Annotated in this window: 80 protein-coding genes and 3 pseudogenes (1 of these 83 running past the window's edge); 42 read left to right on the top strand and 41 right to left on the bottom strand. The window is 72.6% G+C overall.

All coding sequences use genetic code 11. From position 1 onward, the window contains the following. From ACZ52R_RS16420 to ACZ52R_RS16410, 3 genes are all read right to left on the bottom strand, one after another. Positions 1 to 159 carry the 5' portion of a GAP family protein gene (locus tag ACZ52R_RS16420; RefSeq protein WP_465664700.1) on the bottom strand. 501 nt of this gene lie to the left of the window's left edge, so 159 of the gene's 660 nt are visible here — the first part of the coding sequence; the start codon lies at positions 157 to 159; the stop codon falls past the left edge of the window. Between the two features lie 265 nt (positions 160 to 424). Further along, the gene (gene argG / locus ACZ52R_RS16415; RefSeq protein WP_360504483.1) at positions 425 to 1,837 is read right to left on the bottom strand and encodes an argininosuccinate synthase; all 1,413 of its coding nucleotides are present in this window, start codon (positions 1,835 to 1,837) and stop codon (positions 425 to 427) included. 370 nt (positions 1,838 to 2,207) lie between these two features. Beyond that, the gene (locus ACZ52R_RS16410; protein WP_465753641.1) at positions 2,208 to 2,867 is read right to left on the bottom strand and encodes a rhomboid-like protein; all 660 of its coding nucleotides are present in this window, start codon (positions 2,865 to 2,867) and stop codon (positions 2,208 to 2,210) included. 295 nt (positions 2,868 to 3,162) lie between these two features. Here ACZ52R_RS16410 and ACZ52R_RS16405 point away from each other — a divergent pair, with 295 nt between their 5' ends. After that, the gene (locus ACZ52R_RS16405) at positions 3,163 to 3,873 is read left to right on the top strand and encodes a rhomboid-like protein (protein ID WP_465618257.1); all 711 of its coding nucleotides are present in this window, start codon (positions 3,163 to 3,165) and stop codon (positions 3,871 to 3,873) included. Between the two features lie 271 nt (positions 3,874 to 4,144). Further along, a complete protein-coding gene (locus ACZ52R_RS16400) occupies positions 4,145 to 6,856 on the top strand; it encodes a ligand-binding sensor domain-containing protein (protein WP_465753640.1) in 2,712 nt (903 codons plus the stop codon). A gap of 71 nt (positions 6,857 to 6,927) precedes the next feature. On the opposite strand, the gene ACZ52R_RS16395 is transcribed toward ACZ52R_RS16400, so the two are convergent. The 5 genes and pseudogenes from ACZ52R_RS16395 to ACZ52R_RS16375 form a co-directional block, all read right to left on the bottom strand. Then, positions 6,928 to 7,803 (bottom strand): NAD(P)/FAD-dependent oxidoreductase, encoded by an 876-nt coding sequence (locus ACZ52R_RS16395; protein ID WP_465753662.1) that lies wholly within the window; start codon positions 7,801 to 7,803, stop codon positions 6,928 to 6,930. A gap of 211 nt (positions 7,804 to 8,014) precedes the next feature. Beyond that, a complete protein-coding gene (locus tag ACZ52R_RS16390; protein ID WP_465753639.1) occupies positions 8,015 to 9,439 on the bottom strand; it encodes a non-reducing end alpha-L-arabinofuranosidase family hydrolase in 1,425 nt (474 codons plus the stop codon). 103 nt (positions 9,440 to 9,542) lie between these two features. Continuing rightward, a pseudogene (locus ACZ52R_RS16385) lies at positions 9,543 to 11,012 on the bottom strand (glycoside hydrolase family 10 protein); the annotation flags it as partial. Between the two features lie 259 nt (positions 11,013 to 11,271). Then, positions 11,272 to 12,303 (bottom strand): glycoside hydrolase family 11 protein, encoded by a 1,032-nt coding sequence (locus tag ACZ52R_RS16380; protein WP_465753638.1) that lies wholly within the window; start codon positions 12,301 to 12,303, stop codon positions 11,272 to 11,274. Between the two features lie 474 nt (positions 12,304 to 12,777). After that, a complete protein-coding gene (locus ACZ52R_RS16375; protein WP_360504470.1) occupies positions 12,778 to 13,803 on the bottom strand; it encodes a LacI family DNA-binding transcriptional regulator in 1,026 nt (341 codons plus the stop codon). 153 nt (positions 13,804 to 13,956) lie between these two features. On the opposite strand from ACZ52R_RS16375, the gene ACZ52R_RS16370 reads away from it, so the two are divergent. Genes ACZ52R_RS16370 through ACZ52R_RS16360 form a run of 3 tightly spaced genes read left to right on the top strand, consistent with a single transcriptional unit; the run spans position 13,957 to position 17,020 of the window. Continuing rightward, the gene (locus tag ACZ52R_RS16370) at positions 13,957 to 15,252 is read left to right on the top strand and encodes an ABC transporter substrate-binding protein (protein WP_465625970.1); all 1,296 of its coding nucleotides are present in this window, start codon (positions 13,957 to 13,959) and stop codon (positions 15,250 to 15,252) included. 11 nt (positions 15,253 to 15,263) lie between these two features. Beyond that, on the top strand, positions 15,264 to 16,202 hold the full coding sequence (locus tag ACZ52R_RS16365) for a carbohydrate ABC transporter permease (protein WP_360504466.1): 939 nt from the start codon (positions 15,264 to 15,266) through the stop codon (positions 16,200 to 16,202). After that, positions 16,202 to 17,020 carry a carbohydrate ABC transporter permease gene (locus tag ACZ52R_RS16360; RefSeq protein ID WP_465625973.1) on the top strand — a complete coding sequence of 273 codons (819 nt, stop codon included), beginning with the start codon at positions 16,202 to 16,204 and terminating at the stop codon, positions 17,018 to 17,020. Before ACZ52R_RS16365 ends, ACZ52R_RS16360 begins: the two co-directional genes overlap by 1 nt. Positions 17,021 to 17,065: 45 nt before the next feature. Here ACZ52R_RS16360 and ACZ52R_RS16355 read toward each other — a convergent pair. After that, positions 17,066 to 18,286: pseudogene (locus ACZ52R_RS16355) on the bottom strand (RNA-guided endonuclease InsQ/TnpB family protein). Between the two features lie 158 nt (positions 18,287 to 18,444). On the opposite strand from ACZ52R_RS16355, the gene ACZ52R_RS16350 reads away from it, so the two are divergent. Next, positions 18,445 to 20,805 (top strand): beta-xylosidase/alpha-l-arabinosidase, encoded by a 2,361-nt coding sequence (locus ACZ52R_RS16350; protein WP_465663551.1) that lies wholly within the window; start codon positions 18,445 to 18,447, stop codon positions 20,803 to 20,805. Positions 20,806 to 20,873: 68 nt separating this feature from the next. Continuing rightward, positions 20,874 to 22,241, top strand: a complete 1,368-nt coding sequence (locus tag ACZ52R_RS16345; RefSeq protein WP_465663552.1) for an extracellular catalytic domain type 1 short-chain-length polyhydroxyalkanoate depolymerase — start codon at positions 20,874 to 20,876, stop codon at positions 22,239 to 22,241. A gap of 108 nt (positions 22,242 to 22,349) precedes the next feature. On the opposite strand, the gene ACZ52R_RS16340 is transcribed toward ACZ52R_RS16345, so the two are convergent. Further along, the gene (locus ACZ52R_RS16340; protein WP_465663553.1) at positions 22,350 to 24,518 is read right to left on the bottom strand and encodes a glycoside hydrolase family 9 protein; all 2,169 of its coding nucleotides are present in this window, start codon (positions 24,516 to 24,518) and stop codon (positions 22,350 to 22,352) included. Between the two features lie 192 nt (positions 24,519 to 24,710). Beyond that, complete coding sequence (locus ACZ52R_RS16335) at positions 24,711 to 25,715, bottom strand: LacI family DNA-binding transcriptional regulator (RefSeq protein ID WP_465753637.1); 1,005 nt, start codon at positions 25,713 to 25,715, stop codon at positions 24,711 to 24,713. A 477-nt stretch (positions 25,716 to 26,192) separates the two neighbouring features. On the opposite strand from ACZ52R_RS16335, the gene ACZ52R_RS16330 reads away from it, so the two are divergent. Further along, positions 26,193 to 29,177: a glycoside hydrolase family 48 protein gene (locus tag ACZ52R_RS16330; RefSeq protein WP_465753636.1), complete on the top strand. Its 2,985-nt coding sequence runs from the start codon at positions 26,193 to 26,195 to the stop codon at positions 29,175 to 29,177. 173 nt (positions 29,178 to 29,350) lie between these two features. Next, positions 29,351 to 30,325, top strand: a complete 975-nt coding sequence (locus ACZ52R_RS16325; RefSeq protein ID WP_465625985.1) for a glycoside hydrolase family 6 protein — start codon at positions 29,351 to 29,353, stop codon at positions 30,323 to 30,325. A 51-nt stretch (positions 30,326 to 30,376) separates the two neighbouring features. On the opposite strand, the gene ACZ52R_RS16320 is transcribed toward ACZ52R_RS16325, so the two are convergent. From ACZ52R_RS16320 to ACZ52R_RS16300, 5 genes are all read right to left on the bottom strand, one after another. After that, entirely contained in the window at positions 30,377 to 31,459 is a 1,083-nt protein-coding gene (locus ACZ52R_RS16320) for a lactonase family protein (RefSeq protein ID WP_465753635.1), read from the bottom strand. Between the two features lie 178 nt (positions 31,460 to 31,637). Next, positions 31,638 to 33,107, bottom strand: coding sequence for a GH1 family beta-glucosidase (locus tag ACZ52R_RS16315; RefSeq protein ID WP_465753634.1), 1,470 nt, complete (start codon positions 33,105 to 33,107; stop codon positions 31,638 to 31,640). Between the two features lie 25 nt (positions 33,108 to 33,132). Beyond that, positions 33,133 to 34,005: a carbohydrate ABC transporter permease gene (locus tag ACZ52R_RS16310; RefSeq protein ID WP_465753633.1), complete on the bottom strand. Its 873-nt coding sequence runs from the start codon at positions 34,003 to 34,005 to the stop codon at positions 33,133 to 33,135. Positions 34,006 to 34,008: 3 nt separating this feature from the next. Beyond that, complete coding sequence (locus tag ACZ52R_RS16305; protein WP_465625993.1) at positions 34,009 to 34,956, bottom strand: carbohydrate ABC transporter permease; 948 nt, start codon at positions 34,954 to 34,956, stop codon at positions 34,009 to 34,011. A 5-nt stretch (positions 34,957 to 34,961) separates the two neighbouring features. Next, on the bottom strand, positions 34,962 to 36,302 hold the full coding sequence (locus ACZ52R_RS16300) for an ABC transporter substrate-binding protein (RefSeq protein ID WP_465753632.1): 1,341 nt from the start codon (positions 36,300 to 36,302) through the stop codon (positions 34,962 to 34,964). Positions 36,303 to 36,588: 286 nt separating this feature from the next. Between ACZ52R_RS16300 and ACZ52R_RS16295 the strand changes: the two genes are divergently transcribed. Further along, positions 36,589 to 37,611 carry a LacI family DNA-binding transcriptional regulator gene (locus ACZ52R_RS16295; RefSeq protein WP_465625997.1) on the top strand — a complete coding sequence of 341 codons (1,023 nt, stop codon included), beginning with the start codon at positions 36,589 to 36,591 and terminating at the stop codon, positions 37,609 to 37,611. Positions 37,612 to 37,670: 59 nt separating this feature from the next. Here ACZ52R_RS16295 and ACZ52R_RS16290 read toward each other — a convergent pair whose 3' ends face one another. The 4 genes from ACZ52R_RS16290 to ACZ52R_RS16275 all read right to left on the bottom strand — a co-directional run bounded on the left by ACZ52R_RS16290 (position 37,671) and on the right by ACZ52R_RS16275 (position 43,304). Continuing rightward, positions 37,671 to 39,488 carry a glycoside hydrolase family 6 protein gene (locus ACZ52R_RS16290; RefSeq protein ID WP_465663561.1) on the bottom strand — a complete coding sequence of 606 codons (1,818 nt, stop codon included), beginning with the start codon at positions 39,486 to 39,488 and terminating at the stop codon, positions 37,671 to 37,673. A gap of 14 nt (positions 39,489 to 39,502) precedes the next feature. Beyond that, positions 39,503 to 41,020 carry a cellulose binding domain-containing protein gene (locus ACZ52R_RS16285; RefSeq protein WP_465753631.1) on the bottom strand — a complete coding sequence of 506 codons (1,518 nt, stop codon included), beginning with the start codon at positions 41,018 to 41,020 and terminating at the stop codon, positions 39,503 to 39,505. A gap of 356 nt (positions 41,021 to 41,376) precedes the next feature. After that, positions 41,377 to 43,035: a phosphoenolpyruvate--protein phosphotransferase gene (ptsP, locus tag ACZ52R_RS16280; protein ID WP_465753630.1), complete on the bottom strand. Its 1,659-nt coding sequence runs from the start codon at positions 43,033 to 43,035 to the stop codon at positions 41,377 to 41,379. Continuing rightward, positions 43,032 to 43,304 (bottom strand): HPr family phosphocarrier protein, encoded by a 273-nt coding sequence (locus ACZ52R_RS16275; protein WP_465753629.1) that lies wholly within the window; start codon positions 43,302 to 43,304, stop codon positions 43,032 to 43,034. The genes ptsP and ACZ52R_RS16275 overlap by 4 nt, the downstream gene beginning before the upstream one ends. A 338-nt stretch (positions 43,305 to 43,642) precedes the next feature. Here ACZ52R_RS16275 and ACZ52R_RS16270 point away from each other — a divergent pair, with 338 nt between their 5' ends. The 3 genes from ACZ52R_RS16270 (at position 43,643) to ACZ52R_RS16260 (ending at position 47,578) form a co-directional block, all read left to right on the top strand. Continuing rightward, positions 43,643 to 44,404, top strand: a complete 762-nt coding sequence (locus ACZ52R_RS16270) for a DeoR/GlpR family DNA-binding transcription regulator (protein ID WP_360508141.1) — start codon at positions 43,643 to 43,645, stop codon at positions 44,402 to 44,404. Further along, positions 44,401 to 45,360 carry a 1-phosphofructokinase gene (pfkB, locus tag ACZ52R_RS16265; protein WP_465753628.1) on the top strand — a complete coding sequence of 320 codons (960 nt, stop codon included), beginning with the start codon at positions 44,401 to 44,403 and terminating at the stop codon, positions 45,358 to 45,360. Before ACZ52R_RS16270 ends, pfkB begins: the two co-directional genes overlap by 4 nt. A 211-nt stretch (positions 45,361 to 45,571) precedes the next feature. Continuing rightward, positions 45,572 to 47,578: a PTS fructose transporter subunit IIABC gene (locus ACZ52R_RS16260; RefSeq protein WP_465753627.1), complete on the top strand. Its 2,007-nt coding sequence runs from the start codon at positions 45,572 to 45,574 to the stop codon at positions 47,576 to 47,578. 279 nt (positions 47,579 to 47,857) lie between these two features. Here ACZ52R_RS16260 and ACZ52R_RS16255 read toward each other — a convergent pair whose 3' ends face one another. The 4 genes from ACZ52R_RS16255 to ACZ52R_RS16240 form a co-directional block, all read right to left on the bottom strand. Then, a complete protein-coding gene (locus ACZ52R_RS16255; protein ID WP_465753626.1) occupies positions 47,858 to 48,655 on the bottom strand; it encodes a hypothetical protein in 798 nt (265 codons plus the stop codon). Next, positions 48,652 to 49,182 carry a SigE family RNA polymerase sigma factor gene (locus tag ACZ52R_RS16250; RefSeq protein WP_465626012.1) on the bottom strand — a complete coding sequence of 177 codons (531 nt, stop codon included), beginning with the start codon at positions 49,180 to 49,182 and terminating at the stop codon, positions 48,652 to 48,654. Before ACZ52R_RS16250 ends, ACZ52R_RS16255 begins: the two co-directional genes overlap by 4 nt. Positions 49,183 to 49,313: 131 nt before the next feature. Continuing rightward, positions 49,314 to 50,327: an expansin EXLX1 family cellulose-binding protein gene (locus ACZ52R_RS16245; protein ID WP_465753625.1), complete on the bottom strand. Its 1,014-nt coding sequence runs from the start codon at positions 50,325 to 50,327 to the stop codon at positions 49,314 to 49,316. A gap of 164 nt (positions 50,328 to 50,491) precedes the next feature. Next, a complete protein-coding gene (locus tag ACZ52R_RS16240; protein ID WP_465753624.1) occupies positions 50,492 to 53,140 on the bottom strand; it encodes an RICIN domain-containing protein in 2,649 nt (882 codons plus the stop codon). Positions 53,141 to 53,650: 510 nt separating this feature from the next. Here ACZ52R_RS16240 and ACZ52R_RS16235 point away from each other — a divergent pair. The 4 genes from ACZ52R_RS16235 to ACZ52R_RS16220 all read left to right on the top strand — a co-directional run bounded on the left by ACZ52R_RS16235 (position 53,651) and on the right by ACZ52R_RS16220 (position 58,802). Continuing rightward, positions 53,651 to 54,253, top strand: coding sequence for a carbonic anhydrase (locus ACZ52R_RS16235; RefSeq protein WP_465621677.1), 603 nt, complete (start codon positions 53,651 to 53,653; stop codon positions 54,251 to 54,253). A 148-nt stretch (positions 54,254 to 54,401) separates the two neighbouring features. After that, a complete protein-coding gene (locus ACZ52R_RS16230) occupies positions 54,402 to 55,889 on the top strand; it encodes a SulP family inorganic anion transporter (RefSeq protein ID WP_465753623.1) in 1,488 nt (495 codons plus the stop codon). A 412-nt stretch (positions 55,890 to 56,301) separates the two neighbouring features. Further along, positions 56,302 to 57,333, top strand: a complete 1,032-nt coding sequence (locus ACZ52R_RS16225; RefSeq protein WP_465621681.1) for a LacI family DNA-binding transcriptional regulator — start codon at positions 56,302 to 56,304, stop codon at positions 57,331 to 57,333. Between the two features lie 380 nt (positions 57,334 to 57,713). After that, positions 57,714 to 58,802 (top strand): aldose epimerase family protein, encoded by a 1,089-nt coding sequence (locus tag ACZ52R_RS16220; RefSeq protein WP_465621683.1) that lies wholly within the window; start codon positions 57,714 to 57,716, stop codon positions 58,800 to 58,802. 71 nt (positions 58,803 to 58,873) lie between these two features. Here ACZ52R_RS16220 and ACZ52R_RS16215 read toward each other — a convergent pair whose 3' ends face one another. The 3 genes from ACZ52R_RS16215 to ACZ52R_RS16205 all read right to left on the bottom strand — a co-directional run bounded on the left by ACZ52R_RS16215 (position 58,874) and on the right by ACZ52R_RS16205 (position 64,320). Beyond that, complete coding sequence (locus tag ACZ52R_RS16215; RefSeq protein ID WP_465753622.1) at positions 58,874 to 60,991, bottom strand: beta-galactosidase; 2,118 nt, start codon at positions 60,989 to 60,991, stop codon at positions 58,874 to 58,876. A gap of 287 nt (positions 60,992 to 61,278) precedes the next feature. After that, complete coding sequence (locus ACZ52R_RS16210) at positions 61,279 to 63,264, bottom strand: beta-galactosidase (protein ID WP_465753621.1); 1,986 nt, start codon at positions 63,262 to 63,264, stop codon at positions 61,279 to 61,281. 27 nt (positions 63,265 to 63,291) lie between these two features. Next, positions 63,292 to 64,320: a LacI family DNA-binding transcriptional regulator gene (locus ACZ52R_RS16205; RefSeq protein WP_465621689.1), complete on the bottom strand. Its 1,029-nt coding sequence runs from the start codon at positions 64,318 to 64,320 to the stop codon at positions 63,292 to 63,294. Between the two features lie 452 nt (positions 64,321 to 64,772). On the opposite strand from ACZ52R_RS16205, the gene ACZ52R_RS16200 reads away from it, so the two are divergent. The 4 genes from ACZ52R_RS16200 (at position 64,773) to yicI (ending at position 72,511) form a co-directional block, all read left to right on the top strand. Then, positions 64,773 to 67,628: a glycoside hydrolase family 3 C-terminal domain-containing protein gene (locus ACZ52R_RS16200; protein WP_465621932.1), complete on the top strand. Its 2,856-nt coding sequence runs from the start codon at positions 64,773 to 64,775 to the stop codon at positions 67,626 to 67,628. Positions 67,629 to 67,807: 179 nt separating this feature from the next. After that, positions 67,808 to 68,797, top strand: coding sequence for an acetylxylan esterase (locus tag ACZ52R_RS16195; RefSeq protein ID WP_465621691.1), 990 nt, complete (start codon positions 67,808 to 67,810; stop codon positions 68,795 to 68,797). Positions 68,798 to 68,831: 34 nt separating this feature from the next. Next, positions 68,832 to 70,232 carry a GH1 family beta-glucosidase gene (locus ACZ52R_RS16190; protein WP_465663567.1) on the top strand — a complete coding sequence of 467 codons (1,401 nt, stop codon included), beginning with the start codon at positions 68,832 to 68,834 and terminating at the stop codon, positions 70,230 to 70,232. Beyond that, positions 70,229 to 72,511, top strand: a complete 2,283-nt coding sequence (gene yicI / locus ACZ52R_RS16185) for an alpha-xylosidase (protein WP_465663568.1) — start codon at positions 70,229 to 70,231, stop codon at positions 72,509 to 72,511. The genes ACZ52R_RS16190 and yicI overlap by 4 nt, the downstream gene beginning before the upstream one ends. Positions 72,512 to 72,641: 130 nt before the next feature. Here yicI and xylA read toward each other — a convergent pair whose 3' ends face one another. Beyond that, positions 72,642 to 73,814 (bottom strand): xylose isomerase, encoded by a 1,173-nt coding sequence (gene xylA / locus ACZ52R_RS16180; protein WP_465621697.1) that lies wholly within the window; start codon positions 73,812 to 73,814, stop codon positions 72,642 to 72,644. A gap of 97 nt (positions 73,815 to 73,911) precedes the next feature. Between xylA and xylB the strand changes: the two genes are divergently transcribed. Both xylB and ACZ52R_RS16170 read left to right on the top strand, forming a co-directional pair. After that, positions 73,912 to 75,342: a xylulokinase gene (xylB, locus tag ACZ52R_RS16175; RefSeq protein WP_465621699.1), complete on the top strand. Its 1,431-nt coding sequence runs from the start codon at positions 73,912 to 73,914 to the stop codon at positions 75,340 to 75,342. Between the two features lie 72 nt (positions 75,343 to 75,414). Beyond that, positions 75,415 to 76,623 carry an ROK family transcriptional regulator gene (locus tag ACZ52R_RS16170; RefSeq protein ID WP_465753620.1) on the top strand — a complete coding sequence of 403 codons (1,209 nt, stop codon included), beginning with the start codon at positions 75,415 to 75,417 and terminating at the stop codon, positions 76,621 to 76,623. 21 nt (positions 76,624 to 76,644) lie between these two features. Here the strand turns inward: ACZ52R_RS16170 and ACZ52R_RS16165 are convergent, their stop codons facing one another. Next, positions 76,645 to 78,648 (bottom strand): alpha-amylase family protein, encoded by a 2,004-nt coding sequence (locus tag ACZ52R_RS16165; RefSeq protein WP_465663570.1) that lies wholly within the window; start codon positions 78,646 to 78,648, stop codon positions 76,645 to 76,647. A 239-nt stretch (positions 78,649 to 78,887) separates the two neighbouring features. Between ACZ52R_RS16165 and ACZ52R_RS16160 the strand changes: the two are divergent. After that, positions 78,888 to 79,304: pseudogene (locus tag ACZ52R_RS16160) on the top strand (SDR family oxidoreductase); the annotation flags it as partial. Then, positions 79,301 to 80,299: an aldo/keto reductase gene (locus tag ACZ52R_RS16155; protein WP_465663571.1), complete on the top strand. Its 999-nt coding sequence runs from the start codon at positions 79,301 to 79,303 to the stop codon at positions 80,297 to 80,299. The pseudogene ACZ52R_RS16160 and the gene ACZ52R_RS16155, both read left to right, overlap by 4 nt. A 296-nt stretch (positions 80,300 to 80,595) precedes the next feature. Here ACZ52R_RS16155 and ACZ52R_RS16150 read toward each other — a convergent pair whose 3' ends face one another. Beyond that, positions 80,596 to 82,998, bottom strand: coding sequence for a SpoIIE family protein phosphatase (locus ACZ52R_RS16150; RefSeq protein ID WP_465663572.1), 2,403 nt, complete (start codon positions 82,996 to 82,998; stop codon positions 80,596 to 80,598). Positions 82,999 to 83,396: 398 nt separating this feature from the next. Here ACZ52R_RS16150 and ACZ52R_RS16145 point away from each other — a divergent pair, with 398 nt between their 5' ends. From ACZ52R_RS16145 to aspA, 8 genes are all read left to right on the top strand, one after another. Beyond that, positions 83,397 to 84,131: a FadR/GntR family transcriptional regulator gene (locus ACZ52R_RS16145; protein ID WP_465621709.1), complete on the top strand. Its 735-nt coding sequence runs from the start codon at positions 83,397 to 83,399 to the stop codon at positions 84,129 to 84,131. A 35-nt stretch (positions 84,132 to 84,166) separates the two neighbouring features. Then, positions 84,167 to 84,418 (top strand): hypothetical protein, encoded by a 252-nt coding sequence (locus ACZ52R_RS16140; protein ID WP_465621711.1) that lies wholly within the window; start codon positions 84,167 to 84,169, stop codon positions 84,416 to 84,418. Between the two features lie 62 nt (positions 84,419 to 84,480). Beyond that, entirely contained in the window at positions 84,481 to 86,898 is a 2,418-nt protein-coding gene (locus ACZ52R_RS16135) for a glycoside hydrolase family 95 protein (protein ID WP_465663573.1), read from the top strand. 458 nt (positions 86,899 to 87,356) lie between these two features. Then, on the top strand, positions 87,357 to 88,616 hold the full coding sequence (locus tag ACZ52R_RS16130; protein WP_465663574.1) for a hypothetical protein: 1,260 nt from the start codon (positions 87,357 to 87,359) through the stop codon (positions 88,614 to 88,616). A gap of 206 nt (positions 88,617 to 88,822) precedes the next feature. Beyond that, positions 88,823 to 89,554 carry a FadR/GntR family transcriptional regulator gene (locus ACZ52R_RS16125; protein WP_360500133.1) on the top strand — a complete coding sequence of 244 codons (732 nt, stop codon included), beginning with the start codon at positions 88,823 to 88,825 and terminating at the stop codon, positions 89,552 to 89,554. After that, on the top strand, positions 89,551 to 90,990 hold the full coding sequence (locus ACZ52R_RS16120) for an amino acid permease (RefSeq protein WP_360500136.1): 1,440 nt from the start codon (positions 89,551 to 89,553) through the stop codon (positions 90,988 to 90,990). The genes ACZ52R_RS16125 and ACZ52R_RS16120 overlap by 4 nt, the downstream gene beginning before the upstream one ends. 102 nt (positions 90,991 to 91,092) lie before the next feature. Next, positions 91,093 to 92,109: an asparaginase gene (locus ACZ52R_RS16115; protein ID WP_465663575.1), complete on the top strand. Its 1,017-nt coding sequence runs from the start codon at positions 91,093 to 91,095 to the stop codon at positions 92,107 to 92,109. A gap of 46 nt (positions 92,110 to 92,155) precedes the next feature. Continuing rightward, the gene (gene aspA / locus ACZ52R_RS16110) at positions 92,156 to 93,565 is read left to right on the top strand and encodes an aspartate ammonia-lyase (RefSeq protein ID WP_465663576.1); all 1,410 of its coding nucleotides are present in this window, start codon (positions 92,156 to 92,158) and stop codon (positions 93,563 to 93,565) included. Positions 93,566 to 93,772: 207 nt separating this feature from the next. On the opposite strand, the gene ACZ52R_RS16105 is transcribed toward aspA, so the two are convergent. Beyond that, entirely contained in the window at positions 93,773 to 94,264 is a 492-nt protein-coding gene (locus ACZ52R_RS16105; protein WP_465663577.1) for a universal stress protein, read from the bottom strand. 4 nt (positions 94,265 to 94,268) lie between these two features. Beyond that, positions 94,269 to 95,525, bottom strand: coding sequence for an SLC13 family permease (locus ACZ52R_RS16100; RefSeq protein WP_465663646.1), 1,257 nt, complete (start codon positions 95,523 to 95,525; stop codon positions 94,269 to 94,271). A 369-nt stretch (positions 95,526 to 95,894) separates the two neighbouring features. Between ACZ52R_RS16100 and ACZ52R_RS16095 the strand changes: the two genes are divergently transcribed. The 3 genes from ACZ52R_RS16095 to ACZ52R_RS16085 all read left to right on the top strand — a co-directional run bounded on the left by ACZ52R_RS16095 (position 95,895) and on the right by ACZ52R_RS16085 (position 100,711). Beyond that, on the top strand, positions 95,895 to 97,256 hold the full coding sequence (locus tag ACZ52R_RS16095) for a jacalin-like lectin (protein WP_465663578.1): 1,362 nt from the start codon (positions 95,895 to 95,897) through the stop codon (positions 97,254 to 97,256). 87 nt (positions 97,257 to 97,343) lie between these two features. Further along, positions 97,344 to 99,275 (top strand): phosphatase PAP2 family protein, encoded by a 1,932-nt coding sequence (locus tag ACZ52R_RS16090; RefSeq protein WP_465753619.1) that lies wholly within the window; start codon positions 97,344 to 97,346, stop codon positions 99,273 to 99,275. 185 nt (positions 99,276 to 99,460) lie between these two features. After that, positions 99,461 to 100,711: a D-arabinono-1,4-lactone oxidase gene (locus ACZ52R_RS16085; protein WP_465663579.1), complete on the top strand. Its 1,251-nt coding sequence runs from the start codon at positions 99,461 to 99,463 to the stop codon at positions 100,709 to 100,711. 209 nt (positions 100,712 to 100,920) lie between these two features. On the opposite strand, the gene ACZ52R_RS16080 is transcribed toward ACZ52R_RS16085, so the two are convergent. Further along, positions 100,921 to 101,760 (bottom strand): SAM-dependent methyltransferase, encoded by an 840-nt coding sequence (locus ACZ52R_RS16080; protein ID WP_465621729.1) that lies wholly within the window; start codon positions 101,758 to 101,760, stop codon positions 100,921 to 100,923. A gap of 332 nt (positions 101,761 to 102,092) precedes the next feature. Continuing rightward, positions 102,093 to 102,476, bottom strand: a complete 384-nt coding sequence (locus tag ACZ52R_RS16075; RefSeq protein ID WP_465621731.1) for a VOC family protein — start codon at positions 102,474 to 102,476, stop codon at positions 102,093 to 102,095. 437 nt (positions 102,477 to 102,913) lie between these two features. Between ACZ52R_RS16075 and ACZ52R_RS16070 the strand changes: the two genes are divergently transcribed. Continuing rightward, positions 102,914 to 103,708: a MerR family transcriptional regulator gene (locus ACZ52R_RS16070; protein WP_465621733.1), complete on the top strand. Its 795-nt coding sequence runs from the start codon at positions 102,914 to 102,916 to the stop codon at positions 103,706 to 103,708. Continuing rightward, on the top strand, positions 103,705 to 104,955 hold the full coding sequence (locus tag ACZ52R_RS16065; RefSeq protein WP_465621735.1) for a glycosyltransferase: 1,251 nt from the start codon (positions 103,705 to 103,707) through the stop codon (positions 104,953 to 104,955). The genes ACZ52R_RS16070 and ACZ52R_RS16065 overlap by 4 nt, the downstream gene beginning before the upstream one ends. Positions 104,956 to 105,081: 126 nt before the next feature. Here the strand turns inward: ACZ52R_RS16065 and ACZ52R_RS16060 are convergent, their stop codons facing one another. Further along, positions 105,082 to 105,855, bottom strand: coding sequence for a class I SAM-dependent methyltransferase (locus ACZ52R_RS16060; protein ID WP_465621736.1), 774 nt, complete (start codon positions 105,853 to 105,855; stop codon positions 105,082 to 105,084). An 89-nt stretch (positions 105,856 to 105,944) separates the two neighbouring features. Here ACZ52R_RS16060 and ACZ52R_RS16055 point away from each other — a divergent pair, with 89 nt between their 5' ends. Continuing rightward, on the top strand, positions 105,945 to 106,364 hold the full coding sequence (locus tag ACZ52R_RS16055; RefSeq protein WP_465621738.1) for a hypothetical protein: 420 nt from the start codon (positions 105,945 to 105,947) through the stop codon (positions 106,362 to 106,364). Between the two features lie 7 nt (positions 106,365 to 106,371). Beyond that, a complete protein-coding gene (locus ACZ52R_RS16050; protein WP_465621740.1) occupies positions 106,372 to 107,139 on the top strand; it encodes a methyltransferase domain-containing protein in 768 nt (255 codons plus the stop codon). Positions 107,140 to 107,445: 306 nt separating this feature from the next. Here the strand turns inward: ACZ52R_RS16050 and ACZ52R_RS16045 are convergent, their stop codons facing one another. Next, complete coding sequence (locus tag ACZ52R_RS16045; RefSeq protein ID WP_465753618.1) at positions 107,446 to 108,240, bottom strand: OsmC family protein; 795 nt, start codon at positions 108,238 to 108,240, stop codon at positions 107,446 to 107,448. A gap of 296 nt (positions 108,241 to 108,536) precedes the next feature. Here ACZ52R_RS16045 and ACZ52R_RS16040 point away from each other — a divergent pair, with 296 nt between their 5' ends. Continuing rightward, positions 108,537 to 109,523: an Acg family FMN-binding oxidoreductase gene (locus tag ACZ52R_RS16040; RefSeq protein WP_465621744.1), complete on the top strand. Its 987-nt coding sequence runs from the start codon at positions 108,537 to 108,539 to the stop codon at positions 109,521 to 109,523. Between the two features lie 701 nt (positions 109,524 to 110,224). Here ACZ52R_RS16040 and ACZ52R_RS16035 read toward each other — a convergent pair. From ACZ52R_RS16035 to ACZ52R_RS16015, 5 genes are all read right to left on the bottom strand, one after another. Then, positions 110,225 to 110,926, bottom strand: a complete 702-nt coding sequence (locus ACZ52R_RS16035; protein WP_465621746.1) for a helix-turn-helix domain-containing protein — start codon at positions 110,924 to 110,926, stop codon at positions 110,225 to 110,227. Positions 110,927 to 111,351: 425 nt separating this feature from the next. Continuing rightward, a complete protein-coding gene (locus ACZ52R_RS16030; RefSeq protein ID WP_465621748.1) occupies positions 111,352 to 112,326 on the bottom strand; it encodes a hypothetical protein in 975 nt (324 codons plus the stop codon). After that, complete coding sequence (locus ACZ52R_RS16025) at positions 112,323 to 112,934, bottom strand: cytochrome b N-terminal domain-containing protein (RefSeq protein ID WP_465621750.1); 612 nt, start codon at positions 112,932 to 112,934, stop codon at positions 112,323 to 112,325. Before ACZ52R_RS16025 ends, ACZ52R_RS16030 begins: the two co-directional genes overlap by 4 nt. Beyond that, on the bottom strand, positions 112,927 to 113,100 hold the full coding sequence (locus tag ACZ52R_RS16020; protein WP_465621752.1) for a hypothetical protein: 174 nt from the start codon (positions 113,098 to 113,100) through the stop codon (positions 112,927 to 112,929). The genes ACZ52R_RS16025 and ACZ52R_RS16020 overlap by 8 nt, the downstream gene beginning before the upstream one ends. A 120-nt stretch (positions 113,101 to 113,220) precedes the next feature. Further along, the gene (locus tag ACZ52R_RS16015; RefSeq protein ID WP_465621754.1) at positions 113,221 to 113,628 is read right to left on the bottom strand and encodes an HAD-IC family P-type ATPase; all 408 of its coding nucleotides are present in this window, start codon (positions 113,626 to 113,628) and stop codon (positions 113,221 to 113,223) included. A 332-nt stretch (positions 113,629 to 113,960) separates the two neighbouring features. Here ACZ52R_RS16015 and ACZ52R_RS16010 point away from each other — a divergent pair, with 332 nt between their 5' ends. Beyond that, on the top strand, positions 113,961 to 114,914 hold the full coding sequence (locus ACZ52R_RS16010; protein WP_465621936.1) for a 1-phosphofructokinase family hexose kinase: 954 nt from the start codon (positions 113,961 to 113,963) through the stop codon (positions 114,912 to 114,914). The last annotated feature ends 429 nt before the right edge of the window (positions 114,915 to 115,343 follow it).

Here is a 115,343-nt window from a genome sequence, read left to right as displayed (position 1 = left end):
GACCGGCACGGCGAGGCCGAGCACCCAGCCGGCCGTGAAGGCGAGGCCCTTCGTCCGGCCGCGCGGGGTGACCAGGATGAGGATCACGGTGATCAGCGGCAGCGGGCTGAGCGCGACCGCCACCGCCGAGGCCAGCATCGAACCGACCGCTTCACCCATTGCGGGTCCTGCCTTCCCGTCGCCGGGCGCACGTTCGCCATTCAGCTACGGCGGTGCCCGGCGTGCACGGCCGGTGCGGCCGTCGGAGTGAACGGCGGAGGCCGCCGCACCGGTGTGGTGCGGCGGCCTCCGTGGTCGCACCGGATCCGTCGGTCGGTGCGATGCGATGCGTTGTCGCTGTGCGATCTTCGGTCGGTGCCGGGCCCGTCAGTCGGTGCGATGCGATGCGTTGTCGCTGTGCGATCTTCGGTCGGTGCCGGGCCCGTCAGTCGGTGCCGGACTCGATCGCCGCGTGGTCGAGCGCGGTGGACTCCTCCGCGTCGCCGGTGCCCGCGGCGATGGGGGCGGCCCCGCCCGGGGCGAGCTCGCCGATCAGGCCGCTCCACGGCGCCAGCTGGCCGTGGACCGCGTACTGCTCCAGCTTGCTGCGCGAGTCGGCGATGTCGAGGTTGCGCATGGTCAGCTGGCCGATGCGGTCGTCCGGGACGAACGCGGCGTCGACGCTGCGCTCCATGGACAGCTTCTCGGGGTGGTAGCTGAAGTTGGAGCCCTGGGTGTCGATGACCGAGTAGTCCTGGCCCCGCCGCAGCCGCAGCGTGACGCTGCCGGTGACCGGGTGGCCGATCCAGCGCTGCATGCTGTCCCGGAGCATCAGCGCCTGAGGGTCGAACCACCGGCCCTCGTAGAGCAGCCGGCCGAGGCGGCGGCCCTGGGTGTGGTAGGTGGCGAGGGTGTCCTCGTTGTGGATGGCGTTGAGCAGCCGCTCGTAGGCGATGTGCAGCAGCGCCATGCCGGGGGCCTCGTAGATGCCGCGGCTCTTGGCCTCGATGATCCGGTTCTCGATCTGGTCCGACATTCCGAGGCCGTGGCGCCCGCCGATGCTGTTGGCCTCGTGGACCAGGTCGACGGCGTTGGCGAACTCCTGGCCGTTGATCCGCACCGGGCGGCCGAACTCGAACTCGACGGTGATGTCCTCGGTCCGGATCTCGACCGCCGGGTCCCAGAAGGCCACGCCCATGATCGGGCTGACGATCTCCATCGAGGCGTCCAGGTACTCCAGCCGCTTGGCCTCGTGGGTGGCGCCCCAGATGTTGGCGTCCGTGGAGTAGGCCTTCTCGGCGGAGTCCCGGTACGGCAGGTCACGCTCGGCGAGCCACTCGGACATCTCCTTGCGGCCGCCGAGCTGGTCGACGAACGCCTGGTCCAGCCACGGCTTGTAGATCCGCAGGTTGGGGTTGGCGAGCAGGCCGTAGCGGTAGAACCGCTCGATGTCGTTGCCCTTGTAGGTGGAGCCGTCGCCCCAGATGGAGACTTCGTCCTCCTGCATGGCGCGGACCAGCAGGGTGCCGGTCACCGCGCGGCCGAGCGGGGTGGTGTTGAAGTACGTCTGCCCGGCGGAGCGGATGTGGAAGGCGCCGCAGGCGAGGGCGGCCAGGCCCTCCTCGACCAGCGCGGCCCGGCAGTCGACCAGCCGGGCCTGCTCGGCGCCGTACGCGCGGCCCCGGGCGGGGACGTCGGCGAGGTTCGGCTCGTCGTACTGGCCGATGTCGGCCGTGTAGGCGTAGGGGAACGCACCGTGCTCGCGCATCCACGCGACGGCGACGGAGGTGTCCAACCCGCCGGAGAATGCGATGCCGATCCGTTCACCGACCGGCAGCTTGCTCAAGACCTTCGACATGGATGCACCCTTAGACCCGCGCGAGCGGGACCCTGATTCAGCGATATGTGACGGGATTCGGCGTATTCGATCCGATGCCCGAACTGTGGCATAGATTTGCAGAGCAACGCAAGAGCATACGATCGAGTCGATGCGGGTGACTGCTTGCGGAGCCGCCCTCCGTCGACCGCCGGTCCGCTCAACTCGCCTGCGCTGCGGCGTGGTTGATGGTTCGCTGGACGGCCGTCGGCCCGGTGCCGGGTGCGGTGGGCAAGATCCGGGCGGAGCACGGAAGAACGGCGGAAGAACGGTGGGAGACGGCGGGAAGACCGTGGGAACCGCGACGGGCCGGACTCCCGGGGGAGTCCGGCCCGTCCCCGCTGGTGCGGCGTCAGCGCGGTACGGGCGCCGCCCGGGCGCGCAGCCAGGCCGTCCGGGAGGCGAGTACGCCGAGGCCCAGCGCGACCAGGTGCCCGGCGTCGGCCAGTTGCTGGTCCAGCGCCCAGGCGGTGGCCAGGGCCAGGGCCAGCGCCGGAAGACCGTAGCGGCGCAGCGGGACCGGACCCAGGGCGAGCAGACAGGCGCCGGTGGCGACCAGCCCGTAGCTGATGCCCACGTCCCGGGCCCGGGAGAGCGCGCCGGGGATGTGGGCGGTCAGCATCACCCACATGGCCCCCTCGGTGAGCAGAGTGGCACCCAGGTGCCCGAAGGCGAAGACGGCGGCGGCCCGGGCCGGGCCCCAACGCCACTCGGCCAGGCCCAGCACCACGGCGACCGCCGCGATGCCCGCCCAGGCCGGTACGCCGTCCACCACCAGGCCGCTGGTGAACATCGTCCACCATTTACCGACTTCCATGTGGTGCACATTGCTGCTGTTGTGCCGGACGAACCTGGCCCGCTCGGCGTGGCCCTGGCCGGCGAGCCAGGAAGCGGTGACGGTCAGCAGCAGGACGTACGCCGTGGTGAGCCGCAGCCGGGCGGCCGCTCTCAGCGCGGGCTGCCGGGAGGCCTCGGTGTCGGTCGGTGCCCTCGTTGCGAGGCGATCGCTCATCGTGCCTGGCGCCCTTGTCTGCTGTTCCCGGTACCGGCACGCCCGGTGCGTGGCCGAGGAGGTCGTGGCCGGGAGGGTCAGAGCGCCAGCGTACGTCAGTGGAGCGTGGCCGCCGGATGCCGCCCTCGGGCGGTTGGCGGGTGGCGCCGCCGGGAGGCAGGGGCCGGATCACCCGTACGGGCCGCCACGGCGGCGGGTGGCGGCGGGCCGGGGCGAGGGTGGGGGAAGTGGTGAGGGGGAGCGGTGAGGGGAGGGCGAGGGAGTGTCGAGGGGAGGAGTGTCGAGGAGGCAGTCGATGGCCGGCAGCACCGCCAGGAACTCCGAGGCGCACCGGCGGCCCTGGTGGGCGCGAGCCGCCCGCGCGGTGTGGGCCTACGTCCGGCGCGCCCCGGGCACCTACGTCTGGCTGGCGATCCTGCTCGTCACCACGCAGGTGATCCGGCACGTCGATCCGTTGACCGCCGACCGCATCCTGGAGCGGCGCTCGACCAACCTGCACCACCTGCAGACCTCGCCGGTCCGCGTCCTGGTGACCAGCGCCCTGTGGATCGCGGGCGGCGGGTGGCTGTCCTACTTCCTGCTCTACAACCTCTTCCACGTGCCCGCCGAGCGGTGGCTCGGCACGCTGCGCTGGATCTCGGTGGCGATGCTCGCGCACGTCGGCGCGACCTACCTCAGCGAGGGCGTGCTCGGCTGGGCGATCCACCGCGGGCTCGCCTCGCCGAAGGCCGTCTACACCCTCGACTACGGCGTGAGCTACGCGCTCGCCGGCGTGGTCGCGGTGCTCACCTACCTGATCGTGCGGCCCTGGCGGTACCTGTACGCGGCCGGGGTGCTGGTCGTCTACGGCCTGGGCGTCCAGCAGAGCCGGGACTACACCAGCGTCGGCCACCTCAGCGCGGCACTGATCGGATTCGCCTGCTACCCGCTGACCCGGGACCGCCCCGGCTCCTTCGACCCGGTCGCCTCGGTGCGCGCGGCCCGGCGGCGAGTGCGCGGGCGGTGACCGGGCGGGCGGTGACGGGGCGGGCGGTGATCGGACGATATCAGCCGACGCGCTCGCGGTGGGGCGTCCCGCCGCCCAGGGTCCCGCCGCCCGGGAGGTCCGTCCGGTGTGCCCTCCGTATTCGGTGAATGCCAACTGTTCCAATCGGTAAGGAACTTACCGCCTTCTTACCGTACGGCCCTTCCCCTGGCCGGATCGGACCAGCAGGCTGTCCCCCTGTTTCCGCCGAGTCGCGCGACCGCGCGACCGGCCGCAGGGGAGGACCACAACCGTGCCCACCAGGCAACGACGACGGCTGCTGCTGAGCGCCGTCACGCTCACCGCGCTCGGACTGACCACCACCCAGGCGCTCGCCGCGCCGCCCGCACCCCGGGAGCCGCAACCGTGGCAGGTCCGGCACCAGGCGGACATCGGGAAGGCGCACGCCCAGAAGGTGCGGAGCGCCACCGGCGCCACGACCGCGGCCCCGAGCCTCAGCCCGCGGGCCGAGACCGAGGCCGGGGACGGCGGTGACGAGGCGGAGAACTCCGCCGAGGGCACCGCGCAGTACACCGAGGCCCGCACCGCCCCCGGCGTGGTCGCGCCGGGGGCCTACGGCGCGGCCTGGGCCCAACTGCAGTCCATGCCGCACACCGGCGGCAGCTGGGACCACGTCACGGACAAGCCGTACAACTCCGACGACCCGCGCTACCGCGACGTCAACTCCAACTCCAGCGGCGGATCCGGTCTGGTGACGGGCCGGACCACCGGCCTCGCGGCCGACAAGGACGGCTACGTCTACGCGGGCGGTGCCAACGGCGGCGTGTTCCGCTCCCGCACCGGCGGCGGCAACTGGGAGCCGATCGCCGACAAGCTGCCCACGCTGTCCACCGGCACGCTGAACCTCGACGACGGCGGCCGGCTCTGGTACGCCACCGGCGAGTCCAACACCGGCGCGACCTCGTACGTCGGCACCGGCGTGTACGTGCTCGCCGACCCCAAGCACGGTGAGTTCCAGCCGGGCAACCGGGTCGGCGGCGCCGAGCTGGAGTCGACCATCATCCACGCGCTGCGCTTCGCCGGCGGCAAGGTGTGGGCGGCCACCAGCCGGGGGGTCTGGAGCCACTCGACCACCACGCTGTCGGGCCCGTGGACGCTCGAGTTCGCGCCCAACCCGGAGTACCTGCCGGGTGGTTCGAAGGCCGGGGACCCGGCCGCGCCGTACAAGAACATCGCCAACGACATCGCGATCGACCCCAAGGACCCGAACAAGGTGGTCCTCGCGGTGGGCTGGCGCGGCGGCGACACCTACAACGGCTTCTACAGCAAGGCCGCGGACGGCACCTGGCAGCGCGTCGGCTCGCTCGGCGACCTGCCGACGGACGCGGCGAACGTCGGCAACGTGACCTTCGCGCGCTCGGCGGACGGCTCGCGCTACTACGCGATCGACCAGTCCCCGGCGGTCATGGCCAGCGACCCGGACACCGGCCTCAAGGGCATCTACGTCTCCAAGTCCGGCTCCCCGTCCGGTCCGTGGACGCTGGTCGCGGACAAGGACAAGCTGAAGGGCTCCGGCTCCGCGCTGCAGGACGACGGCTACCAGCCGGGCATCCAGGCCTGGTACAACCAGTTCCTCCAGGTCGACCCGGCCAACCCGGACCACGTCTACGCGGGTCTCGAGGAGGTCTTCGAGACCACCGACGGCGGCGCCAAGTGGGCCACCGTCGGGCCGTACTGGAACAACGGCTTCCCGTGCTGGAGCATCGACCCGGCCAAGCAGACCGGCGACTGCTCGCCGACCACCCACTCCGACCAGCACGCCGTCGCCTTCGGCAGCTACCAGGGCAAGGTCAACGTCTACGTCGGCAACGACGGCGGCATCTACCGCCGCCCGGCCAACGGGCAGTTGGACGCGTACGGCCACGCCAAGGACTGGACGCCGCTCAACGACGGCACCATCGACACCCTGCAGTACTACTCGGTCGGCGTCGGCAAGGACCCGGCGGACCGCTCGGGCCGGGGTGTGATCGTCAGCGGCGGCCTCCAGGACAACGGTCAGTCGATCCTGCGCGCCCACGACAAGGTGATGGGCTCCAACTTCGGCGGCGACGGCGCCGACACCCTCGTCGACCCGGCCAACGGCTGCAACATCGCCGAGGAGTACGTCTACCTCGACATGTGGGTCACCCAGAACTGCGCCGTCAACGACGGCAGCTGGACGAAGGACCCGAGCAAGGCCACCTCCTACGAGGTCGCCCCGCCGGACAAGAACACCAGCGCCGCACGCTTCATCGCGCCGATCACCAGCGACCCGAAGGACGGCAACACCTGGATCGCCGGCGGCCGGCACGTCTGGGTACAGCACAAGGGCTACGCGATCCGCAGCGGCAACGAGTGGACCTCGGCCTACGACCTCGGTACCGGCCACGTCGCCACCGCGGTCGCGACGGTCGACGGCACGGTGTACGCGGGCTGGTGCGGCCCGTGCAACAACGTCGGCTTCAGCCGCGGCATCGCGGTGGGCAAGACCGACGGCACCGGCTGGCACCAGCTCGACCTGCCGGTCGACGCAACCCTGCCGAACCGCTACATCTCCTCCTTCGCCGTGGACGAGAAGGACGCCCAGCACGTCCTCGTCGCCTTCAACGGCTTCTCGCGCACCTGGACCGAGGGCCCCGGCGCGGGCGTCGGCCACCTCTTCGAGACCCACGACGGCGGCACCACCTGGACCGACATCTCGGCCAACCTGCCCGACGTCCCGGCCACCTCGGTGAAGATCCTGCCGAACGGCGGTGTGGCCCTCGGCTCCGACCTCGCCGCCTTCTACCGCGCGCCGGGCACCACCGACTGGCGGGTCCTCGGCCGCAACCTGCCCACCACCGCGGTGCAGCAGCTCAAGATCGGCCCGGACGGCAAGCTCTATGCCGCCACCTTCGGCCGCGGCATCTGGTCCTTCGACCTGCGTCACCTCGGCCACGGCCGCTACGACGAGACGGACGACTGATCGGCTGACGGCCGGCCGGTGACCGGCTGATGCCGGTCGACGTCCGGTCGACCCGCCGGTGCCCGGCCCGCTCACCGCGAGCGGGCCGGGCACCGGCGTCGGGGGTCGAACCAGTGAGGGCAACATCCTCTGCGTGGCCGAGCGGCCCACCACCCAGCAGGCCGGCAAGGCCGTGCCACGATCTCTCCGGCGAGTTCCTGGGCGAGCAGGGGCGAGGCGTGCAGGCCGTCCCGGTGGGTGCCGGTCGCCACCCACAGGCCGGGGCGGCTGGTGGACCCGAGCCGTGGGTGGCCGTCCAGGCCGATCGGCCGGTTGCCGTGGTACAGGCGCTGCAGCCGGGCGGTGGCCAGGCCGTGGTGGAGCTGGCCGAGGGCGGCGTCGAGCAGGAAGCGCACCCCGCCCAGGTGCGGGGTGTCGCCGGGGACGAGCGCCGGGGCGGCGCCGGCCCCGAGGTACCAGCTGCCGTCGGCCTGGGGCACGGCGTGCAGCCCGCACGCGTACGCCCGGTTCGGGGTGCGGAGCACGGCGGGGAGCGGGGCCGGGGCGGTGACGCTGATGGCGGTGCCTTCCGCGGTGGCGACCGGCATGAGGGCCAGGTCCGGGTCCAGTGCCTCGATCAGCGGACCGGTCCATGCTCCCGCAGCCAGCACGACGTTGGGCGCGCTGACGTGCCCGTGGTGCGTCCGCAGGAGGTAGCCGGCGCCACTCGACCGCAGCGGGGCGGCGGGGACGCGGGTCACGTTCGGCAGCGAGTCGAGCGCGGCGTCCAGGGACTCAAGCCAACCGCGGGCGTCCAGGAACGCCTCGTCGGGCAGGTGGAGAGCGCGCAGCGGCCGCTCGTTGTCCAGCGACTGCACAGCCGGCACCTCGGAGGGCTCGACTTCCTCGACCGGCACGCCGTACTGGCGGCCCGCGCGGACGATCGCCGCGAACGACCGCTCGTCCAGCGGCGAACCGACCGCGTTCAGCAGGACGAACGTGCCGGTCGCGTAGCCGTCGCCGACCGGACGTGCCTCGGCGCTGCCGGCCGGTGCGGGCGGAGGACGCGCGGGGCCTCGCCACTTCCGATGGCGAAGTGGCGAGGCTCAGGAACCGTACGCTCCGACCAGCGGTCGGCTCTCACGGCTCGCGGTGGTGTGGCCGTGACTTGGCGGCGGGTCAGCGCCGCAGGGTGAGGAGACCCGGGCGCCACGGCAGTTGGTCGTAGGGGCCGGTCGCGGTGGGGGACTTGCCCTGGTAGAGGAGCTGCAGGTTGCAGGGGTCGATGGTCATGGTCTGGTCGGGGTTGTTGCGGACCAGGTCACCGTGGCTGATGTCGTTGGTCCAGGTGGCGCCGCTGTTGGCCTTGCCGGCGAAGGGGTTGCTCTCGCTGGCGGCCTGCGGGGTCCACGCGCCGCTGAGGCTGGAGGCCGTGAACGAGCGGAAGTAGCGCTGCTCGTTCGCACCCCGGGCCTCGACGATCATGAGGTACTGGTTCTGGCCCTGGACCTTGTAGACCTGCGGCGCCTCGAACAGGTTCTTCACCGTATCGCTCATGACCGTCGTGTAGGAGGAGCCGAAGTTGCCCGGGAAGTTCCCGATCGGCATGCTCGCCCGGTAGATGCTGCCGTTGTCACCGGCGAAGAACAGGTACATGTTCTGGTCGTCGGCGATCAGGGTCTGGTCGATCGGGGCGGCGCCCGGGATGCCGCCGGTGAACAGCGGCTGCGGCGCGGACCAGCCGTTGGGGTTGGTGGGGTCGCTCGACGTGCGGTAGATGAACGGCCACGCACCCCACTGGTACGCCAGCACCCAGATGTTCTTGGGCGCGAAGTAGAACAGCGTGGGCGCCACCGCGGCCTGGCCCATCCCGCTCTGGCCGGCCGACGCCATGTCCGACCAGTTCGAGAAGGGACTGAACATCATCGAGCCGTACGACGACCCGTTCACGTTCGACGCGTAGACCAGGTGCTTGCCGTTGTAGACCACGTCGGTGAAGTCCTTCACCGAGGCCCACCCGTTCGCCGGCTGCGCCAACGCACCGGTCGACGACCAGCGGTACGTCGACGGCAGACTGCAGTTGCCCCCCGGCGGGGTCGACGTCCCGGACAGGCCGGTCCACTTCTGGTTGCTGCCGCCGGTGCAGTTCCAGAGCTGCACCGCCGTGCCGTTGGCCGTGCCGGCGCCCGCGACGTCCAGGCACAGCCCGGATTCGACGCCGACGATCGTGCCGTCGGAGTTCACCCGCCACTGCTGGTTCGCGGCGCCGCTGCAGGTCCAGATCTGCACCCGGGTACCGGCCGTGGTGGCGTGGCCCGGCACGTCCAGGCACTTGTTGCCGTACACGGTCAGCTGGTTGCCGGACGTCGACGTCCACAGCTGGTTGGTGCCGCCCGAGCAGTCGTAGATCTGCAGGGACGCGCCGTCGCGCTGGTCGGCGTTCGACACGTCGAGACACCGGCCGGAACCCGCACCGCGCAAGGCGCCGCTGGTGTCCGCCTGAGCGGGGGTTGCGACGAGCATCGCCGCCAGCGCCGCCACGGCCGCGACCACGGCGGTGAGCACCGCGGACACCGGCCTGCGACTGGAACCTCGTTTGTGCATGGGATCTCCTTCGTGAACGGATGGAGCTGTCACCCGGCTTTGTTATCGCTCACATACGCGGGTGCGCGCCTGCCGTGAGCGCGCACCCCCGCGGCTCAGGTCACTTGAAGTTCCAGTGCTGGTTGGCGCCGCCGTTGGAGTCCCAGATCTGGACGGGAGTGCCGTTGGCGGTCTGACCACCGGGGATCTCCAGTGCGCGGCCGCTGGCGACGTTGGTCAGCGTGTAGGAGCCGTCGCTGTTCTGCCCGGCCCGCCAGTGCTGGTTGGCGCCGCCGTTGGAGTCCCAGACCTGCATCTTCGTCCCGTTGCCCGTCTGGTTGGCCGGCTCGTCCAGGGCGCGGCCGCTGGCGATGTTCGTGAGCGTGTAGGAGCCGTCGCTGTTCTGGGCGGCCCGCCACTGCTGGTTGGCGGCGCCGCCGGCCTCCCACACCTGGAGCGGGGTGCCGTTGCCGTTCTGTCCTGCGGGCTCGTCGAGAACGCGTCCGGCGGCCACGTCGGAGAGCGTGTAGACGGTGCCGGAGACGATGCCCCCGCTCGGCGTGCCGTTGGCGCTGCCGCCCAGGGTGGTGAGGACCGCGCCGTACGCAGGCTTCTTGTTGCCGTTGTTGTCGAACAGCAGGGGGTTCTCGCCGCTGCGCCAGGAGTCGCTGTCGCGGATGCCCCATGCCGTGATGCCGGTGCAGCGGGCGACGTTGAGGCAGGCCTGGACGGTGTTGGCGTACGCGGTGGTGGACGCCTGGGCGATGTCGAGCTCGGTGAGCTGGACGTCAACGCCCAGAGCGGCGAAGTCGGACAGTGTGGTCCGGAAGTTGGACGGCGGGCCGCCGGCGCCGAAGTGGCTCTGGAAGCCGACGCAGTCGATGGGCACGCCGCGGGACTTGAAGTCCTTGACCATGGTGTAGACGCCCTGGGTCTTGGCGTCGGTCCAGTTCTCGATGTTGTAGTCGTTGTAGCAGAGCTTGGCCGAGGGGTCGACGTTCCGGGCGGTGCGGAAGGCCTCCTCGATGAAGCCGTCGCCCAGCACGTTCTGGAACACCGAGCTGCGGTGCCGGCCGCTGCCGTCGTCGGCGAAGGCCTCGTTGACGACGTCCCAGGCGTAGATCTTGCCCTTGTAGTGGGACATCTCGGTGGTGATGTGGTTGTCCATCACGCCGCGCAGGGTGTTCGCGTCGCCGATGGAGCTGACCCAGGACGGGAGCTGCGAGTGCCAGACCAGGGTGTGGCCGCGCATCCGCTGGCCGTGCGCCGAGGCGTGGCCGACGATCGAGTCGGCGGGGGCGAAGTTGAAGTTGCCGCGGGAGGGTTCGATGGTGTCCCACTTCATCTCGTTCTCCGGGGTGATCATGTTGAATTCCCGGTCGAGAATGGTGGAGTACGTCGCGTCACCGAGCCGGCCGGCGGCCACGGCGGTGCCGAAGTAGCGGCCGCTGCCGGCAGCGGCCGCGCCCAGCGTGGTCGACCCGGCGGCATGAGCCGCGGGGCTCGCGGTGACGACGGTGGCCGCACCGACGAGCATGCACGCGGCCGCCGTCAGGGTCTTGCGGGGGAGGGGTTTCGTGTGGAGCCAGGGCATGACGGATCGTTCTCCTCGGGTGGGGGATGCCCGCGCACCGGTCGGGGGCGGGCGTCGTCCTGGTAGTCGTGCGCGTACTGCCGGGTGGAGCGGTTCCTGCCGGGGCAGCGGGGGCGTGTCCGCGCGGCGCCCGGCCGACTGTCCGGCACTGACTGTGAGCGTTAACAATCAAGGGCGGACACGGGCCCGGCCCCGCAGGTGCAGGTGAGATCTCCGGCAGGCGTGGTACGGCGTCAACGCCCGGGGCGGTGGCGGGTCGTCAGCTCGCGCTGCAGGAGACCGTCGGCCACGTGGTGCTGCCGTTCTTCATCACGGTCATGCCCCAGGTGTTGCCCGCGCCGTTGGGGGTGGCAACGAGGGTCTGGGCGTCGGGGTAGGACGCGTTGATGTTCCAGGTCGAGCTGATCTTCTCCGGGGAGGGCACCTTCACGGTGACCTTCCAGGGGGTCGATCCGGTGACCGAGACGTTCAGGTTGTACCGGTCGCTCCACGAGTCACCGGCGGAGAGTGTCGCGGTGCAGCTGCCGCCGGTTCCACCGCCGGTTCCACCGCCGGTTCCACCGCCGGTTCCACCGCCGGTTCCACCGCCGGTGCCGCCGCTGGAGGAGCCGAGCGTGATGTCGGAGCTGCCACTGCTCCGGTAGCCCTCGGTGGCCATGATCTCGTAGTTCATGGTGCCGAGGTTCATGCCGTACTTGGCCCACGCGTCGAAGTGGTTCCCGACGGTGATGGTTCCGCCGGTCCGTTTGGCCTGACGGACGCTCCAGTACTGGTTGAAGGTCTTGATGCCCTCGATGGAGGGGGCGTTGTAGCGCGTCGTCTCGTAGATGTCGTAGGTGCCGCCGTCCGTGGTGACGGTGCCCTTGTACGCGCCGGTGGGCTTGTAGGAGCCGTAGTTCTCGACGACGTAGTACTCGACGAGCGGGTTGGTGCTCCAGCCGTAGAGCGAGAGGTAGGCGTTGCCGCTGGTGCTCCACGTGCCCGAGTAGGTCACCGGGTTGCGTGACCCGGTGCTCCAGCCCTTGCCGGCGACGAAGTTGCCGGCGCCGCTCCAGGAGGTGCTGTAGTGACCGCCGCCGTTCAGGGACATCGAGGCCGCACCGGTGCCCTCGGTCCAGAACGAGTAGAAGTATCCGCCGTCGGTGCCGGTCTGGTTCGTGGTGACGGTCGCGGCCTCGGCGGTGCCGGGCGCGACCAGGACGGCGGCGAGGGCCAGGGGGAGGACGCGCGCCTTGCCGGCCGGCCGCCGGGGGTGATCGACCTTGCGGCTCTTGCGGTGGGGAAAGTTCACGGGGGTGATCCGTCCTGCCGATGGGTGGGAGTGCAGCACTGCGCCGCCGACGGCCGCGAGGGTGGGGTCGCCCGGACGGCGTCGCGCAGTGGTTGCACGGAACCGGCTTGTCGTCAACAAGTCCGCGCTTGTGGGTGGTTGGCGACGCGGGGGGCCGGGATCCGGGGCCGCTCGGACTTGTCGACGGCGCCAGTGTTGGCCTGAGCCCGACAAGTTGTCAACGCTTTCGACCGAAACAGCGATACCTTCGCCCGCTCTCAGGTCCGCCCCTGCCGGTGAACGTGCTGGCCAGGCGCTCGGCGGTCGACCGCCGGGCCGAGGGGCTCGGTCAGGAGCCTCCCGATTTCCCTGCGGTTCCCCCACGTTCCCCACGGGTGGATCGCAATCAACGCGGAAGAACTGCGAAAGTTTCGCGATCCGGATGTCGGTGCCCCGTCGGGGTTGCTCGCGGCGCGGGGGCCAGTGCCGCTCCGGTCAGGGCCGGCTGGGCGCCACGGCGCTGGAGCGCACCACCAGGGTGGTCGACAGTTCGAGGCGGGTGGGGGACGCCGGGGCCTCCCCGGTGCGGAGGGCGAGGATCAGACGGGTCGCCTGTTCGGCCATCTCACGCAGGGGTTGGCGGACGGTGGTCAGTGCGGGGCTGGTCCATTGCGCGATGTCCAGGTCGTCGTAGCCGACCACGGACAGGTCCTCGGGGATGCGCAGGCCGCGGACCCGGGCGGCCTCCATGACCCCGAGCGCCTGGAGGTCGCTGCCGGCGAAGATCGCGGTGGGCCGGTCGGGGAGCTCCAACAGCCGTTCGGCCTGGGCGAATCCGCCCTCGGTGTGGAAGTCGCCGAAGGCGGTCAGCGCGGGGTCGACCGCCAGGCCGGCCATGGACATCGCGGAGCGGTAGCCGTCCAGTCGGGCCAGGGAGCAGAGGGTGTCCTCGGGGCCGGTGACGATGGCGATGCGCCGGTGGCCGAGCTCGATCAGGTGCCGGGTGGCGGCGAGGCCGCCGGCCCAGTTGGCCGAGCCCACCGAGGGCACGTCCGGATCGGGGTTGCCGGCCGGGTCGACGATCACGAACGGGATGGAGCGTGCGCGCAGTTGGCGCTTGAACTCGGGCGGCAGGCTGGAGAAGACCAGCACGACACCGAGGGGGCGCCGGCGCAGCACCGCCTCGATCCACTCCGGCCCGGGGGCGCGGCGTGAACCGCTGTGGGTGACCACGACCGCCGCTCCGTGCTCGCTCGCCACGGCCTCGACGCCACGCAGGAGTTCCATCGCCCAGAGGCTGTCGAGCTCGTGGAAGACGATCTCGACGAGGGGTGCTTCCCCGCCGCCGCGCGCGGCGCGCCGGTAGTCGTGGCCGCTCAGGACCTGCTCGACGCGGACGCGGGTGGCCGCCGCCACGTCGGTACGGCCGTTGAGGACCTTCGAAACCGTCGAAACGGAGACCTCGGCCTCGCGCGCGATGTCCGCGAGGGTCACCCGTCCCAGTTCATCGCCCTTTTCCATGGAGGCAGCATAAGGCACGGGCGGCGCAGGGCAGTTGGCGCATCACGCTTCAGTAACCCCCGATCCGGGGGGTTGACCCGAAACCTGTCCGCAACCTAGCGTCCCGGCCAGCGGTAATTTCGAGAAACAGGTCGAAACTTTAGGGGACTTGTGATGAAGAGGCGCACTTTAGCGGCTGCACTCGGCCTGGCCGCGGTCATGGCGGGGACGACCGCCTGCGGCAGTGGCGGTTCCTCCTCCGCCGGCGGGGGCTCCGGCACGATCCACGTCCTGGTCTACGGGGACGCCAGCAACAAGGTCGAGAAGCAACTGGTCGACACCTTCAACAAGACGTCGAAGGTCAAGGCCGTCCTGGACACCATCCCCGGCGCGGACTACCAGGCCAAGCTCAACACCGTCATCAACACCCCCCAGGCGCCGGACGTCTTCTTCAACTGGGGCGGCGGCAGCATCCAGCCCTATGTGAAGTCCGACCTGCTGCTCCCGTTGGACGACATGATCGCCGCGGACCCGGCGCTGAAGAGCAACTTCCTGCCGTCGGTGTTCAACACCGCGGTGATCGACGGCAAGTCCTACGGCATCCCGATGCGCGGCACCCAGCCGGTGCTGCTGTTCACCAACAAGAAGGTGCTGGCCGACGCCGGCCTGAGCGCCCCGAAGACCTGGGACGACCTGCTGGGCGTCGTCCGGGCGCTCAAGGCCAAGGGCATCACCCCGATCGCCCTCGGCGGCGGCGACCAGTGGCCGACCCTGATGTGGTACGAGTACGTGTTCGACCGTGTCGCGGGCCCCGAGCTGTTCCGGAAGGCGCTGTCCGGAGACCGGAGCGCCTGGGAGAGCGAGGACGCCAAGAAGGCCCTGGGCATGCTCAAGCAACTGGTCGACGCCGGGGCGTTCGGCTCGAACTTCGACTCGGTCAAGTTCACCGACGGCGGCTCCCCGGCCCTGCTGGCCAAGGGCAAGGCGGGCCTGGAGCTGATGGGCTCCTGGGAGTACGCCACCCAGCGGGACGCCAACCCCGACTTCGCCAAGAGCGGTCTCGGGTACGGCAACTTCCCCGCCATCGCCGGCGGCAAGGGCGACCCGGCCGACGTGGTCGGCAACACCAACAACTTCTACTCGGTGCTGAAGAAGAGCAGGCATCCCGAGGCAGCCGCCGCCTTCCTGAAGCTCATGTACTCCGAGGAGTTCGTGAAGGCACAGCTGGCGATCGGCAACCTGCCGACCACCACCAACACCGAGCAGTTCCTCGCCACCGCGGACAACCCCGACTACTCGAAGTACCAGTACGACCTGGTCAAGGCCGCCCCGTCGTTCCAGCTGTCCTGGGACCAGGCGTACCCGCCGGCCGCCAACGCGCCGATCCACACCGCCGTCCAGCAGTTCTTCAACGGCAAGCTCGACGTGGACGGCTTCATCAAGGCCATGCAGGCCCTGCCCGCCTCCTGAGACGGATCGCCATGAGTGCTCCCTCCTTGGTGTCCGGGTACGGTCGCCGCCTGCGGGCGCGGCCTCGCCGGACCGGCGTCGGGGTGACCCGCCCGGGCCTTGCCTGGGCGCTGCCCGCGACCGTGTTCTTCCTGATGTTCGCGCTTCTGCCGCTGGTCCTGGTGGCGGTGCTCTCCTTCACCAGCTGGAACGGCGTCGACGCCCCCCGGTTCAACGGCTTCGCCAACTGGACCAAGCTGCTGCACGACCCGGTGATGACGCAGAGCGTCGGTCTGACCCTGGTGCTGACCGTGGCCGGCGTGGTCGTACAGACCCCGGTGAGCATCCTGCTGGGCGTGTGGGCGGCCGGTCGCCAACGCAACCGTGCCGTGCTGTCCGCGATCTTCTTCGTCCCGCTGCTGCTGTCCGCGACCGCGATCTCGGTGGTCTGGCGCGCCATCCTCGACCCCAACTTCGGTGTGCCGTCGCAGCTGCAATGGCTCTTCGGCGACGGCAATCTGATGGGCAGTCAGAAAAGTGCCATCGCGGTGCTGACCTTCGTCGGCATGTGGCAGTGGACGCCCATGCACGCCCTGATCTACCAGGGCGGCGCCCGGGCGATCCCGCAGGTGCTCTACCAGGCCGCGTCCATCGACGGCGCGGGCAAGGTGCGGCAGTTCTTCCACATCACCCTGCCGCAGCTGCGCAACACCGTGATCACGTCGATGATCCTGATGCTGGTCGGCGGCCTCACCACCTTCGACACCGTCCTCATCCTCACCCAGGGCGGCCCCGGCACCGACACCACCAACAGCGCCTACTACATGTACCAACAGGCTTTCAAGAGCTTCGACTTCGGCGCGGGCTCGGCCATCGCCCTGGTCCTCGTGGTGGTCGCCGCCCTGATCTCGCTGGCCGTCGTGCGCCTGTCCGGCTACGACAGGATGCGCAGCACGACGGAGGGACTTTGATGCGACGGCGTCCCAACCACCTCGCCGGGCTCGGCTCGCTGCTCTGGCTGGCGCTGGTCGGCTTCCCGCTGTACGTCCTGCTGATCGCGACCTTCCGGACCCGCTCCGACTACTCCTCGCAGGGGCCGCTCACCTTCCCCGCGCAGCTGACCCTGCAGAACTACATCGACGACTTCTCCAACGGCTTCGGCCGGGACTTCCTCAACACGCTCCTCGTCACCGTGAGCGTGGTCGCGATCGTGCTGCTCGTGGTGCCCCCGCTCGCCTACGCGATCGTCCGGGCCCGGGGCAGGACCATCGGCACGGTCTTCCGGATCTTCCTGCTGGGGCTGGCGATTCCGGCGCAGGCCGTGATCGTGCCGATGTTCTACGTCATCAGCAAGGCCGGCCTCTACGACAACCTGCTCGGAATCATCCTGCCCACCGCGGCGTTCTGCCTGCCGGTGTGCACGCTGGTCCTCACCGGCGCGATGCGGGACATCACCGGCGAGCTCTACGAGGCCATGGCCATGGACGGTGCCACCCCCTGGCGGGTGTTCTGGCAGCTGGTGCTGCCGCTGTCCAGGGGCGGTCTCTCCTCCGTCGTGGTCTTCGCCGCGCTGCAGGCGTGGAACGGCTTCCTGTTCCCGCTGATCCTCACCCAGTCGGAGAGCACCAAGGTCATCACACTCGGCCTGTACGACTTCCAGACCGAGCACGGCGTCGACGTGCCCGGTCTGCTCAGCGCCGTCGTGCTGTCGACGCTCCCCGTCCTCATCGTCTACCTGTTCGCCCGACGCGCCTTGGTCCAAGGCCTCATGGGCGTCGGAGGAAAGTGACCGGCAACTTGACTTCCTCTCCCTCGTGGACGAGGGGGATTCCCCTCAGCCTCGCGGTTGAGCCGCTGCGCGTGTGCGCTGCGGTGGGACTACTTCCTGCTTCGCCGACGACTGCCCGCCCGGAGTGCTCCGTTGAGGTCTTACACCGTCTCCACAGGCTGCAACCGCCAGTCCGGCGGCCAGGATATTGCGTGCCGCGTTCACGTCCCGGTCATGGGTCGTCCCGCAGTCACACGCCCACTCACGGACGTTCAGCGCCATCCTGCCCCGCAGGGTGCCGCACTGCGAGCACAGCTTGGAAGAGGGGAACCAGCGGTCGACGACCACGAGTTCCCGCCCGTACCAGCCGGCTTTGTATTCCAGCATGGACCGCATCGCGGACCACGACGCGTTGGCTATCGCACGGGACAGCTTCCGATTCTGGATCATGTTGCGGACAGACAGGTCCTCGATCACGAGCGTTTGGTTTTCGCGCACGAGTCGAGTGGTGAGCTGATGCAGGAAGTCCCTGCGGCGATCCGCGATACGGGCGTGGACGCGGGCGACCTTCAGCCGGGCCTCGGCCCGGTTGGCGGAGTCCTTGGCCTTGCGGGACAGGTCCCGCTGGGCCTTGGTCAGGCGCTCGCGGTCACGGCGCTCATGGCGGGGGTTGGTGATCCTCTCCCCGGTGGACAGGGTGACCAGCGCGGTGATCCCGGCGTCGATCCCGACGGCAGCCGTGGTGACGGGCATGGGCTCGGGGTGGTCATCGCACAACATCGAGACGAACCATCGCCCGGCGCCGTCCCGGCGGACGGTCACGGTGGACGGCTGCGCACCAGCGGGAAGCGGACGGGACCACACGATATCGAGCGGTTCCGTCATCTTCGCGAGCCTCAGTCGGCCGTCCCGGAAGCGGAACGCCGACGAGGTGTACTCGGTGGATGCACGGGACTTGTGCTTGGACTTGAACCGGGGATACCGGGCACGCTTCTGCCAGAAGTTCGAGAAGCCGCTCTGCAAATGCCGAAGCGCCTGCTGCAGCGGAACCGACGACACCTCGTTGAGATGAGCCAGTTCCTCGGTCTTCTTCCACGCCGTCAGCATGGCGCTGGTGGCGTTCTAGTTCACCCGCTCCTGGCGCAGCGTCCACGCCTCCGTACGGGCGTGCAACGCCATGTTGTAGACCTTCCGGACACACCCGAACGTGCGCGACAGCTCAGCTGCCTGCACATCGGAAGGGTAGAAGCGGAACTTGAACGCCCGCTTCACCGAAGTGGTCTCCACGGATCACACGCTAACACCATTCCTGATACATACCTGACGCTTGATCATCTACCGAAACACCGCACCAGCTTGACGGCGCTTCGGCTTTCCCTGACCCGCTACGCGGGCAATCCGTTTCCTCCCCCGGCTGAAGCCGGGGGTATCCACGGAGGTATCCGATGAACCTGGCCGTCCCGTCCACCGCTCCGACCGCCCGCTGGCGCGACCGCGCGCTCAGCCCCGAGGAACGCGCGGACGCCGTGCTCGCCGAGATGACGCTGCCGGAGAAGCTGGCCCAGCTCGTCGGCGTCTGGGTCGGCGCCTCCGACGAGGGCGGAGACGTCGCCCCGCACCAGCACGACATGGAGGATCCGCCCGCCCTCGACGACCTGCTCCCGTCCGGGCTGGGCCAGTTGACCCGGCCCTTCGGCACGGTGCCGGTCGACCCGGCGCTGGGCGCGCTCTCACTGGCCCGCAGCCAGCAGCGCATCGCCGCCGCGAACCGGTTCGGCATCCCGGCCCTCGCGCACGAGGAGTGCCTGGCCGGCTTCGCCGCCTGGGGTGCCACCGCCTACCCGGTGCCGCTCTCCTGGGGTGCCACCTTCGACCCGGACCTGATCCGGCGGATGGCCGCGGCCATCGGCCGCGACATGCGCGCGGTCGGCGTCCACCAGGGCCTCTCCCCAGTCCTCGACGTCGTCCGGGACGCCCGCTGGGGCCGGGTCGAGGAGACCATCGGCGAAGACCCCTACCTGGTCGGCACGGTGGCCACCGCCTACGTGCAGGGCCTGGAGTCGGCGGGGATCGTCGCCACGCTCAAGCACTTCGCGGGGTACTCGGCCTCGCGCGCCGGACGCAACCTCGCCCCCGTGGGCATGGGCGCGCGGGAGCGTGCCGACGTGATCCTGCCGCCCTTCGAGATGGCGGTGCGCGAGGGCCGGCCCCGTTCGGTCATGCACGCCTACACCGACACCGACGGCGTCCCCTCGGCCGCCGACGAGGCGCTGCTGACCGGGCTGCTGCGCGACAGCTGGGGCTTCGAGGGGACCGTGGTCGCCGACTACTTCGGCATCGCCTTCCTCAAGGTGCTGCACGGCGTCGCCGGAGACTGGGCCGAGGCCGCCGCACTCGCCCTGGCCAGTGGCGTGGACGTGGAACTGCCCACCGTCAAGACCTACGGGGAGCCGCTGCTGCGCGCCGTCGAGGACGGGACCGTGCCCGAGTCGCTGGTCGACCGGGCGCTGCGCCGGGTGCTGGTGCAGAAGGCCCAACTCGGCCTGCTGGACCAGGACTGGGAGGCCGTCCCGGCGGCGATCGCCGGTCGGCCGCTCGACGACCCGCACGCGCTGCGCGGCTCGGTCGACCTGGACCCCCCGGAGAACCGCGCCCTCGCCCGGGAGATCGCCGAGCAGGCCGTGGTGCTGCTGCGCAACGACGGCACCCTGCCGCTGCGCGGCCCCCGCCGGATCGCGCTGATCGGCCCCAACGCCGACACCCCGACCTCGGTGCTGGGCTGCTACGCCTTCCCCGTGCACGTCGGCAGCCAGCACCCCGGGATCCCGGTCGGCATCGAACTGCCCACCCTGGGCCAGGCGTTGGCAGCCGAGTTCCCCGACAGCGAGATCCGGACGGTGGCCGGGGCGAGCGTCGACGGGCTCGACACGTCCGGCTTCGCCGAGGCCGTCGAGGCGGCCCGGCAGGCCGATGTCGTGATCGTCGCCCTCGGGGACCGGGCCGGCCTGTTCGGGCGCGGCACCAGTGGCGAGGGCTGCGACGCCGAGTCCCTGGAACTGCCCGGCGTGCAGCAGCAGTTGCTCGACGCACTGCTGGACACCGGCAGGCCGGTCGTGCCGGTGCTGCTCGCCGGCCGCCCCTACGCGCTGGGACGCGCGGCGACCGAGGCGGCGGCCCTGGTGCAGACCTTCTTCCCCGGCGAGGCCGGGACCGGGGCGATCGCCGCCGTGCTCAGCGGCCGGACCAACCCCTCGGGCCGACTGCCGGTCAGCATCCCGGCCCGGCCGGCCGTGCAGCCCTCCACCTACCTCGCCGCCCGCCTGGCCGGACCCAGCGAGGTGTCCAGCACCGACCCGACCCCCGCGTTCGGATTCGGGCACGGCATCGGCTACACCACGTTCGCCTGGACCGACCTGGAGGTGGAGCAGGCCGCCGCCACGACCGACGGCGAGTTCGGCCTCGCCTTCACCCTGCGCAACACCGGTGAGCGGAGCGGCAGCGAGACCGTCCAGCTCTACCTGCACGACCCCGTCGCCTCCGTCGTCCAGCCGGTCCTGCGGCTGATCGGCTACCGGCGGATCACCCTCGACGCGGGGGCACGGACCCGGATCCGGGTCCGCGTCCCCGCCGACCTCGCGTCCTTCACCGGACGCGACGGCCGACGCATCGTCGAGCCGGGCGAGCTGGAACTGCGGGTCTCCGCCTCCAGCACCGACGTCCGGCTCACCGCCACCGTCCGACTGGACGGCCCGGTCCGCGCGCTGGACCACACCCGGCGCCTGCACGCGGACTTCCGGTGCACCTGATCCGTCACCGGGCCGGCCGCCGACGGAACCTTCCCCACACCCCCTGGCAATCCCGACGGAGAGGTCCCATGTTCCGATCCCGCTCGTTACCGTCCCGTCTCCTGGGCATCGTCGCCGCGATCGGCCTCGCGGTCGGCCTGAGCCTGCAGGCCGCGCCCCAGGCCGCTGCCACCCCGCAGGCCGCCGCCTCGCTGACGCAGATCACGAACTTCGGCACCAACCCGACAGGTCTGCTGATGCACCTGTACGTGCCGAGCAGCGTCAGGGCCAACCCACCGATCCTGTTGGCCCTGCACGGGTGCCAGGGGACGGGGCCCTACCTGTACTCCAGCACCGACTTCGGGTCGCTGGCCGACCGGTACGGGTTCCTCGTCATCTACCCCTCGACGAACCCGAGCGGAAGCTGCTGGGACGTCTCCTCGGACCAGGCGCTGACCCGCAACGGCGGCAGTGACCCGGTCGGGCTCATGTCGATGATCACCTACACGGAGCAGCACTACGGCGGCAACGCCAACGCCGTGTACGTGACCGGCGAGTCGTCGGGCGGGATGATGACGAACGTGATGCTCGCCGACTACCCCGATGTGTTCAAGGCGGGCGCGGCGTTCATGGGAGTGCCCTACCACTGCTTCCACACGGGCACCGTACGCGGCTGGAACGCGGACTGCGCCCAGGGCAAGGTGTCCATGAGCCCGCAACAGTGGGGCGGACTGGCCCGCACCACGGGGGATCCCGGCTACACCGGTCCGCGTCCGCGCGTGCAGCTGTGGCACGGAACCGCCGACACGATCCTGAGCCACAACAACCTCGGTGAAGAGATCAAGCAGTGGACCGACGTCCTCGGCGTGAGCCAGACCCCGTCGGCCACGGACACCCCCGCGGCGAACTGGAACCGTACGCGGTACGACAACAGCGCCGGCACCACCCAGGTCGAGGCGTACAGCATCGTCGGGGCCGGGCACCAACTGCCCGTCCAGGGAACCGCGATGGCCGCCAACGCCATCCACTTCATGGGCCTGGACGCGGGGTCCTCCGGCGGCGCCACGACCGGCGCGCTGCACGCGGTGGCCGCGGGCAAGTGCCTGACCGACGCGAACAACGCGACGCCGGGCACCCAGCAGCAGATCCACACCTGCAACGGCAGCGAGAACCAGACCTGGACCCGTACGGCATCGAAGCAGCTGACCGTGACCGTCGGCGGCAGCACGCTGTGCCTGGACGCCAACGCCAGGGGCACCACCGACGCCACCAAGGTGGTCGTCTGGTCCTGCAACGGCCAGGCCAACCAGCAGTGGCAGCTGAACTCGAACGGCACGATCACCGGAGTGCAGTCGGGGCTCTGCCTGGACGTGGCCGGCCTGGCCACCGCCGACGGCTCGCCCGTCCAGCTGTGGAGCTGCAGCGGCGGCAGGAACCAGCAGTGGACGTTCGGATGATCGGAGGTCGCCGCGGTCGCGCCGGTCGCGGTGACCCGGTCCGGCCGTAGCCGCGCGGTCTGCCCGCCCCGCCGTGACGGCGCGGCGGGCAGACCGCCCGGGCGGTGCTCAGGTGCAGTCGGTGCCGTTCAGGGTGAAGCGGGCCGGTGCCGTGTTGGCGCCGGAGTACGTCGCCTGGAACCCGAAGCTCGCGCTCGCCCCGGCGGCCAGGGTGCCGTTCCAACCGGCGTCCCGCGCGCTCACGGCGCTGCCGGACTGGGCCACGGTCGCGTTCCACCCGCTCGAGATCCGCTGGTCACCCGGGAAGCTCCAGCCGAGCGTCCAGCCGGAGACGGCGGCGGTGCCGGTGTTCCGCACGGTCACTGTCGCGGTGAACCCGCCGTTCCAGGCGTTGTCGACCCGGTACGCCACCGAGCAGGACGTCGCGGGCGGCGCCGGTGTCGCCCGCCGTTCGGCGGCGAACGCCGCGAGCCAGGCCAGCGAGGCGTTCCAGTTGATCGCCACCTCGTTGGTGGAGTACGAGCCGATGTCGTCGACGTAGCAGGCGGCCGGTGCGCAGCCCGTCAGTCGGGCCTTCGCCACCGGATCCTCCAGGCCGGCGTCCGGGCCGCCCGCGAGGGAGCCGGCCGGCGGGTGCGGCAGCGAGGCGTCGTTCTGGTGCGCCCAGAACCGGTGGTGCTCGTTCTCCGAGGCCCGCTCGCCGTAGCCGCTCACGTAGGAGCGGTCCAGCGCGTTGCGGCCGAGCAGGTAGTCCAGGGCCTCCAGCGCGCCGGTCCGGTAGCGCGCGGCACCGGTCAGCTCGTAGGCGACGGCCAGCACCATCGCGTTGCCGGCGACCGAGCTGTTGGACCCCCAGACGTAGCCGTCGGCGGCGATCGGCACCGCGTAGCCCTGTCCGGCCATGGTGGACAGGTGGCCGTCGGCGGCCGAGATCAGCAGGCCGCGCAGACGCGTCACGTCGTCGGCGGGCAGGGCCACGCCGGGCACGGTGGCCAGGGTGATCCGGCCGAGCGTCGCGGTGCCGCCCCACCAGAACGCGTCGACCGGCTTGGTGTGGTGCGGGGAGGAGGTGACCGCGTCCCGGTACTGCGACTCGCCGGTGGTGGCGAGGAGTTCGGCCGCGGCCCAGTAGAACTCGTCGGAGACGTCGGCGTCCTCGTACGCGCCGCCGCCGGTGTTGTCGGTCGCCGGGGCGAGGACGTTCGGGTTGGCCCTGGCCGCCGTCCAGGCGCGGCGGGCCGCGTCCAGGCAGCGGGCGGCGAAGGCGGCGTCGTACGGTGCGTACACCCGGGCACACTGCGCCGCGGTGGCGGCCAGGTTGAGCGTGGCGGCGGTCGAGGGCTTGTGCAACTCGCGTGGCTGTTCGTCGAGTTCGGGCCGGGTCGGCAGGCCGGTCCACTGCGCGTCGTGCATCTTGTGGAAGGCCATCCCGGCCATCGGCTTGCCGTCCGGGACCTGCATCCGCAGCAGGAAGTCCAGTTCCCAGCGGGCCTCGTCCAGCACGTCCGGCACCCCGTTGCCGCGCTCGGGAACGCGCAGGGTGGAGTCGCCCAGCGCCGCGTCGCCGCCCGAACGGTGGGCTCGTTCGAAGGAGTTGACCAACTCCCAGGCCGCGATGCCGCCGTTGACCACGTACTTGCCCTGATCGCCGGCGTCGTACCAGCCGCCGCGGACGTCCGACCGGTAGTCGCACACCCCGGCCTGGCACGGCACGCTGGTGTCGCCTTGGTTCGGCGCCACGCCCAGGTGGCCGGCGGGGCGCGCGTACGCGCTGCCGGCCAGGGCCGCGTCGATGGCGATGCCGCTGCGCTGCTGGTAGAAGAACGACATGCTGTCGGCGCGCAGCCCGTCGTACAGCGACGCCGAGATGTCGAACGGGTGGCTCGCCCGGCCGTCCACGACCAGGGTGAGGCCGGTGCCGGTGCCGGTGTACGCGCCGAAGTCCACCAGGTGCGTGGACTGGCCGGACGCCTGGTCGGCGCCGTGCACGGTGGTGGTGCCGGCGGCGACCTGCGTGCCGGCGGCGTCGCGCAGCTGCCAGGCGAGTGGGGAGGTCGTGGAGCTGATCACGGTCGCCCGCTTGGGCCCGTCCGGCAGGTAGCCGAGCTGGTTCACGCGGACGGGGAAGTCGGCGGCCGTGGTGACCGTGGCCGTGGCCGCTGTGGTGGTGGCCGGGGCGAACGCGGTGGCGGTCAGCCCGCCGGCGGCCAGGGCCAGGCCGGTGAGCGCGGCGGCCGCGCGTCGGGGCAGTGCGCGGCCGGAGAGGAGGGGAGGCATGGGTGGGGGCCTTCCTTTGGGGGTGGGGAGAGGGGAGCCCAGGGCGTGGGAGCGCTCCCACTTCCAATGAAGCCAGCCGCGCACAAGGTGCGTCAAGGGTGGGCAGGAGACGCGAGATTGACGTGACCTCAGGTACCGACCGGGTTCCGGAACGGCGCGGGCGCATCCGGCGGCCTCGGGTGCGCGGCGCGTTCAGCCCGAGGCCCGGACGACCAACCGGGTGGGCAGCACCACCGATTCGCCGCATGCCGGGTTCCGCAGCAGCAGATCCATGGCACGGGAGCCGAGTTCCTCCACCGGCTGGCGGACGGTGGTCAGCCCCGGCCGGCACCGCGCGGCGACAGGAGAGTCGTCGAAGCCGACCACGGCAACGTCCTCGGGGACCCGCAGGCCGTGCCGCCGAAGGGTCCTGAGGGCGCCCGCTGCCATCTGGTCGGAGGCGGCGAACACGGCGTTGACCTCGGGGCGCCGGTCCAGCAGTCGCTGCATCGCATGCTCGCCCGAGGCGCCGCTGAAGTCGCCGTACGCCACGGCCGGCCGTGCCGCGGCCATCGCGGCCACCGTCTGGTGGTAGCCGGCCAGCCGGTCCACGCCGGCGGCGGTGTTCGGCGGCCCGGCGATGGTGGCCACGGAGCGACGCCCGGACGCGCACAGCCGTCGCACCGCGTCCCTGGCGCCGGCGAGGTTGTCAGCGTCCACGAACGTCACCGTGCCCGGCTCCGGCGGCCGGCCCAGCGACACCACGGGCACCCCGGCCGCGTGCAGCAACCGGGCGAGCGAGGTGTCCCCCCAGGGGCCGACCAGCAGCACACCGTCGACGTGGCCGCCGCACAGGTAGCGCACCAGCGGCGGTCGCCGGCAGCGCCTGGGCACCGTGAAGACGGCCAACTCCCGTTCTGCGCCGGACAGGGAGCGCCGCAGCCCGGCCAGCAGCCGTACCGGGAAGGCGTCCGCGTGGTACTGCAGAGGATCCGCGAAGACCACGACGGCCACCACGCCGGTCGCCCGGGTGCTGGGCGCCCGGCGGCGGACGTACGCCAACTCGCGCACTGCCCGTTCCACCCGGGCCGCCGCCTCGGTGGAGACCCGGGCGGAACGGTTGAGCACCCGGGACGCGGTCGCCGTGGAGACGCCGGCGAGACGGGCGACCTCGGCCAGCGTCGGAGCGGGATCCTTGCCGGGAATGGGCTGGGGCATGGGGCCGTCCTGGATCGGTCCTCGACAGGGGAACCACACCCCGGACCCGTCACCCGCGCCGACCCACCACCCTTGCCAGCTTGGCCCGTTGAGCGATCAGCGTCAAGGGATCCGGCACTCCCGCTCACACGGGGTCGGGCAGCCCGGCGCGGCGGATCACCTCCGCGTACCACCGGGCACCCGGCGATCCCCCACGGATCAAGCCGGGGCCCGTGAAACACCGTCGACGGCCGTGGGAGCGCTCCCGGCGGACGCTGTAACTTACACGCTGCCGAGCCGGGCGGCCCACTGCCACCGGGACGCGGCTCCGCGCTGGTCGCCGCCGTTGTCCGGCCCCGCAGGGCCCGCCGGCCGGCGTCGCCGGGCCCTGCGGGCGCTTCCCAAGCCGGGCGCGCAAGCCCACGATCGCTCGCAGCACCTCCGTCCGCCGCGCGTCCCCACCCGCGTGGCGGTACCCCACCCATCTGGAGGACGCGCATGCGACGCGAAACCCTGCGTGCCAGGGGCAACCCGCTCACCCTCACCGCGACGGCCACCGCGCTCGTCCTGGTCGGTGCGGCGGGCGGCGCCGTCACGGTGCCCACCGCGGCGGCGACCGCCGGGCTGTCCTGCGGCGTGAGCTACGCCGTCAACGACTGGGGCAGCGGCTTCACCGCCAACATCACCATCACCGACACCGGCACCACCGCCATCAACGGCTGGACCCTCGGCTACGCCTACACCGGCAACCAGACCCTCCAGAACGGCTGGAACGGCACCTGGAGCCAGACCGGACAGACCGTCACCGTCACCAACCCCGGCTACGCCACCACCATCGCCCCCGGCGCCGGCTACACCACCAGCGCCAACTTCTCCTACAGCGCCGCCAACACCGCCCCCACCGGCTTCACCGTCAACGGCACCCCCTGCCGCGGCGCCGACCGGCCGCCGACCGTCTCGCTCACCTCCCCGGCAGCCGGGCAGACCTTCACCCCGGGCTCCACCGTGAAGCTCGCCGCCGACGCGGCCGACGCCGACGGCACCGTCTCGAAGGTGGACTTCTACGCCTCGACCTCGGCCGCCGCCAACACCCTGATCGGCACCGCCGTCACCGCGCCGTACGGCGTCGACTGGGCGAACGTGGCGGCGGGCGACTACTCGGTCACCGCCGTCGCCACCGACGACGCCGGCGCCACCACGACCTCCGGCCCGGTCGCGATCAAGGTGGCCGGGCCGAGCGTCCTGGTCAGCCCGGCCACGCTCGCCGTCCAGCAGGGGAGCACCGGCACCTTCACCGTCGCTCTCTCCCAGGCGCCGACCGCGAACACCACGGTCACGGTGGACCGTTCGGGCAACGACCCGGACCTGAGCGTGACATCCGGCGCCGGCCTCACCTTCACCCCCGGGAACTGGAACGTCCCGCAGACCGTCACCATCGCGGCCGGCACCGATGCCGGGCAGGTCGGTGGGACCGCCACCTTCACCGCCTCCGCGGCCGGCTTCGGCCCCGGCGCCGTCACGGTGACCGAGGCGGCGAAGACCTCGGGCTACGACCAGTACTTCCTGGACCTCTACAGCAAGCTCAAGAACCCGGCGAACGGGTACTTCAGCCCGCAGGGCATCCCGTACCACGCGGTGGAAACCCTGATCGTGGAGGCTCCCGACTACGGCCACGAGACCACCTCCGAGACCTACAGCTACTGGCTGTGGCTGGAGGCCGACTACGGCCGGGTGACCGGCGACTGGACGGGCTTCAACAACGCCTGGACCAACCTGGAGGCCCACCTGATCCCCAGTCACGCCCAGCAGCCCGGTCAGAGCACCTACAATCCGGCCAAGCCCGGCCAGTACGGTCCCGAGAAGGCCCAACCGGACCAGTACCCGGCCAAGTTGAACGGCGGTGTACCGGTCGGCACCGACCCGCTCTCCGCGGAGCTGGGCCGGGCCTACGGCAGCTCGGACATCTACGCCCCGGCCTGGCTGCTGGACGCCGACAACAAGTACGGCTTCGGGCAGTGCGAGGACGGAACCAGCAAGCCCAGCCTGATCAACACCTTCCAGCGCGGCCCGGAGGAGTCGGTCTGGGAGACGGTGCCGCAGCCCGACTGCGACCTGTTCACGTACGGCAACAGCAGCTCCGGCTTCCTCAGCCTGTTCAACGACGGCGGCGGCTCCTTCAGCAAGCAGTACAAGTACACCGACGCGCCCGACGCCGACGCCCGGCTGGTCCAGGCCGCCTACTGGGCCGAGCAGTTCGCCACGTCGCAGGGCAAGAGCGCGGCCATCACCGCGACCCTCGCCAAGGCCGCCAAGCTCGGCGACTACCTGCGCTACTCGCTCTACGACAAGTACTTCAAGCAGGCGGGCAACTGCCTCGGCTCCACCACCTGCCCCGGCGGCACCTCCAAGGCGAACGAGCAACTCGGCCTGCTGACCTGGTACTTCGCCTGGGGAGGGGCGGCCGACGGCAGCTGGTCGTGGCGGATCTCCGGCTCCGCCGCCCACCAGGGCTACCAGAACCCGATGGCCGCCTGGGTGCTCGCCAACGACCCCGGCCTGAAGCCGCTCTCGCCGAGCGCCGCCACCGACTGGGCGGGCAGCCTGGACAAGCAGCTCCAGTTCTTCCAGTGGCTGCAGTCCACCGAGGGCGGCATCGCCGGCGGCGCCACCAACAGCTGGGGCGGGAACTACGGCGACGACGCGGCACCGCCGGCGGGCGACCCGACCTTCTACGGCCTGTACTACGACTGGCAGCCCGAGTACCACGACCCCGCCTCCAACCAGTGGTTCGGGTTCCAGACCTGGTCGATGGAACGCTTCGCCGAGTACTACTACGCCACGGGCGACACCCGGGCGAAGGGCATCCTCGACAAGTGGATCCCGTGGGCGATGTCCGTCTCCCGGGCCGACCGGGCCACCGGCACCCTGACCACCCCCGACAAGCTCACCTGGACCGGCGCGCCCGACACCTGGAACGCCACCAGCCCCGGAAGCAACGCGGGCCTGCACGTCGTCGCGAGCGGCACCAGCACCGACGTCGGCGTGGCCGGCTCGCTCGCCAAGACCCTCGCGTACTACGCGGCCAAGTCCGGTAGCAGCAGCGCCCAGAAGTTCGCCCAGAACATCCTGGACACCCTGCACGCCAGGTACACCGACGGCCTGGGCTACTCGGCCGCCGAGACCCGCGCCGACTACAGCCGCTTCACCCAGGCCTACTCGCCGACCACCCACCAGGGCCTGTACGTGCCGCCCGGCTGGACCGGCAGCTACCCGGACGGCACCCGGATCAGCTCGGCGAGCAACACCTTCCTGTCGATCCGCCCCTGGTACACCAAGGACCCGCAATGGTCCAAGGTGCAGACCTACCTCGACGGCGGCGCCGCGCCGACCTTCACCTACCACCGGTTCTGGGCCGAGGCGGACATCGCCACCGCCTTCGACACCTTCGCCCAGCTGTTCCCGACCGTCAACCCGGGCAACTGACGGCCCACCCGCTCCGGCTCGGTCCCCGACCCGGCCCCCGACCCGGCCCCGGACCCGGTCCCGGCTCCGCCCACGCGCGCGGAGCCGGACCGGGCCGGACGGCCACACGGGCTCCAAGGACGACGACACCGGGAGCCCCGCCCGCCCCCACCCCCACCCCGTGGAGAAACACCATGCGCTGCTCGCTCCGTACGCGATCCCTGCTCCTGGCCCCGGTGCTGGGCGCCCTCGTGGTCGCGGTCCACCCCGGGACCGCCCACGCCGCCGACCCCACCACCATGACCAGCGGCTTCTACGTCGACCCCGATTCCTCCGCGCGTCGGTGGGTCAACGCCAACCCGGGCGACGGCCGCGCCCCCGCCGTCCGGTCATCGATCGCCGACGTGCCGACGGCACGCTGGTTCGGCAACTGGAGCGGCACCATCGGGACGGCGACCGGCTCCTTCGCCGGCGCGGCCGCCGCCAAGGGCGAGCTGCCCCTCCTGGTGGCGTACAACATCCCCAACCGCGACATCTGCGCCGGGCAGTCCGGCGGCGGGGCGGGAAGCGCCGCGGACTACCGGACCTGGATCGCCGGCTTCGCCGGCGGCATCGGCAACCGGCCCGCGGTGGTCGTCCTCGAACCCGACTCGCTCGGCGACGAGAGCTGCATGACCCCGGCCCAGATCACCGAGCGCAACGCCCTGCTGAGCAACGCCATCGCGCAGTTCAACGCCAAGGCCCCGAACACCTGGGTCTATCTCGACGCCGGCAACCCCGGCTGGCTGAGCGCCGACACCATGGCCCAGCACCTGGCCGCGGCCGGGGTGAGCGGAGCGCACGGGTTCTCGCTGAACGTGTCGAACTACCTCACCACGACGGAGAACGTCGCCTACGGCAACGCCGTCAACGCGGCCCTGAAGTCCGCGAAGGGCTTCACCAAGCCCTACGTCGTCGACACCAGCCGCAACGGCAACGGCTCCAACGGCGCGTGGTGCAACCCGGCGGGGAGGAGGATCGGGACGCCCACGCAGCGGGGTGGCGGCGCCGAGATGCTGCTGTGGATCAAGGTGCCCGGCGAGTCCGACGGCAACTGCGGTGGCGGCGCCGGATCGACCGCCGGGCAGTTCCTGCCCGAGGTCGCCTACAAGATGATCTACGGCTACTGACATGGCGCGGCCCCGGCCCCGTCCGGGGCCGGGGCCGGCCGCCTCCACCGGTCAGGGGCCGATCGGCAGGACGGAGGTGGGCTCGGTGATCACGAGGGGCTCTCCGGCGGGGGTCAGATGACCGGAGGCCGGGTTGCGGTGGAAGGCCGTCAGGGTGTCGGAACCCTGGTTGGCGCAGAACAGGAGCCGCCCGTCGGAGGTGAGGGCGATGTCGCGGGGCCAGGACCCGCCACAGGCGGTGACGTCGATCAGCTCGACGGCCGCCCCGTCGTCGTGGAGGGCGTGCACGGCGATCGCGTCGTCGCCGCGGTTGGTCGTGTAGAGGAAGCGGCCGTCCGCGGACACCCGGACGGCGGCGGCTTGGTTGGCGTTCGGCGCACCCGGATCCCGGCGCGTCTGAAGCTCGGCGGTGGGTTCGAGGCGGCCGGAGAGTGCGTCCCAGGTGCAGACGGTGAGGGTGGAGGAGAGTTCGTTGAGGACGTAGACGTGTCCTGCCGACGGGTGGAACGCCAGGTGCCGGGGGCCACGTCCGGTCGGCAGTCGGACGGTTCGGTGTGCGCTGAGCCGGCCGGTGGCCGGATGGAAGGCGTGGACGTAGACCCGGTCGGTGCCCAGGTCGGTACACAGGAGGAACCGTCCGTCCGGCGAGGGGGCTGCCATGTGGGCGTGCGGGGTGGTGCGCAGTTCGCCGGAGGCCTCGCGGCCGGGATGGCGGACGGTCTGCACCGGCTCGGCGGCGGCGACCGCGTCGCCGGCGCCGGTGGGGATGACCGAGAGGACGCCGTCGCCGTAGTGGGCCGCGAAGAGGTGTGAACCGCTGGGGTGGACCGCGAGGTGGCAGGGGCCCATGCCACCGCTCATGGTGGTGGCGGGCAGACTGAGGGTCCCCGTGCGGGGATCGATCCGGAGGGAGAGGACCTGCCCGGCTTCCTGTTCCAGGACGGCGTGCAGGACCGCGCGGGTCGGGTCGACAGCCGCGTAGGACGGACGGTCGACCGGCAGGGTGCGAAGGAGACCCATGGTGCCGGTGGCGTCGTAGCCGACGGTGGACAGGCCGGCGCCGGGAGTGTCGGCCGGGGCGGCACTGCCGATGATCAACAGACCGCCGGACGTGGGGGTCGGGGGCTGGTTCAAGGACGCCTGCTCTCTGTCCACCGTTCGGCGAACGGTCTGTCACGGGGTGTGGCACAGGCGGCCGCGGGCGACGGCCGGGGTCTCCTGGGGCGGGTCGCCGTTGAGCGCGTCGCGGCCGGTGCCGGGTGGTCTGCCCGGCACCGGCCAACTCTGTCACGAGGCGTTCGACGCTGCGCTCCTAGGAGCCGGTCGGCGGCTGCAGTTCGCCGGTGCGGGCGACGCGGGCGTACCAGCGGGCGCTGGACTTGGGGGTGCGGGTCTGGGTGGGGTAGTCGACGTGGACCAGGCCGAAGCGCTTGTCGTAGCCGTACGCCCACTCGAAGTTGTCGAGCAGGGACCAGGCGAAGTAGCCGCGCAGGTCCGCGCCGTCGGCTGCGGCCCGGTGGGCGGCCGCGAGATGGGTGTGGAGGTAGGCGGTGCGTTCCGGGTCGTCGACGGTGCCGTCCTCGCCGATCTCGTCGTGGTAGGCCGCGCCGTTCTCGGTGACCATGAGTGGCAGGCTCGGGTGGCGTCGGGCCAGTCCGGTCAGCAGCTGGTGCAGGCCGGTGGGGTCGACGGCCCAGCCCATAGCGGTCAGCTCGCCCGGGGCCGGGTGGAAGCCGACCCGGTCGGCGCCCGGCCAGGGGGTACCGGCGCCGGCGCCGTGGCCGTCCTCCCGGGCGGGGGCGGTGCCCTCGGCGGTCGCCGAGACGACGGTGGGCGTGTAGTAGTTGACGCCCAGCCAGTCCAGCGGCTGGTGGATCGCGGCCTCGTCGCCGGTGCGGACGAAGGCCCAGTCGGTGAGGTGGGCCGTGTCGGCGAGCAGGTCCTTCGGGTAGGCGCCCTCCAGCATCGGGCCGAGGAAGACCCGGTTGCCGACGGCGTCGATTTGGCGCACGGCGTCCTGGTCGGCGGCGGACGGGGTGAGCGGGCGCAGTGCGTGCAGGTTGAGCGCGACCGACAGGCGGGCGGCGGCGGGCAGCACGCCGCGCAGTGCCGTGACGGCCAGGCCGTGGCCGAGGTTGAGGTGGTGGGCGGCCCGCAGGGCGGCCACCGGGTCGGTGCGGCCGGGGGCGTGGACGCCGGAGCCGTAGCCGAGGAAGGCGCTGCACCAGGGCTCGTTGAGGGTGGTCCAGTGCTCGACCCGGTCGCCGAGGGCCTCGCCCACCAGCGCGGCGTACTCGGCGAACCGCTCGGCGGTCGTGCGTTCGGGCCAGCCGCCGGCCGACTCCAGCTCCTGCGGGAGGTCCCAGTGGTAGAGCGTGGCGACGGGGGTGATCCCGGCGGTGAGCAGCTCGTCGGTGAGGCGGCGGTAGAAGTCCAGGCCCTGCTGGACGGCCGGGCCGTGGCCGGTGGGCTGGACGCGCGGCCAGGAGACGGAGAAACGGTAGGCGGTCAGGCCCAGTTCGGCCATCAGCCGGACGTCCTCGCGGAAGCGGTGGTAGTGGTCGGCCGCGACGTCGCCGGTGTGCCCCTGGAAGACCTTGCCGGGGGTGCGGCAGAAGGTGTCCCAGATCGAGGCGGTGCGGCCGTCCTCGGCGGTGGCGCCCTCCACCTGGTAGGCGGAGGTGGCCGCGCCCCAGAGGAACCCGGCCGGAAAGCGGGGCAGGGCCGTGGCGGGGGGTGGGGTCGTGGCAGGGGTGAGGGGGCTGGCGGGGGGAAGGGGCACGGGCTGCTCCCGGGGGTGAGGAGGTTCAGTTCTTGACGGCGCCGGCGGTGATGCCGCCCACGATGTGTTTGCCCAGCAGTGCGAAGACCAGTAGCAGCGGCACGGTGGAGATGAGGGCGCCGGTCAGCACGATCGCCTGGTCGACGCTGTGGTTGCCCGATCCGAGGCCGGCGAGCGCGACCTGGAGGGTGGGGTTGCCTTCCGGGGTGAGGGCGATGAAGGGCCAGAAGAAGTCGTTCCAGGCCTGGACGAAGACCAGCATGCCGAGGACGGCCATGGCGGGCCGCGCCACCGGGAAGACCACGTGCCAGACGATCCGCAGGCTGTGCGCGCCGTCCACCCGGGCGGCCTCGACCAGCTCCACCGGCAGGGCTTCGACCAGGTACTGGCGCATGAAGAAGACTCCGAACGCGGCGACCAGCGAGGGCAGCACGACCGACTGCAGCTGGTCCACCCAGCCCAGGTCGGTGATGATCTCGTACAGCGGGATGACGCTGAGCTGCGGCGGGATGGTCATGGTGGCGACCACGAGGGCGAGCAGCACGTTGCGGCCCCGGAAGGGCAGTTTGGCGAAGGCGAACCCGGCCAGGGTGGAGAACATCACGGTGGACAGGGCTACCAGGCCGGCCACGACCGTGGTGTCGACCAGTGCCCGGCCCATGTCGACCTGGTTCCAGGCGAAGGCCAGGTTGTCGAACAGGTGCCGGCCCGGCAGCAGCGGCGCGGGTGCCTCGACCACCCGCTCGCCGGAGTGCGAGGCGGCGACCAGGTTCCAGTACAGCGGGAAGAGCGAGACCAGGGCGGCGAGCCCGAGCAGGACGTAGGTCAGCGGCCCGGCGTGGTGCTGGCGCCCGGCGGACGGACGCCACCGGGTGCGTGTCGTGGATGCGGTGCTCATGGTTCAGCCCCTCCTGCGAGGGTGACGGACGCGGACGACGAGCGCCTGTACGGCGCCCACGGACAGCAGGAGCAGCAGCATCACCCAGGCGATCGCGGAGGCCTGGCCGAGCGCCCCGGTCACCCACCCCTTCTCGTACATCAGCAGGCTGAGCGTCTGAAACTGGTTGCCGCTGCCGCCGCTGACCCCCAGGCTGCCGCCGAACAGCATGGGCTCGCCGAAGAGTTGGGTGGCGCCGATGGTGGACACCACGATGGTGAACAGGATGGTCGGGCGGATCGACGGGATGGTGACGCTGAGGAACTGCCGGGCCCGGGAGGCTCCGTCGAGTGCCGCCGCCTCGTACAGGTCCTGCGGGACGGCCTGCATCGCGGCGAGGTAGATCAGCGCGTTGTAGCCCGTCCAGCGCCAGGTGACGATCACCGAAATGGCGATCTGCGCGGGCCACTTGGAGGATTCCCAGTCCACCGGGTGGAATCCCGCCCAGCCGATCACGGTGTTGATCAGGCCGTAGTCGCTGTTGAACAGCTGGGCGAAGACCAGCGTCGCGGCGGCGATCGAGGTCGCGTACGGCGCGAGCACCGCGACCCGCAGGAAACCCCGGCCGCGCATCTCGTAGTTGAGCAGATGGGCCAGGCCCAGGGCGAGCAGCAGCTGCGGCACGGTGGAGATCACGCCGATGGTGAAGGTGTTGCCGAGCGCGTTCCAGAAGAAGTCGCTGTCCCACAGGGCGGTGTAGTTGCGCAGGCCGAGCCACTGGGCCTCGCCGCCGAGCTCGACCCGGTGCAGGGAGAGCCAGCCGGTGTAGACCAGCGGGAAGAGGCCGAAGGCCGCGAAGCAGAGGAAGAACGGCGCGACGAAGGCGTACGGCGCGGCGCGGACGTCCCAGCGGTACAGCCTGCTGCGCCAACGCGGCCTGATTGATGGGGTGTTGGGGGCGATGAGGTCCACCGTGACTACTTCTGGATCTTGTCGTCGATCAGCTTGTTGACGTTGGCCCACGCCTGCGCGGGATCGGTGCCGCGTTGCTCGATGTCGAGGATGCCGTTGTCGGTGATGAAGGTCTTCACCTGGCCGTCCCAGCGGCTGATCGGGACGGCCTTGATGCCGGCGGCGGCCTCCGAGTAGATCCGGCCGACCGGCGTGTCGCCGAAGAACGGCAGGGTGGCGTTCCGGACGGCGGGGGAGGAGAGGGTCTCCTTGGTGGAGGGGATGTTGCCGTTGACGCCGAAGACCTTCGCGTGCTGCGCGGGCGCGGTCAGCCAGGCCGCGAGCTCGGCGGCCTCCTTGACGTGCGGGCCGGACTTCGGGACGGCCAGGAAGGAACCGCCCCAGTTGCCCGCGACCGGGGCGGGGGCGATGTCCCACTTGCCCTGGTTCTCCTGGCCGGCCTGGTCCTTGATGATCCCGGTCATCCAGCTCGGGCAGGCGACGGTGGCGAACCTGTTGTTCTTGAAGCCCGCGTTCCAGGTGCCCTTCTCGTCGAACTGCCGCAGTTTGGCGGTGAGTCCGCCGGTGGCGGCGCTGGTGGCGACGGACCAGGCCTGCTTCACCCCGGGACTGTTCCGGTAGTCCAACTCGCCCTTGGCGTCCGCGTACTGGACCGGCTCGCTGGAGACGACGGCGTTGAAGAGACCGCTGGCGGAGTCGTGGAACGCGGTGCCCTCGGGGGCCTTCGCCTGGTAGGCGCGCCCGGCTTCGAGGAACTTGTCCCAGCTGCCGGCCCAGAGCGCACCGACCTGCGCGCGGTCGGTCGGCAGTCCGGCCTTGGCGAACAGGTCCTTGTTGTAGCAGATGGCCATCGGGCCGATGTCGGTGCCGAGGCCGATCACCTTGCCGTCCGCCGTGGTGGCCTGCTTCACCTTCCAGTCCAGGAAGGCGCCGAGGTCCGCGCCGCCCGTCTTGCCGAGGTCCGCCCACTTGCCCGCCAGGGCGGGCCCGGTGGCCTCGGCGATGTAACCGACCTCGACGGCCTGGATGTCGGCGAGTCCGCTGTCCCGGGAGAGCCGCAGCTTGAGCGTGTCCCAGTACTTCTGGCCGTCGGCCACGTTGGACTCGACGATCTTGATGCCGGGGTGCAGCTTCTCGTACTCGGCGTAGAGCTTGGCGCCGGTGTCGTTGTCGTAGCCGAAGGATCCGAAGGTGCCGATCCGCAGGGTGACGGTGCCGCTTGCGCCGTCGGCCTTCGTGCCGGTGCCGCCGCTGCCACAGCCGGCCAGGAGGGCGGTGCCCGCGGCCAGGGCGATGAGCGCGGTGAGGCGTCGACGTCTGGTGGTGGTGGTGCCGGTGGTGCGCATTCCACTCTCCTCGTCCGGGGGTGGTGTCGTCCGGGGGTGGTACGTGGGCTCGCCGGTGGTGGCCCATGGAGGCATGGGAGCGCTCCCACGCCATGTCGGAAGGTTCCTGCCTCAGCTGATCCGGTGTCAAGAGGTGAAGTCGAATTGCCCTCAGGCGCACCGCCGTTGGCACGCCACCGTCACTTCCTGAACGCGGCCGAGCCATGGCGGTGCCGCGCCCCGGTGATCTACGATCCTCTGCCAAGCGGGCGCGAGACCGACGGCGGCGACGGAGGGCACGGGGGCAGTGAGCAGACGGCAGACCGGAAGGCCGACCCTGGAGGAGGTCGCGGCCCGGGCCGGGGTCGGGCGCGGCACGGTGTCGCGGGTGATCAACGGCTCGTCGCGGGTGAGTGAACAGGCGAGGGAGGCGGTGGGCCGGGCCATCGCGGAGCTTGGCTACGTGCCCGACCGGGCGGCCCGGGCGCTGGCCGGCAGCCGGACGGACGCGGTCGCGCTGGTCGTACCGGAGACCGAGGCGCGGCTGTTCGCGGAGCCGTACTTCCTGGACATCATCCGTGGGGTGAGTGCCGAACTCGGCGCGGCGGACAAGCAGTTGCTGCTCACGCTGATCCGCACCGAGCAGGAGCGGCAGCGCTTCGAGCAGTACCTCGCCGCGCAGCGGGTGGACGGCGTGCTGCTGGTCTCCGTCCACCGGGACGACCCGCTGCCGGACCAGGTGCGCGCGCTGGGCCTGCCGGCCGTGCTGAACGGGCGCCGTTCGCCGCAGGAGCCGGTGGCGTACGTCGACTCCGACAACGTGGGCGCGGGCCGCTCGGCGGTGGAGCACCTGGCCGGGCGTGGGCGCCGTCGCATCGCCACCATCACCGGCCCGCTGGACATGGACGCCGCGCACGGCCGCTTGGCCGGCTACCGCCAGGGGCTGGCGGCGGCCGGCCTGCCGGCGGACGAACACCTCGTCGCTACCGGTGACTTCACGGAGGACGGCGGCCGCCGGGCGATGCGCGAGCTGCTGGAGCGCTGCCCCGACGTGGACGCGGTGTTCGCCGCCTCCGACCTGATGGCGGTCGGCGCCCTCGCCGTCCTGCGGGCCAGGGGCCTGGACGTGCCCGGCGACGTCGCGCTGGTGGGCGTCGACGACTCGCCGGTGGCCCGCCACCTCGACCCGCCGCTGACCAGCGTCCGCCAGCCGATCGAGGAGATGGGCCGCACGATGGCCGGGCTCCTGCTGCGGCAGATCGCGGGGGAGGACACCGAGCCGTCCCGCCTGGTGCTGCCGACGGAGCTGGTGGTGCGGGAGTCCTCCTGACCGGCCGGCCGTCCGGAGCCGCGCGGGGCTCCGGACGGCCGGGGGTGCTCAACGCCGTGTCACAGCGCCGGGTACGCGTTCTTCAGCAGCTCCTGGAACTGGGCGGAGAACCACTCGCCGGACAGCGGCGCGTCCGGCAGCGCACCGGACATGTGGTTGTTGTTCCTCGGGTTACCGGTGTACGTCGGGTCGCACATCCCGTCGAAGCCCTTGCCGTCGTTGTTCGGGATCTGCTTGCTGGCCCCGTCCGACTCGCCCGGAGGCTTCATCCAGACGTACGCGTCGATGCCCGGCGCCGGGGCAGCCTGCGGCCGTTCGCCGAGGCCCGCGCCCGCCTGGTTGCACCAGTTGCCGGTGTTCAGCCGCCGGTCGTAGCGCCCACCGTCGACATAGGCGTCGACGCTGGTGCGCGGCCCGGGACCGGCCGGCCGGGCGGCGCCGCCCCAGCCGTTGCGCGAGGTGTCGATCAGCATGCCGAGGTTGGGGTCGAAGCCCAGCGAGACCAGCTTGGTGCGCAGCCCCTGCGCGTAGGAGAGCTCGTCGACGTACCGGTTCCAGTCCACCCACTTGGACTGGCGGACGGAGGTGCCGTTGACGCTGTCGTCGATGGTGAAGTTGTCCTCCTTGAGCGCGCTGTAGTTCGCGGTGTTGACGATGAAGCCGTGGACGTTGGCGACGGTGGAGCCCTCGGCGGTCGCCGCCTGCTTAAACAGCTCGGCGGACGCGCCGAGGTTGTCGTCCCAGCCGAGCCAGCCGTGGTGGCCGGCGTCGGCGTAGTTGTAGACGTTGGGGATGGCGCCGAGCTTCTTGAGGGCGTAGCCGATGCCCTTGATGTAGTTGCCGTTGGCCTTCATCACGTCGCAGGTGGGAGTGGCGGTGGCACGCGGCGTGGTGTTGGTGACCAGGTTCGGCAGCGAGTCGAGCTCGACGGTGGTGACGATCCGCAGGCCGGCGTACTTGGGGTCGGCGAGGATGGCCGCGATCGGGTCGATGAACTCCGTCCTGTACCGGTCGATCTCGGTCGGACCGAGTTCGCCGTTGGAGGAGAGGGCGGCGCAGTCCCGGCCGGGCAGGTCGTAGACCACCAGCTGGACGACGAGCTCGCCGCTGCCCTTCTGGCGCAGCGCCTCGTCGAGGTGGGCGCGCAGCCCCATCCTGCCGTTGGCGCCGGCGATGGCGGCGATCCGGTCCAGCCAGATGCCGGTGGGCTGGCCGGCGACCTTGGCGCCGCCGGGCTCGGCGGCGGCGTGCGCGGACCACTCGGGGTTCACGTAGACCTTCGCGCCGGCGTACGGGTTGTCGACGCGGGTGCCGGGCTGGGTGGTGGGTGTGCCCGTCGGGGTGCCCGTGGGCGTGGCCGTGGGAGTGCTCGTCGGCGTGCCGGTGGGAGTGGGGGTCGGCGTCGTGGTGGCGCCGTTGCAGAGCACGCCGTTGAGCTTGAAGGCGGTGGGCACCGGGTTCGTGCCGCTGTAGGAGCCGTTGAAGCCGAAGGAGGTGGAACCGCCGGTCGCCAGGCTGCCGTTGTACGAGACGTTACGGGCGGTGGCGGCGGCCCCGGACTGGCTGATGGTCGCGTTCCAGCCCTGGGTGACCTGCTGGTTGCCGGCGAAGGTCCACTCCAGCGTCCACGAGCTCAGCGGGTCACCGGTGTTGGTGACGACGACGTTGGCGCCGAAGCCGGTGTCCCACTGGTTGGAGACCTGGTAGTCGACCCGGCAGCCGGCCGCGGCGGCGCCGGCCGAGGTGGACAGCACGGTGGCGGTGGCGCCGGTCGCGGTGAGCAGGCCGAGGGCGGCGAGCAGGGCGGTCCGGCTGCTGCGCAACCGGTTGACGGTGGTGTGCGTGTGCGTGGTGCGGGTGGGGGTGGTGCGGCTCATGGTGGGGGTCCCTTTCAGTGTCCGTCGAGGGCGCGCAGGTGGTCGCGCAGTCCGAGGCCGAAGGCGGTGGGAGTGCCGTCGTAGCGGCTGATCAGGGCGGGGCCCGAGGAGCAGTCCCAGGTGTTCCAGGTCCAGCCCAGGTAGGAGAGCCCGCGGTCGTCGGACCACTTCATGACGCGGTCGACGAACGCGTGTCCGCAGGTGTTCTCGCCGATCTCGCCCGCCACGAGCGGGACCCGGGCGGCGACCGGGGCCAGGGTGGAGGTCCAGCAGGCTTCGTCGGCGCAGGAGTTGAAGTTGTAGATGTGCCAGGCGGCGGCCAGATCGCCGGTCGGGTCCGAGGGGGCGTGGGCGAGCCAGCCGCTCAGGTCGTTCGCGTAGGCGATGCCGGGGACGAGCACGACGTTGCGCGAGCCGGTGGCGCGGACGGCGTCGAGGAGGTCCTGCATGCCGGCCACCTCGTAGCCGATGCCCGGGCAGGTGCCGCCGTCGCGCCAGCAGGCCCAGGCCTGCTCGGTGGTGGCGGTGGCCCGGTCCGGGTAGGGCTCGTTGAACAGGTCGAAGACCACCCGGCGGTCGTCCTTGAAGGTGTTCGCCACCGAGGTCCAGAACGCCGGGGCGTAGCGGGCGTCCGGCATCGGCTTCTGGCAGGAGGCGTGCACGTCCGGGCAGCCCGCCGAGTTGCCGGTGTACTGGCCGTACGTCCAGTGGAGTTCGACCACGGGGGTCATCCCGTGCGCGAGGACGCGGGTCACCAGTTCCTTGACGGCGTCGACATAGGCGGCGCCCCGGTACTCGGGCCGGATGTCGTCCAGGCCGAGCCAGCACTCCTCGTTGAGCGTGATCCGGACGGTGTTGGCCTTCCAGTCCGCGATGGCCTGGACGGCGGCGTCGTCCACCGGGCCGTCGAAGATGCCGTGGCCCTGGACGCACATGAACTCACCGCCGGAGCGGTTGACGCCGAGCAGGCGGCGGGTGGCGCCGCTCGGGTCGGTCAACCGGTTGCCGCTGACGCTCAGTTCGGGCGCACCGGTGGTCGGGGCAGGGGTGGTGGTCGGGGTCGGGGTGCTGGTCGGGGTCGGGGTGTCGGTCGGGCCGGGGGATGATCCCGAACCGGTCGAGCAGGCAAGGCCGTTGAGAGTGAACCCGGTCGGGTCGGGGTTGGCGCCGGACCAGGAGGCGATGATGCCGAGGGTGACGCTCGTGCCGGTCCCGAGCGCGCCGTTCCAGCTCTCGTTCGTGGCCGTGACGTCGGTGCCGGACTGGGACCAGGTGGCGCCCCAGCCCTGGGTGAGGTGCTGGCCACCGGTGAAGCGGAAGCCGAGGCTCCAACCACTGCTCGGTGCACCGTTGTTGGTGATGACGACGGAGGCCTGGAAGCCGCCGGCCCACTGGTTGACCGTGGAGTAGTCCACGGAGCAGCCGAACGGAGCGGCAGTGCCCGGGCCCGCACCCGCCGCGGCGGACACGGCACTCACCAGGGCGAGGACCGCGCCGCCGAACAGCGCTGTGAGGGGTGGGGGGTGTCGCATGAGCGACTCCTTGCAGCGAGGACGCGCCGCTCCCGGCACGTCGACTGACGGAATCGCTCCCACTGGTGGGCACTGACCGTAGCGCCAACTGCCGCAAAGGAAAAGAGGAGTTGCCGGGATTGGTGAGCGGAAGTGTTCGACTCTTCAAGCCTCTTGACCGGCTCACGGGGATCCCGCACAGTGGGAGCGCTCCCACTGGTCAAGCACTGTCGTAAGAACGCCGTGCGGCCGTCCACGGCGCGACCGCATCCGGTCGTGGGCGGGGCACGGTGCCCGCGGATCCTGTCACCCCGTGGGAATGTCGGGCCGACCGCTTGAGGGAGGACGAGACGACCGCCCGATGTCGGAGGAGCGGATCAGTGTCCCGTCATGCGCGACCGGACCGTGCTGCGCGCGGTGGCGGCGTCGTCGGCGAGCAGGGCCGTTTCGGCGAGTTCGCGGCACTGCGCGAGGGTGTGGGCGGCCAGCGCCGCCCGCACCTCGGGTAGCGAGGCGGGTGCGGCGGACAGGCTGGTGATCCCGAGGCCGACCAGGACGAGGGCGAGTGCCGGGTCGGCGGCGGCCTCGCCGCAGACGCCGATCGGACGGCCGTGCTCGGCCGCGGATGCGGCGGCGGTGGCGACCAGTCCGAGCAGGGCGGGCTGCCAGGGATCGAGCAGCTCGGCGAGCGTGCCGAGCGTCCGGTCGGCCGCGAAGGCGTACTGGGCCAGGTCGTTGGTGCCGATGCTGAAGAAGTCGCAGAACTCGGCCAGCCGGTCGGTCCGCAGGGCGGCTGCCGGGACCTCGATCATCGCGCCGGCCTGCGGCAGTCCGTGTGCGCGGACCAGGGCGGCGAACTCCGCGGCCTCACGCGGGATCGAGACCATCGGGGCCATCACCCAGACCTGCGCGGTGCTGTCTTCGGCGGCCTCGGCGATCGCGGCGAGCTGGGTCTCCAGGAGCTGTGGGTCGCGGGTGGCCGTCCGCAGACCGCGGACGCCCAGCGCCGGGTTCTCCTCGTCGGTGGAGCTCGCGAAGGGCAGCGGCTTGTCCGCGCCCGCGTCGAGCGTGCGGACGATGACACGGCGGCCGGCGAAGGCCGCGAAGACCTTCCGGTAGGCGGCGGCCTGCTCGGCGCGGCCCGGTGCCTCGATGCGGTCCAGGAAGAGGAACTCGGTGCGGAACAGGCCCACGCCCTCGGCATCGGCGGCGGCCGCGCCGGCCAGTTCGTGGGGCGCGCCGAGGTTGACCAGCAGCGTGACCGGGTGGCCGTCCGCGGTCCGGCCCGGTCCCCGGAATCCGGCCAGCCGCTCGCGGCGACGGCGCTCGTGCTCGCCGGCCCGGTCGACCGCCTCCGGACTCGGATCGGGCTCGACCACGCCGTCCGCGCCGTGCACCAGGACCTGCCGGCCGTCCTGGAGCGCCGCGGCGCCGGCGCAGCCGACCACGGCGGGCAGGCCGAGCGCCTTGGCGAGGATGGCGGTGTGGCTGGTCGGCCCGCCGCGGACGGTGACGAGGGCCAGCACCCGTTCGGGGTCGAGCAGGGCGGTGTCGGCGGGTGCCAGGTCGTCGGCGACCAGGACGTAGGGGTGACCGGGGTCGGGCAGGCCGGGCACGGGCAGACCGAGCAGGTGGGCCACGGCGCGGTCGCGCAGGTCGTCCAGGTCGGCGGTGCGTTCCGCGAAGTACCCGCCGGCGGCGGCCAGCGCGGTGCGGAAGCCGTCGAAGGCGGCGGCGAGCGCGTGGGCGCCGTCGGTGCCCTGCTCGGCGAGGGCGGCCGCCCGGTCGGCGAGGGCCGGGTCGGCGGCCATCATGGCCTGGGCGGCGAGCACCTCGGAGCCGGGGCCGCTCGTGCGGGCGGCGCGCTCGTCCAGGTCGGCGACGACCGCGCCGAGGGCGGCGCGGACGGCCTCGGCCTCGGCCGCGGGGTCGGTGACAGGCCTCGGTGCGGGCAGCGTCGGTGCGGATGCCATCCGGGCGACGGGGCCTGCGGCACTGCCGCGGCCGACGCCGATCCCGCGCATCGGGCGGCTCATGCCGTTGCGTCGAGGTCGGAGGCGAGCAGGTCGGCGAGCGCCTTGAGTGCGTCCTGGGCTCCGTCGCCGGAGGCGGTGAGCTCGAGGGTCTCGCCGCGGCCGGCGGCCAGGGCGAGGACGGAGAGCAGGCTGCGGGCGTCGACCGGGGGCTGGCCCGGGCGGCCGACGGTGACCTTGGCCGGCTGCAGGGCGGCAGCCCGGACGAACTGGGACGCCGGGCGGGCGTGCAGGCCGCTCTCGGTGCCGACGGTGACCTGGATCGAGTGCATCGGGATTCCTCGGGGGACGATCGCCGGTCCGGGTGGGAGCCGGATCGGCGGGAAGTTGGGCACGGTGGCCCGCGCGGAGGGTGAAGCGCGGGCCACCGTGTTCGTGCCCGGGTCTTCGCGGTACGGGGGCAGTGGCGAAGACCGGGCAGTTCGTGGTTTCACGCCCGTTGGCGTGTTGTTTCGATTGGTTCTACGCCCGGTTACCGAGGGATGTCAACACATTCGGGCAGTCCGTCGCTGGCGAACCGGAGGCTGAACGAGCTCTTGCTTTTTCGGTCCGAGCGCGTATGGTCGGGCCTCGTCAGGCATGAACGGACATGAAACGGACGCAAACCCACATGTATGCACCCGAGCGGCAGCAACAGATCCTCCGCCTCGTCCAGGAACTGGGCAGGGTGGACGTGCCGACGCTCGCCGAGGACTTCGGCGTCACGCAGGAGACCATCCGGCGTGACCTGAGCGCTCTGGACCGGGCCGGTCTGCTGCACCGGGTGCACGGCGGCGCGCTGCCCGCCGGCGCCCTGCACCTGGAGCCCGGCCTGGCCGAACGGGACTCCACCGCCGCGGCCGAGAAGGAGCGCATCGCCAAGGCGGCCCTGGCCCTGCTGCCCAGCGAGGGCAGCGTGATCCTGGACGCCGGGACGACCGTCTCCCGGCTGGCCGGCCTGCTGCCCGCCGACTGCGCCCTCACGGTCGTCACCAACGCTCTCCCGGTCGCAGCCCGGCTGGCCGACCATCCGGAGCTCGCCCTCCACCTGGTCGGCGGGCGGCTGCGCCACCGCACGCAGGCCGCCGTCGACGCCTGGGCACTGCGCGACCTGGCCGACATCCACGCCGACGTCGCGGTGGTCGCCACCAACGGCTTCTCCCCGGAGGGGGGCCTTTCGACGCCGGACCTCGCCGAGGCGGCCGTCAAACGGGCCATGCTCGCCGGTGCCCGGCGGGTGGTCCTGGTGGCCGACTCCTCCAAGTACGGCGCCCGCCACTTCGCGCGGTTCGGCTCGCTGGACCAGGTGGACGTACTGGTCACGGACACCGGACTGACCGACGAGCAGGCCGCCGAGATCGAGAACCACGGACCGGAAGTCATCCGCGCATGATCGTCACCATCACCCCGAACCCCAGCCTCGACCGCACCTACGAGCTGGGAACGCTCGCCCTGGGCGAGGTCAACCGAGCCGGGCACGACCGGCTCGACCCGGGCGGCAAGGGCGTCAACGTCTCCCGCGCGCTCACGGTCGCCGGACACCGCACCAGCGCCGTGCTCCCCCTGGGCGGCGCATCCGGGCAGGTGCTCGCCGACCTCCTGCGCCGCCAGGGCATCGACGTCGCGGCGGTCGCGATCTCGGGCGACACCCGGATCAACGTCTCGATCGCCGAGGACGGCGGCAGCCTCACGAAGATCAACGCGGTGGGCCCCGAGCTCAGTGCCGCCGAGTCGGCCGCGCTGCTGGCCCGCGTCCGCGACGCCCAGCACACCGGACAGGGCACCGGGACCGGCGTGGACTGGCTGGCCTGCTGCGGCAGCCTGCCGCGCGGACTGGCGCCCGAGTGGTACGCCGAGCTGGTCGCGCAGGTGCACTCGGGCGGTGCCCGGATCGCGCTGGACACCTCCGGTCCCGCGCTGGTCGCCGCGCTCTCGGCCCGCCCCGACGTGGTCAAGCCCAACCGGGAGGAACTCGCGGAGGCCGTGGGCCGCCGGGTCGCCACCGTCGGCGACGCCGTGGACGCGGCCGGGGAGCTGCGCAGGCGCGGCGCCCAGCAGGTCCTCGCCAGCCTCGGCGCGGACGGGATGCTGTTGATCGCCGAGGAGGGCAGCTGGTACGGCAGCGCACCGGTCGCCGCCGTACGCAGCGACGTGGGCGCGGGCGACGCCTCACTCGCGGGCTTCCTCGGAGCCGGTGGCACCGGCCCCGGGGCACTCGCGGCGGCCTTGGCGCACGGCGCCGCCGCCGTACAACTGCCGGGGAGCGTCATGCCGACCCCGGCGGACCTGGACCCGGCCGCCGTGGTCGTGACAGCGGACATTCCGCTCGAACGACCGCTTCGCGGTTGAGAACGGCCCTCCCGGTGGGAGGGCACCGACGGACGGACGTCGAACGCGGCGCCGGCGCGGCCACTGCGACCCAGCAGGCCGAGCGGGCACCGCGCAGGCGAACGTCCGGCGCCTCCTGCCGGAGGCACCACGCCCGACCGTGTGGGACGGAAGGGCGACCATTCCCGGGGGCAAGGGAACACTCTCAGGCACCAGTCGAAGGACCGACACGATGAGCGACACCAGCGGACTGATCACACCCGCACTCGTTGATCTCCACCTCGCCCCCCAGGACAAGAGCGAAGCGCTTCGCGCCCTCGCCCAGCGGCTGGTCGCCGAGGGCCGGGTCACCGACCTCGACGCCTTCCTCGCCGACGTCGCCGCCCGCGAGGACCAGGCCCCGACCGGGATGGGCGACGGCATCGGCATCCCGCACTGCAGATCACCCCATGTCACGCGACCGAGCCTGGCCTTCGGCCGCAGCGCCAGGGGCGTGGACTTCGACGCCCCGGACGGACGGCCCGCCGACCTGGTCTTCATGATCGCGGCACCGGCCGGCGCGGACGACACCCACCTGCAGATCCTCGCCGCGTTGGCCCGCAGGCTGATGGACCCCGCTTTCACCGGTGCCCTGCGCGACGCCGAGAGCCCGGGCGCGGTCGCGGCCCTGATCAACGGCGAGGAGGCACCGGCGGCTACCCCGCAGCCGGCCGCCGCTCAGGAGCCGGTCACCGCTCAGGAGCCGGTCACCGAGGGCGGGATGCGGCTGGTCGCGGTGACCTCCTGCCCGACCGGCATCGCCCACACCTACATGGCCGCCAAGGCCCTGGAACTGGCTGCCGCCCGGGTCGGCGCGCGGATCCAGGTCGAGACCCAGGGCTCGGCCGGGACGACGCTGCTGGCCCCCGAGGTGATCGCGGCCGCGGACGCGGTGATCTTCGCCCATGACGTCGAGGTCCGGGACCGCGCCCGCTTCGCCGGCAAGCCGACCGTGGACGTGGGCGTGAAGGCTGCCGTCAACCGCGCCGACGACCTCATCGCGCAGGCCGCCGGGCTGGTCGCCGGGGTCGGCAGCGGCGCACGTACCGCCGCAGACCGGGTCGCCGCACCGAAGGCACCGGCGGGCGAGCACTGGGCCCAGCGACTGCGCACCTACCTGATGACGGGCGTCAGTTACATGATTCCCTTCGTCGCGGCCGGTGGACTGTTGATCGCCCTCGCCTTCGCGATCGGCGGCTACCAGATCGCCTCCGCCCCGTCCGTGCTGGGCCACTTCGACTGGACCTCCTCGCACAGCTGGGCGGCGATGCTGTTCCAGACCGGCAAGATCTCCTTCGGCTTCCTGGTCCCGATCCTCTCCGGATACATCGCCTGGGCGATCGCGGACCGGGCAGCACTGGCGGCCGGCATCGCCGGCGGTGCCGTCTCGGTGGCAGTCGGCGCGGGCTTCCTCGGCGGCATGGTGTCAGGCCTGGTCGCGGGCTTCCTGGTGCTGTGGATGATCCGCTGGAACGTGCCGCGGGCGGTCAGGGGCATCATGCCGGTCGTGGTGATCCCGCTGTTGTCGGTGGCGGTGGTCGGCTTCCTGATGTTCGTGGTGGTCGGCTCGCCGATCGCCTCGGCGATGAACGGCCTGACCGACTGGCTGAACGGCCTCTCCGGCTCCAACGCGATCCTGCTCGGTCTGCTGCTCGGCGCGATGATGGCCTTCGACATGGGCGGCCCGCTCAACAAGGTCGCCTACACCTTCGCGGCCGGTGCGCTCACCGCCGCGGGCACCACCCCCGACGCCGGCAGCCTCAAGGTGATGGCTGCCGTGATGGCCGCCGGCATGACCCCGCCGCTCGGCATGGCCCTGGCGACCGTCGTCCGGCGCAAGCTGTTCAGCCCCGAGGAGCGGGAGAACGGCAAGGCTGCCTGGGTGCTCGGCGCGTCGTTCATCACCGAGGGTGCGATCCCGTTCGCGGCGGCCGATCCGCTGCGGGTCATCCCGGCGAACATGGTCGGCAGCATGACCGCCGGTGGCCTGGTGATGGCCTTCGGCTCCACCCTGCGTGCACCGCACGGCGGAATCTGGGTGCTTCCGCTGATCGGCAGCCCGTTCCTGTACCTGATCGCGGTCGCTGCGGGCACGGTGGTCACCACGGCAGTGGTCGTCCTGCTGAAGGGGATGCGCAAGCCCGCCACCTCGGCGGCTCCGGACTCCCTCGCCACCGAGAAGGAGCTGGTCGGCGCCTGACCGACGGCCCGCAAGGTGCCTCCGTGAGGTGCGTCCGGCAGTGATCCGGCGGGCCGGAGTCCGGGCCGGTTCGGGGCGCCCGCTCAGTCGAGCGGGCGCCCCGTTCGCGTCCGCGAAGGGGAGCACGCACAGCCTTCGGCGGCGATCCTCTTGGATCCGGCGGCAGGAACGCGGATCCCATGCGCGAACCGGCAGGCTGCTGTGTGAGCGTGCACGTAGGCCGGAAAGCGGCCCGTGTGCACGCTCACACGGGCCGCTTCCGGAGAAACCGTCCGGCCGTCACCGGCCCGGGGGGAAGCCTCCCCAGACGGACGCGGAGCCACCCGCGGACTGGGCGTCGATGCGGTAGCCGTCGTTCGCGGAGGTGCGCACGCCGGTGGCGTGGTTGTACTGGCCGGCGAACTCGTGCTGCCCGGCCGGGACGGAACGGCCCGGCTTGAGCACCCAGCGGTAGACCAGTGCGCCGCCGGTCTCCTGGACGGTGACGGTGAAGTCGTCGTCGGGCAGGGTCCGCCAGTTGCCGGTGTCGCGCACGTCGCCGGTCTGCGCGACGCGCAGTTCGACCGTGAGCGAGGTGAGCGGCTGGGTGGTCCTGAGGGTGAGGTTGCTCTGGGCCCAGTAGACGCTGCTGTGCGGGTCGACCGACCCCTCCGACCACAGCGGGCCGTTCTGGGCCCGGCTGCTCGCCGACGGGGTCGGGCGAGGGCCGACCGGGGTGCCGGTGGGCGGCGTGGTGGTCGCCGGGGCCGGGGCCGGTGCCGGGGCGGCGGTCGGGGGAGCGGACCGCGTCGGCGTCGACGTGATCGTCGGCGAGGGGGCGGCCGGTGCGGTGGTGGCGGTGTCCGACGGCGGCGGGGTCCGGACGATGGCGGCCACGGCGAGTCCGCCGGTGGCCAGGACGCCGGCGGTGGCGAGGCCCGCGAGCGCGACCCTGGGCCATGACCGCAGGCCCGACCGCGCACGGTGACGGACGGCGGGACCGGCCGCGCCGCGCTGCACGCGGGCCAGCATCCGTGCGGGGTCGGGGTGGTGGGCCTCGGCGGCCTCGCGCAGCTGCCGGGCGATGTGCTCGTTCACCGGTTCCTCCTTCCTGCCGTCAGTTCGCCGACCGCTCGTGCGCCGAGTGCTCTCTCCAGCTCGGCCATCCCCTTTGAGGTCTGGCTCTTCACCGTACCGACCGATATGCCCAGCGCCGCGGCGGTGTCCTTCTCCGAGAGGTCGAAGGCGTGCCGTAGCACCACGCACGCCCGCTTGCGGAACGGTAGCCGGGCGAGCGCCGCACGGACGTCCAGCACGGCGGCCACGTCCGGTCCGTCGGTCTTCTCGGGGCTCCGGGTCCAGAACAGCAGGACGCGGCGCCGTTCGCGGACCGCGCTGCGGATCCGGGCCCGGGCCATGTTGGCGACCACTCCGCGGGCGTAGGCGAGCGGGTGGTCGGCCGCACGGAGCCGGTCCCAGCGTTGCCACAGGGCGAGCAGGGCGTCCGCGGCGAGATCGTCCGCCGCGTCCGTCTCGCCGGTCAGGAGGTGGGCGAGACGGGCGAGTTCGGCGTAGTGGCGTTCGAAGAAGTCGTGGAATTCCGCGGACGTGTCATCGAGGAGCATTTCCCCCGGTCGCCCTCTCCCTGCAATGTGAACGTTAACAGTCGGCATGAGACTAGCAGTGCCCGTTCCCGGGGCGGGGCGGTCCCCGCCCCGGAGGGTCACGCCCGCAGGCCGACAGACGGGCGGCGCGGTCAATGCCGGGCGAACTGCACGCGGGTCGGTTGGACGACGTCCGGCTTCACGGCGAGCCCATCGACGGTCTGCTGCTCGCCGTAGATGTCGGTGACCCTGATCGATCCGCCGCATCCGCTGCCGTCGGGGGAGAGGAAGTAGTTGTAGTCGGTGCGGGACAGCTGCCGCCAGCCGCCGCCGGTCCGCACCTCCAGCGTCGCCACCGGGTTCCGGTGGCCGATCACCTGGATCCCGCACCACCACTGGCTGGACCCGGTCTTGTACCGGATCGACATGGTGTCCGGCGCCGTGACGGGGCTCAGCAGCGTCCAGGTGATCGGGAGCCGGCCCACCGACAGCTCCGCGAGCTTGCCGAAGGCCTCGTGGCTCAGGTCGAGCTGCCCGGGCGCGCAGGGCAGCGGGCACTCGTTGACGATCCGCACCGTGATGCTCGCCCCGTTGGCGGCGCGGACGAGCACGTACGCCCCGCAGGCACTGGACGACTCGTAGTCGGTGTGGTTCATCGCCGCGATCATGAGGTCGCCGGACGGGCCGAACGAGCAGGCGCCGTTGCCGTCGGCCGCGTCGTAGGACGTGGCGACGCCCGGGTAGCTCGACCCCGGCTTGATCCGCCCGGCCGGGGACGTCGTGACCGGTGCCGTGCGGGCACCGCCGGCGGCGGCCGAGGGTGACGCCGTGGCCGTGGTGGTCGACGGTCGCGGCGTGGGGGTGGGCGTGGCCGACGGCGACGGGGTGACGGTGGCCGAGGGCGGGGGGCTGGTGGCCGGCGACGGCGACGCCGAGGGCGTGGCTTCGATCGGGACACCGGTACCGGGCGGAGCGCTCGGCTCGGTGACCGCGACGGAGGCGGCCGCCGGTTGCGCGGCGTCGGGGCCGGGACCGCCCCCGTTCCCCGTGAGGAGCGCGAGGGCCAGGCACACCAGCACGCCGACGGCCGCCACTGCCAACGGAATGCCCACGATCAGTCCTTGCCTTCGCCGCGCCCGCGGGTCGGCGTGCTTCGTTGCCCTCATGCCCATCCAATTCCGGTAGATCGAGTCGACGTTGCACCACTCAGTGGCCGCCGAGGACGGAAAGGTTGCCGGTCCGGCACCGATGGCCCGGCTTCTTTCCGTGGCCGGCCCGCGGGCGGGCGGTGACGGCGCGCCGCCGCCCGCCCGCGGGCCGGCCGGCGAGGTCAGGACTGGTCGCCGTACACCACGCCGCGGCCGTAGCCGCCGAGGTAGACCCGGCCGTAGACGTCGGGGTCGCCGGTGATGACGTTGATGTTGCTGCCGCCGAACTGGTGCTGGTCGTCGTTGATCCGGACCCAGGTCGAGCCGCCGTCGGTGGAGCGGAACAGTGCGATGACGCCCTTCACCTTCCCGCTGAGGTAGAGGGCCTGGTAGCCGGCGCCCGGCGCCGCCTTGCCGAAACCGATGGCGCTCGCCCCCTCCACGCCGTCGAGCTTGCGGAAGCTCGCCCCGCCGTCGGTGGAGTGCCGCAGGCCGTTGCCCCCGCCGGCGATCCACAGGTCTCCGGCGACGCCCGGGACCGCCTTGAGCTGCCCGTCGCCCAGACCGGTTCCGCGGGCGGTGAAGTGCCTCCCGCCGTCGGTGCTCGCGTACAGGGTGCCGCCGCTGAGGGCGTAGAAGGTGGTCGCCGCCGAGCGGTCGGCCACCACGGTCGCGTCCTTGGGCAGGCCGGAGGCCGCCGCCCAGGACGCGCCACGGTTGGTGGAGACGAACGGGACCTGGCCCGCCGGAGCCCACACCACGGTGGCGCCGTCCGCCGAGACGGCCGTGGACCCGCCGCCCGCGTCGGCCACCGGAGCGCTCGGGAACGGGGCCCAACCCGCGCCGCCGTCGGTCGAGTAGGCGCCGTGCTGCTGGCCGCCGAGGCCGACCCGCACCATGAACTCCGGTTTCGCCTGGGCGAAGTCGATACCGGTGGTGTTGGAGAACAGCGGCCCGCTCAGCGCCTTCGCGGGGACCTTGGTCAGGTCGTCGTGCCGGAATCCGCTGACGTCGCCGAGCGCGCTGATCAGCGGGAGGCCCGGCGGCTTGGCCAGCCCGAGCGTGGCGGTCTCCTCCAGGCCCTTGGCCGGGACGGTCCAGTGCGTCGGGCGTCCGCTGTCCGCCGCCGTCACGTCGTTGCTCCCCCACATGCCCGACCCGGTGCCGTAGAGCACGTGCCCGGAGTCGAAGGGGTCGATGGCCAGCGCGCCCATCCAGTGCCCGATGCCGGTACCCACGTACGGCGCCGCGGAGTTGTCCCGCTCCGAGGTCGCGCCGAGTGCCTTCCAGGTGGCGCCGCCGTCGGTCGAGCGGTAGAGCTCGTCGGAGGGCCACCAGCGGTCCAGCGTGGTGACCATCACCGTCGACGGGTGCTGCGGGTCGACCGCCAGCCCGGCGAAGCCGTAACTGCCGCTGGACGGCGAGACGTTCTTCCAGGCTCCGGTGGACGGCGTGTACTTCCACACCGATCCGGCCGTCACCCCGTTCGGGCCGGGCGCGTTGGTGTACGTCAGGTAGAACGAGCCGTCGCCGGACAGCACGCCGTGCTGCGGCAGTTGCCCCGTGGGCTGGCCGGTGACGGCCTGCCAGGTGGTGCCGCCGTCGGTGGAGCGGTACAGCGAGGTGGACTTGTCGGCCACGCCGACGTAGATCGTCCGGCTGCCGGACGGGCCGAAGGTCACGAAGGACAGGCCGACCCCGCTGCTCGCACCGTCCTTGACGGGGAAGCCGCCGACCTGGCTCCAGGTCGCGCCGTAGTCGGTGCTGCGCCACAGGCCGTTCTTGCGGGTGCCGAGGTAGAGCGTGCCGTGGTTGTCGGGGTCCACCACCAGTCGCTCGCCCATGGACCGGCCGTCCTCGTTGCCGCCGAGCTTGAACGGCAGGTCGGTGCGCTGGAACGTCCGGCCCTGGTCGGTGGAGCGCAGGATCGCGCCGTTGCCCGCCCAGTCGTTGGTGTAGGTGCCGCTCGCGAGGTACAGGCGGTTCGGGTCGACCGGGTCGGTGGCCAGGCTCTCGATCCCCAGCAGGTTCCAGTCCGCCCCGCCGATCCAGTCGGTCAGTGAGGTCCACCGTCCGGCGGCCGCGTCCCAGCGGTACGCGCCGCCGATGTCGGTCCGGGCGTACAGCAGGTCCTTGCGGGCGGGGTTGAAGACCAGTCCGGTGACGAACCCGCCGCCGACGATCTGCGCGTTGTGCCAGGTGTACCCGCCCGTACCGGACACCTTCACCAGCTTCCACTGCTGGTTGGTGGCGCCCCGGTCCGCGTACTGGATGAGCGGGACGCCCTCGTCCTTGCCACCGCCCCACACGTCCAGCACCATGCCACTGGCGCGGGAGACGAACTTCACCGCGCCGTCCCCCGCGTCCGCCATCCGCCACTGCTGCGCGGCGGAGGCGTGGTCGCTCTGCTGCTCGACGGCGGCGGTGGACTGCGCGGAGTCACCGCGCACCCCGAGGACCTTGCGGCTGCTGCGGTTCTCCAGTTCGTAGTAGCCGTCCGCCGCCAGCCGCAGCCGCCACTGCTGGCTCACTGCCCCGGCCACGCGGTTCATCTGCCGGGCCCAGGCGCCGTCGGCGGCGTCCGCACCGGGCACGTCCAGGGCCTTGTCGCTGCGGACGGACACCAGCGTGTAGTAGGCGTCGGGGTCCACCGAGGCGGCCTTCGAGTCGGCCTGCACGAACAGCAGGTACGGGCCGAGCACCCCGGGCACGCCCAGCGCCAGGCCCAGCGTGGTCCAGCGCCGACGGTGGCGCCCACGGGGACGCCGCACGCCACCGGCCGCGCGGGTGCGCCGGCCACGGCCGTCCGCGGTGGGATCCGTCTCGTTCATGGGTGCTACTCCTTGCTTCGGCCCCGCTGACGCACACCCGTCTGGTCGGGGTGCGCGCCGGCGGTCGGCGGTGGGATCGGACGATCCGTGGGCGTGACGCCCTCGGTGTCGCCTGTCAGTTGCCGCCGTCGCGGGGGAGGTTGCCGCCCGTTCGGAAATTTTTCGGCCGAGCCGTGAGCGGGAGGCACGGGAGCACCTCCCGAGGGCGCGCGTCCGGGTGGCGGCTTTCCAGAGCGGAAGGCTCCCTGCCGTTCGAGGCAACAGGATGTTAACGAGATCGGCACAACTTGCGCCCGGAACGCGTCTTTACTCTTCTCATGGCCGTGCTTTACTCGCTCTTGACGCACCATCAGGCCGCCCGAGCGGCACCGATGGCGACGCGGCCCAGCGGCGTGCCGCGCCCGTCGTGCTGACGCACCCTTCCGCCTGGAACGCACGTTTCCGAGGCACCGCCCCGTCCATCGCTCCTCCGGCCGAAACCGCAGGGGTCACGAAGGAGGCACAAACCCCATGGATCCGCTCATCGACCGGGCCCGGGCCTTCCCGCAGCGCGCCGGCGACACCGGCCGGGAACTCACCGGCCTCGCCGCCGGCCAGGCACCCCAGGCCCTCTTCATCACCTGCTCGGACTCGCGCGTGGTGCCCGCGCTGATCACCAACGCCGACCCCGGCGACCTCTTCGAGCTCCGCACCGCCGGCAACATCGTCCCCGCCTACCGGGACGAGCTCGCCTCGGGCGAGGCCGCCACCATCGAGTACGCCGTCGAGGTGCTCGGCGTCCGCGACATCGTGGTCTGCGGCCACTCGCACTGCGGTGCCGTCGGCGCCGTGGTCCGCGGCGAGGACCTCAGCGTCGTTCCCGCCGTCCGTGCCTGGTTGCGCCAGGCCGACCGGGCCGACCTGGGCGCGGACGGCGCGGACGTGTTCGATCCCACGGTCGCCGGGCCCGTGCAGCGCCACGTCCTCACCCAGCTGGACCGGCTGCGCGGCTACCCGGCCGTCGCGCGGCGGCTGCGCGAGGGCGGGATCCGGCTGCACGGCTGGTTCTACGAGATCCACACCGGGCTGGTGCTCGCCCACCGGCCCGACAGCAACCTCTTCCTGCCGCTGTGAGTTCGCGTGAGTCCGCTGTGAAGCCGCTGCGAATCGGGGTGCCCCGTCGGTGATCCACGGCCCCCAGCCCAGCAAAGCCCGCGCCCCGCGGCGCCACCACCACCCTCCGGACCGACACCGTCCGCACCGCTACTCTCCCGAGGACCCGATGACCCGTCGTCCCGCCCTTCGGCTGAGCACTCTGCGCTCTGACCTCCCCGCTTCCATCGTCGTCTTCCTGGTCGCGCTCCCGCTCTGCGTGGGCGTCGCCGTCGCCTCCGGTGCACCGGCCGAACTCGGCCTGATCACCGGCATCGTGGGCGGCCTGGTGACCGGGCTGATGCCCGGCAGCAGCCTCCAGGTGTCCGGCCCCGCCGCTGGCCTGACCGTGCTGGTCTTCGCCGCCGTCCAGGAACACGGCCTCGCCACCCTCGGCGTCATCACCGCCGTGGCCGGCCTGCTCCAACTCGCCATGGGCGCGGCCCGACTCGGCCGACTGTTCCGGGCGATATCCGTCTCCGTCGTCCACGGCATGCTCGCCGGGATCGGTCTCGTCCTGATCGCCGGTCAGCTCTACGCCTTGGCAGACGCCAAGGGACCGGCCGACGGCCTCGCCAAACTGGCCGGCCTCCCGGGCCTGGCCGCCGATGTCGCCAGGAGCCCGCAGGCCCTCGCCGCCGCCGCGATCGGCGCCGCGACGGTGGCGGTCCTGCTGCTCTGGACGCGTCTGCCCGCCCGGGTCCGGAGGGTGCCCGCACCGCTCGCCGCCGTCGCCGCCGCGACGGCCGTCACCGCGCTGTTCGACCTGCCCGTCGCCCGGGTCCGGGTGGCCGGTCTCGCGGGGGTGGTCCACCTGCCCGGCGGCTCCGAACTCGCGGCGCTCGGCAGCCTCGGCGTCCTCGGCACGGCGCTCGCGTTCGCACTGATCGCCTCGGCCGAGAGCCTGTTCAGCGCCGCGGCCGTCGACCGCCTGCACGACGGCCCGCGCACGGACTACGACCGCGAGCTGCTCGCGCAGGGCGTCGGCAACACCGTCTGCGGAATCCTCGGCGCGCTCCCGATGACCGCCGTGATCGTCCGCAGTGCTGCCAACGTGCAGGCCGGCGCCCGCACCAAGGCCTCTCGGGTCCTGCACGGACTGTGGCTGCTGCTCTTCGCCGCACTGTTCCCGGCCGCGCTCTCCGCCATCCCGCTCGCCGCCCTGGCCGGCGTCCTGGTGCACGCCGGCGCCAAGCTGGTCCCGGTCCGCACGCTGCGCCCGCTCTGGCGGGCCGATCGCGGCGAAGCGGCGATCCTGACGGTCACCGCCCTGACCATCGTGGTGACCAACCTGCTCGAGGGCGTGCTGCTCGGCCTGCTCCTCGCGGTGCTCAAGAGTGCCTGGGACACCTCGCACCTCCACATCGCGGTCGTCGATCCGGCCGACGGTGCCGTGCGCGTGACCCTGCACGGCAACGCCACCTTCCTTCGGCTGCCCCGGCTGCTGGAGACCCTGGAGTCCCTGGAGGAACTGCCCGCCGACCGGCCCGTCCGGCTCGACCTCTCCGGCGTGCGCCACCTCGACCACGCCTGCCGCACCGCCCTGGAGCAGTGGCAGGAGCGCCACAACCGCAGCGGCTCCGCCGAGTTGGTCGGGCTCCCGGTAGCGGTGGCCTGACCGGTCCGGCGCCCGGGCGGTCGGCAGGTTTCCGCGCTCGGGGATCGCCCTGGCCCCGTCGGTTCCCGCCTTCCGCACCGGACTCCGGAACCTCTCTTGCGCGCAGAGGACCGCATGGAGAGAGGTCTGCGCGGAGAGGCGGGCGGAGGGGAGACCGCTCACCGATCCGATCCTGATCCGAACGCGCTGAGTGCCGAACCCCTCACCGCTCGCTGTCGCCGTGCGGGCAGCGGGACAGTGATCTCGGCATTCACCTCCGTGGCGCGGATGTGAGCGTTAACTTGGCAATGTAGACAGATGTGAGCACCCTGCGTGGCTGGTATGAAGGGAGCCGCCCTTTGAACCGAGGGTGACGAATTGGCCTGGACCTGGTCGCGTACTGTGGTCGACAGCGCCGAGGAGGGGACTGCGAGTGGGAACCGAGAGTGCCGGGACGGAACAGCGCCAGCCCGTGATGTCGGACGTGGCGAAGCTGGCGGGGGTGTCCCATCAGACGGTGTCCCGGGTGCTCAACGGTGCCCCGCACGTGCGGCCCGGCACCCGGGACCGGGTGCTGGCGGCCATACGGGAGCTGGACTACCGGCCCAACTCCGCCGCCCGCGCGCTGGTCACCCGTCGCTCGCAGACTCTCGGCGTGGTGAGCTTCGACTCGACGCTCTATGGCCCGGCCTCGATGCTGGACGGCATCGAGCGGGCCGCGCGCAGCGCCGGCTACTTCGTGAGCGTGGCCAGTCTGCGTTCCCTGGACGGCCGGTCGGTCCAGGAGGCCGTGGACCGGCTGCGCGACCAGGGCGTGGAGGGCGTCGTCGTGATCGCGCCGCAGACCTCCGCCGTCAGTGCGGTCGCTCGGCTCTCCAGCTCGGTGCCGATCGTGGCGGTCGGGTCCGGCAACCAGACCCGGGTGCCCATGGTGTCGGTGGGCAACCGCTTCGGTGCCGGGGAGGCCACCGGGCACCTGCTCGACCTGGGGCACCGTACCGTGCACCACCTGGCGGGGCCGGCCAACTGGGTGGAGAGCCAGGACCGCGAGGAGGGCTGGCGCCTCACGCTGCAGGCGGCCGGAGCCCCCGTGCCGGACGTGGAACGCGGCGACTGGAGCGCCCGCTCGGGCTACCAGGCGGGACTGCGGATCGCGCAACTCCCCGACGTCACCGCCGTCTTCTGCGCCAACGACCACATGGCCCTCGGCCTGCTGCGCGCCCTGCACGAGGCCGGCCGGTCGGTCCCCGACGAGATCAGCGTGGTGGGCTTCGACGACATCCCCGAGGCCGCCTACTTCATCCCGCCGCTGAGCACCGTGCGCCAGGACTTCGGCGAACTCGGCCGCCGCGCCCTGGAACTGCTCGTTGGGGAGTTGGAGAGCACCGCCCCCTCGCCGACCCATGCGCAGATCACCCCGGAGCTCGTGCTGCGCCGCAGCGCGGGCCCGGCCCTCCGACGGTGAACCGGTAGCCGATCCGCAGCGGCCCCGATCACCCGGATTGCGGGCTCCGGTCGCGGACCTGCCTTGACAGCATCTTTGTTAGCGCTAACAATCATCGTGAGCGTTGACGCCAACGCCCTTCCCACTCCGTCGGCCAGGCCACCGCATCCCGCTTCCGTTTGCCTGGCCGACGGCCACTCGTTCCGCCCTTCAGAGGGAGAGGTGGCGGAACGGAGCCTGTCGCCGGTGTGCTCTGCCCTGCCCCGGCCGACGACCGCACCGGCGACAGGCCACCCTGCAGACTCCCCACCAAGGACGAGGAAGTGATCGACGACCTCGCCTCATCCTGAACCCCTCATCCCGAACTCCTTTCCCGCACCCCGTTGAACGGAGAGCAGCCCGTGCCCAGAGACGTACTCGTCTCCCCCGGCGACCTGATGGTGGCCCAGGAGGTCGCCGGGGTCATGCCGGACGGCCGGCGCATCACCCGCTGGACGTTCGGCTCCCGGGCCGGGGTGACGGCGGAGGTGCTCAGCCTGGGCGCCCGCCTCCAAGCCCTGAACGCGCCGGACCGGGCCGGGCGGACGGCCAATGTGGTCCTCGGCGGCGGAAGCATCGAGGACCTGCTCGGCCAAGCGTCGTACCTCGGCGCGACCGTCGGCCGCTATGCCAACCGGATCGCGCGCGGTGTGTTGCCCCTCGACGGCGCGACGTACCGGCTGGCCACCCAGCTCACCGGGCACACCCTGCACGGTGGTCCGGACGGCTTCGCCACCCGCCTCTGGGACGGCGTTCCGGTCCGGGCGGACCGGCAGGTCGGCGTCCGTTTCCGCCTGCGCAGCCCCGCCGGGGACCAGGGGTTCCCGGGGGCCGTCACCGCCGAGGTGACGTACCTGCTCGATTCCGGTGGCGAGCTCTCGATCACCTACCAGGCGGCCACCGACGCGCCGACGGTCGTCAACCTCACCAACCACGCGTACTTCAACCTGGCCGGCGAGGGCCGCGGAACGGTGCTCGACCACCTGCTCCGCGTCGAGGCCGCCGGGTACCTCCCGGTGGACGGCGACCTGATCCCGCTCGGCCCGGTCGAGCCGGTCGCCGGCACTCCGTTCGACCTGCGCCGCGCCCGGCGGATCGGTACCTGCATCACTGCGGAGAACCCCCAACTCCTGGCGGCCGGAGGCGGGTTCGACCACAACTGGGTGCTCGGCGGCACGGGGTTCCGCCGGGCCGCCCTGCTGAGCCACCCGGTGAGCGGCCGGCACGTCGAGTGCCTGACCACGGAGCCGGGGCTCCAGGTCTACACCGGGAACCACTTCGACGGCTCGCTGACCGGTCGATCCGGCCGCCGGTACGCCGCGCACGCGGGCATCGCGTTGGAGACCCAGCACTTCCCGGACTCGCCCAACCGGCCCGACTACCCCTCCACCCTGCTGCGCCCGGGGGAGAAGTACCGGTCGAGGACGGTGTACCGCTTCTCGGCCCAGTAGTGGCGCGGCCGCCGAGCGGTGGAGGGGCGGTGGGCCCGGCGGGGCCCATCGCCCCTCCACCTTTTCCGTCCTCAGCCGGCGACGAAGACCCGCACATCCCAGGCGCCGAGGGAGACCGACCCGCCGACGGGCACCGAGGCGCCGCCCAGCACGTTGGTCAGGTCCACCGGGGCCTGGGCGCGGGTGGGCTGCCAACTCCAGTTGTGCACCACGTGGACGCGGCGCCCGTCCGGGGCCGTCCCGGTGGTCGCGGTGACGGACGCGGGCAGGTCACGCCAGCCACTGGCGGCGGCGGGGGCCAGCCAGGCGGCCAGCGTCCGGGCCAGGTCGCGTCCGGGCACCGTGCCCACGCAGGTCACCCGGCCGGCACCGTGGGCGCGGGTGGTGACGGCGGACCAGCGGCCGAAGTGCGGGTGGTCGTACCCGGCCAGCACGGTGGCATCGGTGGCGGTGAGGCCCTCCACCCACCGGGTCGCGGTCGTGCCCGACGGAAGCGCCAGCGCACTGCCGGGTACGGCGCGCAGCGGGAGGTCCGCGGGCAGGTTGCTGAACTCGTCGTACCAGGCGCCCGCGGCTGCCGTCAGGCGTGGCGGGGCGGTCTCGTGGCGGGCCCGGGCCTCGTGGTCGGCGTAGCCGGTGCGGGGGCCGAGCACGAGGTGGCCGCCGGCCTCGGCGTAGGCCGCGAACCAGTCCAGCAGCGAGTCCTCGGCGAGGTACAGCCCGGGGACGATCAGGACGGGGTGGCGCCGGGCGGCCACGTCGGGTGCCACGCCGTGGCGCTCCCCCCGGGCGTCGTGCAGCTGGCGGGCGTGCAGGATCCGCACCTGGCGGCCGGCCTCGAAGGCGCCGCGGTAGAACGGGTCGAAGACGCGGTGGTAGGAGGCCGGGTCGGGGCTGCCGTCCGGCTTCGCGAGGGGCGGGTACTTCTGCATCAGCCACTTGCTGGGCATCGAGTAGACCATGGTGATGTCGGCGTCCGGGTCGAGTCCGGCGACCAGCGCCCCCGCCGTCTCGAACTCGGCTCCCAGGCGGGCGAGTTCGGCGTACACCCGGCCGGGCCTGCCGCTGTGCGGCAGAATGCCGCCCCAGTACGTCTCGGCGCCGAAGCGCAGGGTGTGCCAGTGCCAGTACTCGATCATCCGCGCGCCGCGCGAGACCAGGGCCCAGGCGGCCTGCCGCCACTGGCCGTCGAAGGCCGGCCGGTTCTCCGAAGTGCCGCTGATGGCCTGGGCGTTGGTCTCGGTGACCAGGAACGGCTCCTGGCGGGAGGAGAAGATCCGGTCGGCGCTCTGGTACAGCGCCCACACGCCGGCGGTCTTCCACCACTGCTCGTGGTCCTCGGGCGTGGGGTCGGGCAGTGCGAGGGCGTCCTGCATGTCGTAGTACGGGTTGCCCGCGGTGACGTCCAGGGCGTCGGTGATCTCGTCGTCCTCCAGCGCCGGGTGGTTGTAGGCGAGGCAGGTGGTGACGAACTGGTCGGGCCGGGCGTACTCACGGGTGATGTCGGCCTGCCAGGCGACGAACTCGGTGGTCTGGCGGGCCTGGAACGCCCGCCAGGCGACGTCGTACTGCGGCTGCTGGTTGTCGTCGGGTCGCCACAGGTCGGCCCAGGTGGAGAGCCGGTGCGACCAGTAGACCAGGCCCCACTCCCGGTTGAGGGTCTCCACGTCGCCGTAGGTGTGCCGCAGGTGGTCGACGAAGCGCTGGAACACGCCGTGGTTGTGCGGCAGGCGCAGACCGGGCTCGTTGTCCACCTGGAAGCCGATGACGGCGGGGTGCGAGGCGTGGCGGGCGAGGATCGCCCGGGTGACGCGTTCGGCGTGGTGGCGGAAGGCGGGGTGGGAGAAGTCGGCCTCCTGGCGGGCTCCCCAGCCCATCGGCCGGCCGGTCGCCTGCTCGGTGACGATCTCCGGGTACTGCCGGGACAGCCACGGCGGCACGGCGTACGTGGGGGTGCCGAGGACGACGGAGATACCGCGCTCGTGGGCGCCGTCGAGCACCGGCGTCAGCCAGTCCAGCTCGAACCGGCCGCTCTCGGGCTCCCAGGTGGACCAGACGGACTCGCCGACCCGGATGACGGTGAACTTCGCCTCCGTCATCAGGTCGAGGTCTTCCTTGAGCCGCTCGTACGGCTGGTACTCGTGGTAGTAGGCCGCGCCGAACAGGACGCGCGGGGGCAGCGGGACCATGGGTTCACCTCGGGACGTGAGGAACTCCGGCCGCCGAGGGGCCGACGGCCGGGGTGGGGAGGGCGGGGTGGACAGGACGGGGCGGGCAGGACGGTTGATCAGGCGGTGGTGCCGGTCACCGTGTGCGTTGGCGTCGTACATGGGAACGAAGGCATGGCCGAACCGAGTTCGGCTCGCGGTCGCCCGGGCCGGTCTCCGGCTCCAGGGCGTCGTGGCCCCGGCGGATCGTCTCGCGTGGGTCGCTCAGGGACGCTTCCTCGGTGGGGCGGGGGAGACGCGGGGCGCGTTCAGCGCGCGCGCAGGACCGCGCAGCCGCCGGGGGCCAGTTCGTCGACGGTGCCGTCGGTGAGCAGGTCGTGGCCCGGCCGGGGCAGCGGCACGGCGTCGGAGCGGTGGTTGAGCAGCAGGTGCCAGCCCCGGCCGTCCGGGGCGTGCCGGGTGACGGCTTCGACGCCGGCCGGCAGGCCGGGCAGCTCCGGGACGACCCCGGCCTCCGCCAGCAGACGGCCGATCAGGGCGGCGTACCCGGGGTCGTCCAGGCGGGCGGAGAGGTACCAGCCCCGGCCGGAACCGAACCGGTGGCGGGTCAGGGCCGGGCTTCCGGCGAGCATGCCCTCGGTGTAGGCGGCGAGCGCCTCGGCGCCCTCGGTGCGCAGGGACTCGCTCCAGGAGGTGGCCGTCGAGCCGTCGGACAGCGCGATCTCCTCGCCCTTCCGCAGCGGACGGTGCTCCTCGACCCGGATGCCGAGGGCCTCGCGCAGCGGTGCGGCCGGGTAGCCGCCGAGCCGGGCGTGGAGGCGTGCGTCGACGGTGCCGCCGAAGTGCTGGACGAGCAGGGTGCCGCCGGCGGCGACGTAGCGGCGCAGGTTCTCGGCGCCCGCGTCGGTGAGCAGGAACAGGGCCGGGGCGAGGACGACCCGGTAGCGGCTCAGGTCGTGTTCGGGGTGGGCGAAGTCGACCGTCCGGCCGGCGTCCCACAGTGCCCGGTGGGCGCGGCGCAGTGCGGCGAGGTAGTCGAGCTCGCAGGACGGGAGCCCGTCGACGTTCATCGCCCACCAGGCGTCGGAGTCGTGCAGGACGGCGACCTCGGCCCGGACGGTGGAGCCGGCGAGTTCGCCGAGCCGGGCGATGGCCTCCCCGGTCGCCGTGACCTCGCGGAAGGTGCGGCTGTCCGGCCCGGCGTGCGGGACCATCGACGAGTGCCACTGCTCGGCGCCGGCCCGGGACTGGCGCCACTGGAAGAACAGGGCGCCCTCCGCGCCGCGGGCGATGTGGGCGAGCGAGTGGCGCAGGATCTCACCCGGTTCCTTGGCGAGCACGCGGCCGCCGGCGTAGACGGTGTTGGTGCCCTGTTCCATCAGCAGCCAGGGGGCGCCGCCGGCGAAGGAGCGGGCCCGGTCGGCGTCGAAGGCGGCCTGGGCGGCGGCGTCGATGCCGGGGGCGGTGGGGTAGTGGTTGACGGAGACCAGGTCGACCTCGCGGCCGAAGGCCCACAGGTCCAGGTTCTGGTAGCCGGGCAGCATGAGGTTGGTCGTCACCGGGCGGTCGCTGTGGGCGCGGATCGCGTCGCGCTGCTCGCGGTAGGCGGCGAGGGTCTCGTCGGACCAGAAGCGGCTGTAGTCCAGCGCCTGGCCGGGGTTCTTGTGCCACTGGGTGGCGCGCGGCGGCAGGATCTGCTCCCAGGAGCTGTAGCCCTGGCTCCAGAAGGCCGTCCCCCAGGCCTCGTTGAGGGCGTCGAGGGAGCCGTGGCGGGCGCGCAGCCAGACCCGGAAAGCGGCCGCGGCGTGGTCGCAGTAGCAGAGGGTCGCGTACTCGTTGTGCACGTGCCACAGGGCGAGCGCCGGGTGGTCGCCGTAGCGTTCGGCGAGGGCGCCGGCGATGCGGCGGGCGGCCCGGCGGTAGGCGGGCGCGGCGAGGCAGTAGGTGTCCCGGCTGCCGTGGGTCAGGCGGGCGCCGTCGGGGCGGACCGTCAGGGCGTCCGGGTGGGCCAGGCTGAACCAGGGCGGCGGGGAGGCGGTGGGGGTGGCCAGGTCGACGGCGACGCCGGCCGCGTGCAGCCGGTCGAGGTGGGCGTCGAGCCAGTCGAAGTCGTAGCGGCCCTCCTCGGGCTCCGTCAGGGCCCAGGAGAAGACGCCGACGGTGGCGAGGTTGACCCGCGCCCGGCGCATCAGCTCGTCGTCCTGCTTCCACACCTCCGCGTCCCACTGCTCGGGGCTGTAGTCCCCGCCGTAGGCGAGGCCGCCGAGGCGGTCGGTGAGCCGGCGGATGTCCATCTGGGAACCGTCCCTCTCGTCGTGGTGTCAACTTCGGTGCGGCGCCGGGGCGGTGCTTTCGCGGACCATCAGCTCCGGCGGCATCAGGAGGAGCCGGTCCTCCGGATCGTCGCCCGCGGCGCGCGCGGCGATCCTGGCCATGACCTGCTCGACGGCGACCTGCCCGAGGTCCTTCCGGGGGCTGGTCACGGAGGTGAGCCGGGGAGAGTGCTGCTCGGCCAGCGGGTCGGGGCAGATGGCGATGACGGAGGCGTCCTCCGGCACGGTTCGCCCGCCGGCGCGCAGCAGGCTCAGCAGCGGGCCGATCGCGGCCTCGTTCTGCACGACGAAGCCGGTGGTGTCCGGGCGGTCCGCGAGGATCCGGGCCAGGGTGCCGGCGGTGCTCTCGTAGGTGCCTTCGCACGGGCGGTGGAGGAAGCGCAGGCCGCGTCGTTCGGCGCGGGCGCGGAAGCCGGTCAGGGTGCGCTCGGCGTAGCCGGCGTGCCGTCGGTAGACGCCGCTGCTGTAACCGATGAAGGCGATGTCGCGGTGGCCGAGGTCGGCCAGGTGGTCGGCGCACAGGGCGCCGGCGGTGGCGAAGTCGTGGTCGACGCAGGAGAGTCCGGCGGGGTCGTCGGGCAGGCCGATGAGGGCGGCCGGGATGTCCTCGGCCCGCAGGACCGGGACGCGGTCGTCGTCCAGCCGCACGTCCATCAGGATGACGCCGTCGGCGAGTCCGGTGGCGGCGACCCGGCGGACGCCTTCGGGCCCTTCGTCGTTGGTGAGCAGCAGGACGTCGTAGCCGTGTTCGCGGGCCGCCACGGTGACCGCGATGGCGATCTCCATCATCGTGGGCACGTGCACCTCGGGGTGGAGCGGCACCACCAGGGCGATGATGTGCGAACGCTTGCCGGCCAGGGCCCGGGCACCCGCGTTGGGGTGGTAGCCGAGGTCCGTGATGGCCTGTTCGACGCGGATCCTGGTCTCGTCGGAGATCGGGCGCTTGCCGCTGAGGGCGTAGCTGACCGTGCTGGACGAGACGCCGGCGTGCCTGGCCACATCGGCGAGTGTCACCATCGCTCTGGTTCCTTCGTGTCGGTTCCGGTGGGGAGCGGTCCCGGCCGTGCGCCGGGGAGGTCCGCGCGGGACCGCTCCGGGTCCGTGGGGCCCGGCTGGCCCGGGCGGACGGCTCAGCCCTTGATCGCGCCGATGAGGACACCGGTACGCAGGTGCTTCTGCACGAACGGGTACACGATCACCAGTGGTACCAGGGTGAGGACCACGACCGCCATCTGCAGCGACAGCTCATGGTGGCGTGGCCCCTCTCCGTCGCAGCCTCGGAAGCGTCGAAGCGCTTGGATGTTTCGCCGAGACTAACCACGCGTTACCGGTTGAGCAAGAGGCTGAACAAATGCAAAATCGGTTGCGCTCGGGGGAGTTGACAGTCACTTCGGAGCCTGTCAACGTCGAAGCGCTTCGATGAACGACGCCGAGCCCAGCCCGCCCGAGGGGTATTCCACGTGAGTTCCGTGCCCGCGTCCGCAGCCGGCCTGCCCGGTTTCCGCAATCCCACGCTTCCCCTGCGCAAGCGTGTCGACGACCTGCTCCACCGGCTCACGCTCGACGAACGGCTCGCGATGCTGCACCAGTACGCGCCCGCCGTGCCGCGCCTGGGCGTCGCCCCCTTCCGCACCGGAAGTGAGGGCCTGCACGGGGTCTCCTGGCTCGGGGTGGCGACGGTCTTCCCGCAGGCCGTCGGCCTCGGCGCCAGCTGGGACGAGGACCTGGTGCGCGAGGTCGCCGAGGCGGTCTCGACCGAACTGCGCGCCTTCCACTACCACCGCCCGCCGGCGATCGGCACCACCGAACGCGGGGCGAACTCCCTGCAGGCCTGGGCCCCCGTGCTCAACCTGCTGCGCGACCCGCGCTGGGGGCGCAACGAGGAGGGCTACTCCGAGGACCCGGTGCACACCGCCCGGGTCGGCGAGGCGTTCTGCCGGGGCCTCGCCGGCGACCACCCGACCTACCTGCGCACCGCCCCCGTGCTCAAGCACTTCCTCGCCTACAACAACGAGGACGACCGCTGCACCACCTCCTCCTCGCTACGCCCCCGCGTGCTCCACGAGTACGACCTCGCCGCCTTCCGCCCGGTCGTCGCCTCCGGCGCCGCGACCGGCGCGATGGCCGCCTACAACCTGGTCAACGGCCGACCCTGCCACGTCAGCCCGCTGATCGAGGCGGAGCTGCGCCGCTGGGCCGAGCCCACCGGCCACGAGCTGTTCGTGGTCAGCGACGCCGAGGGCCCCTCCAACCTGGTCGACCCGGAGCACTACTTCGACGACCACGCCGAGTCCCACGCGGCCGCGCTGAAGGCCGGCATCGACAGCTTCACCGACCATGGCGAGGACAGCGCGACTCCGGTCGGCCGGCTGCGCGAAGCGCTGGAACGCGGACTGATCGACGAGGCCGACGTGGACCGCGCGGTCCGGCGGCAGCTCGAACTGCGCTTCCGCCTCGGCGAGTTCGACCCCGAGCTGGACCCCTACGCCGACACCGGACCCGAGGTGATCGACTGCCCCGAGCACCGCGACCTGGCCCGGCAGGCCGCGACCGAGTCGACGGTGCTGCTCAAGAACGACGGCCTGCTGCCGCTCGACCCGGCCCGCACGCCGCGGATCGCTGTCATCGGCCCGCTTTCCGACACGCTCTTCGAGGACTGGTACAGCGGCACCATGCCGTACCAGGTGGGCATCGCCACCGGACTGGCCGAGGCCGTCGGCGCACACGGCGCCGAAGTGGTCCGGGTGGAAGGCGCCGACCGGATCACCCTGCGCTCGCGCACCACGGGAGACCTGCTCGGCAAGTCCGCCTACGACGTGACCGACTGGGGCGGCGGCGCCTTCACCCTGTGCGCCGCCGACACCGGCCGCTACCTGAGCCTTCAGGACGACGACGCCCTGGCCGCCGACCGGGAAGTGATCAGGAGCTGGTTCGTCAAGGAGACCTTCCGGCTCGAACCGGCCGGCGCCGACACCGTGCTGCTCCGCTCCGTGTTCACGGGGCGCTACGCCGCCATGGACCCGACCGACGGCCGGGTGACCGTCACCGCCGAGAGCGCGGACGATGCCGAGCGCTGGCAGCGCGAGCTGGTGCGCGACGGCATCGCCGAGGCGCGGGCGGCCGCCGAGACGGCGGACGTCGCGGTCGTCGTCCTCGGCAACCACCCGATGGTCAACGGCCGCGAGACCGAGGACCGCGCGGACATCGACCTGCCCGAGGGCCAGGAGGAACTGCTGCACGCGGTCGCCGCCGTCCGCCCGGAGACGGCCCTGGTCGTGATGAGCAGCTACCCCTACGCCCTCGACTGGGCCGACGAGCACCTGCCCGCCGTGGTGTGGACCTCCCACGGCGGGCAGGAGACGGGGCACGCCCTGGCCGCCGTGCTGCTCGGCGGGGCCGAGCCCGCCGGCCGCCTGCCGCAGACCTGGTACCGGGGCGACGACCCGCTGCCCGCCCCGCTCGACTACGACATCATCAAGGCGGGCTGGACCTACCAGTACCACCGGGCCACCCCGCTCTACCCCTTCGGGCACGGGCTGTCCTACACCGACTTCGCCTACCGCGACCTGCGCCTGTCGCAGCCGTCGATCGACCAGGACGGGTCGGTCGACGTCACCGTCACACTGGCCAACAGCGGACGGCGGCCCGGCAGCGAGGTCGTCCAGCTCTACGTCCGGGCCCTGGACGCCCGCTACGAGGCACCCCGGCTGCGCCTCGCCGACTTCCGCAAGGTCCACCTGGAGCCCGGCGAGGAGCGGGAGTTGACGTTCCGGCTGCCGGCCGACCGGCTCGCCCACTGGGACGTCGCCACCGGGGCCTTCACCGTCGACCCCGGCGGCTACGAGGTGGTCGTCGCCCGCAGCTCCGACCACCCGGTGCTCACGGCGCCGCTCACCGCGCTCGGGGCGGTGGCCACGCCCCGCGTGGTCCTCGAACGCCGCACCCCGGCCGTCGACTTCGACGACTACACGGACACCACCATCGTCGACGCCGACCGCACCGACGGCGACGCGGTCACGCCCACCGATCCCGCGCAGCCCGCGACGCTCCTCTTCCGGGACGTCGACCTCTCCGGAGCCGTCCGGATCACGGTGGAGACCGCCCGCGAGGACGCCGGACCGGTCCGGGCCGGGCTCGAAGTCCACGCCGGCAACCGCCTGTTGGCCGAACTCGACGTGCCCGTCACCGGCGACCGCTACGCCTGGACGGTCACCACCGCCGCACTCGCCGCCCCGCTCGACGGTACGCACGACCTGAGCCTGACCCTGCACGGCGACGTCCGCCTCGCCGCCTTCCGCTTCGGCGGGGCCGGCCAGGCCGACTGAGGACCGTCGCCCCACGGACCGGCGGCCCGCCCATGGGGTGGGCGGGCCGCCACCCTCACCTGTCCGGCGCTCCGCGCCGCACCCGTTCGCTTCCGTCACCCCGCCGCCCGGAGGCGTCCCCATGCCGCTGCTCGCCCCACCACACCGGCTCGTCATCGCTCTATCCGGAGGAATCCGCCATGCCGCTCACAGACTTCGGACTCGACGAACTCGTCCGCTACCGGCCGGAGCCGTCCGCCCCGCAGGACTTCGACGACTTCTGGCAACGGAGCCTCGCCGACGCCCGCTCGCACGGCGGGGCGGTCAAGGTCGAACGCGTCACCGCGCAGTACGGACTGCGCACCGTCGAGGTGGACGACGTGCGGTTCCCCGGCTGGAACGGCGAGCCGGTGGCCGCCTGGCTGCTGCGCCCGCGCGGCGTGGCGGGGCCACTGCCGGTCGTCGTCACCTACATCGGCTACTCCGGCGGCCGCGGGCTGCCCACCGAGCACCTGTTCTGGTCCGCCGCCGGGTACGCCCAACTCGTCGTCGACAGCCGGGGCCAGGGCCGGGACACCCCCGACCGGGGCGAGGGCGACGGCACCCAGTGGGCCGAGGGCTTCATGACCCGCGGCATCGACTTCCCCGAGAACCACTACTACCGGCGGCTGATCACCGACTGCGCGCGCGCCGTGGACGCCGTCACCCGACTGCCCGGCCTCGACGGCAACCGGATCCTGCTGGCCGGCGGCAGCCAGGGCGGCGGCCTGGCCATCGCCGTCGCCGGGCTCACCGGGGACCGCGTCGCGGCGGTGATGCCGGACGTGCCGTTCCTGTGCCACTTCCGCCAGGCAGCGCAGATCGCCGGGGAGGGGCCGTACCAGGAGATCGTCAAGTACCTGCGCTGGCACAGCCCGAACCGCGTCCAGCAGACCCTTGACACCCTTGACTACTTCGACGGAGTCAACTTCGCCCAGCGGGCCACCGCGCCGGCCCTGTTCAGCGTCGGCCTGATGGACCCGGTCTGCCCGCCCTCCACGGTCTACGCCGCCTTCAACCACTATGCCGGTGAGGACCGAACCATGACGGTCTGGCCCTTCGCCGACCACGGCGGCGGCTGCGGCGCCAACCCGCCCGCCCAGCTCGCCTGGCTGCGGGAGCGCGGACTCACGCCGGAGCCCGCCGCATGAGCGAACGAAGCGAGCGAGTCATCAGGAGGTGCGCATGAGCACCCCGGCCTTCCCGGAACTGCCCGCCGGCTTCCGCTTCGGCGCCGCCACCGCCGCCTACCAGATCGAGGGCGCCCACGACGAGGACGGCCGCGGCCCGTCCATCTGGGACACCTTCAGCCACACCCCCGGCCGCACCCTCGGCGGCGCCACCGGCGACACCGCCTGCGACCACTACCACCGCTACCCCGAGGACGTCGCCCTGCTGCGCGGGCTCGGCGTCGACAGCTACCGCTTCTCGATCGCCTGGCCCCGCCTGCTGCCCCGGGGCACCGGGTCCGTCAACCGGAAGGGCCTGGACTTCTACGACCGGCTGATCGACGAACTGCTGGACGCCGGGATCGCGCCCGCCGCCACCCTCTACCACTGGGACCTGCCGCAGGCCCTGGAGGACCGGGGCGGCTGGCGCGTCCGGGAGACCGCCGAATCGTTCGCGGAGTACGCCGCCCTCGTGGCCGAGCGCTACGGGGACCGGGTCGAGCGCTGGATCACCCTCAACGAACCGTTCTGCTCCGCGTTCGTCGGCTACGCCGAGGGCCGGCACGCCCCCGGCGCCCAGGAGGGGCGCGGCGCCCTCGCCGCCGCGCACCACCTGCTGGTCGCCCACGGCCTCGCCGCCCGGGAACTGCGCGCCGGGGGCGCCGGGGAGGTCGGGATCACACTCAACCTCGACCGCCTGCACGCCGCCTCCTCCCTCCCGGAGGACCGGGCCGCCCGGCGCCGGGCCGAGGTCCTGCACAACGAGGTGTGGACGGCGCCGCTGTTCGCCGGGCGCTACCCCGCGCACGAGGCCGACACCTGGTGCGGTCTCGCGGACGGCCCCTGGCGGCGGCCGGGCGACCTGGACCTGATCGGCGCGCCGCTGGACTTCCTCGGCGTCAACTTCTACCGCCCGATCACCGTGGCCGCCGCGTACCACCGCACGGACGACGTCGACCGGCGCACCGCCGTGGACATCGGAGTCACGGAGCCGGACCCGTACGGCACCCGGCACACCACCATGGGCTGGCCCGTCGTGCCGACCGCGCTCACCGAACTGCTCCGCGGCCTCCACGCCCGCTACCCGCAGCTCCCGCCGGTCTGGATCACCGAGAACGGCTCCGCCGAGGCCGACAGCCTCACCCCCGACGGCCGCGTCCACGACGCGGAGCGGATCGACTACCTGGCCGGCCACCTCGCCGCCGTCGCCGACGCCATCGCGGCCGGGGTCGACGTGCGCGGCTACTACGTCTGGTCCCTGCTGGACAACTTCGAGTGGGGGCGCGGCTACGAGCAGCGCTTCGGCCTGGTCCACGTCGACTACGACACCCTGACCCGAACGCCCAAGGACAGCTACCACTGGTACCGGGGCCTGATCACCGCGCACCGCGCGCGGACGGAGGAACCTGCCCGATGAAGTTCACCGACGGCTACTGGCTGATGCGACCGGGCGTCACGGCGCGCTACGCCACCGAGGTCGCCGACGTCCGGACCGACGATGACCGGATGACCCTCTACGCGCCCGTGAAGCACGTGCGCGGCCGCGGTGACACGCTCAACAGCCCACTGCTGACCGTCGAGTGCTGGTCCCCGGCCGAGGGCGTGATCGGGGTGCGCACCACCCACCACGCCGGATCGGTGCGGCGCGGACCGGAGTTCGCGCTGCCCGGCGCCGAGCCGGGCAGCGGGAAGGTGCGCCGGGACGGCGACGTGGTGGAGCTCTGCGCCGGCGAACTGACCCTGCGGGTGGACACCTCGAAGCCGTGGCAGCTGGAGTTCACCGCCGGCGGCCGGGTCCTGACCACGGTGGGCGAGCGCGGCACCGGCTTCGTCACCGACGCGGGCGGCCGCCACCACATGCTCGGACAGCTCGCCCTGGGCGTCGGCGAACTGGTCTACGGCCTGGGGGAGCGGTTCACCCCGTTCGTCCGCAACGGCCAGGTGGTGGACATCTGGCAGGCGGACGGCGGCACCAGCAGCGAACAGGCGTACAAGAACGTCCCGTTCCACCTGACCAACCGGGGCTACGGCGTCCTCGTCAACCACCCCGGCCGGGTCAGCTACGAGATCGGGTCCGAGGCGGTCGGCCAGGTGCAGTTCAACGTCGAGGACCAGTCGCTGGAGTACTTCGTCGTCCACGGCCCGACCCCCAAGCTGATCCTGGAGCGCTACACCGCCCTCACCGGCCGCCCCGCGCTGCCCCCGGCCTGGGCACTGGGCCTGTGGCTGACCACCTCCTTCACCACCGACTACGACGAGGCCACCGTCAACCGCTTCGTCGGCGGCATGGCCGAACGCGGCATCCCGCTGAGCGTGTTCCACCTCGACTGCTTCTGGATGCGCGAGTACCAGTGGAGCGACTTCGCGTGGGACCCGGACACGTTCCCGGACCCGGCCGGCATGCTGGCCCGGCTCAAGCAGCAGGGGCTGCGCATCTCCGCCTGGATCAACCCCTACATCGCCCAGAAGTCGGAGCTGTTCGCCGAGGGCATGCGCGAGGGCTACCTGGTGCGCCGCCCGGACGGCAGCGTCTGGCAGTGGGACCTGTGGCAACCGGGCATGGCGCTGGTCGACTTCACCAACCCCGCGGCCCGCGACTGGTACACCGGCAAGCTGCGCACCCTGCTGGCGGTCGGGGTGGACTGTTTCAAGACCGACTTCGGCGAGCGCATCCCCACCGACGTCCTCTGGCACGACGGCTCAGACCCGGAACGGATGCACAACTACTACACCCAGCTGTACAACCGGGCCGTGTTCGAGCTGCTCCGGGAGGAGCGCGGGGAGGGCGAGGCGCTGCTGTTCGCCCGGTCCGCGACCGTGGGCGGCCAGCAGTACCCGGTGCACTGGGGCGGCGACTGCGAATCGCACTTCAACGCCATGGCCGAGTCGCTGCGCGGCGGACTCTCCCTCGGGCTGTCCGGTTTCGGGTTCTGGAGCCACGACATCGGCGGCTTCGAGGGCACACCGACCCCCGCCGTCTTCAAACGCTGGACACAGTTCGGCCTGCTCTCCTCGCACAGCCGGCTGCACGGCAGCAAGTCCTACCGCGTGCCGTGGGACTTCGGCGAGGAGGCCGCCGAGGTCACCCGCGAGTTCACGCTGCTCAAGCACCGCCTGGCGCCCTACCTCCAGCACGCGGCCCAACAGGCGCACGCCACCGGCCTCCCGGTGATGCGCGCCATGGTGCTGGAGTTCCCGGACGACCCGGCCGCCGCCGCGCTCGACCGGCAGTACCTGCTCGGCGACGACCTGCTCGTCGCCCCGGTCTTCACCGAGGACGGCACGGTCGAGTACTACGTGCCCGAGGGGACGTGGACCAACATCCTGACCGGCGACCAGGTCACCGGCCCGCGCTGGGTGCGCGAACGGCACGGCTTCCACACCCTGCCGCTGCTCGCCCGCCCGGACTCCGTCATCGCGTTCGGGGCGGACGACCAGCGCCCGGTCTCCGCCTGGGCCGAGGGCGTCGAGCTGCGGGTGCACGCCTTCGCCGACGGCGCCGAGCGCAGCGTCGTGATCCCGCGCACCGAAGGCACCGGCGAGAGCGCCCGCTTCCGGCTGCGCCGCACCGGCGACCGGCTGAGGGTGACCACCGACAGCCCGCACCCGTGGCAGCTGAGGCTCGGGGGCCCGGACGGCGCCCTGCACGTCAGCCCGGCCGGCACCCACGAGGCCGAGCTGACCTACCCGGCCTGAGGCCGGCCCCGGACGCGAGGTCCCGCGCGCCCCCGCATGGGCGCGCGGGACCTCGCTCCTTGTCGTCCGTACTCGCCGGGTCGCGCGGGCCGGGTCGGACGGAACCGTGCGACCCGGCTGACGGATGCGGTCAGCGGGCGCCGAGGAGGTGTTCGAGGGCCAGCTGGTCCAGCTGCTCGAAGGCCATGCCGCGCCGGGCGGCGGCGTCGACGTCGAACTCCTCGAAGGCGGAGCGGTCCGCCAGCAGCCCGCTCAGGCCGTCCTCCGCCGTGGGGAGGGCGAGTTCGGGCAGCCGGGAGGCGGCGAGCGCGGCCCGCACCTCCGGGTCGGCCCGGAAGGCGCGGGAGCGCTCGGCCAGCAGCAGGTAGTTGCGCATGCAGCCGGCCGCGGACGCCCAGACGCCGTCGAAGTCCTCGGTGCGCGGCGGCTTGAAGTCGAAGTGCCGCGGGCCGTCGTAGCCGGCCGATTCCAGCAGGTCGACCAGCCAGAAGGCCTGCCGCAGGTCTCCGGCGCCGAAGCGCAGGTCCTGGTCGTACTTGATGCCGGACTGGCCGTTGAGGTCGATGTGGAACAGCTTGCCGTGCCACAGGGCCTGGGCGATGCCGTGCGGGAAGTTGAGCCCGGCCATCTGCTCGTGGCCGACCTCGGGGTTGAGACCGACCCGATCGGGCCGCTCCAGCGCGTTGATGAACGCCAGGGCGTGGCCGACGGTGGGCAGCAGGATGTCGCCGCGCGGCTCGTTGGGCTTGGGCTCGATCGCGAAGCGCAGGTCGTAGCCCTGCTGCTCGACGTACTCGCCCAGCAGGTCGAAGGCCTCCTTCAGCCGGTCGAGCGCGGTGCGCACGTCCTTGGCCGCGCCGGACTCGGCGCCCTCGCGCCCGCCCCAGGCGACGTAGACCGAGGCACCGAGCTCGGCCGCCAGGTCGATGTTGCGGATCGTCTTGCGCAGCGCGTAGCGCCGGACGTCGCGGTCGTTGGCGGTGAAGGCGCCGTCCTTGAAGACCGGGTGGGTGAACAGGTTGGTGGTCGCCATCGGGACCGTCAGCCCGGCGTCGTCCAGTGCGGCCCGGAAGCGCTTGACGCTCTGCTCGCGGGTGGCCTCGCCCGCCCCGAAGGGAATCAGGTCGTCGTCGTGGAAGGTGACGCCGTAGGCGCCGAGGTCGGCCAGTCGCCGCACGGTCTCGACCGGGTCGAGGGCGGGGCGGGTGGCGTCGCCGAAGGGGTCGCGACCCTGCCAGCCGACGGTCCACAGGCCGAAGGTGAACTTGTGCGCGGGGGAGGGGGTGAGGGCGTCGCTGGACATGGAGCGGCTCCGGGTTCCGTGCCGAAAGGGTGTTTGTCAGGGCTCTCAACAAATTAGTATGCCGGAACGTCAGAAGGAACCCCCATCGGAGGAACGCATGCCCGAGCAGCGTGTCGTGATCGGCTTCGACAGCTCCACCCAGTCCACCAAGGCGCTCGCCGTCGACCTCGACACCGGCACCGTCCTGGGCCGGGGCCGCGCCCCGCACACCGTCAGCACGGGCGCCGGTCGCGAGAGCGATCCCGAGCAGTGGTGGGACGCGCTCGGGCAGGCCGCGGCGGGAACCGGCTGGGCGGCCCGCGCGGCCGCCGTCTCGATCGCCGGTCAGCAGCACGGTCTGGTCACCCTGGACGCGGCCGGAGTGCCGGTCCGCCCGGCGCTGCTCTGGAACGACGTCCGGTCCGCGCCCCAGGCCGCCGAGTTGAAGGCCGCGATCGGCGCCGCGGAACTCGCCCGCCGCACCGGCAGCGTGCCCACCGCCGCCTTCACCGCCCCCACGTGGGCCTGGCTGCGCGCCCACGAGCCCGCCGCCGCCGACCGGGTCGCGGCCGTCCGCCTGCCCCACGACTTCCTGACCGAGCGGCTGACCGGGGAGGCGGTCACCGACCGGGGCGACGCCTCGGGAACCGGCTGGTGGGGTCCGGACGGCTACGACCGGGACGTCCTCGCCCGGATCGGTCTCGACCCGGGCCTGCTGCCGGAGGTCCTGCCCCCCGGCGCCCGGGCCGGTGCCGTCCGCCCCGGGACGCCGCTGCGCGAAGGCACGCCGGTGGCCACCGGCACCGGCGACAACATGGCCGCCGCCCTCGGGCTCGGCCTGCTCCCCGGGCAGCCGGTGCTCAGCCTCGGCACCTCCGGCACCGTCTACGCCGTCGGCCGGCGCAGGCCCGCCGACCCCAGCGGCACCGTCGCCGGCTTCGCCGACGCCCTCGGTGGCTGGCTGCCACTGGCCTGCACGCTCAACTGCACCCTCGCCGTCGACCGCTTCGCCGCCCTGCTCGGCCGTGGCCGCGACGAGGTCGAGGACGGCGGCACCGCGGTCGTCCTGCCCTACCTGGACGGCGAGCGGACACCGGACCTCCCGGGGGCCTCCGGCCTGGTCCACGGGTTGCGGCACGACACCACCCGGGGGCAGCTGCTGCAGGCCGCCTACGACGGCGCCGCCCACGCCCTGCTCGCGGCCCTGGACGGCGTGCTGCGCGCGGGCGGCGCGGACCCGGCGGGCGACGAGCCGCTGCTGCTGATCGGCGGCGGCGCCCGCGGGCAGGCCTGGCAGCGGACCGTCCTGCGGCTCTCGGGCCGCGCGGTCCAGGTGCCCGACGCGCAGGAACTGGTCGCGCTCGGCGCCGCCGCCCAAGCCGCCGCGCTGCTCACCGGCGAGCCCGCCGACGCCGTCGCCCGCCGCTGGAAGACGGCGCGGGGCCCGGTGCTGGAGCCGGTGAAGCGGGACGAGGACGCGCTGCTGCGGATCGGGGATACCCTGCGTCGGGCCGGGGCCTTGCAGGGAGCTCCGGCCGAGGACCGGTAGGAGGGGCGGCGCGTGACAGTGGTCGGCAAGGCGAAGAACAGCCCGGGGAGTGGGCCCGCGTCGCAACAGGACATGCGACGGCGGAACCTCTCGGTCGTCCTCGGCGCGGTCGCCGCGCACCGCTCGCTGCCCCGCCCGTTGTCCCGTGCGGACGTCGCCGGACGCGTCGGCCTGACCAGGGCGGCCGTCTCGTCGCTGGTCGACGAGCTGATCGGGCGGGGTGCGCTGACCGAGGCGGAGACCCCGCCCGACGGGCGGGTCGGTCGCCCGGGACGCGCGTTGTCGGTGACCGACGAGGGCCCCGCCGGTCTCGGCCTGGAGATCGGCGTCACCCACCTCGGCGCGTGCGTGGTGGACCTGCGCGGCGAGCCGCGGGTGTGGCGCCGGGTGGAACGGGTCAACGCGGGCCGGCCGGCCGGGCGGGTCCTGGCAGAGGCCGCCGCGCTGGCCGCCGAGACGGAGGCCGAGGCCGCCGCCCTCGGACTGCGGGTCGAGGGCCGCGTCCTGGCCGTGCCCGGGGTGGTGCCGAACGGGCCCGGCGCACTGGTCGAGCGCGCGCCCAACCTCGGCTGGCACGGCGTCCGGCTCGCCGACCACTGGCCCGACCCGGACACCGTGCCCGAACCGGAGAACGAGGCCAACCTCGGGGCGCTGGCCGAGTACTGGAGCGCCGAGCCGGCCGTGGAGACCTTCGTCCACGTCTCCGCCGACACCGGGATCGGTGCCGCCCTGGTCATCGACGGGCAGTTGTTCCGGGGCGCCCGCGGCTTCGCCGGCGAACTCGGTCACATCCCCATCCGGCCGGACGGCGTCGAGTGCGCCTGCGGTGCCCGCGGCTGCCTGGAGCAGTACGCGGGCGAGGCGGCCGTGCTGCGCGAGGCCGGTCTCGCGCAGCACGGCCGCGCCCGCGGCGGTGCCGCCGGGGCCGGACCGGCCCCGGCGGGGGACCCGGTCGCCCTGCTGGCCGAGCGGGCGGCCGCCGGGCACGCGCCCACCCTGGCGGCGCTGGACCGCGCCGGGCAAGCGCTGGGCCTCGCCCTCGCCTCGGCCGTGGAACTCATCGATCCGGACGGTCTGGTCCTCGGCGGCGCCTACGCCGAACTCGCCGACTGGCTGCTCCCTTCCGTGCGCGCCGAGTTGGCCGCCCGGGTCACCGTGCGGCCGTGGGCCCCGGAGGCGCTGCGCCCGTCCGCGCTGGGGCGGCGCGGGCCGCTGCTGGGCGCGGCGCTGACGACGGTCCGCCGGATCATGGCGGACCCGACCCTGCTGCCCGTCGGCTGACCCGGGACCCGTACCGCGTGGTCAGTCGTGCTCGACCACGACCATCGCGTGCCCGTCCACCGTGGTGACCCGTACGTGGACGTACTCGCCGTCGTGCTGCCAGGCGAGCTCCTGCCCGGCGGGCTGCAGCCGCACCGAGCGCGGCGCGGCGGCGAGCCGGACGGCGACGGGCACGTCGACCAACGGGAACGGGTCGTGCACCAGGTCCAGTTCCGGGGTCTCCCGGGAGGGGACGAAGCTGACCAGGTGCACCACGGTGCCCGTGGCGGTCCGGACGACCGTGGTTTCCAGGTGGACCGGCCCGCCGGCGCGCAGGAGCGGGTCCGGCAGGAGCCGGTCCAGGGCCGCGCCGAGCAGCCGGCGGTACGCTTCCAGGCCGTGCTCGTGGAAGGCCTCCAGCAGCGGCACGGTCACCACGGCCACCCCGTCGCCGACGACGACGGCCACCTCGTCGGTCGGGTCGGCCGGGGGAGTGTAGGAGTGGCCGCAGAAGCGCTCCCAGGAACGCGGGAAGTACGGCGCCACGACCCGGGCCAGGACGTCGGCGCCGGGCAGCGCCCGGGCGGTCAGCCGGGATCCGTGGCTGATGACCGGGAAGTCCTCCGGGACGCCGGGGACGTCCTGGCAGGCGAGGAAGACCTCGCCGGCCGGAGCCGGGGCCAGGTCCTCGACCGGGAGGTCGGGCAGGGCCGGCTCCGTACCGTTCCTGAGCAGCGCGGGCCCGACCAGCAGCACGGCGCCACCGGCCCGCCGGTACTCCTGCAGGCGCTCGGCGAGGGCGTCGTCGACCGTCGTGGTCTCCGGCACCACGACGGCCCGGTACCCGCCGAGGTCGGCGGTCGGCGGGACCACGTCGAACTGCGCGCGGAGTTGCTGCAGCGCCCGTACGGCGCCGATGTTGCTCGCGCCGGGGTTGTCGCCGAGGCCCGGGTCGACGACCACGGCGAGCTCGCTGACGACGCGGCCGGCGTCGAGGAAGGGCTCGCACTCCTCGATGTGCCGGTAGACCGAGCCGATGAGCTCGTACACCGCGGGGGCGGGCACGCCCCGCGGGTGCAGCACGTCGCCGACGCCGCTGGTCAGACCGTGGCTCAGCATCTGGCTGCTCTCGTAGAGCAGCGCCGCCCGGGGCTTGAGGCCGGCGTTGTCGCCCCAGCTCTCGTGGAACCGCCCGGTGTGGCTGAGGGTCGGAAGCCCCAGCGGGCGGACGAAGCGGGCCACGTACGGAAGGAAGGCGTAGCCCCAGCCGCCGGTGGGCAGCCCCTCGATCTCGACGTGCCGGACGAACTGCCGCTCGTCGGGCAGTCCGGTCTTCGGGCGGCCGTTGAACCAGACGCCCTGGGCGGCGTCCGGGGGCAGGGCCTTCTCCACCATCGCCGAGTAGCGGGCCATGTAGCGCCGGGCCACCAGGTCCGCGTAGCGGGCCCGGTGGTCGGCGTCGGCCGGGTCCAGTCCCTCGCGGCGCATCCCGTCGACCGCCCAGCGGCTGACACTCGGCTGGTTCCAGCACATGTCGATGAAGATCCCGTCGACCGGGGCGAAGCGCCGCAGCACCTCGTCCAACTGGTCGGCGAAGTAGTCGGCGTAGGGGCTGGACAGGTCGAGGACGTTCCAGCCCGCCTCGAACGCCGAGGTGGTCCAGCGGCTGATCTTCAGGTTCTCGTCGTGCGCGACCCACTCGGGGTGCTCCCGGGCGGCGTACTCGTCGACCTGGAGGGAGAGGTAGATCGGCGCGCGGATACCCACGGAGTGCAGGGCTTCCACCTGCTCGGTGAGCAGGTCCAGGTCGGGGGCGAGGCCGGGGTGGCGCTCGGGCCGGTCGGTCCCGTAGTAGAGGTGGCCGTGGTGGCACTTGGCGAAGACGGTGACGCTGTCGACGTGGGCGTCCCGGAAGGTCTGCGCGAAGGTCACCGGGTCGAAGTCCCGGCCCACGTCCGGGATGTCGGGGCTGGTGTGGAAGTCCAGGTGCACGGTGCGGCGGGGGAAGTGACCGGGGCTGTGAGCGTTCACAATACCATGAGTCATGGGATGGATTTATAGGAGGTGCACGCTGAGGTGTCCAGAGGTTCGAGGCAGGAGCTGTGAAACTGCCCGCCGGTGAGCAATCATCAGAGGGATCATTGCGACGCCCACCGCCGCCTCGTATGGTCAGGCATCTCGGATTCATCCGATGTCTTGATGGGAGCCCCCACATGAGGCTGCTGCGAATCGGCGCCCCCGGAGCGGAGACGCCGATCGTCCGCGATGGGGGCGGAGCGACCTTCGCCCTACCCCACCTCCAGCGCTCCGCCGCCGCTTCGGTGGTCAACACCTGCTCCATCGCCGCCACCGCCGGCCTGCCGCGGCGGGCGCTCTACTCGGCGACCAAGAGCGCGGTCCTGTCGCTCCCCCTGGCCATGGCCGCCGACCACGTCCGCGAGGGCATCCGGGTCAACTGCGTCAACCCCGGCACCGTGGACACCCCGTGGGTCGGCCGGCTGCTGGACACCACGGACTACCCGGCCGCCGAGCGTGCGGCGCTGAGCGGCCGCCAGCCGCACGGACGCCTGGTCACCGCCGAGGAGGTGGCCGCCGCCATCACCTACCCGGCCTCCCCCTCGGCCGGCAGCACCACCGGTACGGCGCTGCAGGTCGACGGTGGGATGGCGGGGCTGCGGCTGCGGCCGGAGCCCTGGCCGTGATCGCGCGCCAACGGCCCCTCGGGCCCAGCGGGGTCACGGTCGGCGAACTCGCCTTCGGCGCGGCAGGCATCGGCAACCTGTTCACCCCGGTGACCGATGCCGACGCGGAGGAGGCCGTCACCGCCGCCTGGAAGTCCGGCGTACGGTACTTCGACACCGCCCCGCACTACGGCCTGGGCCTGTCCGAGCGGCGGCTCGGCCGGGCCCTGAGCGGCCGCCCCAGGGACGAGTACGTCCTGTCCACCAAGGTCGGCCGGCTGCTGCGCCCGGCACCGGAGCCGGGTGGCGACGACCTCGCCCACGGCTTCGCCGTCCCCGCCACCCAGCACCGGGTCCGGGACTTCAGCGCCGTGGGCGTCCGCCGCTCGATCGAGGACAGCCTGGAGCGGCTCGGCCTGGACCGGATCGACGTCGTCTACCTGCACGACCCGGACGACCACGCGGAGCAGGCACTCGCCGAGGCGTACCCGGAACTGGCCCGGCTGCGCGCCGAAGGCGTGGTCGGCGCGATCGGCGTCGGGATGAACCAGGCCGGACTCCTCGCCCGGTTCATCCGCGAGGCCGACCTGGACGCCGTCCTCCTGGCCGGCCGCTACAGCCTGCTCGACCAGCGCGGACTCACCGAGCTGCTGCCGCTGGCCGCCGCACGCGGCGTCGGCGTCGTCATCGGCGGCGTCTTCAACTCCGGCCTGCTCGCCGACCCGCGGCCCGGCGCCACCTTCGACTACACCGCCGCGCCCGAGGAGTTGCTCACCCGTGCCCTGCACCTCAGGACCGTCTGCGAGAAGCACGGCGTGCCGCTGCGTGCCGCGGCGCTGCACTTCCCGTTCGGGCACCCCGCCGTGGTGAGCGTGCTGGTCGGCACCCGCAACGCCGCCGAGGTCCGGGACGCGGCCGCCATGCTCCGGCACCGTGTCCCGGACGAACTGTGGGCGGAACTGAAGGACCGCGACCTGCTCCCACCGGACGTCCCGACCCCGCAGGAGGCGCACTGATGCGTCGCGCTGTTCATCACCTGCTTCGACGACACCCTGCTCCCCCTCGGCCGGGCTCCCCGTGGTGTGGGAACCGGGGCCATGACGGCCGCCCGGTCCGGCCCCGGTGCCCGGAACCCCCGCGGCCCGGCCGGGCAGAACCCCTGTGCTGCGAAGATCAGATGACCAGCGCCCCGGACGCTCTGCGACCGCCTCCCCACCGGTGGGGCGAAGACCTTGTCACTCCACAGGCGCGGACGTCTTCCGTTCCCGCCGTGTCCGGGCTCCACCGCCGCGAGCCGGGACCGCGGGCGGGCTCACATCGAGCCGAGGGTCTGGGCGCACCAGATCGTCTTGCCGTTGGTGGAGTGCCGGGTGCCCCAGCCCCGGGTGAGCTGGGCCACGAGCATCAGGCCCCGGCCGCCCTCGTCGAAGGCGCGGGCCCGGCGTAGGTGCGGGCTCGTGGAGCTGGCGTCGGAGACCTCGCAGATCAGTGCGGTGTCGCGGATCAGCCGCAGCCTGATCGGCGGCGCGCCGTACTTGATGGCATTGGTGACCAGTTCGCTGACGACCAGCTCGGTAACGAACGCCTCCTCCTCCAGGCCCCAGGCGGCCAGTTGGTCGGCGGCCAGCCGCCTGGCGTGCGCCACCTGGGAGACGTCGGGCTCGACGCCCCAGTCGGCGACGTGCCCGGGATCCAGCGCATGGGTGCGGGCGAGCAGCAGGGCCGCGTCGTCGGTGCGGTGGTCGGGGAGGAGGGCCTTCATCGCCGTGTCGCAGAGCGCCTCCAGCGAGGCGGCCGGTTCGCTCAGGATCCGCAGCAGGTCGATGACCCCCTGCTCGGCGTCGCGCTCACGGTTCTCCACCAGCCCGTCGGTGTAGAGGGCGAGCAGGCTGCCTTCGGGCAGCTCGATCTCGGTCGCTTCGAACGGCAGCCCGCCGACGCCGAGTGGGGGCCCCGATTGCGCGAGGACCGAGGTACTGGTGCCGTCCGGCGCGATGACCAGCGGCAGCGGATGACCCGCACTCGCCATGGCGCAGCGGCGGGAGACCGGGTCGTAGACGGCGTACAGACAGGTGGCACCGATTTCGCCGGTCGACTCGAAACCGCCTTCGGGCCGGGCCTCGTCGGGCAGGTGGAGCACCAGGTCGTCCAGGTGGGTGAGCAGTTCGTCGGGCGGTAGGTCGACGTCGGCCAGGGTGCGGACGGCGGTGCGCAGCCGGCCCATGCTGGCCGAGGCGTGCACGCCGTGGCCGACGACGTCGCCGACGACCAGCGCGACCCGCGCGCCGGACAGTGCGATGACGTCGAACCAGTCTCCGCCCACGCCCACGCCGGCCCCGGCGGGCAGGTACCCGGAGGCCATGTCGACCGCCCCGTGGCCCGGCAACCGCTGTGGCAGCAGACTGCGTTGCAGGGTCAGCGCGGTGGTGTGCTCGCGGGTGTAGCGGCGGGCGTTGTCGATGGCGACGGCGGCCTTGGCGGCCAGTTCCTCGGCGAGGATCAGGTCGTCGGCGGTGAAGGCCTCGGGCCGGTCGCTACGGGCGAAGGCGACGACGCCGAGCAGTGCGCCGCGAGCCAGCAGCGGCACGGTGATCCGGCCGGTCAGCCCCTGCGCGGCGATGGTCCGGTCGATCGTCGGGTTGCCCGGCGGCCAGTGGGCCGGGTCGGCCGCGAGCCCGGGACCGAAGGCCCATTCGCCGCCCTGGTCGGGTTCGGCGGCGAGCTGGACCATGGACCTGCCGGTGGCCATGCAGCGGGCCGGGACGGAACCGAGGGCGTAGACGACGGGCGTCCCGGATCCGGAAGGCCAGCCGGGGTGGTCCCGCGCGGTGTGCCGGGCGGCCCGGTTGAGCGTGATGGATCCGCCGGTGGTGATCGTGGCGGGCGAGGGCGGTTCCTCCCCGCGCAGCACCTCGTCGAAGAGGTCGACGGTGACGAGGTCGACGAAGCCGGGGACCGAGGTGCGGGCCAGTTCCTCCGCGGTGCTGATCACGTCGAGGGTCCGGCCGATGCCGCTGCTGGCCTCGTTGAGGATGAGCAGGCGTTGGCGGGCCCAGTACTCGGCGCTCATGTCGAAGCCCCAGTTGGCGACCGCGCGGACCCTGCCCCCGGCGTCCCGGACGGGCCACATGCTGGTGGCCCAGGCGTTGGCGTAGGCGCTGCCGAGCGGGCGGAAGACCGTGATGAGACGCGCGGCCTGCCCCGTCCTCGCCACCTCGGAGAGCTGGTGGGTGTACGCGGCGTCGTCCAGCTCGGGGAACAGCTCGCGGTACTTTTCGCCGAGCACCTGTTCCTCCGAGTGCGCTATCACCCGGCACGCGGCGCCATTGATCCACAGGAACCGCAGCTCGGGGTCGTAGATCCCCAGGGCGAAGGGGCACTGCTCGAAGGCCCGGTCGGCGATCACCGGGCGGCGCCCCCAGCGCTGGACGGTCATCACGCGGCCCGACTCCAGGGCGTCCGCACCGCGCAGCGGGTGGGTCGTCACCACGGCCTCCACCGTGGAACCGTCCCGGTGGCGCAGGGTGACCAGAGGGTCCGGTTCGGAGTCGCCGCCCCCGGGGAATCCCGGCGGGGGATCGACCAGCAGGTCGGTCACGGGACGGCCGACGACCTCCCGCGCCGTCCAGCCCAGCAGGAGCAGCCCGCCCTCGCTCCAGGCGCTCACCAGGCCGTCCGGAGCCACCACGACAACAGCCGTAGGCGCGTCCCGCATGCCAGCCGAATCCACGTGCCAGACCTCCGCCCGGGCAGCCGCGCACGCCGGAACCGGATTCCGGCGCCTGCGTTCCAGCCTAGGTCGGGCCCCCGCCGCTCGCGCACCCAGTCACAACGGGCAGGGGAAGGGCCGTGATCGAGTACGGCGGGAGCGGCTGGGCACCCGCCGTGCCCCGCGCCGCCGTGCCCCGCGCCGCCGTGGTCAGTCCGGTGCCGCCCTTTCCGTACGAGACGGTGGTGGCCGTCAAGACATGGGATGGATCGGCGAGAGATCCAGCCTTGGATGTCCACTGGAACGGCCGGTGAGTGGGAACGTGCCTGCTCGCGTACGGGAGGCGCGAAGGAGTGGGCGTCGGACGCCTTCCAGGACATGGGATGGCCTGCTACGTTGACGTCGTGTCCCTGACTGACAAAGCCATCGCCCGCATCCGTCAGCTGATCCGGGAGGGCGAGCTGCCGCCCGGCTCGAAGCTGCCCCCCGAGCAGCAGCTCGCGGCCGAGCTGGGCCTGTCCCGGAACCTGATGCGCGAGGCGGTCAAGGCACTCGTCGTCGCGCGGGTCCTGGAGATCCGGCGGGGGGACGGCACCTATGTGACCAGCCTCGCGCCCGGTCTGCTGCTGGAAGGGCTCGGCGGCGCGGTCGAACTGCTGCAGGGGGACACCGTCCTCGAACTCACCGAGGTGCGCAGGCTCTTCGAGCCGGTCGCCACCGCGCTGGCCGCCACCCGCGGCACCGACGAGGACTTCGCGGAGGTGGAACGCCATCTGGCGGCCATGCGGGACGCGCGGGACGACGTCGAGCTGCTGATCCGGCACGACGCGGCCTTCCACCGGGCCGTGGTCCGCGCCACCCGCAACGAGACCCTGGCCACGCTGCTGGAGCACATCTCCGGGCGCACGCTGCGGGCCCGGGTCTGGCGGGGCCGGGCGGACGCCGACGCGGCCGGCAGGACCATCGCCGAGCACCAGGCGATCCTCGAGGCCCTCACCGCCCGCGACCCCGACCTCGCCCAGGCCGCGGCCCTGATGCACGTCCACACCACCGAACGCTGGCTGCGCGACCACCTGGCCGAGGGCGACGAGATCCCCGACTCGCCGTCCGGACCGCAGCAGGACCGGACCCGTACCTGATCATCCGTCAACCATCGATCGAGGAGCGACCGCGGGTGGGAGTCGACGCGCGCCACCAGGTGTGGGACCTGACCCGGCGCCCGCACTCCTGGCTCGACGCAGCGGAGCCGGCAGCCGTCCGGCGTGACTTCGGGCCGTCCGACCTGGCCCCCCGGGCCCGAGCGGCGGGCATCGACCGCACCGTGCTGGTGCAGGTCCTGCCGGATGCCGCCGAGACCGAGGAGTTCCTCGCCCTGGCCGCCCTTGCGGACACCGGCCGCCGACGCACCGTCGGTACCGCCCCCTGACCTCCTTCTTCCGGCCCGTCCACCCGGACGCCGGACCCCGCCGCCACGATCGGAATGACAACGTGCCCACGGACACCCAGCAGCCCGCCACGGCTCCGCTCTGGTACCGGCGCGCCGCCGCCGACTTCCTGGAAGCGCTCCCCCTTGGCAACGGCCGGCTCGGCGCCATGACGTACGGAGGCGTGCACACCGAGCGGATCGAGCTCAACGCGGACACCCTGTGGTCGGGCGGTCCCGGTCCCCGGGACCGGGCAGGCGCCGCCGACCACCTGTCCGCCCTGCGGGACGCGGTGCTGCGCGACCGCGACCACGCCGGCGCCCACGCGATCGCCACGGCCCACTTCCAGGGCCCCGACACCGAGGCGTACCAGCCGCTCGCCACCCTCCTGCTGACCTTCCCGTCCTGCGGCGAGGACGACGCCGCCGACTACCGGCGCGAGCTGGACCTCGACGAGGCCGTGCACACCGTGTCCTTCACGTCAGGAGGAGTCCGGTACCGGCGGGAGGGCTTCGTGTCCGCGCCCGCGGGCGTGCTGGCCGTCCGCCTCGGCACGGATGCCCCCGGCGCCCTCGCCTTCCGGGTGTGCCTCACGACGCCCCATCCGGCCGCGGCCCCGACAGTCGACCCCGGATCCGGGGTGCTGTCGGTCCACGGGCGTGCCGCGCCACGCGTGTCGCCCCGGCACGGCGTGGCCCCCGTTCCCCGGGACGACGAGGGCACGGGTTTCGCCGCCGCGATACGCGTGCGGACGGTGAACGGAACCACCCGCGCCGTGGACGGCGGGATCGAGGTCACCGGCGCCGACGAGGCGGTGCTCCTGGTCGCCGTCGGCACCGGGTACCGGGACTGGCGGCAGCGGCCCGACGGCCCCGAGACGGCGCTCGCCGAGGCCCGCCGGTGGCTGGACGAGACCGGCGGGCAGGACTACGACGAGCTGCGGGCCGCGCACGTGGCCGACCACCGGCGGCTCTTCGGTGCGGCCGAACTCCGCCTCCACGGCCCGGCGGAGGCGGCGCAGCGGCCGACCGACGAGCGCCTCGTCGCCGCGAACGCGGGCGCCGAGGACCCGGGGCTCACCGCGCAGCTGTTCGCCTACGGCCGCTACCTGTTGATCGCCTCCTCCCGGCCGGGCACCCAGCCCGCCAACCTCCAGGGGATCTGGAACAACGACGTCACCCCGCCGTGGAACTCCGACTGGACGTCGAACATCAATGTCCAGATGAACTACTGGCCGGCCGAGACCACGGGCCTCGCCGAGTGCCACGAGCCGCTGTTCGACCTCGTCGCCGACCTCGCCGAGTCCGGGCGCTCCACCGCACGGGCCTACTACGACGCGCCGGGCTGGTGCTGCCACCACAACGTCGACCTCTGGCGCGCCACCAACCCCGTGTCGGGTGACCCGGTCTGGGCGCACTGGCCCATGGCCGGGCCGTGGCTCGCCGCCCACCTGTGGGACCACCACCTCTTCCACGGGGACCGCGACTTCCTGGCCGAGCGCGCCTACCCGGTCATGCGCGAGGCCGCCCGCTTCCTCACCCACCTCCTGGTCGAGGACGCCGACGGTGAGCTGCTGACCTGCCCGTCCACCTCGCCCGAGCACCACTTCAGGCTCGTCGACGGCTCCCTGGCCGCCGTCGACGCCGGCTCCACCATGGACTACTGGCTGGCCGCCGAACTCCTCGACAACACCGTCGCCGCCGCCCGCGAGCTCGGTGTCGACCACGAGCCGGCGGACGAACTGAGCCGCGTCCGCGCCCGGCTGCGTCCACCGGCGCTCGGAGCCGACGGCCGCCTGCTGGAATGGCGGGACGACCTCCCCGAGGAGGACCCCGGCCACCGCCACCTCTCCCACCTCTACGGCCTCTACCCGGGCAGCGCCGTCGACCCGCTCGGCGACACCACCCTGCTGGACGCGGCCCGCCGCGCCCTGGTCCGCCGGTTGGAACACGGCGGCGGCGGCACCGGCTGGAGCCTCGCCTGGGTCGCCGCACTCGCGGCCCGCCTGGGCGACGGCGCGCTCACCGGGCACGCCGTGGAGCGCCTGCTCGCGAGCTCGATCGCGCCCAACCTCTTCGACCTGCACCCGCCCCGGCTCTTCCAGATCGACGGCAACTTCGGCATCACCGCCGCCATCGCCGAGGCATTGCTGCAGAGCCACAACGGCATCCTGCGGCTGCTGCCCGCACTGCCCCCGTCCTGGCCTTCCGGCGACGTCCGCGGTCTGCGCGCGAGGGGCGGGCTCACGGTCGGCCTGAGCTGGCGTCAGGGCGTGCTGACCGGAGCCGAACTGCGGGCCGCCCGTGACACGACGGTCGACCTGTACCTGCCCGAGCGCGCGGGCCATCCCGTCATGACCGACGATCGGGGCGACCTGGTCGCGGTCGCCGCGGTGCCCGGCGACGCGCGCCGCCTGCGGGTCCACCTGCCGGCCGGTGGTTGCCGCCGGCTCTCCTACCCGGTGCCGGACATCGGCCACTGACTCTCCGACCTCATCCTGCAACCGGAATACGACAGCCGGCCGTCGAGCGGCCCGGACGCGGTGAGCCTCGTGAAGCGCCCCCACTGAGCCGGCGCTCCGCGAACTGCCGTCACCTGCGCCCCCAGCCGATCAGGTCGGAACTGACTGCCAGTCAATCGACGTTGCCACACGGGCCTTCGCCCGTCTCGGCCTGTCTCGCTGCCTGGCGGGTTCACGAGCCGATCCTGTGGTTCGCGGTGACGTGATGTCAAGTCGCTGTTCACCGCTCGTTCACCATGGAGGATCATCCGGATCCTGCGATCGTTGCCGAGCGGCGGCCATGTCGCATCCGCTCGTATACGGACGCATATCGTGCTCAAAGACTGCAAGTGATCGGATTTGATCGGACACGCTCCTGCAAGGCAGGCTCAGTGCCGCACAGTGGCGGATCAGCCACGGTCCGGCACGGAGGGAGCCGCATGTCCGGGACCGAGCACACCGAACCGACCGCGCACGTTGTCGTCGGGTACACCCCGCAGGAAGGTTTCGTCGCCGTCCAACTCAGCCCGCCTCCGGCGGAGTACGTGTGGCACGACCGGCAGGCCGAGCACCACGAGCAGCGCTTCGGCCCGGGCAACGGCTACCAGCAGTGGCTGGCCGTCGACGTCGACACGGGTGCCGTGTGGTTCGGGGACACCGACTGGCGCACGCAGGGTGGGGATGCCGGCCCCTGGCTGCCGGGCCGCCGCCGGGCCGAGGTCGGGGACGGCGCCCTGCCGTCCCCGACCGTGTTGGTGCACCCGTTCGACCATCGCGTCATCGACGGCCAGGGCGCCGATACCTGGCGGTTCTTCGGCGTGGACGAACTCCACGCACTGGCCCGGCGGGTGCTGCCCCTGGTCCAGCGGGTGATCGGGTCCCTTCATCGTGTGGGCCGGACCGAGGACCTGGAGTGGTCCGCCGAGGCCGCCACGGCCTGGACCGATCTCGAGCAGGCCTGCCGCTTCACGCTCGACGCGGCGGGAACGGTGACCTGGGCCGGAGCCGGCGCGAGCCGGGTTCCCGGATGGCGCATCGAGGTGGCGGACTTCCTCGCGCGGAACCCGGAGCTGTGTGACCCGGCCTGGGCGACGGCTACCGACGCCGAACTGGACGCCTACGCCGCCTACGAACCCGATTCCGGCTACGGAGGCGTGCCGGGACGGATGTGTGCTCCCGTGGACGTCCGTATCGAGGAGGGCTATACCTTCTACGGCCACCGCGCGGCCCTGTACGCCTACCGGGCGGCCGCGTGCGGCGACCGCACACCGGTCGAAGCCGGGCTCTGGCTCCGGGGCAGCGAGGCCGGACGGAGCAGTTGGAAGGCCGCGAAGGTCGTGGGTGCGAGTCTCGCCGACGCCACCGACTGCGTGTTGAGCCACCTCGCCGACACGTTCCGCAGCGCCGCGCTCGACGAAGGCGTGGTCCTCACCGGCCTGATGGCCCACCTTCGGGAACAGCGGGCCGAGGAGCGAGGGGCGGTCGACGAGACGCTCGTTGCCACCGGCCTGGAGCTGAAGCGCCTCGACGAGGTGCTCAAGGAGATCCGACTCGTCCGGAACACGATCCTGACCCGGGTCCTCAGCTGGAGCGACGGGCGGGACGACGAAGCGATCGCCCGGCTGGCGGCGATGTCTCCCGCCGCCGTGGCCGAGTGGCGGGATCGCCTCACCGCCGACGAGGGCCTCTCGCCGGAGTAGCGGGAGGCCACTGCGGGACTCGGCCCGCGGTACGGGTGCCGTCCACCTCAGGCAACGGCAGTCGGCGCCTGTGCCGTGAGTATCTCCTCCGGAGCCGGCAGGGCCCGCGGCGTGTGCCGGGTGTCGATCCGGACGGCGTACAGGAGCGGACGGCGCAGCAGCCGGGAGTCTTGACACCGTGGCGCCCGTGCCCCGAGGATCACCGAGTGAACCTGTCAGACAGCCAGACAGCCAGTTCGATCCCGCGGCGCATCAGCGCCACCGAAGCAGTGTTCGGCCACCTGCGCAGCGCCATCGAGCGCGGTGACTACGCGGTGGGCGACAAGCTCCCGTCCGAAGCGGAGCTGTGCCGGACCCTGGAGGTCAGCCGGCCGGTGCTGCGGGAGGCACTGCGGGCCCTCCAAGCCATGGGCCTGACCGTTTCCAAGACCGGAAAGGGCACCTTCGTCGTGGCGAACACGGTCGAGGACCCCACCTTCGGCGACTACGCGGCCAGTGACCTGCTGGAAGTGCGCCGGCACGTCGAGATCCCGGTCGCCGGGTACGCGGCGCTGCGCCGCACCCCGGGGGACCTGGACCACCTGGCCCACCTGCTCGACCGGATGGAGCGGGAGACCGACACCACCGCATGGGTCGCACTGGACACCGTGTTCCACCTGGCGGTGGCCGAGGCCGCCCAGAACCCGGTGTTCCGCCGGGTCATCGAGGAGATCCGTGACGCACTGGCGCGTCAGTCGACCTTCCTCAACGAGCTGGGCGGTCGGCGCGAGCAGTCCAACTGCGAGCACCGGGCGATCGTCGAAGCGCTGGTGGACGGTTCGGAACACGACGCCGTCGAGGCCATGTCGCACCACCTCCACCGGGTCGAGACGACCCTCACCGACATCGTGCGCCCCAAGCGGGCGGACACCCCCACGGAAGGCAGATCCGAGGCGTGAGCGAGCAGTTCCTCAAAGACGAGAACCGTCCCACGACCCGTCACGTCGATGCCGGGGACACCGGCTACAGCAAGTCCCTGAAACCCCGTCACGTCAACATGATCGCCATCGGTGGCGCGATCGGCACCGGCCTCTTCCTCGGCGCCGGCGGGCGTCTCGCCGATGCCGGCCCCTCGTTGTTCGTCGCCTACGCCGTCTGCGGCCTCTTCGCGTTCCTCGTCGTGCGGGCGCTCGGCGAGCTCGTCCTGTACCGCCCGTCCTCCGGGGCCTTCGTGTCGTACGCCCGGGAGTTCCTCGGGGAGAAGGGCGCGTACACCGCGGGCTGGATGTACTTCCTCAACTGGGCGACCACCGGCATCGCCGACATCACGGCGGTGGCGACGTACACCCACTACTGGCACCTGTTCTCCAGCGTCCCGCAGTGGGTCATCGCGCTCATAGCCCTGGCCGTGGTGCTCACCGTGAACCTGATCTCGGTGCGGATCTTCGGCGAGCTGGAGTTCTGGTTCGCCATCGTCAAGGTCAGCGCGCTGGTGGTCTTCATGGGTATCGGGATCTTCCTGCTGGTCACCCGGCACCCGGTCGACGGCACCGTACCCGGTCCGTCGCTGATCACCGACAACGGCGGCATCTTCCCCCACGGCCTGATGCCGATGCTGCTGATCATCCAGGGCGTCGTGTTCGCCTACGCCTCCGTCGAACTGGTCGGTGTCACGGCCGGGGAGACCGAGAACCCTGAGAAGATCATGCCGAAGGCGATCAACTCGATCATGTGGCGCGTGGGCCTCTTCTACGTCGGCTCGGTCGTCCTGCTGTCGATGCTGATGCCCTGGAACAGGTACACCTCCGGCCAGAGCCCCTTCGTGACCGTGCTGTCCCACATCGGTGTCCCGGCGGCCGGCAGCGTGATGAACCTGGTCGTTCTCACCGCGGCCATGTCCTCGCTCAACTCCGGCCTGTACTCCACCGGCCGCATCCTGCGCTCGATGGCCGTCAACGGGTCCGCCCCGCGCTTCACCGCCCGGATGAGCCGCACCCAGGTGCCGTACGGCGGCATCCTGCTGACCAGCGGCATGTGCGTCTTGGGTGTCGGTCTCAACTTCGTGGTGCCCGCCGACGCGTTCGAGATCGTGCTCAACCTCGCGGCGATCGGCATCATCGCCACCTGGGGCATGATCATGGTCTGCCACCTCTTCTTCTGGCGGAAGACCCGGGCCGGCGAACTGACCCGCCCCGCGTACCGCCTGCCCGGTTCCCCCTGGACCGAAATCGTGACGCTGGCCTTCCTCGCCTCCGTCCTGGTCCTCATGTACGCCGACGGCGGCGCCGGACGCACCACCGTGCTGTGCGTGCCGCTGATCGCCGCCGCACTCGTCGCCGGCTGGTACGCCGTCCGCAGGCGCCCCGCGCGCGAAGCCGCCAGGGCCGACGGCTGAACCGAGCGGCGGCCCACGACGACGCGCGGACCGCTCCCGCCGTCGCCGAGGGCCGCCGCCGGCCGACCGACCGGAAGCGCCCCACCACCGATCGAGGCAGTGATGCACAGAAGTTCCCCCGCGGACGCTCCCGCGATCCGCGAACCCCACCACGTCCCCGTCGCCCACGTCACCCGCGGCGGCATGATCGAGGGGGTCCACTACGGCTCCGTCGTCGTCCTCGCCGCGGACGGCGAAGTCCGGTTCCGGCTCGGTGACATCGAGGCCGCCTGTTACCCGCGGTCGGCCCTCAAGCCGGTCCAGGCCGTCGCCATGGTGCGGGCCGGGCTGCCGCTGGACGGCGAGCTGCTCTCCCTCGCGATGGGCAGCCACTCCGGAGAGGAACGCCACCTCGCCAGCACCCGGCGGATCCTCGAACTGGCCGGCCTCGCCGAGGAGGACCTGCGCAACGTACCGGACCACCCGTACGACCCGGCCGTCCGGGACACCTGGGTGCGAGGTGACCGGCCGCCGTCCCGGCTCGCGCAGAACTGCTCCGGCAAGCACGCCGCGATGCTCTACCTCTGCAAGCTCAACGGCTGGCCCCTGAAGACCTACCTCGACCCCCTCCATCCGCTCCAGCGGGAGATCGCCGACGTCGTCGAGGAGCTGACCGGCCAGCGCACCGCGCACACCAGCGTGGACGGCTGCGGCACCCCGCTGTTCGCGGTCTCCCTGCACGGCCTCGCCCGCGCCGCCGCCCGCATCGCCACCGCGGCGCCGGGCACCCCCGGGTTCCGGGTCGCGGAAGCGCTGCGCGGTCACCCCGAGATGGCCTCGGGCACCGGACGGGACACGGCCGCGTTGATGCGCGCGGTGCCCGGACTGCTCGCCAAGGACGGCTTCGAGGGCGTCCAGATCGCCGCGTTGCCGGACGGCCGCGCCGTCGCCGTGAAGATCGCCGACGGGGCGAACCGGGCGCGCGTCCCGGTGGCGGCCGCCGCGCTGGCGCTGGCAGGAGTCGATCCCCGGCTGCTGGTGGACTGCGCCGGCGAAGCGACGGTCGGCGGCGGCCACCGCGTCGGCGAGGTGCGCCCGGTGCCGGCACTGGCGCCGCAAGCCTGCGCTGCTCCAGCGTGACCGATCCACGACCCCGCACCCGCCTCAGGAAGAGGACCCGCACACCATGATTGCCGCCACCCGCAGCGAGCACGACCTGCTCGGAGACCGCGACATCCCCGCTGACGCCTACTGGGGCGTCCACACCTTGCGTGCCACCGAGAACTTCCCCATCACGGGCACGCCCATCTCCGCCTACCCGCACCTGATCGACGCCCTGGCCGCCGTGAAGGAGGCCGCCGCCCTCGCCAACGAGGAACTCGGCCTGCTGGAGCCGCGGAAGGCCGCCGCGATCGTCGCCGCCTGCCGCGAGATCCGCGGCGGGAAGCTGCACGACCAGTTCGTCGTCGACGTCATCCAGGGCGGCGCCGGCACCTCGACCAACATGAACGCCAACGAGGTCGTCGCCAACCGGGCGCTGGAACTGCTCGGTCACGCCAAGGGCGAGTACCGGCACCTCCACCCCAACGAGGACGTCAACCTCGGCCAGTCCACCAACGACGTCTACCCGACCGCCGTCCGGATCGCGACCGTCGCCGCGGTGCGCGGCCTGCTCGACGCGATGGCCGTCCTCCAGGACGCCTTCGCCCGCAAGTCCGTCGAGTTCCGCGACGTGCTCAAGATGGGCCGCACCCAGCTGCAGGACGCCGTACCGATGACACTCGGGCAGGAGTTCTCCGCCTTCGCCGTCATGCTCGACGAGGACCGCAGCCGACTCGCCGAGGCCGTCGAGCTCATCCACGAGATCAACCTCGGCGCGACCGCGATCGGCACCGGCCTCAACGCCCCCGCCGGATACGCCGAAGCCTCCCGACGCCACCTCGCGGACCTCACCGGGCTGCCCCTCGTCACCGCGGCCAACCTGGTCGAAGCCACCCAGGACTGCGGCGCGTTCGTCCAGATGTCCGGTGTGCTCAAGCGCGTCGCCGTCAAGCTGTCCAAGACCTGCAACGACCTGCGACTGCTGTCCTCCGGGCCGCGCGCGGGCCTCGGCGAGATCAACCTGCCGCCGGTGCAGGCAGGTTCGAGCATCATGCCCGGCAAGGTCAACCCGGTGATCCCCGAAGTCGTCAACCAGGTCGCCTTCGAGGTGATCGGCAACGACGTTGCCGTCACCATGGCGGCCGAGGCCGGGCAGCTCCAGCTCAACGCCTTCGAGCCGATCATCCTGCACTCGCTCTCGGAGTCGATCACCCACCTGCGGGCCGCCTGCCTCACCCTCGCCGAGCGCTGCGTGGTCGGCATCACCGCCAACACCGAGGTGCTGCGCGCGACCGTCGAGAACTCCATCGGCCTGGTGACCGCCCTGAACCCGCACATCGGGTACACGGCCGCCACCGACATCGCCAAGGAGGCCCTCGCCAGTGGTCGGGGCGTGGCCGAACTCGTCCTGGAGAAGGGCCTGTTGCCGGCCGATAGGCTCGCCGCCCTGCTGCGGCCCGAGGTCATCGCCGGTACCGGCGCGCCCGTCGCCTGAGAGCAGGCGCGGTTCGGGAGCGAACGGTGCGCCGCCGCACCGGTCCCGGTGTGGCGGCGCATCGCGTTCATCCGGATCAGGCCGGACCACCCCGCGCGGCGAGTATCGGCAGCCACACGCTCCGCGCGGCTGCGTCGTCCGGCGGGCTGGTGCCGCCGAATCGCCCACCCTGGGCCGGACTCGGGCACTGAACGCCGGCCGGTCGCGTCATCGCTGGTGGGGCGGCGGGGGAGGAAGCGTGTCGGCGCCGGGTGCGGGTTCCGGCCAGACCAGCAGTACGGGGCAGGGCGCGTGGTCGACGACGAAACGGGTCGCGGGGCCGAGGCTGTGCGGGCCGAGGCGCGTGCGGTCGCCGTCGCGGGCGAGGACGAGCAGCTCGGCGCCCTCGGCGGCTGCGACGACCTCGCGCTCGACCCGCCCGGTGCGCTCCACGTGGGCGCAGGGCCGCCCGAGACGCTCGGCCGCGGCGGCGAGCAGGTGCTGGGCCGAGGCCGCCGCCAGGGTCTCCACCCGGGTGCCGGGGTCGCGCTCGCGGTGGCCGCGACCGAGCAGCCCGGCGAACGCGCCGTGCGCGACGCCGGGGATCTCCTGGCCGCTGACGTGGAGCAGGACGATCTCCGCCTCCCGGGGTGCGTGGGCGCGGGCGGCGTCCACGCAGGCGGGCCAGGTGCCTTCGGTGATCCAGACGACGACGGTCACGCGGTCAGCCTCCGATGATGTGCAGGGACCCCCACAGTGCCACCACGGCCGTTGCCAGGGCGGCGGGCACGACGAGCAGTCCGAGCCGGGTGAACTCGCCCAGGCCGACCTCGGTGTCGTGCTCGCGCACGATGCGCCGCCACAGCAGGGTGGCCAGCGAGCCGGCGTACGTGAGGTTGGGGCCGATGTTCACCCCGAGCAGCACCGCCAGCACCGCGCCGGCACCGGACGGGGCGGCCAGCGGGAGCAGCACGAGGGTGGCGGGCAGGTTGTTGATGACGTTCGCGAGCACCGCCGCCAGCGCCGCGATGCCGAGCAGGGCGGGCAGCGAGGCGCCGTGGGGGACGAGGTGCCCGAGCGCGGAGGCCAGCCCGTTGTCGACGACGGCCCGGACCACGATGCCGAGCGCCAGCACGAAGGCGAGGAACGGTACGGCGGCCGAACGCACGATCGCGACCGGGGTGGTGCGTCGCCGGACCAGGGCCCGGACGGCGAGCGCGAGCGCGCCGGCCAGGGCCGCCCAGGCCGGATCGACACCGACGATCGAGGTCAGGACGAATCCGGCGAGTGTGCAGGCGACGGTGACGAGGGCGAACAGCGGCATCTCCGGGGCCGCCGCCTCGCCCGCGGACGGGGCGCCCGCGTCCAGGTCGGCGGCGAAGAACCGGCGCAGCACCACGTACTCCACACCGATGGCCGCCAGCCACGGCAGCGCCATCAGCGCGGCGAAGCGGGTGAAGCTCAGCCCGCTGGCGGCGAAGGCCAGCAGATTGGTGAGGTTGGAGACCGGCAGCAGCAGCGAGGCGGTGTTCGACAGGTGGGTACAGGCGTACAGGTGCGGCTTGGGGCGCGCGCCGAGCCGGGCCGCGGTGACGAACACCACCGGCGTCAGCAGCACCACGGTGGCGTCCAGGCTGAGCACCGCCGTGACCACCGAGGCGACCCCGAACACCTGCACCAGAAGCCGCCGCGGACTCCCGGCCGACGTCCGGGCCATCCACGCCCCGCAGGCGCGGAACAGACCCTCGTCATCACACAGCTGCGCCAGCACCAGCACGGCCGCCAGGAACCCGATCACCGGCCCGAGCCGCTGCGCCTCGGCCAGGGCGTCCGACGGCGAGATCGCTCCGACGGCCACCACCAGCCCGGCCGCCGGGACCGCGACCACCGCCTCCGGCCAGCCCCACGGCCGCACCACCGCGCAGGCCAGCACCAGCACCAGCAGCCCGACGGACAGGGCTTCCGCGGATGACGTACTCAGGGTCTTGCTCCTCGCAGGTGACGGTGACCGCCCACCGATCCGGAAACACGCAGGTGAGCCGGTAGGAATGTACCGGTCGCGACAGCCCCGTCGGCGTCGGCGCGGGGGAGGTGCGCGATGCGCAAGACGTGGTATCCGGGTACCCCCCACCGCCTCGACCGCCGCCGAGGTCGCACGGTGTCCGAGCCACGGCGCGGCACGAACACTCTGTTAACGCTAACAGAACCTTTGCGAAAAATGTGGCATGGCCTCATAAAGTACCAGGTCAGGGCCGATTGATGGGGGATTCGAACATGTTGACGCGCTCATGGTTCGCTCATACGCTCCGGGGCACCGGATTCCCGCGGCTGTCCTCCGATCGGAGCACCGATGTCCAAGCCCAGCCTCCGTCATGCCTTGGTCCGCTCCGTCCTCGTGGGCGCGCTCGGCGCGGCCGCCTCGCTGGGCGGCCTGGTCGGCGCGCCGGCCGCGCACGCCGACACCGGGGGCGGCTCGTTCTCCGTGCTGACCTACAACGTCGCCGGCCTTCCGCAGGTCCTGTCCAGTGCCTCGACCGACCGGCAGAGCAGCACCACCGCCATCGGCGGCCGGCTGGCGCCGTACGACGTCGTGAACGTCCAGGAGGACTTCAACTACCACGCCGCGCTGTACGCCGCCGACTCGCACCCGAACCGCACGGCGACCAGTGGCGGGGCGGGCATCGGCAGCGGCCTCAACACCCTGTCCGACCTCGCCCACGACACCGACGACTTCGAGCGGGTCACGTGGAAGGACTGCCGGCTGGACTCCGGAGACTGCCTCACTCCCAAGGGGTTCACCTTCATGCGGACCCGGCTGGCCGAGGGCGTGTACGTGGACTTCTACAACCTCCACGCGAACGCGGGGACGGCGGTCGGCGACGAGGCCGCCCGCGCCGCCAACCTGGCGCAGCTCACCGACTACATCAGGACCCACTCGGCCGGGAACGCCGTCGTCGTGGCGGGTGACACCAACACGCGCTACACGCGTGCCGACGACACCATCGCCGCCTTCGCCGCCGACAACCGGCTGACCGACGCGTGGGTGGGGCTGGAACGCGGCGGCGTGGCACCGATCAGGGGTGCCGACCCGCTGCTGTGCGACCAGAACGCGCCCACCGACACCTGCGAGGTGGTCGACAAGGTCCTGTACCGCGGCAGCGCGCTCGTCTCGCTGACCGCGACCTCGTACGCCAACAGGCACGCAGACTTCCTGGACGGCTCCGGCACGATGCTCTCCGACCACGACCCGATCGCCGTGGGCTTCACCTGGAGCCGGAACCCGGCCTATCTGGCGAGCGAGCAGTTCGGTGGCCCGCACGGCGACTTCTACGACGACATCGACCGCGTTCCGGCCGGTGCGCGGGCCGCCGTGGTCAGCCTGCGGGCCGGCGCCCGGGTCGACCAGGTCGGACTGACCCTCGCCGACGGCACCGCCCTCACCCACGGCGGCTCCGGCGGCACCGCCTCCTCGCTCACCCTGGGCAGCGGCGAGTACGTCAGCTCGGCGACGCTCTGCCAGGGCTCGTACAACGGGCACACCCGCGTCTTCCACGCCTCGTTCACCACCAACCTGGGCCGGACCCTGGCCGGCGGCAGCACCACCGCCGACTGCGTGACCCGCACCGCGCCCGCCGGCTGGCAGATCGCCGGGTTCCACGGACGCGCCGGTGACGAGGTCGACAAGCTCGGCTTCCTGTTCACCCGCCGCTGACCCCCCCCGACTCCCCGGCCCGGGCCGGGGACCGTCCCCGCTCCCGCACGCCGCTCCGCCCGCCAGGCCCACCACAGGAAGACCAGCATGAACGATCAGCCCACCCTGGACCGCCGCCGCTTCCTGCGGAACTCCGCAGGCACCTCGGTCGGCATCCTCGCCGTGCCCACGGTCCTGAGCCTGTCGGCCGCCCCGCAGCGGGCCGCCGCGGCGCCCGGCGGCCCCGCCCGGAGCACCGCCTTCGTGGACTCCTACGCGACCAACACGATGGCCGACCTCACCCCGGAGGGGAACGCGGCCGTACGCATCCTCACCGGGATGAACCGGATCTGGCACACCGGCGGGTCGTGGAACGACGGCTCACCACTGCTGGCCGACGTCCTGCGCGCCAACGTGCGCTACTGCGTGCGGGCCACCACGCGGCGCACCGCGGCGCAGGCCCGGGAGGCCTTCATCTACGACCGCCAGCACCAGAGCTACGCCGTCATCGCCGGCCTCGGCCCACTCGCCGACCCGTACCGGACGGGCGCCCGGGCCGTCACCTCCATCACCACGGCGCCCGACTCCACCCCGCCCGCGAAGGTCGACGACGCCGTCCCCGCCGACGCGCCCGCCGGGTCCGCGCTCGGCGCCGGGGCCGTCGACTCGGAGCTGGGGCAGGTGGTGGCCCTGGTCAACACGCTCCGCGGACCGTACGCCTCCGGCAACCCCGCCAAGTACGCCTACCGGTACCCGCGTCCCTGGCGGCTGACCGAGGACAGCGCGGTGGTCGACACCGGCACCACCGACGCCCTCGGCTACCCGGTCTATGCCTCGGACGTCGCCGTCGCCCCACAACTGCTGCGCCAGCGCAGCACCTCGCCGGTCGACGACGGTGGCTTCGTGAGCGGGCACACCAACGCCTTCCACCTGGCCGCGCTGGCCCTCGCGTACGCGGTGCCCGAACGCTTCCAGGAACTGATCGCCCGGGCGTTCGAGCTCAGCCACACCCGGATCACCGCGGGCATGCACTCCCCGCTCGACGTCATCGGCGGCCGGACGCTCGCCACCGCGCTCGCCGCGGCCACCCTCGCCGACCCGCGCAACGCCGCCCTCAAGACCGCCGCCCGGAGCCAGGCGGCCGCGTACCTCCAGGCGAAGACCGGCACCACGGCCGACACCCTGTACGCCTTCGCCCACCGGGCCACTGCGGCCGAGGACCCGTACGCCGACCGAGCGGCCAACGCCGAGCAGGTCACCCGGCGGCTGACGTACGTCCTGCGCCGCGGCGGCCGGGACGTTCCGATGGTCGTGCCCAAGGGCGCCGAGGTCCTGCTGGAGACCCGGCTGCCCTACCTCGACGCCGCCCAGCGCCGCGAGGTGCTGCGCACCACCGCCCTGCCCTCCGGCTACGTCCTGCTGGACGGCCCGGAGATGTGGGGCCGGCTCAACCTGTTCGCCGCGGCCGACGGTTACGGCTCGTTCGAGCGGGACGTGACCGTGGAGCTGAACGCCGCCGACGGCGGGTTCCGCGCGGCCGACGCCTGGCGCAACGACATCGCCGGGCCCGGCGGCCTCACCAAGCGCGGCACCGGGACGCTGACCCTGAGCGGCACCAACCGCTACACGGGCCCCACCGTGGTGGCGGCCGGAGTCCTCGCGGCCGGCTCGCGTGACGCCCTCGGGCGCGGCGACGTCCAGGTCCTCGGCGGCATCCTGCGGGTGGATACCGAGCGGGGCGCCGTCCGGGTGCACGGCGACTACCTGCAGTCGGCCACCGGAACGCGCCTGGAGTTGACGCTCCATCACCGCAATGCCCCGGCCCTGACGGTCGCGGGCCGGGTGACGCTCGGCCCCGGGGCGCAGCTCGTCCTGCGGCTGCCGGACGCCGGCGCGCTGGGCGACGACGTGGTGCTGCCGGTGATCGGCGGGCGCACGCCGCAGGGCGGGTTCGGCAGCGTCACGGTCGAGGCGGGCGGGTACCGGGCGACGCCGCTCTACACCCATGACGGCCTCGCGGTACGGCTGACCCGCTGCTGACCCGCCACACTGACCGGCCGCAGACCGGCCGCAGACCGGCCGCAGACCGGCCGCAGACCGGCCGCAGACCGGCCGCAGACCGGCCGCAGACCGGCCGCAGACCCGCCGCCGACCCGCCGCAGACCCGCCGCCGACCTGCTGCTGACGGCACCGGTGCGTTCCCGAGACCGAGGAGGCAACACCCCATGACCGTGGCCGCGACCAACTGGGCCGGGAACATCACGTTCGGCGCCGAGCGGTTCCACGAGCCGCGCTCCGTAACCGAGTTGCGGCGGATCGTCGCAGGCAGCCGGTCCGTGAGAGTCCTCGGGACCGGGCACTCGTTCAACGCGATCGCCGACACCACGGGCGACCTGGTGTCCGTCGCCGGCCTGCCCCGGGCGGTCGAGCCGGACGAGCGGACCCGCGCGGTCACGGTGAGCGCCGGGATGCGGTTCGGCGAGCTCGCCGGGGTGCTGGACCGGGCGGGATTCGCGCTGCACAACCTCGGGTCGCTGCCGCACATCTCGGTCGCGGGCGCGTGCGCCACCGGGACGCACGGATCGGGGGTGGCCAACGGCTGCCTCGCCACGGCGGTCCGGGCCGTCGAGCTGGTCACGGCGGACGGCGCCCTGGTGACGATCGGCCGGGGCTCGGCGGAGTTCCCCGGTTCGGTCGTGGCCCTGGGCGCCCTCGGCGTGGTCACCCGGCTGACCCTGGACGTGGTGCCGGCCTTCGGCGTCCGGCAGTGGGTCTACGAGGGCCTGCCGACGGCGGTGCTGCGGGAACGGTTCGACGAGATCATGGCGGCGGCGTACAGCGTCAGCCTCTTCACCGGCTGGCGTGCGGACCGCATCGACCAGGTCTGGCTCAAGCGGCGGGGCGGCCCCGACGCGCCCCGGACCTGGCTCGGCGCGGTGCTCGCCGACGGCCCGCGCCACCCCGTGCCGGGGTGCCCGCCCGAACCCTGCACGCGGCAACTGGGCGTCCCGGGCCGGTGGCACGCCCGGCTCCCGCACTTCCGGGCGGACTTCACTCCGAGCAGCGGCGACGAACTGCAGTCCGAGTACTTCGTCGACCGCGCCGACGCCGTCCGCGCCTTCGACGCACTGGACGCCGTCAGGGAACGGATCGCACCGGCCCTGCAGATCGGTGAGATCCGCACCGTGGCGGCCGACGCGCTGTGGCTCAGCCCCGCCTACCAACGCGACTGTGTCGCCTTCCACTTCACCTGGCACCCCGATGCGGCGGCCGTGGCGGACGCGGTCAGGACGGTCGAGGAGGCCCTGTCCGCCTTCGCCGCGCGGCCGCACTGGGGCAAGGTCTTCACCACGGCGCCCGAGGCGATCCGGGAGTCGTACCCGCGCTGGGAGGACTTCCGGGAGCTGCTGGGCGACATCGACCCGGCGGGCAAGTTCCGCAACGAGTTCGTCGCCCGCCACTTCGACATCGGGTAGTACGGACTCCTGGGGACCCAGGCTTCCGTGCCTTCGCCGATCGCTCGGGGACCCCGGCCGACGTGCGGCCGGGGTCCCCGACGGCTCACGCTGCCGCGCAGGTCGGGAGGCCGTTCGGTCACCACCGCCCGTGCCTCAGGTCACCAGCGACGATCTCAACTTCCACACCGCCGGCGCGCCCGCCTCGAGGGAGGTCCGCCGTGAGCCGGCTAGTTCTTGATGGCGACACCCGCGTAGAACGACACCTGGGCATCCGTGACAGTGTCCGGCGACCCGTCGGCAGCGTCCTCGTCCGGGCGCCAGCGGTGGGCGGGCACGATCCCGGGTTCCAGCAGGTCCAGCCCCTCGAAGAGGGTCTCGAACTCGGCGCGGGGCCGTAGCCGCAGCGTTGTGCCCGCCTTGTTGTAGATCTCCTGCACCATCGGCGCGCCCTCCGGGTCCAGCTCCGCCGTGGCGTGCGAGAGCACCAGCGCCGAGCCCGAGGGCAACGGCTTCAGGAGCCGCTCCACGATCGTGCGTGCCTCACCGAGATCCGGGACGAAGTGCAGCAACGCCACCATCGACAACACCACCGGCTGCCCCAGGTCGAGCGTCCGCGCCACCTCAGGGGCGCTCAGGATGGAGTCCGGATCCCGTACATCGCCGTGGACGTATGCCGTCCGCCCCTCCCGCGTGCTGGTCATCAGCGCCCGCGAGTGCGCGAGCACGATCGGGTCGTTGTCCGCGTAGACCACCCGCGCCTCCGGAGCCACCGACTGCGCGACCTCGTGCAGGTTCGGGGAGGTGGGAATGCCCGTGCCGACGTCCAACCACTGGCGCAGGCCCCGCTGCGCCAGCGTCCGGGTCGCCCGGTGCATGAACGCCCGGTTCGCCCAGACCGCGATCCGCATGGTCGGGAACACCGTGAGCACTCGCTCGGCGGCCTCGCGGTCCACCTCGTAGTGGTCCTTGCCGCCCAGGAACCAGTCGTACATGCGGGCGCTGTGCGGTATGTCCTGCCGTATGACGGTGCTGAGCGGCTTCTCCAGGCCCGGATCTTCCACGTTCATCGCCGCTGCTCCCCGCTTCCTCCCCGCGGCCGCAGCACGACCGGAAGGACGATATGACTTGACGTATGGTCAGTAGTGTGACAGGTGGGGCGGGCAAGATGCCAGTAGCCCGCCGCTCACCAGCCTGCGGCGGATCGGTGCCCGGCCGGAGCGGCGCCGGGGAGAGGACGGACGCTCCGGGAGCGGTACCCCCCGCCGGGCGTGCCGGACGACGAGAGCGGGGAGCACGGCGGTGCGCAGACCTGCACCTTCTGCGGTCAGGACCGAGCGGACCGGCCGGGCGGGGCTGAGACGTCCCGCCCGGCCGGTCGGGGGTTGGGGTCGGGCGGGCGTTACTTGGCGGGTCGCTCGGCCACGCAGAGGATGTTTCCTTCGCTGTCCTTGAACCAGGCGGCGCGCAGGCCGTCGCTGCCTTCAGCGATGCCGTCGACGGTTTTCAGGCCCGGGAAGTCGTACTCCTCGAACGTGATGCCGCGGGCTCGCAGCGCCGACACCTCGCCGTCGAGGTCGGCAACCTTGAAGCTGGCCAGGGTGTGTGCGGCCTGGCCTCCGCTCGGTGTCTCGTACATCCCGAACCGGGTGCCGCCGCTCTCGAAGGTGAGGTCCTCGGGGGTCTCCTCGACGAGCTTCAGGCCCAGGGTGTCGGTGTAGAAGGCCCTGGCCCGCGCCAAATCGGCGGCGGGGATCATGGCCAGCACCTGTGCGTCTCCCAGCATGGTGATTCGCCTCCTTCTGCTTCCAGGCTAGGCACCTCGAGGCAGGTGCGCCCACGGACGGGATCGGCGGCTCCACAGCGTGCGCGGCAGGTGGCTGGGCGTTACGCGGGCGCATTCCTTGGCCTTCACGCAACGTGGTCGGTCGGCAGCCGATTCATCACCGGCCCTGCGGCCGGCCGGCCCGTACACGCTCCAGGACTCCGCCGTCGCCTCCGAGGCCCGGGCCCGCGCCGGGTCGCCTGGACCTTCGGCATACCCGAGAGCGCCTACCATCCGCAGCGCGAGACCTGACCGGGTCCGGTTCCCGCCCCCGGAGCAGGCCGCCGAGCTACGCGTGTTGACCCTTACCCCACGTCAGGCCGCACGGTGGGGTACAGCGAACGCACGAAGGCACGGATGCACGCATGCACGCATGCACGGATGTACGGGAGGGATTCATGAGCTGGTCGGTGGGACAGGTCTCCGGATTCGCCGGGGTGACCATTCGGACCCTGCACTACTACGACCGGTCCGGGCTGCTGTCACCCAGTGAACGCAGCTCGGCCGGCTACCGGCTCTACAACGGCGCGGACCTCGCCAGGCTTCAGCAGATCCTCTTCTACCGGGAACTCGGCTTCCCGCTCGACGAGATCGCCGACATTCTGGCCGACCCGCAGGCCAACGCCCTCGAGCACCTGGTGGCGCGACGGCAGGCCCTCACCGAGCAGATCGCCCGGCTGCAGAAACTGGTCGACGTCGCCGAGCGGGCCATCGACGTCCAGCGCACGGGGGTCGAACTCGGCCCGGAGGAGCGCTTCGAGGTCTTCGGCGACGTCGTCTTCGACCTCAGCTACGCCGCCGACGCCCACCTCAAGTGGGGCGAGCGGGAAAGCCACCGGGAGGCGCTGGCCCGCGCCGCCACCCACTCGAAGGAAGACTGGCGGCAGCTGATGGCGGAGGCCGCCGGGTGGCGCCGTCGACTGCTGGCCGCCTTCGACGAGGGCCTCCCGGCCGACCACGAGGCGGTGCTGGACCTCGCCGAGGAGCACCGGCAGCACATCACCCGGTGGTTCACGCCCTGCCCGCCCGAGATGCACTGCCGGATCGCCGACGACTACGAGGCGGACGCCCGGGCCTTCGCGCTCGTCGTTCCGGCTGCCGAGCAACGCCCGGAGCTGGCCGGATACCTCCGGACGGCCATCGGCCACAACGCCGAACGGCACGGCGCGAGCGGCTCCGAGGTGACGCGATGAGGATCCTGGTGATGGCCGCAGGCTCCCACGGTGACGTCGCGCCCTACACCGGGCTCGGGGTGCACCTGCGTGGCGAGGGACACCAGGTCGCGCTCGCCGCGCCGGAGACCTTCCGCGAGCTGGTGGCCGGCAGCGGCCTCGAGTTCCGCTCGCTGCCGGTCGACCCGCGCGGGGCGCCCACCGGTCCGGAGGGCGGGCGCTCCGAACTGCTCGCGCGAGCCGCCGCGTTCATCGACCGGCTCGGTGACGGGCTCGCCGACGCGGCCGCGCCCGGTGCCGATCTGCTGCTGCTCGGCACCACCACCGCGCCGCTGGGCTGGCACCTCGCCGAGGCGATGGACGTACCGAGCCTCGGGGTCTACCTCCAACCCACCCTGCCGACGGGGGAGTTCCCGCCGGTCGTCGGCGGGAGCCGCTCGCTGGGCAGGTGGGGCAACCGGGCCGCGGGGGCGCTCGGCCAGCGGGTCGTGGACCGCCTGCACACCGGGGCCGCGCGTCGGCTGAGGTCGCGGCTGGGCCTTCCGGCAGGGTCGCAGGGCGCCCGGCGGCGGGCCGTGGAGCGGGCGAACTGGCCGGTGCTGCACGGGTTCAGCCCCACCCTCGTGCCGCGCCCGGCCGACTGGCGGGACGGGTTGCAGGTGGTCGGCAACTGGTGGCCGCACGTCGCGGCGGACTACCGGCTCCCGGCCGAGGTCGAGGACTTCCTGCGGGCCGGACCACCGCCGGTGTTCATCGGGTTCGGCAGCATGGCGGCGGGGCAGGGCGAGCGGCTGGGCGCCCTCGCGGTGGACGCGCTGCGGCGGGCGGGAGTCCGGGGTGTGCTGCAGGCGGGCTGGGCCGGGATCGCGGAGGAGGACGACGACGTGTTGAGCGTCGGGGAGGTGCCGCACGCCCACCTCTTCCCCCGCATGGCGGCTGTGGTGCACCACGTCGGCGCCGGCACGGCGGCCGCGACCCTCCGCGCCGGTGTCCCGAGCGTTCCGGTCCCGGTGATGGCGGACCAGCCCTTCTGGGCCGACCGGCTCGTCCGGGCCGGCACCGCCACCGCGCCGATCCGGTTCGCCGACCTGACGGCTGCCGGGCTGGCGGAAGCCATCCGCCGGGCCGTCGAGGGCCGGCCACTGCGCACGCGGGCGGAGGCGGTGGCTCGCGCGATGGCGGAGGAGAACGGCGCGGCGCGGGTCGCGGAAGCGGTGGCAGCCGTGGGGGGTGGTCGGCAGGCCGGTGTCATGGGGCGGGGGCGGTGAGGCGCGGGTGCCGGCAAGGGCGATGATGCGAGGGAGGGGAGCGAGTGAGCGGCCAGGTCCGGCCCGTCGCCGGGTGACCGGGTGACCGGGAGACCGGGAGACCGGGACGACGGGGTGCGGCAGACCTCACGGCGCTCGGGCGATCAGGACGGGCTGGAAGAACCCGGTGTCGGCGGGCGCCCGCCAGTCGGCCCCGGCGAAGCCGGCCTCCTCGGCGAAGGCGCTCAACTGCGCCTGGGTGAGGGCCCAGTAGGTGGACCGGTGGACGTCGACCCGCCACTGCCCGGCGTCGTCGGGCAGCAGCTGGAACAACTCCAGGTCGTACCGCTCGCCGTCCTCGTGCCACTGCCAGAGCTGGAAGACGACGGACCGCTGCCCCTCCCGCTCGGCGGTCTGCGGCGCGCTGGAGGACGGCCGGCTGCGGCGCAGCTCGTCGTACGGGCGGGTGGTGAGCAGCAGCAGACCGCCCGGGCGCAGGACGCGGCGCATCTCGCCGAGCGCGGCCAGGACGTCCTCGGGGGTGAGCAGGTGGGGCAGCGCGTTGTCCGCGCAGACGACGACATCGAAGCGGCCGTCAGGGAAGGGGAGTTGCCGCATGTCGGCGGCCGCGGTGGGGAGGGCGAGCCCGCGCCGGGTGGCCTCGGCGGCGGCGCGGTGGGCGGCCACCGGGCTGATGTCCGTGCCGGTGACCCGGTGCCCGAGCTCGGCGAGCCCGATGGCCTGGGTGCCGATGCCGCAGGCGCAGTCCAGCACCTCGGCGGCGCGGTCGCCGAGCCGCTCGCGGATCAGGGCGTCCAGCGCGGCGCCCTGGCGGGCGACGGAGGCGTCCCAGTCGGGGTAGAGGAGGTGGTAGCCCGCCGCGAGGGCGTCGTAGAAGCGCGCGATGGGGGAGCTGCTCATGGCGCTATCCTCGCGGAGGAGCACCGGCGCGGAGTACTGGTTTCGACAGGGTTCACGGGCCGGGGCGAGGAAGCCGAGCAGGGGGACGGATGCAACCCGCGCAGGATCGGCGGACGGGCCCGGAGCAGCCGGTCGAACTGCCCGAGGGTTCCTGGTGGGACTGGGACGTCTTCTCCTGGCGCCCGGGCGAGTTGCGCCTGGCCGCCGGGTACGACCTCGCCTACCACCACGGCCTGGAGCTGGTCTTCGCCGACCCGCTGTACGTCCGCTGCCCGGCGGACTTCCACGACCCGGTGTTCCGCGCGCCCACGCCGGAGGAGCGGCGGCTGGTCGGGCGGCAGTGCGGCGAGCCGCCTGGCGTGCTGGTCGCCTTCGAGGCGGACGGCGGTGGCACGGAGCCGGTGTCCGGGCTGATCGCCGCCGGGAGCCTGGAGGTGCGGGTCGGGTGGGTCCTGCGGCACGGACGGGGCACGGAATCCGGTGGCCGTGCGGTGCCGTCGCCGGGATGATGCGGGCATGCGCACCTTCGAAGAGTTGATCGCCGAGGCCCAGGCCGTGTCCGTGGACGGCTGGGACTTCTCCTGGCTGGACGGCCGGGCCACCGAGGAACGCCCCTCCTGGGGCTACCAGCGGCTGCTGTCCGAACGGCTGGGCACGGCGACGGCGGCTCTGGACGTCCAGACCGGCGGTGGCGAGGTGCTCGCCGGGGCCCTGCGGCTCGCCGAGCCGCAGGGGCTGCCGACGGTCCTCGCGGCCACCGAGTCCTGGCCGCCGAACATCGCCCGCGCCACGCGGCTGCTGCACCCGCTGGGTGCGGTGGTGGTCGCCGACCGGGACGAGCCTCCGCTGCCCTTCGCCGACCAGGCCTTCGACCTGGTCAGCAGCCGCCACCCGGTGCGGGCCTGGTGGCCGGAGATCGCCCGGGTGCTGCGGCCCGGCGGTAGCTACTTCGCCCAGCACGTGGGCCCGGCGTCCGTCTTCGAACTGGTCGAGTACTTCCTCGGGCCGCAGCCGGAGGCACGCGAGGGCCGCCGGCCCGAGGTCGAGAGCGAAGAGGCCCGGGCCGCCGGGCTGGACGTGGTGGACCTGCGCTCCGAGCGGCTGCGCATGGAGTTCCGCGACATCGGCGCGGTGGTGTACTTCCTGCGCAAGGTGATCTGGATGGTCCCGGGCTTCACCGTCGACGCCTACCGGGACCGGCTGCGCGAACTGGACGTCCGGATCCGGGCCGAGGGCCCGTTCGTGGCCCACTCGGCGCGCTTCCTGATCGAGGCGCGCAAGTAGATCGACCGATCCGGTGTCCGCATCGTACAGATATGGAAGGGTTGAGGAAAGACCGGAAGGTCCGGCTGGCCGTCCCTGCTGAGAGCACCGTTTGATCCAGGAGACGGCCCGACATCGCTCTGAACTGGACGGATGCCCCGTGCAGTCGTGCGTATGAGAGCTCTTCGACAGGTGCCGAGCGGTCGACTCCAGTCGGGGGCTCCTCGTGTGGGGGCGTCGAGAGTGGTCGAGTCTCACGTCTGTGCTCGTTGGACAGGGTTTGCTCGTACCTATGCTGACCTCTTGCTGACCGCGCTTGATGGCTAATCAGGTATATTTCGCGGCCACAGTGATGCGCCTGACTGCAGTGACCGCCCCTCGCATCCTGCGAGGGGGCCTGGCCCCGCCGTCGTGTCGGCCAGTCTCACCCCTGCCATCGCGCAACTTCGACAAGGCCCTGATCGGCCTGGCGGGGTTCGCGGGGATGGGGAGGGAGACGGTCACCTCGGGCGGGTGGTCGAGTGTGTTCTTCACCGTGCAGTGACCGACGACGGCCAGCAGACCGGCTGCCCGCTCGGGAGGCATGTCGGGGGCGGTGACCTCGATGGACACCGAGGCGATCCGGGCCGGACGGTCCCGGGCCATGGTGTAGTCGGCGGTGACCCGCAGGCCGTCCCTGCCCAGGTTGTGCCGATCGAGGTAGCTTCCGGCGTAGTGGGCGGTGCAGGAGGCCAAGGCGGCGGCGCACAGTTCGACGGGCGTCGGCGCGGAGTCGCCGCCGCCGGCGTCGATCGGCTGGTCGACGCTCAGGGCGTGGGAGCGGATGCCGATGGCATACGTGTCCCGCTCGACCGGGTCCACCTCGATTCGCCCGGCGGGAAGGATGCCGGGCCGCTCGACCGCGGCGGCCTGGCGGAGCAGCATCCCGGCCAGCTGTCGGGCCTCGGTCGGGGTGAGCGAGGCCCAGACATCGTTCGTGTCATACGGTTCGCGAGCGGTGTCGAGGACGACGCGGCCGGTGTCCGGCAGGACCTCCGGGGTGTAGCGGGATACGGCGACGGTCCGCCCGGAGGCGGTGTGCATCAGCTGCTGGGTGGTGGTGTGAGAGTCGTGGGTCAGCACGGCCGTGCCTCCGGTGCTCAGGGCCCGGCACGGCGAACCGGACCGCTGCTGTCCAGCAGACCGCCGCCGGGGGTGAAGAGGAAGGGCCGTTGGACCCGCCGGTGGGCCCCATCGGCGATCCCGGAGGGAGCACGTCGCAGCATGCCCGACGAGGCCGGATGCGGCTGCTGGAGACGGCGGAGTTCCACCTCGGCATCGGCCGGCGGGCCCCGGGGCCGTTGGACCCTCGCCCGACACGCTGGTCCGGCGGATGCTGGAACCACCGGCGCTCCCCGCCGGCAGGGAGTGAAACCACCATGACCACCGAAACCGTCCTCACAGCCCCCGACCTGCACCTGCTGGCCGAAGCCGGCGGCGCGGCGCCCTCGCTGCACAACAGCCAGCCCTGGCGCTTCCGCCCCACCCCCGACCTGCTCGCCCTGGAGGTCCACGCGGACCTCGACCGGGCCGTCCCGGCCGCCGACCCCGACGGCCGGGCGATGCACATCTCGATCGGCGCCGCCGTGTTCAACCTGCGGGTGGCCGCCGCCCACCTCGGCCGGGAGGCCGCCGTCCGACTGCTGCCGGCCGGCGCCGACGCGCAGCCGCGAGCCGTCCTCGACCTCTCCGCCCCGGCCCGTTCACCGCAGCCCTTCGGCGCCGACCTCTACCCCGCCATCGCGGGACGCCACTCCAGCCGACAGCCGTTCACCAACCGGGACGTCCCCGAGGCGCTGGTCGCCGACCTCATCACGGCCGCCCGGGACGAAGGCGTCACCCTCACCATGCTGGAGGAACACGGCGTTCGCCGCGTCCTCGCCCTCACCTTCGAGGCCGAGGCCCGGATCGCCGCGGACGTCACCCGCGAGGCCGAGACCCGACGCTGGCTGCGCCTGGAACCCTCCTACGACGGCATCCCGCTCGCGGCCCTCGGCTCGCACGACCGCGACGCCCGCGTCCCGATGCGCGGCTTCGCCGGCCACCCGCCGCGCCACACCACCGCGGCCGAACGCTTCGAGGCGCTGCCGCAACTGGCGACCCTCAGCACCCACCTCGACACCCCGGCCGACTGGCTGCGCACCGGGCAGGCGATGGAGCGCGTGTGGCTGCTCGCCACCGTCCACGGCTTGCGCGCCTCCGTCCTGCACCAGGCCGTCGAGATCCCGGACACCCGCTGGCGCCTGCGCGACCCCGCTGAAGGGCCCGGGCACGTCCAGCTCGTGCTGCGCCTCGGCTACGGCCCGCCCGGTGCGGCCAGTCCGCGCCGCGCGGTGGAGGACGTTCTCGACCCGGCCGAGGGGTAGCGGGAATCGTCTGCCATCCCGGTTCATCTCCTGTGCGCAGGAGATGAACCGGACATCTTCCGCTGCCCCGAGACCCGACCGGCTTCGGGGTGGACGGGTTTCCGGGGTCAGCCGGGGCCGCTTGCCAGCGTGTGCGACATGCCGTCCAGGGCCAGTTGCATCGCCTGCCGTGGCCGACCTTGTCGACCACGGCCGAAGTGCGGCCCTCGATGCCCCGGGCCGCGAACTCGTGCTCCACCACTTGGTGCAGCCGTGGGCCGAAGGCCTGGACGTAGCCGGACTCGTAGGTGGTCCAGGTGAGGTGGACGAGCGAGCGGAGGTCCGACCGGCGCAGCCGGGTGTCCACCATCAGCGCGATCTCGTACAGCGGCCCGGCGCACTTGTTGTTCGGCGGGACGTGGAACAGCACCCGCCGGTGTTGTCCTGCTCGGGCGGCGCCCTTGAGGTCCTGGAACCGCCGGCCCGGCGACCGCATCTGCCGGGGCGTCCACGGTGGATGCGGAGCGGGGCCTCCTCGGCTCCGAACGGAAGGTAGATGGTGTTGGGCTTGAACAGGAAGTCCTCCTGGTCGGCGGCGAGCGACAGCCGGACGCGGTCGCCGAGCAGACGGCGCGGACCGAAGGCCGTCTCCAGGCCTGCGAAACCCCCCCGCCGACCACGAGGACGTGCGGTTTCGAAGTCATCGCGGGGTCCGTGCCTTCCTACTCGGGCTCGATGACCGGAGGGCCCTCGGGGCGGATGATCCGGCCGCTGATCCCGGCGGGCTTGATGCGCATCCAGGTGTCCCGGGTACCGCCCGCCCAGGGGTGGGGGTCGGCGTGCTGTTCGAACCAGCGCACGACCTCGTCGTCGGAGACGGTCGAGACGGTGCCGTTCACCAGGACGCTCCAGCCGGTGGCGAACACCTCGTCCAATTGGTCGACCTCGAAGGCGACTTCGCTGCCCTCGGCCTGGGCGAGGGTACCGTCCGCCTCGGTGCGGTAGAGGATGGTGGCGTCCAGCACCCGGTAGTTGACGGGCAGCGCCACCAGTCCGCGCGGTGCCGTCAGGATCACCCGGCCGACGCCACCGGGGGTGAGTTTGGCCCAGCAGCCTGCCGGTTCCAGTTCCTCCAGCCGGACGCGGGCGTTGGCGCGGGCCCGGCCGGACGGGACGTCGCGCCCACCGCCGAGCAGGTCGGTGGCCGTGGTGTCGAGCGCGTCGGCGAGCCGGGCGAGGGTGCTGACGCCGACCGGGACGGGGTGTGTCTCCAGGTACTCCAGGAACCCGGGGGCCAGGCCGCCGCGCTCCGCCACCAGCTCGCGGGTGAGCCCCAGCTGGGTACGTCGGCGGGCGACACGGCGCCCGAGGTCGCCGGGGTCGGCGGAGCGGATGTGTGCCCGGCCGCTGTCGGTGCTGTTCATCGGGACCTCCTGTTCAGCCCGCGGGCCCCTGGCCGCCTGGGACGATCACCAGCGGGGCCGTGCGGCGGTGCCTCCCGAGCGGCTCGCCTCGGAGCGGTCGATGCCCACGATCACGGGGTGGTGGGTTCCGAAGCCGTTCGTCGCGGACCCCGTTCGGCCCCGGCCGGTGCCGTCGCCGTCGCCGGCTCTGTGCGGAGCCTTCACCACCTTCATCGTCGGGCACTGTTGTACGGGCCGGGGAGGGTCGGTCGGGCCCCGGCAGCAGGCCGATGGGCCCCGACGACCCTCCGCCCATCCGGTCACCGGGTTCGAGCCGCTCGACCTGCTGGAGGGCATCCTGACGGCCGTCCCCCAGCTGGTGGACGGCCGGTGCGATCCGGGAGCTGGTCCCGCAGGACCCGGCGGTCACCGCCCGCGGGCGTCCGTCAGCCTGGTGGCTCCCCCGGGCCGCGGGTGTCGCGTCCGGGTCGGGGTTCGCTCCGGTAGTGGTCACGCCAGATCAGGCGGTACACCCGGGTCCAGCGGGGAACGGACCTGAGACCGGGGATGAAGGGGAGCAGGACCAGTGCCAGACTGAGCACGGCCATGATCGCCCAGACCTCCGCGTCCGCGTTCTTCGAGGTCTTGAACGGGTCGATCTGGTACCAGAACGTGTACAGCCACAGCCAGGCCTGGCCCGGGTAGTTGCCGGTCTCGTTCATCATGCCCCACTGGCTGCCGGTCAGGTGCTGGGCGGTCGCCTGGTCCGACAGGTAGGAGCCGTCGGCGAGGAAGAGCATCGGCCGGGTGTAGTCGGTCTGGTAGAAGCGCCCCTGTGCCAGCAGCCGGCCGTCCAGTGCGCCGGACTGGGCGAGGGCCAGCAGTCGGGCTGTGAGTGTCGGCACCGGGCCGTATCCGTCGGGGGCGACCTTGGCCGGATCGCCGTCCGGGGACTTGCCCAGTGCGTCGGAGTACGCCGAACTCCAAGCCTGCCGCTGATCGGCCGGGGCGGCGCGCCAGGCCGTGAGCGCGGCGGTGACCTCAGGGGGCTCGGGGGACTGGCTCAGCGGGCGCAGCACGAAGTCCTCGGCCGGGTCGACCGGGATGCGGACCCCGGCGGCGCGCTGCAGTCCGACCGGGCCGATCTTCTGTCCGGCGCCCGGGGTGTGGTTGTACGGCGGGCCGTAGCCCGCCGAGGTGCTGGTGCCCGCGAGTTCCGCGACCGCCGTGGCGGTGAAGTCGGCCTGGTCCGCGGTCGACCAGGACGCCAGGGTGATCGGCTTCTCGTCCGGTGACGAGAACAGTGCGGCGAGGCCCGCGCTCAGCAGGGCGACCACGACCAGGGCGATCGTGAACTCCTTGACCAGGTCGTACGGGCGGGTCGGGAAGTCACCCGACTCGGGGGTATCGGTGTGCCTCACGGCGCTGCCTCGGGCGGTGCGGCGTCGATCGGTGGCACGATCCCGCGGGTGCGCACCAGCAGGAGGTGCCAGCCCGTGAGCAGTACCAGCACGAGCGGGAAGAGCGCGATGTGCCACATCAACATCTGGCCGAAGTCCAGGACGTTGAACCAGGCACCGATCCCGACGGCGTTGAGTGCGTCCTTGGCCTGCCCGGAGATCCACTGTGCGTCGAAGTTCTGCTGCACCACGTACCCGGTGAAGGCCGTGGCGATCGAGGCCAGGAAGGTGACCGCACCGGTCACCCAGGTCAGCGCCCGCCGCCCGCGCCAGGCGGCCATGAAGAACTTGCCCCACAGGTGGATCACCATGAACGCCATGAACAGCTCCGCGCTCCACAGGTGCACGCTGTTCACGTACTTCCCGACAGCGGAGGCATGCCACCACCCCGGGCCCTCCAGCGCCAGGACCCCGCCGGAGACCAGCACCACCACCAGCGAGGACACCGTGAGGACACCGAAGAGGTAGATCCACGAGGCCATGTACACCGGCTGGGTGTCCGGCAGCAGCTTCTCCGGGGGCAGCCGGCGGACGGCGAACCGCCGCACCGCACCCGTCCAGCTAGTCATCGCGGTGCTGTCCGGTCGGGAACGGCAACAGCAGTGCGGCCACGAAGAGCAGCACCATCACGCCGATCACCACCAGGTTCGCCACCGAGATCTGCACCACGCCCCAGTGGACGTAGTGCCCGGGGTGGTTGAGATCGACGGGTGCCGACATCGGTGTCACCGCCATCACGCTCTCCTTCCGAACGCCGGGAGCCCGGGGCCCAGTCTCGGCGGGCACCAGGCCTCCGGCATGCGGGGCTGCTCCGATCGGCGGGTCGCTCCTGTTGGGCGGCCGCCACGGCGTGCTTCACGGTGGCGAGGCTGTCCGGGGTGACGGAGACCGAGCCGATCCCGGCGTGCACCAGGGCCATCGGGTGGACGCGGACCTGGTGGGCGACCACGAACTCGGTACGGGCCAGCCCCACGCCGGGGGGATCGCGGCCGACCGCAGCGTGGTCACCGACTCCCCGGTCAACGCCGACATGTCGACCTCGATGGCCCCCTGCAGCAGGCGAATGTCGGCGGCGATTCGGTCACCCGCCTCGATGACGACGACGTCGCCCGGGACCAGCTCGGTGGCGTCGATCTCCCGCGGGACACCGTCCCGCAGCGCCTTCGCCCGCTGGGGGATGTAGGCGGCCAGCGCCTCGACCGCGTGCTGGGCGTGCACCTCCTGGACGAACGCGAACGCGGCGTTGAGGAAGATGATCAGCACGACCGCGGACCGCCACGAGCAGGCAGCACGGGTCGGCGGCTGCGAGGTGCTCCCGATCGCGCCTCCTGCGCTCGCGCAGCACGATGGAGGGAGTGACCGAGTGAGGCGATCGAGATGGCCGGCGAACTGCTCCATCGACGTGGGTACCGGTGGCCTTCGTTCCCGGACTTGTTCAAGGACTTTCCCATGACGTCCCGCCCCTGTCCGGAGGACCCGGGAGGGCAGCCACGGACGATCGGGATCACAACCGCCGTGTCACCGCGATGAACGGCCCTCACGCGTCCGGTCCGCTTGCGGCGGGCAGCGGAGGGAGGAGTCCGCTGCCGGAGACCATGCCTCCGATCCTCACCCTGACAGTGAACCCCACCGTCGACATCTGCTGCGAGGTCGACCGCCTGGCGGACATCGGTAAGACCCGTGCCCGGGTCAGGTTCGTGGCCGCCGGCGGCGGAGGGATCAACGTCGCCCGGGACGTGTCGAGGCTCGGCGGACGGGCGACCGCCGTCCACACCGCCGGCCGCGAGGTCGGCCAGCGCCTCAACCGCCTATTGGACGAGGAGGGGGTCGACCACATCGCCCTCGGGATCGCGGGTGAGACCCGCGAAGCGTTCGTGCTGTTCGAGACCGAGTCACGCCGCAGCTTTCACATCGTGCCGCCGGGCCCGCGACTGGACGATGTGGAGGGAGGGCGCCTCCTGGACGCGCTTGGCCGAGCGGCTGGCAGTCACCAGTACGTCGTGGCCAGTGGCAGTCTGCCCAGCGGCCTGCCCGACGCCTTCTACGCGGCGGTCGCCCGCCGGGTCAAGGAGGCCGGGTCCCGGCTGGTGCTGGACACCTCGGGGCGGGCCCTGCGCGAGTCGCTGCACGAGGGCGTCTTTCTGCGGAGGTGCAACAATCACGAGGCTGCCTCCCTCGCCGGCCGGGCGGTCCGGAGCTTCGACGACGCCCGCGCTGTCAACGAGTCGCTGCTTGCCGCAGGAGCGACTGAGATCGCCGTCACCACCCTCGGGGAACTCGGAGCACTCTGTTCGACGAGGTACGGCCATACCGGGTTGCGAGCCCCGCAGTCGCCTGGGGAGTCACTCAGCGACGCCGGGGCCGGAGACGCCATGGTGGCCGCACTCACTCTGCGACTGGCGGCGGGCGATGATCCCGTCCAGGCGTGTGCCCTTGGGGTGGCCGTGGCCGCCGCGGCGGTGCTCACCCCCGACACCGAACCGTTCGATCGAGAGGTGGCCGAGTCCCTCTACCCCGCGGTGCGAATAAGACGGCAAGCCGGTTCATGACTGCCCCCGGGCCGTCCGTGTCCCCGGTGGTCAGGGCCCTCCAGATCACGGAGCGGCAGGGGTCCTGGACACGGGTGAAGGCGGCTCGGCTCCGGTACTGAAGGACCACCATCGAGACCGAGCTGCCGGTCTACCAGGGGGCGAGGCACCCCCTGTTCACGGGCCCGGGAGTGTGTCGCCTGCGCGAGGGATGTGTACTGGGGGCCGGCTCGGTGGGCGTGGAGTGGGCCGGAAGATTTCAAGTCCAGTGAGACGGTCGTGACGCTATGAGGTTTGTGGTGCGGGTTCCCTGCGCTTGGCCGGGTCGTTGATCCACGCCGTCTTTGGGATCTCGGGTGGTCTGGGGCGGCGGCCGAAGCGCTCGGGGTGCCGTGCATAGGCCTCGACGAGGGTGACGGCCCGCTGGTCGCGGATCTCATCGGCGGTTCC

Source organism: Kitasatospora sp. NPDC034023, assembly GCF_055575795.1.
The sequence above is the reverse complement of the archived record's forward strand: the minus strand, read 5'-3'. Positions and strand labels throughout refer to the sequence as shown.

Coding starts and splice junctions, on each gene's coding strand:
- argG (WP_360504483.1), bottom strand. CDS start 1,837: ATGTCGAAGGTCTTGAGCAAGCTGCCGGTCGGTGAACGGATCGGCATC.
- ACZ52R_RS16410 (WP_465753641.1), bottom strand. CDS start 2,867: ATGAGCGATCGCCTCGCAACGAGGGCACCGACCGACACCGAGGCCTCC.
- ACZ52R_RS16405 (WP_465618257.1), top strand. CDS start 3,163: ATGGCCGGCAGCACCGCCAGGAACTCCGAGGCGCACCGGCGGCCCTGG.
- ACZ52R_RS16390 (WP_465753639.1), bottom strand. CDS start 9,439: ATGCACAAACGAGGTTCCAGTCGCAGGCCGGTGTCCGCGGTGCTCACC.
- ACZ52R_RS16375 (WP_360504470.1), bottom strand. CDS start 13,803: ATGGAAAAGGGCGATGAACTGGGACGGGTGACCCTCGCGGACATCGCG.
- ACZ52R_RS16370 (WP_465625970.1), top strand. CDS start 13,957: ATGAAGAGGCGCACTTTAGCGGCTGCACTCGGCCTGGCCGCGGTCATG.
- ACZ52R_RS16365 (WP_360504466.1), top strand. CDS start 15,264: ATGAGTGCTCCCTCCTTGGTGTCCGGGTACGGTCGCCGCCTGCGGGCG.
- ACZ52R_RS16360 (WP_465625973.1), top strand. CDS start 16,202: ATGCGACGGCGTCCCAACCACCTCGCCGGGCTCGGCTCGCTGCTCTGG.
- ACZ52R_RS16350 (WP_465663551.1), top strand. CDS start 18,445: ATGAACCTGGCCGTCCCGTCCACCGCTCCGACCGCCCGCTGGCGCGAC.
- ACZ52R_RS16345 (WP_465663552.1), top strand. CDS start 20,874: ATGTTCCGATCCCGCTCGTTACCGTCCCGTCTCCTGGGCATCGTCGCC.
- ACZ52R_RS16340 (WP_465663553.1), bottom strand. CDS start 24,518: ATGCCTCCCCTCCTCTCCGGCCGCGCACTGCCCCGACGCGCGGCCGCC.
- ACZ52R_RS16335 (WP_465753637.1), bottom strand. CDS start 25,715: ATGCCCCAGCCCATTCCCGGCAAGGATCCCGCTCCGACGCTGGCCGAG.
- ACZ52R_RS16330 (WP_465753636.1), top strand. CDS start 26,193: ATGCGACGCGAAACCCTGCGTGCCAGGGGCAACCCGCTCACCCTCACC.
- ACZ52R_RS16325 (WP_465625985.1), top strand. CDS start 29,351: ATGCGCTGCTCGCTCCGTACGCGATCCCTGCTCCTGGCCCCGGTGCTG.
- ACZ52R_RS16310 (WP_465753633.1), bottom strand. CDS start 34,005: ATGAGCACCGCATCCACGACACGCACCCGGTGGCGTCCGTCCGCCGGG.
- ACZ52R_RS16300 (WP_465753632.1), bottom strand. CDS start 36,302: ATGCGCACCACCGGCACCACCACCACCAGACGTCGACGCCTCACCGCG.
- ACZ52R_RS16290 (WP_465663561.1), bottom strand. CDS start 39,488: ATGAGCCGCACCACCCCCACCCGCACCACGCACACGCACACCACCGTC.
- ACZ52R_RS16285 (WP_465753631.1), bottom strand. CDS start 41,020: ATGCGACACCCCCCACCCCTCACAGCGCTGTTCGGCGGCGCGGTCCTC.
- ptsP (WP_465753630.1), bottom strand. CDS start 43,035: ATGAGCCGCCCGATGCGCGGGATCGGCGTCGGCCGCGGCAGTGCCGCA.
- ACZ52R_RS16275 (WP_465753629.1), bottom strand. CDS start 43,304: ATGCACTCGATCCAGGTCACCGTCGGCACCGAGAGCGGCCTGCACGCC.
- ACZ52R_RS16270 (WP_360508141.1), top strand. CDS start 43,643: ATGTATGCACCCGAGCGGCAGCAACAGATCCTCCGCCTCGTCCAGGAA.
- pfkB (WP_465753628.1), top strand. CDS start 44,401: ATGATCGTCACCATCACCCCGAACCCCAGCCTCGACCGCACCTACGAG.
- ACZ52R_RS16260 (WP_465753627.1), top strand. CDS start 45,572: ATGAGCGACACCAGCGGACTGATCACACCCGCACTCGTTGATCTCCAC.
- ACZ52R_RS16250 (WP_465626012.1), bottom strand. CDS start 49,182: ATGCTCCTCGATGACACGTCCGCGGAATTCCACGACTTCTTCGAACGC.
- ACZ52R_RS16245 (WP_465753625.1), bottom strand. CDS start 50,327: ATGAGGGCAACGAAGCACGCCGACCCGCGGGCGCGGCGAAGGCAAGGA.
- ACZ52R_RS16240 (WP_465753624.1), bottom strand. CDS start 53,140: ATGAACGAGACGGATCCCACCGCGGACGGCCGTGGCCGGCGCACCCGC.
- ACZ52R_RS16235 (WP_465621677.1), top strand. CDS start 53,651: ATGGATCCGCTCATCGACCGGGCCCGGGCCTTCCCGCAGCGCGCCGGC.
- ACZ52R_RS16230 (WP_465753623.1), top strand. CDS start 54,402: ATGACCCGTCGTCCCGCCCTTCGGCTGAGCACTCTGCGCTCTGACCTC.
- ACZ52R_RS16215 (WP_465753622.1), bottom strand. CDS start 60,991: ATGGTCCCGCTGCCCCCGCGCGTCCTGTTCGGCGCGGCCTACTACCAC.
- ACZ52R_RS16210 (WP_465753621.1), bottom strand. CDS start 63,264: ATGGACATCCGCCGGCTCACCGACCGCCTCGGCGGCCTCGCCTACGGC.
- ACZ52R_RS16205 (WP_465621689.1), bottom strand. CDS start 64,320: ATGGTGACACTCGCCGATGTGGCCAGGCACGCCGGCGTCTCGTCCAGC.
- ACZ52R_RS16195 (WP_465621691.1), top strand. CDS start 67,808: ATGCCGCTCACAGACTTCGGACTCGACGAACTCGTCCGCTACCGGCCG.
- ACZ52R_RS16190 (WP_465663567.1), top strand. CDS start 68,832: ATGAGCACCCCGGCCTTCCCGGAACTGCCCGCCGGCTTCCGCTTCGGC.
- yicI (WP_465663568.1), top strand. CDS start 70,229: ATGAAGTTCACCGACGGCTACTGGCTGATGCGACCGGGCGTCACGGCG.
- xylA (WP_465621697.1), bottom strand. CDS start 73,814: ATGTCCAGCGACGCCCTCACCCCCTCCCCCGCGCACAAGTTCACCTTC.
- xylB (WP_465621699.1), top strand. CDS start 73,912: ATGCCCGAGCAGCGTGTCGTGATCGGCTTCGACAGCTCCACCCAGTCC.
- ACZ52R_RS16170 (WP_465753620.1), top strand. CDS start 75,415: ATGCGACGGCGGAACCTCTCGGTCGTCCTCGGCGCGGTCGCCGCGCAC.
- ACZ52R_RS16165 (WP_465663570.1), bottom strand. CDS start 78,648: ATGACTCATGGTATTGTGAACGCTCACAGCCCCGGTCACTTCCCCCGC.
- ACZ52R_RS16150 (WP_465663572.1), bottom strand. CDS start 82,998: ATGCGGGACGCGCCTACGGCTGTTGTCGTGGTGGCTCCGGACGGCCTG.
- ACZ52R_RS16130 (WP_465663574.1), top strand. CDS start 87,357: ATGTCCGGGACCGAGCACACCGAACCGACCGCGCACGTTGTCGTCGGG.
- ACZ52R_RS16115 (WP_465663575.1), top strand. CDS start 91,093: ATGCACAGAAGTTCCCCCGCGGACGCTCCCGCGATCCGCGAACCCCAC.
- aspA (WP_465663576.1), top strand. CDS start 92,156: ATGATTGCCGCCACCCGCAGCGAGCACGACCTGCTCGGAGACCGCGAC.
- ACZ52R_RS16095 (WP_465663578.1), top strand. CDS start 95,895: ATGTCCAAGCCCAGCCTCCGTCATGCCTTGGTCCGCTCCGTCCTCGTG.
- ACZ52R_RS16090 (WP_465753619.1), top strand. CDS start 97,344: ATGAACGATCAGCCCACCCTGGACCGCCGCCGCTTCCTGCGGAACTCC.
- ACZ52R_RS16085 (WP_465663579.1), top strand. CDS start 99,461: ATGACCGTGGCCGCGACCAACTGGGCCGGGAACATCACGTTCGGCGCC.
- ACZ52R_RS16080 (WP_465621729.1), bottom strand. CDS start 101,760: ATGAACGTGGAAGATCCGGGCCTGGAGAAGCCGCTCAGCACCGTCATA.
- ACZ52R_RS16075 (WP_465621731.1), bottom strand. CDS start 102,476: ATGCTGGGAGACGCACAGGTGCTGGCCATGATCCCCGCCGCCGATTTG.
- ACZ52R_RS16070 (WP_465621733.1), top strand. CDS start 102,914: ATGAGCTGGTCGGTGGGACAGGTCTCCGGATTCGCCGGGGTGACCATT.
- ACZ52R_RS16065 (WP_465621735.1), top strand. CDS start 103,705: ATGAGGATCCTGGTGATGGCCGCAGGCTCCCACGGTGACGTCGCGCCC.
- ACZ52R_RS16060 (WP_465621736.1), bottom strand. CDS start 105,855: ATGAGCAGCTCCCCCATCGCGCGCTTCTACGACGCCCTCGCGGCGGGC.
- ACZ52R_RS16055 (WP_465621738.1), top strand. CDS start 105,945: ATGCAACCCGCGCAGGATCGGCGGACGGGCCCGGAGCAGCCGGTCGAA.
- ACZ52R_RS16050 (WP_465621740.1), top strand. CDS start 106,372: ATGCGCACCTTCGAAGAGTTGATCGCCGAGGCCCAGGCCGTGTCCGTG.
- ACZ52R_RS16040 (WP_465621744.1), top strand. CDS start 108,537: ATGACCACCGAAACCGTCCTCACAGCCCCCGACCTGCACCTGCTGGCC.
- ACZ52R_RS16035 (WP_465621746.1), bottom strand. CDS start 110,926: ATGAACAGCACCGACAGCGGCCGGGCACACATCCGCTCCGCCGACCCC.
- ACZ52R_RS16025 (WP_465621750.1), bottom strand. CDS start 112,934: ATGACTAGCTGGACGGGTGCGGTGCGGCGGTTCGCCGTCCGCCGGCTG.
- ACZ52R_RS16020 (WP_465621752.1), bottom strand. CDS start 113,100: ATGGCGGTGACACCGATGTCGGCACCCGTCGATCTCAACCACCCCGGG.
- ACZ52R_RS16010 (WP_465621936.1), top strand. CDS start 113,961: ATGCCTCCGATCCTCACCCTGACAGTGAACCCCACCGTCGACATCTGC.